Source organism: Kitasatospora sp. NPDC087315, assembly GCF_044744345.1.
Lineage (GTDB): Bacteria > Actinomycetota > Actinomycetes > Streptomycetales > Streptomycetaceae > Kitasatospora.
Map to the genome: position 1 here is coordinate 57,672 of NZ_JBIUYD010000008.1, position 112,854 is coordinate 170,525.

The window sequence follows — 112,854 nt, forward strand, 5'->3', positions numbered from 1 at the left end:
GCCGCCTGAAGGCATGCGTAGGCCGACGTAGGTCGTGGGGAACGACTCGTCGGGCGGGAGGAGGGGCAGGTCGTCGAAGGCGCTGAAGGAGACGCTGACGAGGTTACCGAACGACCGGCGCTGGCCTCGGCTGTCCTCGATGACGCGGCCCACCTCTGTGGGGTCTGCTTCTGGGTCGGCGACCGCTCTGGCCAGGCGGTTGAGCGAGACGGACTTGCCGGCCCCGTTGCGGCCGGTAAGCACGTGGATGTTGCTGGAGGGCTGGCTGTGTGGTGTGACCTGGAAGGACAGCTCAAGGCCGCCTGTGCCTGCGGTGGCGGGCGCGGGGCCCTCGTAGAAAACGTGAAAGGGCGTGATGCGGTCGCCGTCGCGTGCAATGCGCCGGAACTGCTCTTCGATCATGAACGGCTTCACGAACCGCCACAGCGAGGTCCGTGTCACCTCTTGGTCGCGGGCGGTTTCGAAGATGCTGTTGTCGAAGGCCATGTCACGCAGGCCGATCAGGACGCCCCGACGTATGTCGTCACCGAGCTGGCGCAGCCGCTCGTAGTACGTGTCGTCCTGTCCTACGGAGAAGAGCGTGTCGTCGAGCGAGTCGAAGTTCCGTGGCACGTCCGGGTCGCCGTTCTCGTGACCGTCCATGCCGAGCCGGCCGATTTTGACCTGGCCGATCTGGTGCACGGTGCCGTCGGAGTCGGCGATCGACAGCCCGAACAGGGTGCGGTATCCGAAGTCGTCCCATGCTTCCTTACGCAGGAGCACCCAGGGGCGTGGACCTCTCGCGGGGACGTGCCCCGGCCCGTCCAAGACCATGAAATGCACAGCGTGCTCCTGCTCTCTTGCCTGCCTCGTGCTGGCGCACCGATCCTACGGCGACCCGGTTGGTGAGCCGCCAGCTGGCACCAGGAAGTGCCGAAGCGGATGGCAAGCAGGCAAGCCCCCCGGGGAGCGAGACTGGCGGGCTCACCGCACAGTCCGAGATCGTTCAGGCCGGTCCCCTCGGGGAGTGGGGTCTGCTGGCCCTTGGGTGCATGGTGGCATGCGTAGACCCACCCCATCGAAAGCTAGGTTGGGCGGTCGTGATCGTGCGACGATGCCAACATGAACCGACTCGCGAACGCGACGTCGCCGTACCTGCTCCAGCACGCCTCCAATCCGGTGGATTGGTGGCCATGGGGAGAGGAGGCGATCAACGAAGCTAAGCGGCGGGACGTGCCCATCCTCTTGAGTGTGGGCTATGCGTCCTGCCACTTATGCTTCTAAGAATTCACTGGTGTCATGTGATGGCGCACGAGTCGTTCGAGGACGAGGCGCTCGCCGCCTACGCCAATGAGCGGTTCGTCGCGGTGAAGGTCGACCGTGAGGAGCGGCCGGACGTCGACGCCGTCTACATGGAGGCGGTGCAGGCGGCCACCGGGCACGGCGGGTGGCCGATGACGGTCTTCCTGACGCCCGACAAGGACCCGTTCTACTTCGGGACGTACTTCCCGCCCGAGCCCCGGCACGGGATGCCGTCGTTCCGGCAGGTGCTGGAGGGGGTGGACGCGGCCTGGCGCGACCGCCGGGAGGAGGTCGGTGAGGTCGCCGCCCGGATCCGGGCCGACCTGGCCGAGCGGGCCTCGGTGTACACGGTGGGCGGCGGCGCCCTCCACCCGCCCGGGGCGGCCGATCTGCACCAGGCGCTGGTCGTGCTCAGCCGGGAGTTCGACGCCCGGCGCGGCGGCTTCGGGGGCGCGCCCAAGTTCCCGCCGGCCATGGTGGTCGAGTTCCTGCTGCGCCACCACGCCAGGACCGGCTCGGAGGCGGCGCTGGAGATGGCCGTCCGCACCGGCGAGGCGATGGCCCGCGGCGGGATCCACGACCAGCTCGGCGGCGGCTTCGCCCGGTACTCGGTGGACGCCGGGTGGGTGGTGCCGCACTTCGAGAAGATGCTCTATGACAACGCGCTGCTGCTGCGCGCCTACCTGCACCTGTGGCGGGCCACCGGCGACGGCCTGGCGCGCCGGACCGCGCTCTCCACGGCCGACTTCCTGCTGCGTGAACTGCGCACCCCCGAGGGGGCGTTCGCGTCGGCGCTGGACGCGGACAGCCTCGACCCGGTGAGCGGCGAGTCGGCGGAGGGGGCGTACTACGCCTGGACGCCGGGCCAGTTGGCCGAGGTGCTGGGGGAGGCGGACGGCGCCCTCGCCGCCGGGCTGTTCGAGGTGACGGAGGCGGGGACGTTCGAGCACGGGGCCTCGGTGCTCCAGCTGCTGTCCGACCCGCAGGACGCCGAGGCGTACGAGCGCGTCCGGGCGCGGCTGTTCGAGGCGCGGGCCGGGCGGCCGGCGCCCGCGCGGGACGACAAGGTGGTCGCCGCCTGGAACGGGCTGGCCATCGCGGCGCTCGCCGAGACCGGCGCCCTGCTGGACCGGCCCGACCTGGTCGAGGCCGCCGAGCGCGCCGCCGACCTGCTGCTCGCCGTCCACCTCACGCCCGACGGCCGGCTGCTGCGCACCTCCAGGGACGGCCGGCCCGGTGCCAACGCGGGGGTGCTGGAGGACTACGCGGACACCGCCGAGGGCTTCCTCGCGCTGTACGCCGTCACCGGCGGGGCCGAGTGGCTGGATCTGGCCGGCGGGCTGCTGGACACCGTGCTGAAGCACTTCGCCGACGAGGCGTCCGGTGCGCTGTACGACACCGCCGACGACGCGGAGGAGCTGATCCGGCGCCCGCAGGACCCGACCGACAACGCCACCCCGTCCGGCTGGACGGCCGCCGCGGGCGCGCTGCTCGGCTATGCCGCGTACACCGGTTCGGCGCGCCACCGCACCGCCGCCGAGCGGGCGCTCGGCATCGTCGGGGCGCTCGCCTCGCGGGCCCCGCGCTTCGTCGGCTGGGGCCTGGCCGTCGCCGAGGCGCTGGCGGACGGTCCGCGCGAAGTCGCCGTGGTCGGCCCGGCCGGTGACCCGGCGACCGCCGCGCTGCACCGGGCCGCCCTGCGGGGTACCGCGCCCGGCGTGGTGGTCGCGGTCGGCGAGCCCGGGTCGGGCGGGGTGCCGCTGCTGGCGGACCGGCCGCTGGTGGGCGGCGCGCCCGCCGCGTACGTCTGCCGGCACTTCAGCTGCGAGGCGCCGACCACCGACCCGGCGGTGCTGGCGGAGCGGCTGGGGGGAACGCCCGGGGCGTGACGCGGTGCGGCCGCCGGGTCGGTAAAACGGTTGGTGTCCGACGTGACCGGGGTGGGAGACTCTGCCATGACCTGGACCTTGACCACCTCGCTGGACGACTTCCGCGCCGGGGCCGGCGGCTTCCTCGATGCCCGTCCGGTGGAGAACACCGTGCTGCTCACGGTCGTGCACCGGCTGGCCGAGCACGGGCTGGACGTCTTCGGGGAGCGTCCGCCGGTCTTCGGGTGGTGGAGCCGTGAGCCGGGCGGCCCGGTCGAGGGCGCCTTTCTGCGGACGCCCCCGTTCAGCCCGCGCCTCGGGGTGATGCCAGACGAGGCGGCGGCCGGGCTCGCGGCCGAACTGGCCGCGGCCGGGGCCGGCTTCACCGAGGTCGACGGGGTGGCCGGCGGCGAGTCGGCGGTGCGGGCGTTCGCCGCCGCCTGGCAGGCCGCCACCGGGGCCGCCGAATCCGTCCGGTCCAGCGAACGCCTCTACCGGCTCGGCGAGTTGACCGAACCGCCGCGCCCGCCCGCAGGCCGCCACCGGGTGGCGGCGCCGGCCGACCGGGAGCTGCTGATCGCCTGGTACGAGGCGTTCCTGCTCGAGGTCGGGGTGCAGCTGCCCGGCGTTCCGCGCAGCGTGGACGAGCGGGTGGCCGCGGGCCTCCTGCACCTCTGGGAGGACGGCGGCCACCCGGTCGCGATGGCCGGCAACAGCCCGGTGATCGTCGGGATGTCCCGGATCGGCCCGGTCTACACCCCGCCCGAGCGCCGCGGCCACGGCTACGCCAGCGGCATCACGGCGGTGGCGTCGGCGTACGCGCGGGCGCGGGGCGCGTCGGAGGTGCTGCTCTACACCGACCTGGCCAACCCGACCAGCAACTCGATCTACCAGAAGATCGGTTACCGGCCGGTGGAGGACTGCCTGGCGCTGGACTTCCGGCGCTGACGGCCGCGCGCCGATGCGGCGCGAAGTGCCGGACAAGCCCTACTCCCAGTCCCAGCCGATCCCCAGCAGGCACGGCCGGACCGCGGAGGCCACCAGATGGACGCAGCGGTGGCCGTCCAGGGTCAACTCCTCGTTCTCGTAGGGCTTTTCGCCGGGGGAGTGGAGGGCGAAGCGGTGGCAGCGGACCGGCAGGGCGGCGGGGTGGAAGGTGACCTGGAGGACGTACTGGCCGGCGCCGGAGTTGAAGCCGCGGACGTATTCGCGGCTGGGGGCCGGTGACGGCGCGTCGTCGAAGCCGTAGCCGAGCAGCCGGGTGTCGCCGGCGCGCAGCCGGTGGTCGAGGAGGAGCTCGGCGACCAGCAGGTCGTGGGCCTGGTCGCGGCGGACCCGGCCGGGGCGGCAGTTCTCCTCGGCCCGGACGTCGACCCGGGTGATGTCGCCGCCCGGATCGCCCTGGTAGATGGCGAGATAGCGGTCGATGCCGTCGCGGTGGGCGCGCAGCGCGTGCTGGGAGTCGCGGCGGAGCATCCGGCGGTCGGCGCCGATCCGGACGCGTTCGATGTGGGTGATGGTGTGCAGGCCGGTGTCGCGCGGGCTCGCGATGGTGGCGAGCAGGTCGTCGACGGCGGTGGCCGGGGTGATGAGGTCCCGGTAGGGGAGGACGGGCGGGCCCGTGGGGCCGGCGGGGGTGGCCCGGCGGGGGCCGAGCAGCCGGGTGAGCGAGTGCTCGGGGAGTTCCAGGACCTCCTCCAGCGCGGCCACGGCCCGCAGCGACTCGGCACGTTCGGGGCGGCGGCGGCCCTGCTGCCAGTAGCTGAGGCTGGTGACCCCGACGTGCACGCCGCGCAGTGCGAGGTGCCGGCGGACCCGGTGCAGGGTGAGGCCGCGGGCGGTGATGGCGGTGCGCAGGGCGAGGTGGAACGGGCCGGTGCGCAGGGCGGTGGTGAGGTCGGACTGGTCGCCGCGCTGCATGACTGCCTCCTCGTGGGCGGGTGCGGGCCGGCCCGGTTGGTCGTGAATATTCACATGTGAAGGGCGGTTTGTCACCGGTCGGGGCCTGCCGCACGGGGGTTTTCGGGGCGGTGTTCACATCCGCGCGGGGCCGTTCACACCCGGGCCCGGCCGGCGGGACGGCCGTTGACCTGGCTCTGTCAACGGCGCGATGCTCGGGGCGCGATCCGGACCGCACACCCACCCCCTCGACTCCTCTGCCTGTGCAAGGAGGCATCCCCCCATGCCAGTTCCACGGATACGGCTGCGCCGCGCGGTCTCGGTGCTCGCGCTCGGAATGATCGGCCCGGCGCTCGGCGTCGCGGTGACCACCCCCGCCCAGGCGGCGCCCGCCGCGCCCGCCCAGGTCCGTCCGGCCGCGGCGCCGGGCAGCACGCTCGACGCGGCCGGCACGTACAAGAAGCTCAACATCACCATGCAGCAGCAACAGCAGACCAACTGGTGCTGGGCGGCGAGCGGCAACACCATCGCCACCTGGTTCGGCCACACCTACAGCCAGAACCAGTTCTGCAACGCCGCGTTCGGCCGCTCGGCCAACTCCAGCTGTCCCAACAGCCAGGCCACGCTGGGCGATGTGCAGAACGGCCTGAGCTGGGCCGGCATCAACCCCGGTTCGTACGTCACCGGTTATCTGCGCTACAGCACGGTGCAGACCGAGGTGAACGCCGACCGTCCGGTGGAGACCCGGATCCAGTGGAGCTCCGGCGGCGGCCACATGCACGTGCTGTACGGCTACGACGCCGGCAACAACTGGGTCTACTGGGGCGACCCTTGGCCGTCCAACAACCGCTACAACTGGGCGGACTACAACTACTACGTGTCCAACGGCACGTTCTCCTGGACCCACTCCCTGTACCGGATCGGCGCGTGAGGGGCGATCATGACTGACCTCAGCAAGGCCCGCCGGGCCGCCGTCACCGTCCTGCTCGCCGCCGGCCTCGGCCTGGCCGTCACCCCGGCCGCGCACGCGGACGGTCCGGCGGGCGCCCCCGTCCCGGTCACCGCCGCCGAGCTGGCGCAGGCCCGTGGCGCGGCCCAGAGCCCGGCCGTCCTCGACCAGTTGGGCCACTTCTTCGCCCGCAAGGGCGTGCCGCCGACCCAGCAGCTGACCATCGGCGCGGCCGAGGAGGCACGGGCGGCGAGCGCGGCCGCCCCACGGCTGTCGGGTGAGACCGTGCCGGTGTACACGCTGGACGCGGCCTTCGTGTCCGGTACCCCGGGCGCACCGGTGGCGAAGGCCGAGTTCACCGCCAGCCGGGCCGTCTCGGCGGACGGCCAGGTCGCCTCGGTCTGGACGGTCAAGCAGGGCGACGGCTGGCGGGTGGTCAACATCGCCTCCGGCGGCGACGAGGGCGACTACGCGGCGAAGGCGGCGGCCGGCGGTGGCGGTACGGCCTTCCGGGAGCCGCAGCTGAACGCCTGGTACGTGCTGCGCGACGGCCGGGTACTGCCGCTGGACGACGAGGCGCGGCGCTCGGTGGGCACGGCGGGGGTGGGCCTGGCGGCCTACCAGAAGCTGGTCCAGCAGCGGTACGGGGACAAGCTGCCCGGCTCGGCGTACGACCGGGCCGGGAAGGGCGGTGGCTACCAGCCCGGTGCCACCGCCACGGAGGTGGAGGGTGGCGGCACCGCGCTGCCCGCCGTCACGGCGGCCGCGGCCCTGGGCGTCACCGCGCTCGCGGGCGCGGGTGTCGTCCTGCGGCGGCGGGCGGGCGCCCGGCGAGGGTAGGGCGGCCGCGCGGAGGACGGCGGGGCCCGGGATGCGGCCGGGTCCCGCCGCCGCGGGTGCGGGTCCGTTCCCCGCTACAGGCCGGCGAAGCCCCGTTCCAGTACGGCGAAGGTGTGGTCGACCAGGTCGACGATGTCCTGCTCGCCGCGGCCCTCGGCCCAGTGCAGCACCGCCTCGGTGGTGGCGGCGCCGAGGGCGGCGGCGGTGATCCGCATGTCCAGGGTCGGCTGGTCGACGCCGGCCCGCCGGGTCAGCACGTCGAGGTAGAGCCGCTGCGGGTCGTTGGCGGTGTCGATCATCCGGGCGCGCAGCGCGGGGACTTCGCCGACCAGCCGCATCCGGGTGAGCAGCTCCTCGCGTTCGTGCTGGAGCAGTTCGCGGAGCAGGCCGATGACGGCCTCCCGGCAGGAGCGGAGGAACGGTTCGTCGGCGGGCCGGGCCAGCAGCGCGGTGATCATCGCAGGGTCGTACTCGTCGGAGAGGACGAGGTCCTCCTTGGTGGCGAAGTACCGGAAGAAGGTGGACGGCGAGACCTCGGCCGCGGCCGCGATCTGGTCGACGGTCGTGTTCTCGTACCCCTGCTCGGCGATCAGCCGGTAGGCCTCCCGGCGGATCGCCTGGCGGGTCTTCAGCTTCTTGCGTTCGCGCAGCGACAGCGGCGCTTCCAGCATCGCCTGGACCGGGTTGGCCGGGCCTGCCGGATGCGCCGTTGTCGACCGGGGTGCGCTCATACCTTCGATTATCCGTGATCGCCGGCAGGCACCGTCGTCGGCTCCTGCTCCGGTCCCGGCCCGGTGGCTCCGCGCGGTTCGGCGGTGGGCATCCGCAGCCCGACGAGCACCGCCGACAGCACCGCGACCGCCCCGGCGACCAGCAGCACCAGCGCCATGCCGTGGACGTAGGCGGCGTGCGCGGAGGCGGCCAGCGCGGGGTTCCCGGTGGCTCCGGCGATGCCGTCGGCGGCGATCACCGACTGCCCGGCCCGGTCCGCCGCCTCGGCGGGGAGGCCGGCGGTGTCCAGCGCGCCCCGGTAGGAGTCGGCCAGCAGGCTGCCGAAGACCGCCACCCCGATCGCGCCGCCCACCTGGCGGAGCGTCTGCAGCAGCCCGGAGCCGACGCCGGCCCGGCCGGGAGGCAGCGTGAGCAGGGCGGAGGCCTGCGCGGTGATGAGTGACAGCCCCATGCCGAGGCCGAGCAGGGTGAGCCAGACCGCCGCCAGGCCGTAGCCGTCGGAGACCCGGGTGCGGCTGCCGAGCAGCAGGGCGGCCGCCAGCGCGGCCAGTCCGAAGGTGATGACCGCGCGGGGGCCGATCCGGGTGACCAGCCGGTCGCCGGCCTTGGCGGCCACCATCAGGCCGAGCATCATCGGCATCAGCCGCAGGCCGGTGCCGAAGGCGTCGGCGCCGAGCACGCTCTGGAAGTAGAGCGGCAGGACGAAGAAGGCGCCGAACAGGACGACCGAGACCAGCGTGGCGCCCACCGCCGACCAGCGGAAGGTCGGGTCGGCGAGCAGCGAGAGGTCGAGCATCGGGTCGCGCTGGTGGCGGCTGCGCAGCACCAGCAGGGTGAGGGCGGCCACGGCGCCGCCGATCACGCCGAGCACCAGTGGGTCGGCCCAGCCGCGGTCGGGGCCCTCGATGATGCCGTAGGTGAGTGCGGAGAGGCCGCCCGCGCCGAGCAGGGTGGCGAGCAGGTCGATCCTGGGCGCGGTGGGGTTGCGGGTCTCCGGGAGCAGGAGCAGGCAGGCGACGATGCCGATCACGGTCAGCGGGATGTTGATCACGAAGATCGCACCCCACCAGAAGTGCTGGAGCAGGAAGCCGCCGAGCAGTGGGCCGAGCGGGGTACCCAGGGCGAGCGCGGCGGCCAGGATCGCGGTGGCGCGGCGCTGCTCGCCCGCCGGGAACAGTCCGGGGATCACGGCCATGGACATCGGCATGACCAGGGCGCCGGCCAGGCCCATCGCGGCGCGGGCGGCGACCAGGGTGCCGGGGCTGTCGGCGAGCATGCCGACGGCGGAGGCGAGGCCGAAGAGGGCGAGGCCGACGGTGAGGGTACGGCGGCGGCCGAACCGGTCGCCGACCAGCCCGGCCGGGAGCATCACGGCGGCGAAGACCACGGTGTAGGAGTCGACGATCCACTGCTGCTGCCCGGTGGTGGCCTGTAGCTGGGAGGCCAGGGTGGGCAGGGCGACGTTGAGGATCGTCATGTCGAAGCTGATCACCAGGACGCTCAGCGCGACGGCGACCAGCGCGAGCCAGCGCCGGGGGTCGGGTGCCGTCGCGGCCCCGGGGGGCTCGGGGGGCTCGGGTACGGGGGAGTCGGGTGCGGCGGGCACGGCAACCTCCGGGAGGCTGTGGGGAAGTCCCTGTCAAATGACAGTAACTCCTAAAAGATGCCGACAGTCAATATGTCCGGCAGGTGGCCGCCCGGACACGCTCTGTCATGTGTCCTGGAAGTGCGGGTTCCGCACACGGAATTGACGCAACGTTGATCTGTCGTTCGCCGCTTCGGGGCGGTGGCGGGTGACTGTCGGTAGATAGGATGTGGCAATCGGTCAGTGCGGACCGACGCGTGCCGAGAGCGGAGAAGGGGTGGGGCGGCAGGAGCCGACCACGAGCCCGGCGCAGGAAGGGGAAGGCGAATGGCCGGCAAGGAGTCGAGCGTCCAGGTCCTGGGCGCGGCGGTGGTCGTGATGTCAGCGCTGGCCGTGGTCGCGGCCTATCTGATCAACGGCGCCGCGCTGGTACTGATGGTCGCGGGGGTCGAGGTGCTGCTGCTGATGGTGTACGTCGCCCGGCGCTGGCAGGCGTTGCGCCGGCCGGCCGTGCCGCGCGGACACCGCCCGGCCGGGGGCACCCCGGACGCCGCGCACTGCGAGCGCTGCCGCCGGGCCCGCGAGGCGCTGGACGCCCGGCAGGCGCGCTCCCGTGAGCGCTCCGCCCCCCAGCGCTCCGTGCCCGGGCGCCCTGTGCCCGAGCGCCCGTTCCGCGACCGCCCGGCCCCGGAGCGCTTCGGTCGGGAGCGCCCCGCCCCGGACTGGACGGCGGAACGGGCGGCCGCCCGGTCGCTGGACCGGTCGACCGCCCGTGACGGGGTGCCGGGTTCAGCCGGCCGCGCTGTACGCCACCAGTGAGACGCCGACGTACTGCACGATGAAGGCCCCGAGGGTGAAGGCGTGGAACACCTCGTGGAAGCCGAACCAGCGCGGTGACGGGTTGGGTCGCTTGAGCCCGTACACCACACCGCCGATGCTGTAGAGCACCCCGCCGACGATCATCAGCACCATGACGGCGACGCCGCCGGTGCGCAGGAAGTCCGGCAGGAAGAACGCGGCGGCCCAGCCCAGCGCGATGTACACCGGTGTGTACAGCCAGCGCGGTGCGCCGACCCAGAACACCCGGAACGCGATGCCCGCCAGCGCGCCGCCCCAGGCCACCCAGAGCAGCACCTGCTGCGCGGCGCCGTGCAGCAGCAGGATGGTGAACGGGGTGTAGGTGCCCGCGATGATCAGGAAGATGTTCGCGTGGTCGAGCCGGCGCAGGACGGCGTCACCGCGCGGACCCCAGGTGAACCGGTGGTAGACGGCGCTCACCCCGAACAGCAGCCAGGCGCTGACCGAGTAGATCGCGCAGGCGATCTTGGCGGGGGTGGAGTCGGCCAGGCAGATCAGCACGATCCCGGCGGCGACCGTGGCGGGGAACATCCCGGCGTGCAGCCAGCCGCGCCACTTCGGCTTGCTCTCGTGGAGCTCAGCAGTCATGGGCAGCATGCTACCCGTTACCTACGGATCCGTAGGTTACTCGCGCGTAGGTAGTGGCGATCGTCACTCTTGGACGTTTTGGAGTGTTCGGAGCGACGGGTCGCGCGCCGGGGCTGGGACGGAAGCGCGTGGTTACCCATAAGTAATCATACTTAATGGAGTAAAAGGTGAGTCAATTTCACCGCTGCGCCGCAGTCGGGGCTTGGGGCCGGAGCTACGCTGCAAGCACCCTCAAACCCCCGCTACGCCGTCTCTCTGCCGAGATGGCGTGAAACGGAGCGATCGTGTCGTACGAGAACTCTGCTCTCAGCGCATCCGCGCCCACCAGCCACACGCGTCTGCTGGCCTGGGTGAGCGAGATCGCGGAGCTCACCCAGCCTGACCGCATCGAGTGGTGCGACGGTTCCGAAGAGGAGAACCAGCGCCTCGCGGACCTGCTGGTGGCTCAGGGCACCTTCCGGAAGCTCAACGAGGAGAAGCGCCCCAACTCCTACTACGCCGCCTCGGACCCCACGGACGTGGCGCGCGTCGAGGACCGCACCTACATCTGCTCCGAGCAGGAGAAGGACGCCGGTCCGACCAACAACTGGAAGGCCCCCGCCGAGATGCGGGAGGTCTTCCAGGGCACCGACGGGCTGTTCCGCGGCGCGATGAAGGGCCGCACGATGTACGTCGTGCCCTTCTCGATGGGCCCGGTCGGCTCCCCGCTGGCCGCGTACGGCGTCGAGATCACCGACTCCGCCTACGTCGCCGTGTCGATGCGGGTGATGACCCGCATGGGCCAGGCGGTGCTCGACCAGCTGGGCGAGGACGGCGACTTCGTCCGGGCCGTGCACACCGTCGGCGCCCCGCTGGCCGAGGGCCAGGCGGACGTGCCGTGGCCGTGCAACAGCACCAAGTACATCTCGCACTTCCCGGAGACCAAGGAGATCTGGTCCTTCGGCTCCGGCTACGGCGGCAACGCCCTGCTCGGCAAGAAGTGCTACGCGCTGCGCATCGCCTCGACGATGGCCCGCGACGAGGGCTGGCTGGCCGAGCACATGCTCGTCCTCAAGCTCACCCCGCCGGCCGGCCCCGCGGGCACCGCCGAGCCCAAGTACGTCGCGGCCGCCTTCCCGTCCGCCTGCGGCAAGACCAACCTCGCCATGCTCCAGCCGACCATCCCGGGCTGGAAGGTCGAGACGATCGGCGACGACATCGCCTGGATGCGCTTCGGCGCCGACGGGCGGCTGTACGCCATCAACCCCGAGGCCGGCTTCTTCGGCGTCGCCCCCGGCACCGGCGTGGACACCAACGCCAACGCCATCGAGACGCTCTGGGGCAACACCGTCTACACCAACGTCGCCCTCACCGACGACGGCGACGTGTGGTGGGAGGGCCTCACCGAGGAGCCCCCGGCGCACCTCACCGACTGGCGCGGCAACGACTGGACGCCGGAGTCCGGCACCCCGGCCGCCCACCCGAACGCGCGCTTCGCCGTCCCGGCCGCGCAGTGCCCGACCATCGCCCCCGAGTGGGAGGACCCGGCGGGTGTGCCGATCTCGGCCATCCTGTTCGGTGGCCGCCGCGCCACCGCCGTCCCGCTGGTGACGGAGTCCTTCGACTGGCAGCACGGCGTCTTCCTGGGCGCCAACATCGCCTCCGAGAAGACCGCCGCCGCCGAGGGCACCGTCGGCGAGCTGCGCCGCGACCCGTTCGCGATGCTGCCGTTCTGCGGCTACAACATGGGCGACTACTTCGCCCACTGGCTGAAGGTCGGCGCCCGGGCGGACGCCGCCAAGCTGCCGAAGATCTACTACGTGAACTGGTTCCGCAAGAACTCCGCGGGCAAGTTCGTCTGGCCGGGTTACGGCGAGAACAGCCGCGTGCTGAAGTGGATCGTCGAGCGCCTGGAGGGCACCGGCGAGGGCGTCGAGACCCCGATCGGCGTGCTGCCGACCGTGGACGGCTTCGACCTGTCCGGCCTGGACCTCTCCGAGGCCGACCGCGAGCTGCTCTTCACCGTGGACGCCGACATCTGGCGCCAGGAGGCCGCGCTCGTCCCGGCCCACCTGGAGCTCTTCGGCGACCACACGCCCACCGAGCTGTGGGACGAGTACCGCGCCCTGGTGAAGCGCCTCGGCTGAGCCGGGCGCCGAACCGATCGGACAGTACGGCCGGAGCCCCGGCCGGACGGCCCTCCCGCACGAGCGGAGGCCGTCCGGCCGGGGCTCCGGCGCGAGTGCGGGGCGGAGACACCGGGTCACCGGGCGGCGGAGCGCCCGGAGCCCGCGGCCGTCCGGGGTACGTGTCGATCAAGGGCCGGTCACGGCTGGGTGTAGCCGCTGAGGAAGTCGCCGATCCGGGTGACGGCGTCGGTGATCTCCTCGGCGCGGGGGAGGGTGACCAGCCGGAAGTGGTCGGGCTCGGGCCAGTTGAAGCCGGTGCCCTGGACCAGCAGGATCCGCTGGGCGCGCAGCAGGTCCAGCACCATCTGGGCGTCGTCCTTGATCTTGTAGACCTTCGGGTCGAGCCGGGGGAAGGCGTACAGCGCGCCCTTCGGCTTGACGCAGCTGACGCCCGGGATGTCGTTCAGCAGCCGGTAGGCGGCGTCCCGGGACTCCAGCAGCCGCCCGCCGGGCAGGACGAGGTCCTTGACCGACTGCCGGCCGCCGAGCGCCGCGGCCACCGCGTGCTGGGCGGGCATGTTGGCGCAGAGCCGCATCGAGGCGAGCACCGTCAGGCCCTCGATATAGCTGTGGGCACGCTGGCGTTCGCCGGAGAGCACCATCCAACCGGAGCGGAAACCCGCCACCCGGTACGCCTTGGACAGGCCGTTGAAGGTGACGCAGAAGAGGTCCGGCGCCAGGGTGGCCAGCGGGATGTGCTCGGCGTCGTCGTAGAGGATCTTGTCGTAGATCTCGTCCGCGTAGACCACCAGCTGGTGCCGGCGGGCGATCTCGACGATGCCCTCCAGCACCTCGCGCGGGTAGACCGCGCCGGTCGGGTTGTTCGGGTTGATCACCACGATCGCCCTGGTCCGGTCGGTGACCCTGGCCTCGATGTCGGCGAGGTCCGGGTACCACTCGGACTGCTCGTCGCAGCGGTAGTGCACGGCGGTGCCGCCGGCCAGCGAGACGGAGGCCGTCCAGAGCGGGTAGTCCGGGGCCGGGACGAGCACCTCGTCGCCGTCGTCCAGCAGCGCGGTCATGGCCAGCTGGATCAGCTCGGAGACGCCGTTGCCGAGGAAGACGTCCTCGACGCCGAGCCCGTGCAGGCCGCGCTCCTCGTAGTGCATCACCACGGCGCGGCGGGCGGACAGCAGACCCTTGGAGTCGCCGTACCCGTGCGCGGACGCCAGGTTGCGCAGGATGTCCTGGAGGATCTCGGGGGGCGCCTCGAAGCCGAACACGGCGGGGTTGCCGGTGTTGAGCTTCAGGATGCGGTGGCCCTGCTCCTCCAACCGCATCGCCTCGTCGAGCACCGGGCCGCGGATGTCGTAGCAGACGTTGGCGAGCTTGCTGGACTGGATGACCTGCATGCCTGCTTACTTTAGGGGCAGAACGGCGCTGGTCGGGCCGTGTCCCGGGACGCGATCGAAGGACCCCGGGAGCCCTCCTTCGATCGGCAGGCCGGGGTGGCCGACGGGCCTTCCAAACCGGGGCCGGGCCGCCCGGGAGAGTGCCGTAGGCGAGGAAGCCGGGCGGAAAGCCGTGCGGGACGAGACGGAGGGCACACCGCTTCGGGCGCCCCCGGCCGCGCGGGCGGGGCGGACTTTCCCGGCCGGGCCCCGGCGCCGCGGTGGCCTCCCCGTGGATGATGTGGTCGGTGCGGCGCCCTGAGTCGGCGTTCGCCGCGCCGACCGGACGTGGACGGACGCCGGTCGGACACCCCGGGCCCGGGGTGTCCGACCGGCGGTGAGCGAGAGGGGGCGCGCCGTGATCCCAGCCGTGGTCGGGGCGGTGCTGGCCGGCCTGCTGGTGGCACCGGCGCTGCGGGGCCTGGTGGTGCGGTACGCCGTGCCCGAGGGCGAACCGTGGTGCACCGCCTGCCCGTTGTGCGGGCGGACGCTGCGCGGGCTGCCGCCGACCGGGCGGTGTCCGGGCTGCCGGGAGCGGCTCGGGCCCGGTGCCTGGCGGGTGGAACTGGTCGCGGTGGCGGTCGCCGCCGCGGTGGCGGTCGCCACGGACGGGCCGCAGGGAGTGGCGCTGGTCTGGGCGGCCGGGCTCGGCGTGGTGCTCGCCTTCGTCGACGCCCGGGTGCGCCGGCTGCCGTACCCGCTGACGCTGGCGCTGGCCGCCGGGGTCGCCGGGCTGCTGGTGGCGGCCGCGCTGACGGACGGCCGTCCGGGGGTGCTGCTCCGCTGTCTGCTGGTGGCGCTGGCCGCCGCCGCGCTGTTCGAACTCCCGGTCTGGTTCGGCCTGATGGGCGGCGGCGACTCCCCGCTGGCGTTCGCGCTCGGTGCCCTGCTCGGCTGGTACGGCTGGGGCGCGGCCTTCACCGCGCTGTTCGCGGCCGTGCTGTCGGCCGGGCTCTGGGGCCTCGGCCGGGCCGCCGCCGCGCTGGCGCGCCGTCGGCCGGTCCGCGGGATCGAACTGCCGATGGGCCCGTTCCTGCTGCTCGGTACGGTGGTCGCGGTCTCCCTGCGGTAACGGCCCGCGGCAACGGCGAACGGGGCCCGCCGTACCGGTCAGGTACGACGGGCCCCGCCGTCGGCGCGCAGGCCCCACCCTCAAGGAGCGGCGCGCCGGGGGGAGTTACGGCATCTTGTGGACGAACGGGCCGACCGTGTTGGAGAAGGCGTTCCCGTTGTTGGCGTCCCAGTTGGTGGACCAGGTCATCGCGCCCCGGATGGTCGGCCACTTGGCCGGCGGGACGAAGCTGCCGCAGTTGTTGCCGGTGGCCAGGCAGTCCAGCGCGTTGTTCACCACGGTCGGCGAGACGTAGCCGCCGCCGGCCGCCTTGGTGGAGGCGGGGACGCCGATGCCGACCTGGTCGGGCCGCAGGCCGCCCTGGATCTGGGTGCAGACCTGCGAGGTGATGAAGTCGATGGTGCCCTGGTTGTAGACCTTGCCGTCGCAGCCGTTCATGCCGCCCGAGTTGTAGTACTGGGTGTTGACGACGGTCAGGATGTCCTTGGTGTTCAGCGCCAGCTGGAAGTAGGCGCCGGCGGTGCTGTACATCCCGATGGTCTCGGGGGCCATCGTCAGGACGAAGTTCGGGCCGACCTTGGCCTGCAGGCTGTGCAGCGCGTTGCCGAGCTGGGTCGGGTTGATGGCGTTCTCGAGGTCGACGTCGATGCCGTCGAAGCCGTAGTCCTTGATGACGGCGTACGCGCTGTCGACGAACGCGGCGGCGGCGGTCGGGTCGTTGACGACGATCGTGCCGTCCTGGCCGCCGATCGAGAGGATGACCTTCTTGCCGGCCGCCTGCTTGGCCTTGAGGTCGGCCCGGAACTGGGCGTCGGTGTAGCCGCCGAGGGCCTTGGACAGGCCCGGGTCCAGGCTGAAGCTGATCGCGCCGGCCCTGGTCGGCACGGCGTTGGCGAAGGAGACCGCGATGATGTCGTACGCGCTCTGGACGTCGGCGAGCTTCTGGACGGTCGAGTTGTTGTCGAAGTTCTGCCAGTAGCCGGTGACGGCGTGCTTGGGCAGGCCGGTGACCGGCGGGTTGGTGCTGGTCGCGGTCGCCGTGGGGGTCGGCGTCGCGGTCTGGGTCGGGGTGGCGGTGGCCGTCGGCGTCGCGGTCTGGGTCGGCGAGGCGGTGGCGGTCGGCGTCTGGGTGGGGGTGGCCGTCGCGGTCGGGCTCGGCGAGGAGGTGCCGCCCGGGCCGCTCAGGGTGATGTCGTCCGCGAAGTAGGCGCTCTGGCCGTACCAGCCGTGCACGTAGAGCGTGATGCTGCTGGCGCTCGCGCCGGTGGTGAAGGTGGTGGAGAGCTGGTTCCAGCTGTTCTGGTTGGACCAGACGCTCGGGTCGGTGCCGCCGGTGCCGCGCGCGCCGAGGTAGACGTACGGGCCCTGGACCCAGCCGCTCAGGGTGTAGCTGGTGTTGGGCAGCACGCTGATGGTCTGCGTGCACTCGGCCGTGTCGCCGGCGCCGGGGGTGGCCTGCAGCGCTCCGGTGCCGGAGTGGACCGGGGTGGTGACGACGCCCGCGTTGCCGGTACAGCTCCAGCCGGCCAGGCTGCCGGATTCGAAGCCGCCGTTGGTGACCAGGTTGCCGACGGCCGCGTTGGCGCCGCCGGCGAAGAGGGCGAGGCCGCTGCCGGCGAGGGCGAGGGCGGTGGCTCCGGCCGCGAGGGCCGGGAGCGTGCTGCGGCGCTTGTGCGCAGGCTGGTTCAGCGTACGGGCCATGGGGGTGACGCTCCTGGGAGAGGAGGGGCGGCCGCCGCGGTGGGGGGCGCGGCGGCCGCGTGTGGGGGAGGGGAGGTCCGCAGTACTGCTTCTGGTAGGGCGGGGTTCAGCAGTTCGTTCCGCCCTGGGTCAAAAGCTGGACTAGACCATTGGGGGTCGTCAAGCATTGAACCGTCGGCTTACGGATTCCTTAAGGAACCGGAGACCGTTCCGTATCCGGAGCAGCGCGGAGGCCCCGGAGTGTCCGGGCGCGCCTTCCGGCCACAGCCGCCACACCTGTCGCGACAGACTTCGTACAGGACCGTGACCCGACCGCTACCTGCGGCTTTCCCGCCCGACTCCGGGCGGGAGTAGGCTGCGCCAGGGGTTGTGACGGACCCCCGGGAATGAGTACGGAGGGGCCGAAAATCATGGGTCTGCGCGATGTCGTCGAACGTACGCCGGGGCTGCGCACCCTGTTGGACGGTATGTACGGCCTCTACGGCCGCCGGGTCGAGGTCCACCTCGCCCGCACCCCCCACCACATCGGGGTGATCCTCGACGGCAACCGCCGCTGGGCGAAGGCCACCGGTGGCTCCACCGCCTACGGCCACCAGCGCGGCGCCGACAAGATCAGCGAGTTCCTCGGCTGGTGCGACGAGACCCACGTCAAGGTCGTCACGCTGTGGATGCTCTCCACCGACAACCTCTCCCGGCCCGCCGACGAGCTCGTCCCGCTGCTCGGGATCATCGAGGACGCCGTCACCGGCCTGGCCGGCGCCCGCCGCTGGCGGGTCAACCCGGTCGGTGCGCTGGACCTGCTCCCGCAGCACACCGCGGACGTGCTCAAGCGCGCCGCCGAGGAGACCGCCGGGATCGAGGGCATCACCGTCAACGTCGCCGTCGGGTACGGCGGCCGGCACGAGATCGCCGACGCCGTCCGCTCGCTGCTCCAGGAGCACGCCGGGCGCGGCACCTCGATCGAGGAACTGGCCGAAATCCTCGACGTCGAGCACATCGCCGAGCACCTGTACACCAAGGGCCAGCCCGATCCGGACCTGGTCATCCGCACCTCGGGCGAGCAGCGGCTGTCCGGCTTCCTGCTCTGGCAGAGCGCGCACAGCGAGTTCTACTTCTGCGAGGCGTACTGGCCGGCCTTCCGCAAGGTGGACTTCCTGCGGGCGCTGCGCGCCTTCGAACAGCGCAACCGGCGAATGGGGCTCTGACCTCGGGCCCGTAGGCCTGGCCTACCCGGAGTCCGCGCGAGGCCAAACGTTCACCGGCAATGATCCGTCAGTTCGCCGGGGGCGCGAATGCACCGTCCCTCGCCTGGGAATACTCCAGTCAGACCGGCCCCGAGGCCACCGGGGCAGCGGGGGCCGGCTTGCCGCGGATGACGCAGGGTCATCCGCTCTGGAGGCCTAGTGGTCAGTTCCAAGAGCCGCCGGACGCCAGACCGGCGCACGTACGTTCTCGACACCAGCGTGCTCCTCGCGGACCCTCTCGCGATGACCCGCTTCGAGGAGCACGAGGTCGTCCTGCCGGTGGTCGTGGTCACCGAGCTGGAGGCCAAGCGGCACCATCCGGAGCTGGGCTACTTCGCCCGTCAGGCGCTGCGGCTGCTCGACGACTACCGGATCCGCTTCGGCCGGCTGGACGAGCCGATCCCGGTCGGCGAGCTGGGCGGCACCATCCGGGTCGAGCTCAACCACTCCGACCTGTCGATACTGCCGGTCGGCTACCGCGCCGGCGGCGGCGAGGCGGACACCCGGATCCTGGCGGTGGCCCGCAACCTCCAGGCCGAGGGGTACGACGTCACGGTCGTCTCCAAGGACCTGCCGCTGCGGATCAAGGCCAGCTCGGTGGGCCTGCTCGCCGAGGAGTACCGGGCCGAGCTGGCGATCACCTCCGGCTGGACGGGCATGTCCGAACTGCATGTCGCGGCGGACGAGGTGGACGCGCTGTTCGCGGCCGGCCACGACGCCGCGGTGGACATCGAGGGCGCCGCCGAACTGCCCGTCCACACCGGACTGGTGCTCAGCTCCGAGCGCGGCCGGGCGCTGGGCCGGGTGACCGGTGACGGCCGGGTCCGGCTGGTGCGCGGAGAGCGTGAGGCCTTCGGACTGCGCGGGCGCAGCGCCGAGCAGCGGGTCGCGCTGGACCTGCTGCTCGACCCGGAGGTCGGCATCGTCTCGATGGGCGGCCGGGCCGGCACCGGGAAGTCCGCGCTGGCGCTGTGCGCAGGTCTGGAGGCGGTGCTGGAGCGGCGGCAGCACCGCAAGGTGATGGTCTTCCGGCCGCTGTACGCGGTCGGCGGCCAGGAGCTCGGCTATCTGCCGGGCTCCGAGACGGAGAAGATGAGCCCCTGGGCGCAGGCGGTCTTCGACACCCTCTCCGCCGTCACCACCCCGGACGTGATCGAGGAGGTCATCTCCCGGGGGATGCTGGAGGTCCTGCCGCTGACGCACATCCGGGGGCGCTCGCTGCACGACGCCTTCGTGATCGTGGACGAGGCGCAGTCGCTGGAGCGCAACGTCCTGCTGACGGTGCTGTCCCGGATCGGCCAGGGCTCGCGGGTGGTGCTCACCCACGACGTGGCGCAGCGGGACAACCTCAGGGTGGGCCGGTACGACGGGGTGGTGGCGGTGGTGGAGAAGCTGAAGGGGCATCCGCTGTTCGCGCACATCACGCTGACGCGCTCGGAGCGTTCGCCGATCGCGGCGCTGGTCACGGAGATGCTGGAGGACATCAACCCGTGAGCCGGGGGGCTGTTCCGGCCTGACCGCCCCATTCGGTCATAGTCGGACAATATGGTCAATTCTGGGCGTGGGGCCCGCTCCTGACGGGGCGGGCCCCCGCCCTTTTCATCACATCGAGTGCTTTCTGTCCGAAGAACTCCGGTGTGGTGAATGTGAGATGCGCCACGCAACAGGGAATTGCGTCGACGCGGCCCGGTGCGGCATGGTGAGGGTTCTGTCAGGCCCCGCGTACGGCGTGACAGGGCTTCCGGAGTCTCGGGAGTCCGACCCGGACAGTCCGCCAACTCTGTTGAGTGGACGCACAATTGAACACCGACTAGCCGTACGCCGCCCGATCGCAACGCCCGGTCGCCTCACCTCGGCCGGACGCCGGGTCAGTACCTCCCGTGACCAGCACCGTACGGAGGGCAGCGCCAAGGGGCAGGTTGCGCCCGCACGGTCACGCGTGGGCGATGCTGGAAGGAAACCATGTGACTCGGATCTCGGTCCGGGGAGTTGCTGTGGCCTCCGCCACCGCCGTCACCGCTGTCGGTGCCGTCGTGGGTGTGGCCTCGGGCAGCGAGGGCAAGACGACGCAGACGGTCGATGTCGCCGGCGCGACCCTGCTTGCCGAAGTCCCCTCTGGCGCCCAGGCGCAGACCATCAGTGACAACATCGGCCAGCAGGCGACCGCCCAGCAGGCCTCGGCCGACGCCGCCGCCAAGGAGGCCGCCGAGAAGAAGGCGGCCGAGGAGGCCGCGCGTCAGCAGGCCGCCGCCGATGCCCAGGCGAAGGCCGACGCGCAGGCCAAGGCCGACGCGGAGAAGGCCGAAGCGGAGAAGGCCGCCAAGGCGGCCGAGGAGAAGCGCAAGGCCGACGAGGCCGCCGCCAACCGCTCCAAGGCCCGCTCGTCGATGTCCGCCACCGACACCTCGGCTCCGCCGGTCTCGGCCAGCCCCGGCTCGGTGCAGGCGCTCGCCCAGCAGATCGTCGGCAACGACGCGCAGTTCCAGTGCTTCAGCCAGATCGTGAAGCGCGAGAGCGGCTGGAACTACACCGCCACCAACAAGAGCTCCGGCGCCTACGGCCTGGTCCAGGCGCTGCCCGGCTCCAAGATGGCCTCGGCGGGCGCCGACTGGCGCACCAACCCGGCGACGCAGATCCAGTGGGGCCTGAGCTACATGAACAGCCGCTACGGCAGCCCCTGTGGCGCCTGGTCGTTCTGGCAGTCGCACCACTGGTACTAGGAACCACCGGCACCGGCCACCACCGGAGCCGCCGAACGGCCCCCGACCGCTCTCCGGTCGGGGGCCGTTCCGCTTGGGACGAGCGGGCCGCGCCGCCCGGGCCGCGCTGACCAGTGCGCTCGCGGGCGGTGCGGCCCTGGGTGCGGACGCGGGGCGCGGGAAGGGGTCCTGGTTGCTCCCCGCACCGGCCGGTCCGCCGACAGATGGCTCCGGGCCCCGTTCGGGCTCCTCCCCGCTGCCCCCTGCCTGAAACCACCTGTTTCCGATGGTTCGCCCTGATTCGGGCGCCGGCTCGGGGGCGGTCCGGGACCGGACCGGGCCGGCCGATCGCCGCCGGGGGCGGGGAACCGCCCGGCCCGCCGGACTCACGGCCCGCCGGGCGGGTAGCGTCATCCCCGACGGCCGTGGCAGGACCCACGGCGTACCGCCGGGTACGGCGGCCCGGCGGGGAGTGGTGGTAGCAGGGATGGCGCGGGGCGGGAAGGCCTTCAAGGTCGTGGCCAAGGGCGTGGCCGTGGTGGCCAGTGCGGCCGCCGTGATCGAGCGGCGCCGACGGGCCGCGATGGCGGCCGAATTCGCCGGGGCACCGGTCACCGGGACCGAGATCGAGTCCGGGGCCGGGGTCGAGGCCGCGGCGATCGCCGCGGTGGCGGGACCGCTTCCGGCGCCGCGGGCGGAGACCGCCCCCGTGCCGCCGGCCCTGCCCGGGACGGCCGGGGAGCCCGGGCCCGCACCGGTTCCGGGGCCGGCCCCGCACGCGGCGTTCGGACGGGAGCCGCACCTCGGGCGGCCCGCCACCCCCGCCGAGGCCGTGCCGTGGGGTCTGCGGGTGGCCGCCGAGTCGACCTGGCGGCTGCTGCTGCTCGGCGCCGCGCTCTACGTCGTCTTCATGGTCGTCGACATGCTGCGGCTGGTCGCCTTCGCGGTGCTGGCCTCGCTGCTGATCTCCGCGCTGCTGGAGCCCACCGTCTCCTGGCTGCGCCGGCACGGCGTACCGCGCTCGCTGGCCGCCGGCGGGGTGTTCATGAGCGGTCTGGCCGGGATAGGGCTGGTCGGCTGGTTCGTGGTCTGGCAGGTGACCACCAACCTGTCGACGGTCACCACCAAGGTCCAGGCCGGTGTCGACCAGCTGCGGGACTGGCTGATCACCGGCCCGCTGCACCTGACCCAGCAGCAGATCACCGACTTCGCCAACCAGATCACCAAGGCGATCAGCACCAACACCGAGCAGATCACCTCGGCCAGCCTGACCGGCGCGCAGATCGCCGTCGAGGTGCTGACCGCCGTGCTGCTGGCGTTCTTCACCACCTTCTTCTTCCTCTACGACGGCGAGCGGATCTGGAACTGGGCGCTGCGCGGGCTGCCCCGGCACTCCCGCTACGCGATGGCCGGGGCCGGGCCGAAGGCCTGGGCGACGCTCACCGCGTATGTGCGCGGCACCGTCTGCGTGGCCTTCATCGACGCCGTCTGCATCGGGATCGGCATCGAGCTGCTGGGGGTGCCGATGGCGCTGCCGCTGGCCGTGATCATCTTCCTGGGTGCCTTCGTCCCGCTGGTCGGCGCGCTGGTCACCGGCACCGTCGCGGTCCTGATCGCGCTGGTCACCGAGGGGCCGTTCACCGCCCTGATGGTGCTGGTGGTGCTGGTCGCCGTCCAGCAGATCGAGGGGCATGTGCTCCAGCCGCTGATCCTCGGCCGGGCCGTCCGGGTCCACCCGCTGGGCGTGGTGCTGGGCGTCGCCGCGGGCAGCATCATCGGCGGTATCGGCGGTGCGATCGTCGCGGTGCCGCTGATCGCGGTCACCAACACCGTGGTCACCCATCTGCGCCGCCGCAACGAGGCCGGTCAGGCCGTCTTCACCGCGCTGGAGGCCGCCCGCGAGGCCGCCGGGCGCACCGCCGCGACGGCGCCGCAGACCCCGGCGCCCTGAGGGGGCCGCGGATTCCCGGCCGGGGCCGGAGCGGGTGTCAGAGCGGCATCAGGGCCCAGCCGAAGGCCGAGGCCATGCCGCCGAGCAGGGCGGCGCCGCCGGTCAGGGCCGTCCTCATCGCTCCGGCCCACTGCCGGGCCGGGGCGGTGAGCGCCATCGCCGTCCACGCCAGGGCGGCGCCGATGGCCGGGCCGAGCAGCGGGGGCAGGAACACGGTGGCGGCCCGCCGGAGCCCGTCGGTGTCGTCGGCCCAGGCCGTCGCCATCACCCCGCCGATCGCCGCCCAGCCCGCGACGGCGATCGCCACCAGTCCCCAGCTGATGAACGCGAGGGTCGGCCACAGCGACTCCGCCTCCGGCCGGCCGGCGTCGGTCATGGCGCTCTCCCCCAGGGTTGATCTTCTCTGTCCCGGACGCCCGCGCCGCCGTAGCGGTTCCGGTGCGAACGCGCGCGGGCCCCGCCGGACGGAAGGTCCGGCGGGGCCCGCGTGGTGCGGCGCCAGGTGTCAGGCGTCGACGTCGGCCAGCGCGGCCTCGGAGTCGAGGACTCCCGCGACGGCCTGGAGCACGGCGGCGATCTTCATCGAGGCCTGGACGACCTCGCGCTCGACGCCCGCCTTGCGGAGCACGGCCTCGTGCGAGTCGAGGCACTGGCCGCAGCCGTTGATGGCGGAGACCGCGAAGCACCAGAGCTCGAAGTCGACCTTCTCGACGCCCGGAGTGCCGATGATGTTCATCCGCAGACCGGCCCGCATGCTGCTGTACTCCTTGTCGGAGAGCAGGTGCAGCGTCCGGTAGTAGACGTTGTTCATCCCCATGATCGCGGCCGCGCCCTTGGCGGCGTTGTACGCCTCCGGGGAGAGGTTGGCCTTGGCCTCGGGCTCCAGCGCACGCAGCACCGCGGGGCTGCGGGTGGCCATCGCGCAGGAGAGCACGGTGCCCCAGAGCTGCTGGGCGGGGAGGTCGGAGTTGCCGATGACCGCGCTCAGGTTGAGCTTGAGGTCCTTGGCGTAGTCCGGGAGGGCGGACTTCAGGTCGTCGAGGGCCATGGGTCAGCCCGCCAGCAGGGCCTGGGCGTCGAGGGTGTCCTCGCCCTTGGTCCAGTTGCACGGGCACAGCTCGTCGGTCTGCAGGGCGTCCAGCACCCGCAGGACCTCCTTGGGGTTACGGCCGACGGAGCCGGCGGTCACCATGACGAACTGGATCTCGTTGTTCGGGTCGACGATGAACACCGCGCGCTGGGCGGTGCCGTCGGCGGCCTCGACGCCACAGGCGCGCATCACGTCGTGCTTGACGTCGGCCAGCATCGGGAACGGCAGGTCGCGCAGGTCCTTGTGGTCCTTGCGCCAGGCGTGGTGGACGAACTCGGAGTCGCCGGAGATGCCGAGGATCTGGGCGTCGCGGTCGGCGAACTCCTCGTTCAGCTTGCCGAACGCGGCGATCTCGGTCGGGCAGACGAAGGTGAAGTCCATCGGCCAGAAGAAGACGATCTTCCACTTGCCCTCGTAGGACTTGTGGTTGATCTCGGCGAAGGCGTTCGCGGCGTCCAGGTCGACACAGGCGTTGAGTTCGAACTCGGGGAACTTGTCACCGATCGTGAGCACGTTCGCTTCTCCTGAAGGTGAGACTGAGGGGAGTTTTGTCCGGATTGCGGAACGCCCTCCACGATTCCACATCGTGGACTGATCAGGGAAATAGCTAGACTCGTTGTGTCTGATCGGAGAGAGCTATCAATACCCCGCCGCCCCCCGCTGGGGCCAGGCCCCGCAAGGGCGCCTCGCGCAAACCCGACGCGACTGTGTCGAGCGCCACAGTCCGCAGCCCCCGCACACCCACGGTCGCCCAGCTCAGGGCGTTCGTCGCGGTGGCCGAGCACCGGCACTTCCGGGAGGCGGCGGCCGCCACCGGGACCAGCCAGCCGGCTCTGTCGGGGGCGGTCGCGGCGCTGGAGGAGTCGCTCGGCGCGCAGTTGGTCGAGCGTACGACGCGCAAGGTCATTGTCACCCCGCTGGGGGAGCGTGTGGTCGAACACGCGCGCCGGGTGCTGGCCTCCGTGCAGGCCCTCACCGAGGAGGTCGAGGCCGCCCGCCGCCCGTTCACCGGACCGCTGCACCTCGGGGTGATCCCGACCGTCGCCCCCTATCTGCTGCCGACCGTGCTGCGGCTGGTCCGCGACCGCTACCCGGAGCTGGAGCTGCACGTCCACGAGGAGCGCACGCCCTCGCTGCTGGAGGGGCTGGCCGCCGGGCGGCTGGACGTGCTGCTGCTCGCGCTCCCGGCCGGCGGGGCCTCGCCCACCCGGGACGTCCCGCTGTTCGACGAGGACTTCGTGCTGGTCACCCCGCCCGGGCATCCGCTCGCCGGGCGGATCGACGTTCCGCGCGACGTGCTGCTCGACCTGGAGGTGCTGCTGCTGGAGGAGGGGCACTGCCTGCGCGACCAGGCGCTCGACATCTGCCGTGAGGTCGGCGCCGATCCCGGCGGCTCCACCACCCGGGCGGCCGGGCTCTCCACCCTGGTCCAGCTGGTCGCCGGGGGTCTCGGGGTCACCCTGCTGCCGGCCACCGCCCTGGACGTCGAGGCGGGCCGCACCGACCGGCTGGCCGCCGTCCGCTTCGCCGCCCCCGCGCCGGGCCGTCGGATCGGGCTCGCCACCCGGCCGGGCTCCGCCCGCAGCGGCGAGTACGACCGCTTCGCCGCCTCGCTGCGCGAGGTGCTGGTGGAACTGCCGGTCCGGATCGTCCAGTAGCCGCGGCGGCCGGTGGCAGACCGGCCGGCGGTGGTCAGGCGGGCGGTGGTCAGGCGGGCGGTGCGGCGCAGAGGTCGACCGTGGTGGCGACCAGCAGGTCCAGCGCCCGGACCGCCTCCGCTTCGGCCGCCGGGCCGGCGTCCCTGAGGACCAGATAGCGCCCGCAGAGGCCGTCGAAGCCGGCCAGGAAGTGGACGGCGATGTCGTGCGCGGGCCGCGCCAGCGGCTGGCCGTGCGCCTCGGCGAGCGCGGTGATGATGCCCGCCGCCGTCCGCTCCATCTCGTCCTGGAGTCCGCGCATGATGTCCTGCAGACCGGGGTCGCGCATCGCCAGCGTCTCCAGCTCGGCGAGCAGGATGCACCGCCCCGGTTCCCCGGTGGTGCTGGCCCAGAGCGCGTGCACCAGCGCCCGCACCTGCTCCCCGAACGGCCCCTCGCCCGGGGCCGCGGCGCGCACCTGGCCGATGAAGTCGGCCATCAGCTGCTCCACCACGGCCCGGTACAGGTCCTTCTTGGTGCCGAAGGTGTAGTGCACCGTCGCCTGCGCCACGCCCAGCTCGGCCGCGATCGCCCGGGTGCTGCCGGCGGGGACGCCCTCGCGGGCCATGAGGTCGATGGCCGCCTGGACGAGCTGCGGACGCCTTTCGGCGGCGGGGACGTGAGCCATTGGGACAGGGTAGCGCTCTGGTCGATTGACGTGGTCGAACGACGTGACCCATCGACTCGGTCGAGCGGCCCTGTCGAACGACTTTGTCAGATGACAAACTTGCCCCTACGGTAGTGGGCGACCTGTTCGGGCACTCGGCTGCCCGACCGACCTGACCGAGGGCTCACTCATGGCCACGTATCTGTACCGCCTTGGCCGCTACTGCTTCCGCCGACGGCGGGCCGTGCTCGCCGTCTGGCTCGCCGTGCTGATCGCGGTCGGCGGCGCCGCCGGGGCGTTCGCGGGCAAGACCAGCGACGAGTTCAAAGTGCCCGGCACCGAGGCCCAGAGCACGCTGGACCGGATCAAGGACACCTTCCCGGCCCAGGGCCACGGCTCCGCGCAGGTGGTCTTCGCCGCCGCCGGGCCGGGCGGCATCGCCGCTCCCGAGGCGGGCCGGGCCGTCACCGAGGCGGTCGGCCGGATAGCCGGCGTGCCCGGCGTCGCGGCCGCGCCCGACCCGTATGCCACCGGGGCGGTCTCACCGGACGGCAGGGCCGCGATCGCCCTGGTCTCCTTCGACCGCAAGCTCGCGGACATCACCGACGAGCAGCGCGACGCGGTGAAGGCGGCCGCCGAGCCGGCCCGGGCCGCCGGGCTGACGGTCGCCTTCGGCGGCGACGCGTACAACCGGATGGCACAGGTCGAGGGCGGCGAGGCGGTCGGCCTCGCGGTCGCCGGGGTGGTCCTGGTGCTCACGCTGGGCTCCCTGGTCGCCGCCGGGCTGCCGCTGCTGACGGCCTTCGTCGGGGTCGGCGTGGCGATGGCCGCGCTGCTGGCCCTCTCCGGTTCGTTCGAGATCATCACCACCGCGCCGGTGCTGGCCCTGATGGTCGGCCTGGCGGTCGGCATCGACTACGCCCTGTTCATCGTCTCCCGGCACCGCCGGCACCTCGCCGAGGGCCTGGAGCCGGACGAGGCCGCCGCGCGGGCCAACGCGACGGCGGGCAGCGCGGTGGTCTTCGCCGGGCTGACGGTCGTCGTCGCGCTCGCCGGGCTCGCCGTCGCGGACGTGCCGTTCCTCACCGTGATGGGCCTGGCCGCGTCCGGCGCGGTGGTGGTGGCGGTGCTGGTGGCGATCACCCTGCTGCCCGCGCTGCTCGGCTTCGCCGGGCGGGCCGTCGACCGGCTGCCGGTCCGCCGGCGGGCGCCGCGGGCCGAACCGGGCCGGCCGCCGATGGGTGAGCGCTGGGCCCGGTTCGTGGTGCGCCGGCCGCTGCCCGTCCTGCTCGCCGGGCTGGCCGCGCTGGTCACCCTCGCGGTGCCGGCGGCGAGCCTCACCCTCGGCCTGCCGGGCGGCGGCTCGCAGGCCGCCGGAACGGACGCCCGCAAGGCGTACGACCTGATCGGCGAGAGCTTCGGGCCCGGCTTCAACGCTCCGCTGGTGGTGGTCGTGGACGCCCAGGGCGCGCCGCGGCCGGAGCAGGCGGTGCAGGACGTCGCGGAGAAGCTGGGCACGCTCAAGGGGGTGCGGACGCTGCTGCCCCCGACCGTCGACCCGGTGAGCCGGACGGCGCTGCTGACCGTCATCCCGGAGACCGGCCCGGACCACGCGGACACCAAGGCGCTGGTCTCCGGGATCCGCGACCAGCGCGACGGACTGCGGGCCGCGACCGGCGCGCGGATCGACGTCACCGGCACCACGGCAGCCAACATCGACGTCTCCACCAAGCTCGGGCAGGCGCTGCCGCCGTTCGTCGCGGTGATCGTCGGCATCGCGATGGTCCTGCTGGCGCTGGCGTTCCGGTCGATCCTGGTGCCGCTCAAGGCGGTGGCCGGGTTCCTGCTCAGCATCACGGCGTCGCTCGGCGCGGTGGTCGCCGTCTACCAGTGGGGCTGGCTGGACGGTGTGATCGACGTGCCGAAGGTCGGGCCGGTGGTGAGCTTCGTGCCGATCCTGCTGATCGGGGTGCTGTTCGGGCTGGCGATGGACTACGAGCTGTTCCTGGTCTCCGGGATGAAGGAGCACCATGTGCACGGCATGGCGCCCAGGGACGCGGTGGTCGCCGGGGTGCGGGGCGGCGCGCGGGTGGTCACCGCGGCGGCGCTGATCATGGTGGCGGTCTTCGGCAGCTTCGTCTTCGGCCACGACCCGATCGTCCAGCCGATCGGCTTCGCGCTCGCGACCGGCGTACTGGTGGACGCCTTCGTGGTGCGGATGGCCCTGGTGCCGGCCGCGATGGCGCTGTTCGGCCGGGCGGCGTGGTGGTTCCCGAAGAGCCTGGAGAAGGTGGTGCCGAGGGTCGACATGGAGGGCGAGCAGCTGATGGCCCACCTGGAGGAGCGGCCCGGGCCGGTGAAGGTGGCCGAGCCGGTCTGACCCGTTCCGGGCCGGCCCGGGGACGCCCGGTGGTCCGCGGGGACCACCGGGCGTCCGCCGGTCACGGCAGCCGCTGCTCGAACCAGACCACCTTGCCGGTGCCGAGCCGGGTGGCGCCCCAGCGCTCGGCGCACCGGGCCACTATCTGCAGCCCGCGCCCGCGTTCGTCCTCCGGGCCGATGCGGCGCGGCCGGGGCAGCAGCGGGCTGTCGTCGCCGACCTCGCAGCGCAGCCGGGTGGTGCGGACCAGGCTCAGGGTGACCGGGCGGGTGGCGTGCTGCACCGCGTTGGTCACCAGCTCGCTGACCATCAGCTCGGTCGCCTCGCAGAGCTCGTCGAGGCCCCAGCGGCGCAGCGTGTGGGCGGCCAGCCGACGGGCCCGCCCCGGGGTCTCGTTGCGCGGTTGCAGGTACCAGTGCGCGACGTCCCCGGCCGGGATGCCCTCGAAGCAGGCGGCGAGCAGCGCGATGTCGTCGCCCCGGTCGCCCGGCGGCAGGATGCGCAGCGCCTCCTGGCAGAGCTGCTCGGGGGTGTGCCGCTGCGCGCTGGCGAGGCGGGCGCGCAGCAGTTCCAGCCCGTCGCTGATCGGGCGGCTGCGGGTCTCCACCAGGCCGTCGGTGAAGAGCAGCAGGGAGGAGCCGGGCGGTGCGGGCAGTTCGACGGAGGCGAAGTCGACGCCGCCGACCCCGATCGGCGCCCCGGCGTCCAGCTCCAGCAACTCGGCCGTCCCGTCCGGCTGGACGAGCACCGGCGGTACGTGCCCGGCGTTGGCGAGCACCACCCGGTTGGCGATCGGGTCGTAGACCGCGTACACGCAGGTGGCCAGGTGCTGTTCCCGGCCGAGCCGCTGGGCCTGCTCGTCGAGGTGGTACAGCACCTCGTGCGGCGGCAGGTCGAGCGCGGCCAAGGTCTGGGCGCTGGTGCGGAGTTGGCCCATGATGGCGGCCGAGGTGAGCGAGTGGCCCATCACGTCGCCGACGATCAGCGCCACCCGGTTGCCGGGCAGCGGGACGGCGTCGTACCAGTCGCCGCCGACCTGGGCGCCGCGCTCGCCGGGCAGGTAGCGCTGGGCGAGGCGGACGCCGTGCGGCTGGGGGAGGCGCAACGGCAGCATGCTGCGCTGGAGTTCGTTGGCTATCTCCCACTCGCGGGCGTACCGCAGGGCGGTGTCGATCGCCAGGCCCGCCTGGGTGGCGAGGTGGGCGGCGGTGGCGGTGTCGGTGGCGTCGAAGGTGGGGCGGCCGGTCTTCTCGGACGGCCGGCGGATCAGCACCAGCATCCCCAGGACGGCCTTGCGGCCGCGCAGCGGCAGGGCGAGGACAGAGGTGCCCGGGCCGAGCCGGGCCAGTCCGCGGGCGCCGTACAGCTCGCGCAGCAGCCCGGCGGTCCGTTCGGCGCCGGGGGTGCCGAGTACGGCGGGCTCGGCCGGGCGGCGGCTCAGCAGGGCGTGCGCGAGTGCTCCGCCCCGGGTGACCGGGGTGGCGGGCCCGGTGTCGGCGGTGGAGCGCGAGCCGTACCGGGTGGCGTAGCGGGAGTTGCGGTGGTCGGCCCCGCCGCTGGGGCGGCCGCGGCGGCCGAGCCGGGTGCCGTGGCTGTGGTGGATCCGCAGCTCGTCCGGGAAACCGGGCTCGCGCTCGACGTTGGGCAGCGGGTCGCGCAGGTGCACCACGGCGGCGTCGGCCAGGGCCGGGACCAGGACCCGGCAGATGTTGCGCAGGGTGGCGGCGAGGTCGAGCGCGCTGTTGATCCGCCGGGTGGCGGAGTCGAGGTAGGAGAGCCGTTCGGCGACCTGTCCGGGGTCGTCGCCCGTCCGGCCGTCCGCGGTGTCCGGCGGGCGGCGCCGGTTCGGGACGGCAGGAGGCTGTCCGGCCTCGGGTTTGAGCTGGTCGCGCACGGCTGCCTGTCCTGGGGATCGGTGGGGAGTACTGGCTCTTCTGGTCTGGCGGGTGGTCAGCCGACGCGTCGACAGCACAGGAACAGTTGCTCCTCCGGCGGCAGCGAGGTACTGGCCGGTGCGTAGGAATGCCCCGACCGCTCCTCGACGGCGAACCCGGACTCCACCAGTACCCGTTCCAGATCCTCCCTCAGATACCCGCTGATCCGCAGCTCCCGGCCGAGGAACGGGAGGGGAACGTGATCCAGATCCGCCTCGACCATGCCGAGCGCCAGCAGCCCGCCGGGCCGCAGCAGTTCGCGGAGCCGGGCGAGCACGGTGGGGATCTCGTCCTGGGGGAGGAGGATCAGGGAGAAGAACGCGGTGACGGCGGCGAAGGTGCCCCGGCCGCGCGGCCCGAGTTCGGGGACGTTCCAGGCGCGGTCGGCCCGTTCGGTGGCCAGGTCGTACAGGTCGATGCGGTGGAAGGCGGGCGGGTGCGGGCCGCCGTGGCCGGCCTGCCGGGCCAGCGTGAGCATAACGTCCGAAAGGTCTATACCGGTGACGTGCGCACCGCCCGCGACCAGCTGCCGGACGGTCGGATCACCGGCGCCGCAGCCGACGTCGAGGACGGCGGCACCCGGTTCGAGCGCGGCCAGCAGCCGGTGGCCGCAGGCGAGCTGTCCGTCCTTGGCGGGGAACGCCTCGGCGTAGCCGGTGCCGATGGTGTCGAAGGCGACCGCCTGCAGGGCGCGAGCGGCCCGGCGGCGCAGCACGTCGGGCTCGTCGTCACCCGCGTCCTCGTCGACGGGGAACGGGTCGGATATCTGTCCGGTCGTCACGATTGAGAGGCACCCTTCCACCCTGGCCTCCGGTCGGCTGTACGAGGCCGGGCCGCCGTCCTCCCGGCGCCCGCGCTGCCCCGCCGGCCAGCTGCCGGTGGCGGTACGTCACGCTCCCCGCGTCACTCTGACTGCACTCTGACACTTTGCACAGAGACACTCTGCACCGTGGGAGCGCCTGCGCGCTGCCGTTTCCGGATGCTCCGCCGGACAGGTGCACTCGTGTGTGTACTGGCATCTGAGAATATGCGTGATCACTCCACCATAGGGTCCCTTTCCAGCCAACTCGTCGCGGTTGGGGTGGTGTGGCCCGGGTTGCGGAAGCACGACGGTGCGGGCCGAGGTGGTGCGGGCCGGGACCGCACGCCGCATGGCGCGTTCGAGCCGCGCCGCTGACCTGCGCCGCCGACCTGCGAGCGGGCGGTCCGGCGGGCCGACGACCCGGCGTTTATCGAACGTCAATCGGTCCGGTGCAGAGTGGAACCAGCGCCGGGGAAGCGTTGAGGGTGCTCCCGCAGCCGGGGGGCTGCGGGGGCACCGAACGCATCGGGGGAGACCTCCACGGGGGGATGTCGGGGGACGTCGGAGGTCTACGGCGCGGGGGGACAGAGGGGCTCGGTGTGCTGCTGGGAGATGAGGTCCGCCACGGGGGAGGCCTCTGGCACACCGAGCCGTATGAAGATCGCGTGGGCCTCCTGGAGGCACGCGAGTCCACGCGCCGGTTGGGCGAGGCCGAGCAGCGCCTCGCCCAGCGCGGCGTTGGCCAGGCCCTGGCAGTAGGCGCCGTCGATCTCCTGGGCGATCGCCAGCGACTCGCCCGCCGCCTCGGCCGCCTCGGCGGTCTGCCGGCTCGCCAGCAGGCTCACCGCGAGCCGGGCGAGCGCGTAGCCCTCGCGGAGCCGGTTCTGCTGGGTCTGGTAGAGCTGGTGGGCCTCGCGCAGGTGCGCGACCGCCTCGGCCGGCGAACCGGTCGAGGACAGCACCACGCCGAGCTGGTAGAGGGTGTCCGCGAGGCAGGGCCCGTTCGCGGAACGCCGGGCGGTGACGGCCGCCTCCTCCACCGAACGGACCGCGGACTCGCTCTGCCCCGCGTTGAGCTGGGCGCGGGCGATGTTCCCGAGCAGCCGGGCCTCGCCGATGGGGAACCCGATGACCCGGCTGATCGCCAGGGCCTGTTCGAAGAACGGCAGGGCCTCGGCGGCGCGGTCGGAGACGCTCAGCACGATCCCGAGAATGTTGGCGACCATCGAGCGCAGCACGGTGATGTCGTCCGTGCCCTGAAGGTCCAGGCTGGCCCGCAGCGAGCGCTCGGCGCCCTGGAAGTTGTTGGCGAAGTACTCCAGCGTCCCGAGGGCGAAATGGACCCGGGCGAGGGCCTGGGTGTCCCCGTGCGCCTGCGCGTTGGACTCGGCGGTCTCCAGCAGCCGGCGCGTGCGGGGACCGTGCGTCGGGTCCTCGACGATGCTGTTGAGCGCGATCAGCAGATCGAGAGCGGGCCGCAGCAGGGCGGACGGCCCGTTGACCGCGGCCTCCACCGTGCTCAGCAGCATGCCGACCTCGGTCCGCAGCCACTGCTGTGCCGCCGCCCCGGTCGCCAGGGCGAGCCCGGGCGTCTTCAGCCCGTCGAGCGGTTCGGGCAGCTGGTCGTCGGGCTCGATGGCCTGCGCGGCGTTGCGCATGGTCGGCAGCACGTGCTCCAGCAGCCGGAGAACGGCGCGCTCCTGCTCGGCGGAGTCCGCCAGCTTCTCGTTCTTGCGCTGGGCGTACAGCCGCAGCAGGTCGTGGTAGCGGTAGCGGCCGGGTGTGAAGCACTCCAGCATGTTCGCCTCGACCAGCGACTCCGCCAGCGTCTCGGCGTACGCCTGTTCCTCCCCGAGCAGCGCCGCCACCGCGTCGAGCGGAAGGTCGGGCGAGTCCACCAGGGAGAGCAGACGGAACGCGCGGGCCTCGTCGGGCCGGAGCTGGCCGTAGCCGAGGCCGATGGTGGTCTCCACCGCGAGGTTGCCCAGCTGCAGCTCGTCGAGCCGCCGCCGTTGGTCCGCTAACCGCCGGGCCAGATCGGAGACGCTCCAGCGAGGCCGGCTGGCCAGCCGCGCCGCGGCGATCCGCACCGCGAGCGGCAGGAAACCGCAGGAGGAGACCACGGCCAGCGCCGCGTCGGGTTCGGCGGCGACCCGCTGCTCACCCACGATGGTGGAGAAGAGCGCCAGGGCCTCCTCGGGAGTCATCTCCTCGACGTCGACCAGGTGGGCGCCGGGAATTCCGGCCAGCCGGGACCGGCTGGTGGCGAGCACCGCGCACCCGGACACGCCGGGGATCAGTGGCATCAGCTGGTCGGCGTCCTGGGCGTTGTCCAGCAGGATCAGCATGCGGCGCTTGGCCAGGAGGGAGCGGTAGAGGGCCGCCCGCTGCTCCAGCGAGTCGGGCAGTTCGGTGGCGCCCAGCGAGTGCAGGAAGTCGCCGAGTACGACGGCGGGGTCGGCGGGGGACGCGCCCGCGCCGCGCAGATCGACGTAGAGCTGGCCGTCCGGGTACTCGGAGCGCACGCTGTGCGCGACATGCACGGCCAGGGTGGTCTTCCCGACGCCGCCGATGCCGGCCAGCGAGGTCACCACGACCGCCTGGCCGGTGCCGTTGCGCAGGGTCGCCCGCAGTTCCGCGACCAGTGCGGTCCGGCCGCTGAAGTCGGAGACGTCGGCGGGCAGTTGGGCCGGCGCCGGGGAGACCGCGGAGCCGTCGTCCCGGCTCCGGCTGTGCGGTCGCGCGGGCGGGTCCGGGGTCAGGGCCTGATCTCCCGCGAGGATGCGCGCGTGCATGGTGGACAGGCCGGCTCCGGGCTCGACCCCGAGCTCGTCGATCAGGAGCTTCCGGGTGTCCGTGTAGACGCCGAGCGCCTCGGCCTGCCGGCCGCAGCGGTAGAGCGCGAGCATCAGGAGTTCGCGCAGCCGTTCCCGGAGCGGGTGTTCGGCGGTGAGCGAGCTCAGCTCGGAGACGACCTCGGTGTGCTGACCGATCTCCAGCGCGGCGGCGCAGCACTCCTCCCACACCGAGACATGGCGCTCGGCGAGGCGGCTCCGCTGTGTCTCGGCGTGCGGCCCCGGCACTCCGGCCAGGGCCCGGCCGCTCCACAGCCCGAGTGCCGACACCAGCAGCCGGTGGGCCTCGAACAGGTCGCCGTCGGCCCTGGCCGCGGTGGCCTGCGCGACGGTGGTCTCGAAGACCGTGAGATCGAGTGCTTCCGAGGAAGTCCGCAGGGCGTATCCGTCGCTCACCGAAATGAGGATCTCGGCCGGTGCGCGAACCTCGCGATGCGGTTCGATCACCGCCCGGAGGCGGGAGACGTAGGTGCGCAGTGCGGCGATGGCCTGCGGCGGGGGGCGATCACCCCAGAGGCCGTCGACGAGATCCTGGGTGGCGACCGGGCGGCCCTGCTGGAGCAGGAGCGAGGTGAGCACCGCCTGCTGCTGCGGAGAGCCCAGCGCGAGCGACTCCGGGCCGCGCCACGCCTGCACCGGACCGAGCACCTGGAAGCGCAGCGTCGAACTGTGCGGCGTTTCCTGAGGCTCCATGAATTCCCCCGATGACCTGTGGCGGTGCCCTGCACGTACAGGGCGTTCGGCGGTCCCGCTGCGGTCGCATCAGCTTAGGCGGACAGCTGCAAACGCTGGAGATCAGCATCAGCGTTGCGATGTTTATAGGACATTTAACGGTTCCTACGATACTGTCCGGGCGCCTGGGTCGAACCGGTCGGGCGCACGCAGATCCCGATGACCTGAAAGGCAGCCAGCCATGGCCGAGATTGAGCCCACCAGCGCCACGACCCCGTCGGCCGATGCGGACACCCCCGAGGCCGCGGCGAAGACGGCTGCCGAGGGCATCGCCGAGGCTGCGGCCGATGTGGCCGGGTACACGGCCCCCGCCGACGAGAAGCACGAGGAGCCGCAGGAGCTCTTCGGCGGCGAGGCCGTCGAGCCCGAGCACGTCGAGGCCAAGCCGGGCGAGACCGTCCCGCTCGGTGCGATCAACGCTCACCCGTAGCCGCCCGCAAGGCCATCCGCCCCGTACCTCGGCGCTCCTGAGGTGCGGGGCGTTCGTCGTTCCCGGCCCGCCGGGTCAGGCCACCCGGCCCTCGTTGAGGCGGGAGTCCCGGTTGCGGGCCGCCAGGCGGGCGCTGAGCCTGGCCCGGCTCTCGGCGGCGGGATCGGGGTCCGCCCCGGTCTGGGCCGTCTGCGGTTCCTGGGCCGTCCGTGGTTCCGGGACCGCCTCCGGTGCCGGGCCGACGCGGTCGGGGCGGGTGGTCCACTCGCGGCCGCCGCCCAGGGGCCGCAGGTAGTGCTCCCCGCCGATGGTGTCCATGTAGATGCCGGTGCGTCCGGTCCTGCCGTCCAGGACGAGTTCACCCGCACGCGGCCGGTAGGCCGCGGCGTCGCGCTTTCGGGTGCTCACCGCGCTGCTCCTTGCTCTGGTGCGGGCGCGGCGATGGGTTCGCCGGCCCTGGTCGCTGTCGGTGCGTGTTCTGCTCGGCGACTACCCAGCATCTCTAGAGAAGCTAATATCTCTAGAGATGTCAACGGTCTTATCGGTTTACCGACGGCCGCGGGCGCGCCTAGGGTTTTCGCGAAGGAGAGGAACAGGGCGATGGCCGGCAGCAGTGGCGAGAAGCAGCCCAAGTACCAACGGATCGCCGACGCGCTCAGGGCCGCCGTCGACTCGGGGGAGTACCGCGCCGGCGACCGGCTGCCCGGCGAGAACGACCTCATGGAGACCTACGGCGTCGCCCGGATGACCGCCCGTCAGGCGCTCGGGGTCCTGCAGAGCGAGGGCATCGCCGAGGCGCGCAAGGGCGCGGGGGTCTTCGTCCGGGACTTCCGGCCGCTGCGGCGGCGCGGGATCCAGCGGCTCGCCCAGGGGCAGTGGGGATCCGGGCGGTCGATATGGTCCGCGGACATCGACAGGCGGACGCTGGTCGTCGACCAGGTGTCCGTCACCGAGCAGGGCGCGCCGGACCACGTGGCCAGGGTCCTGGGCGTCGACCCCGGGGTGCCGATGTGCGTGCGGCACCGCCGGTTCGTCCTGGACGGCAAGCCGGTGCTGCTCTCCACCTCCTACCTCCCGGCCGGGCTGGTCGCCGGCACGGCGATCACCCGCGAGGACACCGGCCCGGGCGGGACCTACGCCCGACTCGCCGAGATCGGCGCGAAGCCCGTCCACTTCCGCGAGGAGGTGCGGTCCCGGATGCCCAGCGCGGAGGAGAGCAGCCGGCTCGACCTGTCCGCCGGTACCCCGGTCATCCTGATCTGCCGGACGGCCTTCGCCGACGAGGGCCAGGTCGTCGAGCTGAACGAGATGACGCTCGACGCGGCGTCCTACGTCCTGGAGTACGACTTCGACGCGTGAGGACGCCGCGCCCGCCGGGCCCGGAGGCGGCCGACGGCACCGCCCCAGCCGACGGCACCGCCCCGGACGCCGTGCGGGCGGCCGGGGCGGTGCCGTGCGGAGCCGGGCGCGTCACTCCTTGGAGCGCACCCGCAGGCTGGTGATCAGCGGACCCTCGGTGGTCTCCCGGAAGAAGTCGTTGCCCTTGTCGTCGACCACGACGAACGCCGGGAAGTCCTCGACCTCGATCCGCCAGACGGCCTCCATCCCCAGCTCGGCGTACTCCAGGACCTCGACCTTCTTGATGCAGTCCTGGGCCAGGCGGGCCGCCGGGCCGCCGATGGAGCCGAGGTAGAAGCCGCCGTGCCTGGCGCAGGCGTCGGTGACCTGCTTGGAGCGGTTGCCCTTGGCGAGCATGACCATCGAGCCGCCGGCCGCCTGGAACTGGTCGACGTAGGAGTCCATCCGGCCGGCCGTGGTCGGGCCGAAGGAGCCGGAGGCGAAGCCCTCGGGGGTCTTGGCCGGGCCGGCGTAGTAGACCGGGTGGTCCTGGAGGTACTTGGGCATGCCCTCGCCGGCGTCCAGCCGCTCCTTGATCTTGGCGTGCGCGATGTCGCGGGCGACCACCAGCGTGCCGGTGAGCGAAAGCCGGGTCTTGACCGGGTACTTGGACAGCTCGGCGCGGATCGCGGACATCGGCTGGTTGAGGTCGACGCGGACCACGTCGTCGTCCAGGTGCTCGTCCGTGGTGTCCGGCAGGTACCTGGCCGGGTCGGTCTCCAGCTGCTCCAGGAAGACGCCCTCGGCGGTGATCTTGCCGAGCGCCTGGCGGTCGGCGGAGCAGGAGACGGCCATCGCGACCGGCAGCGAGGCGCCGTGCCGCGGCAGCCGGATGACGCGGACGTCGTGGCAGAAGTACTTGCCGCCGAACTGGGCGCCGATGCCGATCTGCTGGGTCAGCTCGGTGACCTTGGCCTCCAGCTCCAGGTCGCGGAAGCCGTGGCCGGTCCGGGCGTCGCCCTCGGTCGGCAGGTGGTCCAGGTAGTGCGCCGAGGCGTACTTGGCGGTCTTCAGCGCGAACTCCGCGCTGGTGCCGCCGACCACGATGGCCAGGTGGTACGGCGGGCAGGCGGCCGTGCCGAGCGAGCGGATCTTCTGCTCCAGGAACGAGAGCATGCTCGCCTCGTTCAGGATCGCCTTGGTCTCCTGGTACAGGTACGACTTGTTGGCCGAGCCGCCGCCCTTGGCCATGAACAGGAACTTGTAGGCGTCGCCGTCGGTCGCGTACAGCTCGATCTGGGCGGGCAGGTTGTTGCCCGTGTTCTTCTCGTCCCACATGGTCACCGGCGCCATCTGGGAGTAGCGCAGGTTGAGCCTGGTGTACGCGTCGTACACGCCGCGCGCGATCGCCGCGTCGTCGCCGCCGGAGGTCAGCACGTTCTGGCCGCGCTTGCCCATGACGATCGCGGTGCCGGTGTCCTGGCACATCGGCAGGATGCCGCCGGCCGAGATGTTGACGTTCTTCAGCAGGTCCAGCGCGACGAAGCGGTCGTTGGGGCTGGCCTCCGGGTCGTCCAGGATGCGCCGCAGCTGGGCGAGGTGGGCGGGGCGCAGGTAGTGCGAGATGTCGTGCATCGCCTCGGCGGTGAGCAGCCGCAGGGCCTCGGGCTCGACCTGGAGGAAGGTGCGACCGCCGGCCTCGAAGGTGGAGACACCCTCGGAGGTCAGCTTGCGGTACGGGGTCGGGTCAGCGCCCAGGGGGAGCAGGTCGCTGTACTCGAAGTCTGGCGTGGGAGCCATGGGGGCGGTCCTTAGTGTTCCAGTGGTCCGGCTGCGTCGGCGAAGCACCCTCAAGGGTAGGACCCGGCGGAACGTCGCACGCGGAGAGGTCGGCCTGCGTGACCGGGGTCACTCGGACACGCGTACGGGACTTGCCCGGTTGACTAGGCTTGGCGCGTGGACAACTCGCCGTCGCAGGACGACCAGGGGCAGCCGCCCGTACCGATGACCAAACCGGAGGCCAAGCCCGCCGTCCGGACCGAGCACACTCCGGTGGCCGAGGCCGAACTGCGGGCCTCGGACGCCGACCGCGAGCGGGTCGCGGAGCTGCTGCGCGACGCCTACGCCGAGGGCCGGCTGGACGTCGAGGAGCACGCCGAGCGGATCGAGGCCGCCTACGGGGCCAAGACCCTGGGGGACCTCGTGCCGCTCACCCGGGACCTTCCCGCACACCGGGCGGTCTCCTTCGAGAAGCCCCCGCTGGACGCCCCGGACCAGCGCCCGGCCGGCCCGGTGCGGCTGCCGGCCCGGCAGGAGTCGCCGTCCATGGTGGCGATCTTCGGCGGGGCGTCCCGGAAGGGCCGCTGGCGGGTCGGCTCGCACCTGCGGGCGGTCGCGGTCTTCGGCGGGGTGGAGATCGACCTGACCGACGCGGTCTTCGAGTCGCCCGAGGTGGTGATCGAGGTGACGGCCCTGTTCGGCGGGGTCGACATCAAGGTGCCGGAGAACGTCAGCCTGCACGGCGGCGGCGTCGGCATCTTCGGGGGCTTCGACGTGAAGGAGCAGACCGCCGCCGACCCGTACGCGCCGGTGGTGCGGGTCAAGGGGGCGGCGGTGTTCGGCGGTTGCGAGGCCAAGCCGCGCAAGGGCAAGAAGCTCAAGGAGTGGGTGCGCAAGCAGCTCGGCGCCGACTAGGAGTTGTCTGACCGGACTGCCCGGCCGGGAGCAACTCCCGGCCGGGCACTTGTCGTTGCGGTCGGTGCACTCCGTAGTCGATTGCGTGCAGTGTGCATGAATCGCGGCGCGGCGGGGTAGTTCCTCTCGCACATCGCTTCTTGTACGGCTGCGCACCGGAGCCGGCCTGAGGCCGGCCCGGGGGGTGAAGAGCGGGGGCTCGCAGCCGGGCAGGGGAGCGAGCTTCCCCCGTGTCCGAGAGCCTCGTCAGGAGTACGGCCGTGCTGCATCCGATCGAGTCCCGCACCACCTCGCCCGTTGCCGCCGCCCAGCTGCTGGAACGCCGGCCAGGCGCCCAGCCACAGGGGGAGGACGACCCCTGGCACACCGGCGCGGCCTGCCGCCGGGACGAGGTGGGGCTGTTCTTCGCGCCGTCCAAGGAGCCGACGGCGGCCCGGCTTTCGCGGGAGGAGCAGGCGAAGCAGGTCTGTGCGCGCTGCCCGGTGCTGCTCGAGTGCCGGGAGCACGCGCTGGCGCAGCCGGAGCCCTACGGGGTGTGGGGCGGGCTGACGGCGGCCGAGCGCCGGGTGGTGCTGGCCCGGCGGCGGCGCCGGGAGACGGAACTGCGCGAGCCGGCCCGGGTGCAGGCCGCCCAGCGCCGGATAGCGGGCTGAGCGGGCGTCAGCGCCCGTCGCCGGCCGAGCGTGGCCGGCGGGACGCCGATGGAACGCCCGGCCGGCCGGACGGCCGGTGGGCCGGACGCCCGGGGCCTCGGCGGAGGGGGATTCCGCCGAGGCCCCGGGTTCTGCCGTCGTGGTGGGCCCGCGGGGCGCGGTGCGCCTCCGGGGGTCAGTTGGCGCGGTCGAAGTCGATCGCGCTGTAGGCCCGCAGCTTGGACAGCTTGTGGGTGGAGTGGATCTCCCGGATGGTGCCGCTCTTGGAACGCATCACCAGCGAGCTGGTGGTGGCGGTCTCCTGGCGGTAGTGCACGCCGCGCAGCAGCTCGCCGTCGGTGATGCCGGTGGCGACGAAGAACACGTTCTCGCCGCTGACCAGGTCGTCGGTGGTGAGCACGCGGTCCAGGTCGTGGCCGGCGTCGAGGGCCTTCTGGCGCTCCGCGTCGTCCTTCGGCCAGAGCCGGCCCTGGATCACGCCGCCCATGCACTTCATGGCGCAGGCCGCGATGATGCCCTCGGGGGTGCCGCCGACGCCCATCAGCAGGTCGACGCCGGTGCCCTCGCGGGCGGCCATGATCGCGCCGGCCACGTCGCCGTCGGAGATGAACTTGATCCGGGCACCGGCCTCGCGGATCTCCTGGACCAGGCTCTCGTGGCGGGGGCGGTCGAGGATGACGACGGTGACGTCCTCGACGGCGCTGCCCTTGGCCTTGGCGACCCGGCGGATGTTGACGGCCGGCGGGGCGGTGATGTCGACGAACTCGGCGGCCTCCGGGCCGGCGACCAGCTTGTCCATGTAGAACACGGCGCTGGGGTCGAACATGGTGCCGCGGTCGGCGACGGCCAGTACGGCGACCGCGTTGTTCATGCCCTTGGCGGTGAGCGTGGTGCCGTCGACCGGGTCCACGGCGACGTCGCACTCGGCGCCGGTGCCGTCGCCGACCCGCTCGCCGTTGTAGAGCATCGGGGCTTCGTCCTTCTCGCCCTCGCCGATGACGACGACGCCGTTCATCGACACGGTCGAGACCAGGGTGCGCATCGCCTTCACGGCGGCACCGTCCGCGCCGTTCTTGTCGCCCCGGCCGACCCAGCGGCCGGCGGCCATCGCGGCCGCCTCGGTCACCCGGACGAGTTCGAGCGCGAGGTTCCGGTCGGGAGCCTCGGGCGCGACCTCAAGGGATCGCGGAAGATTGTGCGGGTACTGCGTGGTCATCGTCGTTACCTCTCTGTACGCGACGGCCAGTAAGCGCCCGACTACTGCCAGGTCGAACGCCGTGGTGAGGGTCCTGCGATCGTATCTGCCCATGAGATGACTGTCTGTGGCGCGGGTCGCCACCCCCCGTCGGAACCGGCCGGTTCGTCCCGCTTCACCCGTGCGCGCACACCCCCGGGTGTCGGGACCGCGGACCCGATGAGTCACCATGTGGGGGTGGCAGGAAACAGCAAGGGCATGAGGGGTCGGCAGACCGTACGGGACATGGTCCTGTCGATGGTCGCGGTCGGTTTCGTGGTCTGGATCGGGTACCTGTTCCTTCCGCACGACGCGGACGGCGACGGCGTGCACAAGGTCGAGTACAAGGTTGCGGCGGCCTCGGCGAAGCGCGGCGCGCCGTACCCGTTGCTCTCTCCGGACGGCCTGAGCGACCAGTGGCGGGCCACCTCGGTCACGTACCAGCCGGCCGCGCTCGGCGGCGGCAAGGGCAACGCCTGGCACCTGGGCTTCGTCACCCCGTCCGGCCAGTACGCGGCGGTCGAGCAGAGTGATCTCGCCCGCGACACCGTGCTCGGCTCGACGGTCGCCGGCGGCAAGCCGGACGGCACCTCGGAGGTGGCCGGGCAGACCTGGGAGCGCCTCCAGGGCCCCAAGTCCCGCGCCCTGACGATCCAGAGCGGCAGCGCCACCACCGTGCTCACCGGCACCGCCTCCTACGAGGAGCTGGCCGAGCTGGCGCAGGCGCTCAAGTAACCCTGGCGAAAGCCGCCCCGGGCCGTGCCCCGGGACACACGAAAGGGCCCCGCACCGGTGCGGGGCCCTTTCGTGTGCCGGTCGGACGCGACCGTCAGGCTCAGACGGAGGTGACGACCTCGTCGTAGGCCAGACGCGGCGAACGCGGGAACCAGGCGTCCTCGCCCGGCTTGCCGATGTTGACCACGGCCAGCACCGAGTGCTCGCCGTCGCCGAAGAACTCCTTGTTGAGGCCCGCGGCGTCGAAGCCGGTCATCGGGCCGGCGGCCAGGCCGGCGGCGCGCACGCCGATGATGAAGTAGCCGGCCTGGAGGGCGCCGTTCAGCACCGCCGACTGCTCGCGCACCGAGCGCTCGGTGAAGAAGAGGTCCTTGGCCTGCGGGAAGTGCGGGAGCTGGGTCGGCAGCTCCTCGTGGAACTCGTTGTCCACGGCCAGGATGGCGACCAGCGGCGCGGCGGCGGTCTTGGCCTTGTTGCCGTCGGCCAGGTGCTGGACCAGGCGCTCACGGCCCTCGGCGGTACGGACCAGGACGACGCGCAGCGGCTGCTGGTTGAAGGCGGTCGGGCCGAACTTGACCAGCTCGTAGATGGCCTGGATCTGCTCCTCGGAGACCGGCTCGTCGGTGAAGGTGTTCGCGGTGCGGGCCTCGCGGAACAGCAGGTCCTGAGCGGCGTCGTCCAGAACCAGGGCGTCGGTGGCGGCGGTGGTCATGTTTCTCTACACCTCATGAGGAACGGGGTTCGTCTGTGCGGTCGGCCGGTGCCGATCACCTGGTCCCAACATGAGTGAAGTTTCAACTGTTCCCGGCGGCCGGCGTGACCTGCGTCACTCGCCCGCGGGCTCGTCCTCCCCGGCGGCCAGCGCGGCGTCCAGCCGGGCCCTGGCGCCGTCCAGCCAGCGCTGGCATACCTTCGCCAGCTGCTCGCCCCGCTCCCACAGCGCCAGCGACTCCTCCAGCGACGTGCCGCCGTTCTCCAGCTGCCGGACGACCTCCAGCAGCGCGTCCCGGGCGTGCTCGTAGCCCAGCGCGTCGTCCGGGGTCCGCGGCGCGGCCTGCTCCTGCTGATCTGCCATGGGAGCCAGCGTAGAGGGTGCCCCCGACAGCGCGGCCCCTCCGGCTCGTACCGCTCGCCCGGCCGTCCGCTCGCCCGGCCGTCCGTTCGTCCGTTCGTTTGTTCGTCCGGACGGACGGACGGGGAAAACAAGTAGGCCCCGGCGCCCCCGGGCGCTAACCTCCGCCGCATGATCGACGTTCGACCGGCCGTTCCGGCCGACGCACCTGAGCTCGTCCGCCTGCGCGACCTGATGTTCGAGGCCATGCCCGGCATGGCCGGCCTGCACGGCCCCGGACCCTGGCAGGCCACCGCCGAGGCGGTACTGCGCGAACGCCTCGCCGTCCCGGCCGAACTGCTCACCATGCCGTCCTTCGTGGTCGACGACCCGCGCCGCCCCGGCGCGCTCGCCGCCTGTGCCGTCGGCACCCTGGAGCAGCGGCTGCCCTCGCCGGGCAACCCGGACGGCCGGTTCGGCTTCGTCTTCAACATCTGCACCGACCCCGGCCACCGGCTCCGCGGCTACGCCAGGGCCTGCACCGAGGCGCTGCTCGACTGGTTCGACGCCCGCCGGGTCGGCCGGATCGACCTGCATGCCAGCAGTGGCGGCGAGGCGCTCTACCGCAGCCTGGGCTTCGGCGAGCACTCCGTCGCGCTCTCCCGGCAGCGCTCCTACGGCTGATCCCGGCCGGCGGGGGCCTCGGCTCCGACGGCCGCCGGCTCCCCGACGGTCACCCCGAACGAGCCGTGTGCCACCCGGGCGTGCAGCCCCTCGCCCGGCGCCGTCTGCGCCGGGTCCGTCACCACCGTGCCGTCGGCCCGCTGGAGCACCGCGTAGCCGCGCTCCAGGGTGGCCGCCGGGGAGAGCGCGACCACCCGGGCCAGGGTGTGCCCCAGATCGCCCTGCGCGCGGTCCAGCCGGTGCCCGAGGGTGCGCCGGGCCCGCTCCAGCAGCGACTCCAGCTCATGGGCGCGCCCGTCCAGCATCCGGTGCGGCGCGGCCAGCGCCGGGCGGCTGCGCACGCCGTCCAGCCCGTGCTGCTCCCGCTCCACCCGGCCGAGGACGTGCCGGCGGGCCCGGTCGCGCAGGTGGCGGATCTTCGTCAGCTCCTCACCGACGTCCGGCACCACCCGTTTGGCGGCATCCGTCGGGGTCGAGGCGCGCAGATCGGCGACGAAGTCCAGCAGCGGCTGGTCCGGCTCGTGCCCGATCGCGCTGACCACCGGCGTCCGGGCGGCCGCGACCAGCCGCACCAGCCCCTCGTCCGAGAACGGCAGCAGGTCCTCCACACTGCCGCCGCCCCGGGCCACGACGATCACGTCCACCTCCGGGTGCTCGTCCAGCTCCCGGACGGCCGCGCTCACCCGCTCCACCGCGCTGACCCCCTGCACCGGCACGTTGCGCACCTCGAAGCGGACGGCCGGCCAGCGCCGCCGGGCGTTCTCCAGCACGTCCCGCTCGGCGGCCGAGCCGCGCCCGGTGACCAGCCCGACGCACTGCGGCAGGAACGGCAGCGGCCGCTTCCGCTCGGCCGCGAACAGGCCCTCCCCGGCGAGCCGCCGCTTCAGCTGCTCCAGCCGGGCCAGCAGCTCACCCAGCCCGACCAGCCGGATCTCCGCCGCCCGCAGCGAGAGCTGGCCGCGGGCCGCGTACCACTCCGGCTTGGCGTGCACGACGACCCGCGAGCCCTCCTGCACCGCGTCCGCGACCCGGTCGAAGACCGAACGGAAGCAGGTCACCGTCAGCGAGACGTCCGCCTGCGGGTCGCGCAGCGTCAGGAACACGACACCCGCGCCCGGCCGCCGGCTGAGCTGGGTGATCTGCCCCTCCACCCACACGGCGCCGAGCCGGTCGATCCAGCCGCCGATCAGTGCGGAGACCTTGCCGACCGGGAGCGGGGCTTCGGGAGAACTGGTGGTGGCCATGCGTACCAACCTAGTGGCGCACGCCGACACCGGGGGAGCCCTGGACGGCCAGCACCACCAGCCCGACCAGCAGCCACACCGCCCCCACGGTCTGCGCCGTGGACGAGGCCTCGTAGACCACCGCGCCGATCACCGCGATCCCCAGCACCGGTACCACCACGTGCCGCAGCAGGTCCCGCGAGCGCTGCTTCACCGCGTACCAGCCGATGACCGAGGCGTGCAGCAGGGCGAACGCGGTCAGCGCGCCCACGTTCACCACCGAGGTCAGCTGGTCCAGCCCGTCGTCCCGGCGGGCCGCCCAGACCGCCGCGGCGAGCGTGATCACCGCCGCCGTCAGCAGCGCCCGGCGCGGCACCGCCGAGGCCGGGTCGACCGCGCCCAGGAAGCGCGGCAGCCGGCCCGCCCGGCCCATCGCGAAGACCAGCCGCCCGGCCGCGGCCTGCCCGGCCAGCGCCGCGAAGGCCGCGCCGATCGCCTTGCTCGCCGCCACCAGCACGTGCAGCCAGTGCCCGATGCCGTTCTCCACCGTGTCGTAGAACGCCGAGCCCTGTGCCGCCGGGTCGGCCGCCAGCTGCTGCGGGGTCATCGGCTCCAGCAGCGCCGCCAGGTAGGTCTGCGCCACGAACAGCACCCCGGCCAGCACCAGGCACCAGAGCACCGCCCTGGCCACCGCCGCCGAGGCGCCCACGGCCTCCTCCACGAAGGTCGCGATGGCGTCGAAGCCCAGGTAGGAGAGGACCGCCACCGAGACCGCGGAGATCACGGCGGTCATCGAGAAGGCGCCGACCGCGGTGAACGGCGTGGCCAGGCCGCGCTGCGCGCCGTCCCGGACCAGCACCACCACGGCGGCGGCCACGAAGACCGCCAGCACCGCGATCTCCATCGCCAGCACCGCGAAGCCGACCGCCGCCGCCGTCCGCACCCCGACCAGGTTGAGCGCGGTGGTCACCAGCACCGCCAGCGCCGTCCAGACCCAGCGCGAGACGTCCGGCACCAGGGAGTTCAGCGCGATGCCGGAGAACAGGTACGCCACCGCCGGGATCAGCAGATAGTCGAGCATCGCCATCCACCCGGCGATGAACCCCGGCCCCTCGCCCAGTCCGGCCCGCGCGTAGGCGAACACCGAGCCGGTCTGCGGCACCGCGCGCACCATCTGGGCGTACGAGAAGGCGGTGAATCCCATGGCGACCGTGGCCGCCAGGTACACCGAGGCCACCGCGCCGTGGCTCTTGGCGTCCAGCACACCGAACACGCCGACCGGCGCCATCGGGGCGATGAACAGCAGCCCGTAGACCATCAGATCGCGGACACCCAGGCTGCGTCGCAGCCCGCCGGGTTCGACTCGCTCGCTCATAAACTCCACATTTGAGCATTCGGGACCGATTCCGCCCCGAAGGCGCCGGCCGTCGGCGCGGCTCGCCGCCGCCCGTACGATGGAGCCATGTCCAACACCGCGCAGCGCCGTGTCCTGCTCGCCGCCCCCCGGGGTTACTGCGCGGGCGTCGACCGCGCCGTGATCGCCGTGGAGAAGGCCCTGGAGCAGTACGGGGCGCCCATCTACGTCCGCAAGCAGATCGTCCACAACAAGTACGTGGTGCAGACCCTGGAGAAGCAGGGCGCGATCTTCGTCGACGAGACGGAGGAGGTGCCGGAGGGCTCGATCGTGGTGTTCTCCGCGCACGGCGTCGCGCCGGCCGTCCACGACGAGGCCGAGGCCGGCCGACTCGCCACCATCGACGCCACCTGCCCGCTGGTCACCAAGGTGCACAAGGAGGCCGTCCGCTTCGCCGACGAGGGCTACGACATCCTGCTGGTGGGCCACGAGGGCCACGAGGAGGTCGTCGGCACCATGGGCGAGGCCCCGGACCGCATCCACCTGGTGGACGGTGCCGAGGACGTGGCCGGCGTCCGGGTCCGGGACGAGTCGAAGGTCGTCTGGCTCTCCCAGACCACCCTCTCGGTGGACGAGACCATGGCCACCGTCGGCGAGCTGAAGAAGCGCTTCCCGCTGCTGGTCAGCCCGCCCAGCGACGACATCTGCTACGCCACCCAGAACCGCCAGGTCGCCGTCAAGCAGCTGGCGCCCGAGGCGGACCTGCTGATCGTGGTGGGCTCCAAGAACTCCTCCAACTCCGTCCGTCTGGTCGAGGTCGGTCTGGAGTACGGGGCCAAGGCCGCCCACCTGGTGGACTTCGCCGACGAGATCCAGGAGTCCTGGCTGGAGGGCGTCACCACGGTCGGCCTGACCAGCGGCGCCTCGGTGCCGGAGATCCTGGTCGACGGCGTGCTCTCCTGGCTCGCCGAGCGCGGCTACGCCGACGTGGAGACGGTCAAGACCGCCGAGGAGCACCTGATCTTCTCGCTGCCCAAGGAGCTCCGCCGCGACCTGCGCGCCGAGGCCGCGGGCAAGCTGTAGCCGGACGCGGATGCCCGGTGCCCCTGCGGGGTACCGGGCTCTCTGCTGTGCGGGGCCGTCCGGCCTCTCGTAGCTTTGTGCACAGGCCTGTGGACAAGGGTTTCGGCGGAGGGTGATCGTCATGACGGCGGTATTCGGCGTGGACATCGGCGGTTCGGGCATCAAGGGCGCCCCCGTCGACCTGGGCCGGGGGGAGCTCACCCAGGAGCGGTACAAGGTCCTCACCCCGCAGCCCTCCGCCCCCGGGGCCGTGGTCGCCGCCGTGTGCGAGGTGGTGCGCCAGTTCGACCATCAGGGCCCGGTCGGGCTGACCTTCCCCGGTGTGGTGGTGAACGGGCACACCAGGACGGCGGCCAACGTCGACAAGGGCTGGATCGGCCTGGACGCCGAGGGCCTGTTCCGGGAGGCGCTGGGCCTGCCGGCCACCGTGCTGAACGACGCGGACGCGGCCGGGTACGCCGAGACCGTCCACGGCGCCGGCCGCGACCAGGGGGGCGTGGTCCTGGTCCTCACCTTCGGCACCGGCATCGGCAGCGCCCTGTTCGTGGACGGCACACTGGTGCCCAACACCGAGCTGGGCCACCTCGAACTGCGCGGCAAGGACGCCGAGCGGCGGGCCTCCTCGGCGGCCAAGGAACGGCACGGGCTGACCTGGGAGGAGTGGGCGGTCCGGGTCGACGAGTACCTCGACGCGGTGGAGATGCTGTTCTCGCCGCAGCTGGTCGTGATCGGCGGCGGGGTGAGCCGCAAGCACGAGAAGTTCCTGCCGCTGCTGCGCGCGCGGGCGGCGCGGATCGTCCCGGCGGAGCTGCGCAACGACGCCGGGATCGTCGGAGCGGCCATGGCGGCGGCCCGGGCGTCCGGCTGACGGACGGTCCGGCCGGCGGTGGGTCCGGCGCCGGGCGGGCCCGCGGTACCGGCCGGTGGACCGTGGCGATCCACGGCCGCAGGAGTGGAAGGCCGGACCGGCCGACTTCCCACTCCTCAGCGCGCGCGGTGGATCCGCCGCTGGGCCACGAACCGGGCGAGGACGATCGCCGCCGCCAGGCCGGTGCCGGAGAAGAGCCAGCCGGCCCGCAGCGCCAGACCCGTCGCCAGCGCCACCACCTGGGCCGTCGTGCCCGTGGACGTGACCGGGCCGAACAGCAGCAGGGCGACGGCGAAGCCGATCGGCCCGCTGATCGGGGCGGCCGGCAGGTCGGCGAAGCGCACCCGGACGGCCAGCTGGAAGCAGATCACCAGGTAGCCGATGCCGAACAGCGGGCCGAGACCGCCGAACACCAGCCTGTCCAGGCCCGCCACGGCGACGGTCGCGACCAGGGCGGCCACCCCGGTGCCGATCGCCGTCAGCCGGGTCGGCCGGCCGTTGCGCTGCCGGCCGTAGACGCGGCCCTCGGCCGGCCGCTCGCCACGGGCGGCGAGCGGCAGACGCAGCCGGAGCCGGGGCCCGCCGGAGCGGCTCGGGGCGGGGACGCCGGCCACGGGGCGTAGCCGGGAGGGGGAGGGGGCGGGCGCTCCGGCGGTCTCGGGGGCCCGTTTGGGCCCGGGGACGGCGGCCCTGGCCGCGTTGCTCGGCGGTCGGCGTCTGGGCCCTGGCGGCTGGGTTCGGATGCTCTGCTCCACCCACCCAACGTACGGTCCGATCATCGCCACACTGTGTAATGGTTGTTCGAGGCTTCGTCCGTGTCTTCGGACGGAGTACTCGTGTGATCGTCGATCAACTCGGCCAGGGGGATTCATGACCAGCGATTTCACCAGCGATCTCACCGGCGGTTTCGGCTTCGAGCGGCTGCACCACGTCCAGCTCGACATCCCGGCCGGCGCGGAGGACGAATGCCGCGCGTTCTGGCGGGACGTGCTCGGCATGACGGAGGTGACCAAGCCGCCGGTGCTGGCCGCGCGCGGCGGCTGCTGGTTCCGGGGCGGCGGGGTGGAGGTGCACCTGGGCGTGGCGGCGGAGTTCCGGCCCGCCCGCAAGGGGCACCCGGGCCTCCAGGTGCGCGGGCTGGACGCGCTCGCCGAGCGGCTGGCGGCCCACGGCCATGACGTCGTCTGGGACGGTGACCTGCCCGGCTACCGGCGGTTCCACTCCAGCGACCGGCTGGGCAACCGCCTGGAGTTCCTGGAGCCGCTGCCGGCGGCGCCGGCGGCCTGACCGGCTGCCCGTAGACTGGGGGATCGGCCCGCACGGTGCCGACCCAACTCCTCCAAGCCCACGGGACTGCGCTTCATGTCGCTCACGATCGGAATCGTCGGCCTGCCGAACGTCGGCAAGTCGACCCTGTTCAACGCCCTGACCAAGAACGACGTGCTGGCGGCCAACTACCCGTTCGCCACCATCGAGCCGAACGTGGGCGTCGTCGGTGTCCCGGACGCCCGGCTGGGCAAGCTCGCCGAGATCTTCGGCTCGCAGCGGATCCTGCCGGCGACGGTCGACTTCGTCGACATCGCGGGCATCGTGCGCGGCGCCAGCGAGGGCGAGGGGCTGGGCAACAAGTTCCTCGCCAACATCCGTGAGTCGGACGCGATCTGCCAGGTCGTGCGCGCCTTCACCGACCCGGACGTGGTGCACGTGGACGGCAAGGTGTCGCCCAAGGACGACATCGAGACCATCCACACCGAGCTGATCCTGGCCGACCTCCAGACCGTCGAGAAGGTGCTGCCCCGGCTCCAGAAGGAGGCGCGCCTGAAGAAGGACACCGCCCCCGTGCTGGCCGCCGCCGAGGCCGCGCAGGCGATCCTGGAGACCGGCAAGACCCTCTTCGAGGCCGGCTTCGACACCGCCCCGATCCGCGAGCTGCACCTGCTGACCGCCAAGCCCTTCCTCTACGTCTTCAACGTCGACGAGGACGAGCTGGCCGACGAGGACTTCAAGAACGCCCAGCGCGCGCTGGTCGCCCCGGCCGAGGCGATCTTCCTCAACGCCAAGATCGAGTCCGAGCTGATCGAGCTGGACGACGCCGAGGCGCTGGAGCTCCTCCAGTCCATGGGCCAGGACGAGCCCGGCCTGGCCACCCTCGCCCGGGTCGGCTTCGACACCCTGGGCCTGCAGACCTACCTCACGGCCGGCCCCAAGGAGGCCCGCGCCTGGACCATCAAGAAGGGCGCCACCGCCCCCGAGGCCGCCGGTGTGATCCACACCGACTTCCAGAAGGGCTTCATCAAGGCCGAGGTCATCTCCTTCGCCGACCTGGTCGAGACCGGCTCCATCGCCGAGGCCCGCGCCAAGGGCAAGGCCCGCATCGAGGGCAAGGAATACATCATGCAGGACGGCGACGTGGTGGAGTTCCGCTTCAACGTGTGACGATGTGCATACTTTGCGCTAGATGACCTGTCAACTGTGCAGGTCAGATGGGGCCCGCTCTCTCGGGGGGTGGGCCCCTTGCTTGTTCCCGTGCTGACTTGGTGCTGGCTTCTCCGGGTCGGCATCGCGCTGAATGCCTCACCGGTCATCGCCGCGAGTGGTACGTTATTCGGTACCACTCTCGAAGGGTTTCCTGCCATGTCCATCACTGCGAGCGAGGCCCGCAAGGATCTCTTCCCGCTCATCAAGAAAGTCAATGACGATCACGAGGCCATCGAGATCGTCTCCAAGCACGGGAATGCCGTCCTCGTATCCGCCGAGGACTACGCCGCCCTGCGCGAGGGCTCCTATCTGCTGCGCTCGCCCGCCAATGCCCGCCGCCTGCTCAAGGCGTACGAAAACGCTCTCGGTCGCATCAACCTCGCCGAGCGCGAACTGGTCGACCCCGATGCGGCGGATGCGGGGCAGGGCGCCGCGTGAGGCTCGTCTTCGAGGATCAGGGCTGGGAGGACTACACGTCCTGGCTCAAGAGCGACCGCAAGATGCTCGCCCGGATCAACAAGCTCATTGAGGACGCCTGCCGTGATCCCTTCGCCGGGATCGGCAAGCCCGAGCCGCTGAAGTACCACCTGGCCGGCGCCTGGTCACGGCGGATCGACGACGAGCATCGCCTCGTCTACCTGGTCACGGATGAGGAGATCATCATCCTCGCTGCTCGCTATCACTACTGATCGTCCTCTGGCGAAGGTCGTCCCACCGTGCTGATTTCGTGCTGACTTAGGTCGCCGGAATCGACGTTTCCACAGGTCAGAACTCTGTACTCAACGTTCCGCTTCAACGTGTGACCGGATTAATGCCCTAAGTTAACCTGATCTGTCAAATGCACAGGTCGGGCGAGGCTTGCCTCTCTTGAGGCAAGCCTCGATTTCTTTTCCGTGCCGACCTGGTGCTGAGATTCGGGGCGGATCACTGCGGTGCGCCGTCCTGGAACGGCAGGCGGGCGGCTTCCCGAGTATCGGGCCGGGGGTCGTCCTGTGGCGTCTCGGCCGCCGCCCCTCAGTTCTCGTAGCGGTAGCGGCACTGGGCGATCAGGATCGAGTCGCCGGTGACCTTGTAGATCAAGCGGTGCTCGTCATTGATCCGACGCGACCAGTAGCCCTGGAATCCGTGCTTGAGTGGTTCCGGTTTGCCGATTCCCTCGTTGCCGTTGCACGCGATGTCGGCAACGAGTGTGTTGATTCGTCCGAGGGTCTTGCGGTCCTGGATCTGCCACCACAGGTAGTCCTCCCAGGCCCGGGAGGCGAAGGTGATCTTCACTCCGGGTTCGCCAGCTCCCGTACGGTTCCTCCGCCGTTCTCCAGCTCCTCGATGGAGGCCAGGAGGCGGCGGGTGTTCGCGGGGCTGCGCAGGAGATAGGCGGTCTCCTTGAGGGACTGGTAGTCCTCCAGCGAGACGATGACCACCGGTTCGTGCCCGGCGCGAGTGATCACTATCTCCTCGCGGTCATCCGTGACCGCATTGAGCACCTCGGCGTAGCGCGCACGGGACTCCGAGTAGGTCATCGTCTTCATGACTCGACTCCTCCGCTAGGTACAGGAAATTGTACGCCTGTGCTCGGACGGCGACAAGGGCGCGAGCGCCCCTCCGGCGGACCGGCGCCTGGTGCGCTCCTCGGGCCGGCTCTACCGAACAAGAGGTGCGCAGGGGCTTCGGCGGTGCCGGATCGGTCGCTTCGACGTCCGGGCGGTATCCGTGCGCCACCGCCCGTTCGCCCGGGTGCGTGTGGCGACCGGGCGGGTCGGGGCTCAGGCGGTGTGGACGGTGATCGTGAGGGTGCCGTCGGGGGACGGGGTGACGGTGACCTGTTCCAGGGTGAGGGCGTGGGCGGTGGGGTGGTGGGCGGCGGCGCGGGGGCCGATGCCGACGACCGGCATGCCCGCGGCGAGGGCGGCGGTGATGCCGGCCTCGGAGTCCTCGAAGGCGAGGCAGTCGACGGGGGCGAAGCCGAGGGCGGCGGCGCCCTTCAGGAAGGCCTCGGGGTCGGGCTTGCTGGCGCCGACCGATTCGGCGGTGATCAGGGTCTCCGGCAGCGGCAGGCCGGCGGTGGCCATCCGCAGCCGGGCGAGCCGGTCGTCGGCCGAGGTGACCAGGGCGTGCGGCAGGCCGGCCAGCGAGGCGAGGAAGGCGGGGGCGCCGGGGACCGGGACGATGCCGTCGGTGTCGGCGTGCTCCTCGGCGAGCATCCGCCGGTTGTCGGCCAGGTTGAGGTCCATCGGGCGCTCGGGCAGCAGCCTGGCCATCGCCGCGTGGCCCTGGCGGCCGTGTGCGACGGCCAGCACCTCGGCGGGGTCGAGGCCCTGCTCGTCCGCCCAGCGGTGCCAGCAGCGTTCGACGACGGCGTCGGAGTTGACCAGGGTGCCGTCCATGTCCAGCAGCAGGGCCTGGGTGGTCAGCGCGGTGGGGGTGGCAGGCATGGAGTCTCCTCGCGGGCGCGGAACGAAATGCGAGCTGTTTGTTCAGTGATGATACAAAAAATCATCCCAACAGGTGGGCATTGACCGCGCGGGCCTCCCCGGCCAGCTCCGGCAGCTCCAGCACCTCGACCCCGGCCGCCTCCAGCAGTGCCGTCCCCTGACAGTCGGTGACGAACAGGTCCGGCTCGCGCCAGGCCACCACCACCCGGGGCACGCCCGCCGCGATGAGCAGCCGGGCGCACGGCAGTGGCCGCGAGGCCCGCTGCCCGCACGGCTCCAGCGAGCTGTAGACGGTCGCGCCGCGCAGCCGTTCGTCCCCCGCGGGGAGCTTGCCGAGCGCCGCCTCCTCGGCGTGGTCGTGGGCGTCGGCCTCGCGGCTGTAGCCCTCGGCCAGCACCGTGCCGTCCGCGCCGACGATCACCGCGCCGACCGAGAACGCGGTCGCGGACGGCGGGCAGCGGCGGGAGAGTTCGACGGCCCGCCGCAGGTGCGCGAGGTCGGCCGGGTCGGTGGTCACGGGGCGGGCTCCTTGGGGGCGTATCTGAGCAGGACGACGTCGCCCACCGTACGTGCCTCCAGCAGCCGCATCCGGCGGGCCGGGCCGCCGGGGAAGACCGCGGGGTGGACGAAGCGCGGCGCCCGCGCCTGGCCGACCAGCAGCGGGGCGACGGCCAGTTGGAGCTCGTCCGCCAGGCCCTGCGCCAGGAACTGGGTGTGCACGCTGCCGCCGCCCTCGACCATCAGCCGGCGGATCCCGCGCGCCCCGAGGTCGTCCAGCACCGCGCCCAGCTCCACCGAGCCGCCGAGCGCCACCACCTCGGCCAGCCCGTCCAGCGCCGGGCGCAGCGTGACGGCCCCGGCGTCGGTGGTGTAGGCGAGCCGGTCGCCGCCGGTGTGCCAGAAGTTGAGCGCCCGGTCGAGCCCGCCGCCGGCGGTGAGCGTCACCTTCAGCGGGTACTCGGGCCGGCCGGCCGCCAGTCGGGCGGCGCGCCGGGCGGGGTCGTTGACCAGCAGCCGGGGGTTGTCCGTGCGCAGGGTGTTGCCGCCCACCAGGATCGCGTCGCTGGCGGCGCGTTCCTCGTCCACCCGGTCGAAGTCGGCCGGGCTGGAGAGCAGCAGCCGCTCGGGGGAGGCGTCGTCGAGGTGTCCGTCGAGCGACATCGCGGCGCTCAGCAGGACGAAGGGGCGGGGGCCGGGCATGGTGGGACCGTTCTGTCGGGTGCCCTCCACCGTACGGCGCGGGCGGGGGGCGTCGGTCCGGTGAGGGGCGCTGTTCGCCGACCGGACCACCGGCCTGGGGGTGGCGTTCGCCCAGCGGCCTCATTCTGGTTGCGACCTCGCACCGCCCCCACTTCGAAGGGCTGTCACCGTGTCCCGTCTCTCCCGCGGCCTCCTGCCGCTGGCCGTCGCCGTCCTGCCGGTGCTGGCCCTGCCGGCCGCGCCCGCCACCGCCGCGTCGTACGGAACCCCCACCATCACGCTCTCGGCCGGTTACCTCTCCGGTGCGGTCGGCGCCACCGGCGACCCGACGGTCACCGTCACCGTCGCGCAGAGCGGCGCCGCCGCGTCCGCGCTGACCGTGGCGGCCTCGGCGAGCAGCCGCGGTTCGGTGGCCAGGCCCGGCGACGTCAGTGTCGCCGGCACCACCGGCACCCGCACCCTCGTGGTCGCCTCGCAGGGCGTCGGCTACACCGACCTCACCATCAAGGTGACCGGCCTCGGCGGCAAGAGCGCGACGAAGACGCTGCACTACGCGGCCTCGCCCGCCGTCCAGCACGCGGCCGCGAGCCGCTATCTGACCGGCTCCAGCGACGCCTCGGCGGCCGTCGACGCGGGAGGCGGCTACATCCTGGTGGCCGACGACGAGTCCAACGTGCTGCGCCTGTACGACCGCAACGCCTCCGGCGGGCCGGTCCGCACCTGGGACTTCAGCGGCGCGCTCGGGGTCTCCAAGGAGATCGACATCGAGGCCGCCACCCGGGTCGGCGACACCGTCTACTGGACGGGCTCCCTCGGCAACAACAAGGACGGCGCGGTGAAGCGCGACCGGCAGACCGTCTTCACCACCACCGTCACCGGCTCGGGCGCCGACACCCAGTTGTCGCCGGCCGGTTCGTACCGCGGGCTGCGTGACGACCTGATCGCCTGGGACCACGCCAACGGTGACCGTTACGGCTTCGCGGCGGGTGCGGCGGACGGCCAGGCGCCCAAGCAGATCGACGGATTCAACGTCGAGGGGCTGGAGTTCGCGCCGGGCAGCACCACCACCGCGTACGTGGGCTTCCGGGCGCCGCTCACCCCGGCCGTCACCGGCGGCCGGGCGCTGCTCGTGCCCGTCACCAACTTCTCGTCGCTGCCCGGTGGTTCCGCGCACGCCGCGTTCGGTGCCCCGGTCGAGCTGGACCTCGGCGGGCTCTCCGTCCGGGACCTGCGGCGCAACGCGCTCGGCCAGTACCTGATCGTGGCCGGTTCCTGGGCGGCCGACGACAACTCCGACCCGTACGCGCTCTACCGCTGGGACGGGCAGCCCGGGTCCAGGCCGGTCAAGGTGCTGGACCTGCCGACCAGTGACGCGGGCGGCTGGGAGGCCGTCGCGGACCTCCCCGACCTCACCGCCCCGGGTGCCCGGGTGCAGCTGATCACCGACGACGGCTCCGCCGACCTGTACGGCGACGGCACGGCGGCCAAGGACCTCACCCACGCGGAGTGGAAGAAGTCGCGGACCACCTGGTTCGCCCTCAACTAGCCTCTACCGAACGGAAGAAGCCCCCGGTCGGGATCCCGGATCCCAGCGGCCGGGGGCTTTCGCGCGCCGGACGCAAACCATTATGTGAGACGAATATTCTCGTAATGCGGGACGAGGAGTAGCGTCGAAGGCGTCGAGGAGACCGACCGAACCCCAGGGGGACGCCATGACCGGACCGCAGTCCGACGCCGTCTACACGCACGGCCACCAGGAGCCCGTGCTGCGCTCGCACCGCTCCCGTACCGCCGCCGACTCGGCCGCCTACCTGCTGCCCCGGCTGCGGCCCGGGCAGACCCTGCTGGACGTCGGCTGCGGCCCCGGCACCATCACCGCCGACCTGGCCGAGCTGGTCGGCCCCGGCGGGCGGGTGGTGGCCGTGGACACCTCGGCCGAGGTGCTGGAGCAGGCGGCCCGGTACGTCGCCGGGCGAGGCCTGTCCAACGTGGTCTTCGAGGTCGCGGACGTGCACGGACTGCCCTACGCGGACGGGGAGTTCGACGTGGTGCACGCCCACCAGGTGCTGCAGCACGTCACCGGCCCGGTGGCCGCGCTGCGCGAGATGCGCCGGGTCGTGGCGGAGGACGGCGTCGTCGCCGCCCGGGACGTCGACTACGCGACCATGACCTGGTACCCCGAGGCGCCCGGGCTGGACCGCTGGCTGGCGCTGTACCGGCGGATCGCCCGGGCCAACGGCGGCGAGCCGGACGCCGGCCGGCGGTTGCTGTCCTGGGCACGGCAGGCGGGCTTCACCGAGGTCACCGTCTCCTCCAGCAGCTGGACGTACGCGACCCCCGAGCAGCGGGAGTGGTGGGGCGGGCTGTGGGCCGACCGGATCGTGAGCTCCGGCATCGCCGCGACCGCGGTGGCCGAGGGCTACGCGGACCCGGCGGAACTGGAACGGATCGCGGCCGGCTGGCGGGACTGGGCGGCCGCCGGGGACGGCTGGTTCGCGATGCTGCACGGTGAGGTCCTGGCCCGGCCGTAGGGCGCCCGGGCGGTCCGGGCCGGGTGAAAAATGAGCGGGGGGTGTTGGGCGGGATCGGGTAAAGTCGCGCGTCCGTTCCCATTGATCCGTCCGCGGAACGTTCGAGTCGCAACCGCTGAACTGATGCCCGTACCGGCGGGCGGGGGAGTCCACGTGTCCAAGCCCGAGCCCGACGCGCCCGTGCCCGCGGTGGACACCCCGCCGCCCGCGTCGGACATCCCCGCAGCGGACGTTCCCGCGCCCGTCGACCGGGTGGAACTGACCAAGCCGGCCGCCCCGGCCGCCCCGCCTGCGCCGGCCGGGCCCGCCACATCTGAACCTGTCGCACCCGTGCCCGCCGCACCTCCGGCCGCACCCGCCGGGCCCCCGGCGCCCCCCGCCGCCCCCGCAATGCCCCCTGCCGCCCCCGCCGACCCGTGGGCCGTACCCGGCCCCGGCGCGCCCGGCGCTCCGGTGCCACCCGGCGCTCCGGTCCCGCCGGGGGCACCGTCCGGCGGCTGGGCGGCGGTCCCGCCCGGGGCGCTCTCCGGCTTCCAGCCCGGATACGCCTATCCGCCCGCCCCCGGGGCCACCAACGGCTTCGCCGTCGCCGCGCTGATCACCGGTCTGCTCTGCATGTGGCCGCTCTCGCTCGCCTTCGGGATCACCGCGCTGGTCCAGATCCCCAAGCGCAACGAGCGCGGCCGCGGCATGGCGGTGGCCGGTGTACTGCTGGGCGTCGTCGGGGCAGTGATCATCCTGGTGGCCATGATCGGGGTGATCGCGGGCGACGTCGGCACCACCACCACCGGCCGCCCCGCCCGTGCCCCGAAGGCCCCGCCCGGTTCGGTCCTGTGGTCCACGCTCAAGTCCGGCGACTGCTACAACCCGCCGGAGGGCTCCGCCCTGCCCGATCCCGAGGGCGGGGACCAGGCCGTCTTCTGGGTGCGCAAGGTGCCGTGCCTGCTGCCGCACTACGGCGAGGTGGCCGGCACCGCCCGGATCCCCGAGAGTGCCGGGCCCTACCTGGGCGAGAACCTCATGCGTGAGCGCGCCGCCACCCTCTGCGGCCCGGTGCTCGCCGACTACGCCCTCGACAGCTGGGTCGTGCCGGACGGCATGGGCGAGGTCTACCTCTACCCCGACCGGGCCAGCTGGAAGTCCGGCGAACGCTACGTCACCTGCGGTTTCGAGGACCCGGGCGCCCAGCACCGCGGCACCGTGCGCACCGACCGGGGCAGCCTGACCTCGGCCCAGCTCGCCTACCTGGAGGCCGTCCGGACCTTCAACACCGCCTACGGGAAGGAACCGGAGGACGACATCACCGAGGCGCACTCCGAGTACCGGGCGTGGGCACGGCAGATGGCCGCAGCCTCCCGCGGCGAGGCGGAGACGCTCACCAAGAGCTCGACGGTCTGGCCGGAGAGCGTCCGGCCGAAGATCGCCGAGCTGGCGGCCGTCCAACTGGAGGCCGCCGCCGCGTGGGACGCCGCGGCCGGGACGACCGACAACGCCACACTCGAACGCGAGGTCCGGCGGGCCGAGGTGCTGGTCGCCAAGTCGACCAGGCCGAGCGTGGAGATCCGCCGCGAGCTGGGCCTGTCCACCGGTGAGCAGGTCGGCGAGATCCAGGTCTGACCTGACCCGGCCGGGTGTCCTGCCCGGTGCTGGCCGCGCCGGTACCCGTCGGCCCCGCGCCGGGAGCCCCGGCCCGTATGGGGGCGAGGCTTCGCCCCGGCCCCCATACGGGCCGGGGCTACGCTCACGCCATGGACACCTTCCGGGTGATGCGGCAGGACGACAACGGCAACCGCTTCGAGGTCGCCAAGGGCCTCGGCCGGGCCGAGGCCGAGGAGGTGGCCGCGCGCTTCGAGGCGCGCGGCCACAAGCAGCTGTACTGGGTGGAGGCCGAGGGCGCATAGGGTCTGGCCCATGGAGAAGGCCATGGAGAACCCGGTCGAGGGCCCCGGCGCGGGCCGGGCCGGGAACCGGATCGTCGTCGGCGGCGCGCTCGTCCACCGGGGCCGGGTGCTGGCCGCCCGCCGCAGCGCACCGGCCGAGGTGGCCGGCCGCTGGGAGTTCCCCGGCGGCAAGGCCGAGCCCGGCGAGACCGAGACGCAGGCGCTGGAGCGCGAGCTGCTGGAGGAACTGGGCGTCCGGGCGAAGGCGCTGGAGCGGCTGCCCGGTGCGTGGCTCGTCCGGCCCGGCCTGGAGCTGCGTTTCTGGGCCGCCGAGCTGCTCTCCGGTGACCCGAGGCCGCTGGAGGACCACGACGAACTCCGCTGGCTGGGCCCGGCCGAGCTCGCCGACGTCGACTGGATCGACCACGACCGTGAGGTCCTCCCGCACATCGCCCGCCTGCTGACGGCCTGACCGGCCGGACCTGCCCGACCACCGCCACCATCCCCGCCACCACCCCCGTCCCCGCCTCCGCTGCCCCGTCGACGCGCCGGATGCCGCGTAGGTCAATCGGAAAAGACGACCTGGTCGCCGGGATAGCCTGGGCTCTGCTGGGTATGTCGCTTTTTGGCACTATTCGTCACCATCGGTGAGCCGCCCCCAGCCGGCGACGCCGATCCCGACCAGAGCCGGAGGCCCCGTCGGTGTCGAATACCGGTAACGGCGGCGGGGGAGCACGGCGTACGGGCGCCGGCGGGAGCGCAGCCGCTCGCGCCCGGCTGCGCCGTGGCGTGCGCCCGGCGGCGCCTCCGCCGCCCGCCGGCCGCCGCCGGAGCGACGGCGCCGTCCCCGAGACCCCTCAGCAGTCGACGCCGGCGCCGTCCCCGGTGGTGTCCGGCACCCCGTCGCGGGCGGGTGCCCGCAGCCGGCCCGGCCGGCCGTTCCCGGGCGGTCCCGGCGACCAGGGCGGCCCCGGCGGGCACTCCGGCGGCAACCTCTTCGACGTCGTCAAGGTCGCCATCGCGATCCTGGACACCGCGGGCCGGGTGGTGCTCTGGTCCCCGGCCGCCGAGGAACTGCTCGGCTGGCCGAACGAGCTGCTGGTCGGCCGTCGGATCGACGACCTGATCCCGGACGAGGACCAGGTCGCCCGGATCCGTGCCGCGATCCAGGACACCCTGCGGCACGGCCGCTGGGCCGGTCTCGCCGAGCTGCGCGACCGGGACGGCGCCGCCGTCACCGTCGACGCCCGGATCTCCCTGCTGGTGGACGGCGACGGCACCCCGTTCCTCCAGGTCAACATGGCCGAGGCGGGGGCCGTCCGGGCCGTCGAGCGCGACCTCGCCGTCCGTGACGCGCTGTTCGAGCAGTCCCCGCTGGGGATCGCCATCATGGACACCGACCTGCGCTACACCGCCGTCAACCAGACCCTCGCCGAGATGAACGGCGTCGCTCTCGAGGACCATGTCGGCCGCACCACCGGCGAGACGCTGCCCGAGCGGGCCGCCGACGAGATCACCGCCATCCAGCGCCAGGTGCTCGCCACCGGCGAGCCGGTCATCGACGTCACGCTGGCCGCGCCCGTCACCGCCCGGGCCGGCTACCGCTCGATCTCCTACAACCGGATGACCGACCGGGCCGGCCGCGTGCTCGGCATCTCCGGCACCGTGATGGACGTGACCGAGCGGTACCGGGCGGTCGCCAAGGTCGAGCACGCCCGCCGCCGGCTCTCGCTGCTCAACGAGTTCGGCTCCCGGGTCGGCGACCTCCTGGACGCCTCCCGGATCGCCCAGGAGCTGGCCAGCGCCGTCGTCCCGAGGCTCACCGACCACTCCGCGGTGATCCTGCTCCAGGCCGTCGCCCACGGGGACGACCTGCCCCGGCACGGCCACGACCGCCGCACCTCGCTGCTCCAGCTGGGCACCGCCTCCGTCCAGGACGGCCCCGAGGTGGAGGTGATGCTCAGACGCGGGGCCCGGATCACCTTCGCCGAGGACTCCGCCTGCGGCCGGGTGCTGCGCACCGGCGTTCCCGAGCTGCTCTCCGGCGCCGACCAGCTGAGTGACGTGACCTACCCGGGCGACCCGAAGATGCAGGCCGCCCACGACCTGGGCGTGCACTCGATGCTGGTGGTGCCGCTGCGCGCCCGGGGGATCGTGATCGGCCTGCTGCTGGTCAGCCGGGCCGGCTACCGGGAGGGCTTCGACCGCGACGACCTGGCCTTCACGGTCGAGCTGGCCGACCGGGCCGGCAGCTCCCTGGACAACGCCCGGCTGTACGCCCGCGAGCGCACCGCCGCGCTGACCCTGCAGCGCACCCTGCTCCCGCAGCAGGTCCCGCAGCCGACCGGCGTCGAGGTCGCCTACCGGTACGTGCCCGGCAGCAGCGGCACCGAGGTCGGCGGCGACTGGTTCGACGTCATCCCGCTGCCCGGCGACCGCACCGCGCTGGTGGTCGGCGACGTGATGGGCCACGGTCTGCGGGCCGCCGCCACCATGGGCCGGCTGCGCACCGCCGTCCGGGTGCTGGCCGCTCTCGACCTGCCGCCGGACGTCCTGCTGCGGCACGTCCACGAGCTGGCCGACGACCTCGCCCAGGGGCCGGACGAGGCGCTGCTGGCCACCTGCATCTACGCCGTGTTCGACCCGGCGACGGCCCGGCTGACGGTGGCCAAGGCGGGCCACATCCCGCCGGTGCTGATCGTGCCGGCCGACGAGTCCGACGAGCCGACCCGGACCGGCGGCCCGCTGCCCGGCGGCACCGGCCGGATCCTCGACCTGCCCTCCGGCGCCCCGCTCGGCGTCGGCGGCGTCCCGTTCGAGTCCGTCGAGCTGAAGATCCCCGAGGGCAGCCTGCTCGCCCTCTGCACCGACGGCCTGGTGGAGTCCCGGGACAAGGACCTGGACGTCGGCCTCGGCCGGCTGCTCGTCGTCCTCGAACAGTCGTACGCCTCCATCCAGGCGGCCTGCGAGGCGGTGCTGGACACCATGGAGCAGGGCCGCGAACCGGACGACGTGGCGCTGCTGCTCGCCCGGCTCGGCCACGGTCAGGCCGGCACCCCGACCGCCGGCTGGACCCTGCCCGCGGAGCCCACCGCCGTCTCCCGGGCCCGCCGGCTGGTCCGGGCCACGCTCGTCGAATGGGGCGTCGAGGAGCTCACCGACATCACGGAACTGCTGGTCAGCGAGCTGGTCACGAACTCCGTCCGGTATGCGAGCGCACCCATCGGAGTACGGTTGACGCTCGGCGAGACGCTGCTGGTCGAGATCTCCGACCCGCTGCCCGACCCGCCCCGCGAGCGTCACGCGGAGGAGGCGGACGAGGGCGGGCGGGGGCTGGAGCTCGTGCGCCGGCTCGCGCTCCGCTGGGGCGCCCGGGCGGAGGGTATGGGCAAGGTTGTCTGGTTTGAGCAGGCCCTGCCGGGTAATGAGCCCGACGAGCCGGGAGCCGAGTAGGACGCGAGTAGAACGGGGCCGCATATGCCAGCAGGGGGCCGGGGGGAGCGCGCACTCCGGCAGGGGGCGCGGGCGTGGCATTGTGGTTGCGCGGGCGGTAGGACAAAAACCTTCGCCCGATCTGATGTTGTGATGTTGAGGGCGTGTGAACGTACCCCTCGATGATGAATACTCGGTCTTCTCGACATCCGGACGGTCGCGGGTTGGAGGGGTCGGTCCGTTGAACAGCACCCCGGCGCGGAATGCGCCGAGCAGCAGCGGTCATGCCGCTGTGCCCGGGCAGGCCGGGTCCTCCCACCTGCCCGGTCCCGTGGCGGCGCCCGCCGCGGGGTCCATCGGCCGTGCCCCGGCGGCCCGGCCGATGGCCGACGCCCACCACTGGGGCGCCGGCGACCCGGGCTCGATCTACGACTACATCCGCGTCGCCACCTTCACGATCGGCCCCGACGGCCGGATCAGCCAGTGGAGCGGGCGCGCCGCCGACTTCTTCGGCCTGCCCGCCGCCGAGGCGGTCGGCGCCGACCCGATCACCACCTTCGTCCCGCGCGAGCTCTGGCAGCGCGGCCGCGCCCGGCTGGAGCGCACGCTGGCCGGTGAGGAGTGGGTCGGCACCACCCCCTACCGGGACGCGGCCGGCCGCGAGGGCCTCGCCGAGCTCTACCTCATGCCCGACAGCGCGCTGCCCACCGCCGGCGCCACCTGTCTCGCCGTCGACCTCGGCCGGCTGCGCCGGATCGAGACCGACCTCGCCGCCTCCGAGGCGGTCTTCGGCCAGACCCCGACCGGCTTCATCCTCTTCGACGACCGGGTCCGCCTCCAGCGCGTCAACGAGGCCTTCGCCTCCGGCCTGGGCCTGACCCCCACCGACCTCGAAGGCCTCACCCCGCACGACCTCTTCCCGCCGTCCGAGGCCGACCGCCTCACCGCGGCCCTGCGCAAGGTCCTCGCCACCGGCGAGCCCGTCTTCGACCTGCGCTTCCACTCCACCGTCCCCACCCGCGAGGGCAACCGGCTCTGGGCCGTCTCGCTCTACCGGCTGAACGGCTCGGCCGGCCAGCCGATGGGCGTCGCCGGCCAGGTCTCCGACGTCACCAGCCGGCACGTCGCCGAGCGCGAGGCCGACGGCGTCCGCCGCAACCTCGCCCTGCTCAACGAGGCCAGCGCCCACATCGGCTCCACCCTCGACCTGGAGACCACCGCGAAGGAACTGCTGGACGTCGTCGTCCCGCCGTTCTGCGACCTCGCCACCGTGGACCTCTACACCGCGCTGCTCTCCGGCGAGACCGTTCCCAGCGCCGGCCGGCTCGGCGACACCGTGCTCACCGACGGCAGCGGCGAACTGCGCCGGGTCGCCGTCTCCAGCGTGGTCGGCGGCGCCTCCTCGGTCCTCGGCTCGGTCACCGGCCTGCCGATCGCCGAGCCCGGCGGCACCCTTTGCTACCCGCGCCGCTCCCCGCACGCCCGGGCGCTGCGCACCGGCCGCAGCGTCGTCCCCGACCCCGGGCCGGACCCGCTGCTGCGCTCCACCCTGATCGTCCCGCTGGTCGCCCGCGACCAGGTGCTCGGCCTGGTCCAGCTGTCCCGCGCGATCGGCAGCGAGCCCTTCGACGCCAGGGACGTCGCGATCGCCGAGGAGCTCGTCGCCCGGGCCGCCGTCTGCATCGACAACGCCCGGCTCTACCGCCGCGAGCACGAGCGCGCCCTGATCCTCCAGCGCAGCCTGCTGCCCCCGGGCAACCCGGCCGCCAGCGGCCTGGAGATCGCCTGCCGCTACCTGCCCAGCAACAACAACACCGAGGTCGGCGGCGACTGGTTCGACGTCATCCAGCTGCCCGGCAACCGCACCGCCCTGGTCATCGGCGACGTCATGGGCCGCGGCCTGCGCGCCGCCGTCGCCATGGGCCAGCTGCGCACCGCCGTCCGCACCCTCGCCATGCTCGACCTCGAACCGGCCGAGGTGCTCACCGCCCTCGACGAGATCGCCCGCGGCCTCGGCGACGACTCCGCGCCGCCCGTCGGCCCGCCCACCCCGTACGGCCGGCTCACCTCGACGGCCGACGAGGAGGCCCGCGAGGTCTACCTGGCCACCTGCGTCTACGCGGTCTACGACGCCGTCACCCGGCGCTGTGTGTTCGCCAACGCCGGCCACCTGCCGCCCGTCCTGCTCAGCCCCGGCGAGAGCGCCCGGATGCTGGACGTGCCGCCCGGTCTGCCCCTGGGCGTCGGCGGCGAGCCGTTCGAGGAGGTCGAGCTGACCCTCCCGGACGGCGCCGTGCTCGGCCTCTACACCGACGGCCTGGTGGAGAGCCGCAAGCACCAGCTGGACGAGGGCCTGCGCGCCTTCCGCACCGCGCTGTCGGCCGAGGGCAAGGGCCTGGAAGACCTCTGCGACCATGTGCTCGGCGAGCTCAACCCGCACCACGGCGAGGACGACATCGCCCTGCTGATGGCCAGGGTGCACGCCTTCCCCGAGGACGCGGTCGGCAACTGGTTCCTCCCGCCCGAGCCGACCTCCGTCGCCAAGGCCCGCGAGCTGGCCTGCAGCTGGCTGCTGGCGCGCGGCCTGGAGGAGCTGGTCGACACCACCGAGCTGCTGGTCAGCGAGCTGGTGACGAACGCGCTGCGGCACGGCCGGGGCGAGATCCGGCTGCGGCTGCTGCGCGACCGGAACATGGTCTGCGAGGTCTGGGACGACGGCTACGCCCAGCCGCGCCAGCGGCGCGCCCAGGAGACCGACGAGGGCGGCCGCGGCCTCCAGCTGGTCAGCCTGCTGGCCGAGCGCTGGGGCAGCCGGCGCACCCCCAAGGGCAAGATCGTCTGGTTCGAGCTGTCGCTCTGACCCCCGGGCCACCGCACCCGGGCGCTTCGGCTGTCCGGGTGCAGTAGCCCGCCGGCCCGCCGTGTCGGCGGGCCGGGCCGCCCCCGGACGGCGTTCCATGGCCGCCATGCGCGCCCGCCAGCTCACCGCCGCAGCCGCCGCGCTGCTGCTCGCCACCAGCACCCTGGCCGCCTGCACCGGCGACCGGGCACCCGCCCCCGCGCCGGCCCCGGTGCCGGCCCCGCCCACCATCACCACCGGTGACGTCCGCCCGTACGACCGGGACACCGTCCGGGACGGCGGCACGCTGCGCTGGGCGGTGGACGCCGTCCCGGCCACGCTCAACGTCTACCAGCCGGCCGCGACCGCCGACTCGGCGCTGCTCGCCCACGCCCTGTACCCCTCGCTGTTCCGGCCCGACGAGCACGGCCGGCCGGTCGCCGACCCGGACTACCTGGTGGCCGCGGAGTCCACCCCGCCGGGGCGGCGGCCGCAGGTGATCACCTACCGGCTCAACCCGAAGGCCGTCTGGAGCGACGGCACCCCGTTCTCGGCGGCCGACTTCACCGCCCAGCGGGCCGCGCTCTCCGGTCCCGACACCGCGTACACCAGCACCCGCCCGGCCGGATACGGCTTGATCGACTCGATCGAGCAGGGAGCCGACCCGGCCGAGGTCAAGGTCGTCCTCCGGCAGCCGTACGCCGACTGGCGGGCGCTGTTCAGTCCCCTCTACCCCGCGGCCCGGACGGCCACCGCGACCGCCTTCAACCAGCCGCTGACGGGCACGGGGCAGGTGACGGCGGGGCCGTACGCGGTGGCCGGCTACGACCCCGAGGGCGGGCGGGTCACCCTGGGGCGCAACCCGCTCTGGTGGGGCGACCCGGCGAAGGCGGACCGGATCGACTTCCTGGCCGCGCCGCCCGAGCAGCGGCTGGACGGGCTCGACCAGGACCGGCTGGACATCGCGCCGCTCACCGCCGCGGTCGACCGGGCCGGCGTCCTGTCGGGCGCTTCCCCCGATGCTTCGCCCAGCGCTTCCCCCACCGTTTCCGGCACGGCCACCCCCACCCCCGCCGCCGCGCCGCCCGCCGCCGTACCGGAGGCCGCCGTCCGGGAGCTGCGGCGGGCGGAGGCGCTGCCCGGCGTCACCGTGCACCGGGCCGCCGCGCCCTCGCTCACCCAGCTCACCCTCAACGCCGCCCACGAGCCGCTCACCGACCCGGCCGTCCGCGCCGCCCTCGGTCTGGCCGTCGACCGGCGGCGGATCGCCGATGCCGCGCTCACCCCGCTCGGCCTGGCCGCCGCACCGCTCGGCAGCCACCTCCTCACCGCCGACCAGGACGGCTACCGCGACAACGGGCCCGCTGCTGACCCGGCGGACGTGAGCCGGCTTCTGGATGAGGCGGGCTGGCGGCGCCCCACGGACGACGGTACCCGGACCAAGGACGGTAAGGACCTCGCCCTCACCCTGCTGATCCCGGCGGGCTCCGCCACCGCCCTGCGCACCGCCGACGCGCTGACCGCCGACCTGGCCGAGTCCGGCATCGCCGTCCGGCCGGTGACGGCGCCCGCCGAGACCTTCGTCCAGGATCACCTGGCCACCGGCGACTACGAGCTCGCCGTTCTCTCCTGGCCGGCCGGTTCGAACCCGGCCACCGAGCAGCGCCCGGTCTACGCCAAGCCCCGGCCCGACCCGGACGGCGTCCTGGACGCCGGCACCAACTTCGCCCGCGCCGGTACCGAGGAGATCGACCGGCTCTTCGACCGCGCCGCCGCCGAGCTCGACCTCGACGCCCGTCTCGCCCTGCTCCAGGAGGCCGACACCCGGATCTGGCAGCTCGGTCACTCCGTTCCCCTCTACCAGCGGCCCGACCTGGTGGGTGTCCGGTCCGGCGTCGTGGGCGCCGGGGCGTGGGGCTTCGGGTGGCCGCGCTTCCAGGACATCGGCTGGGCCGGCGGGGAGCAGAGCCCCGAGGCCACTCCGTCCGCGTGGTGAAGCGCGGTGAGGACGGGGTGATCCACTTGTGATCTTGATCCCGCCCGACCTGCCCGTTTCGGCCCACCTGGGTGGTTCCCCGTACGATAGGAGGAAGCCGTGGCATGTCCTGCCCGGCGGGTGGACCGGTAGTAGCAGGCGGAACGGGCGGCGGCGATCAACAGGGATCGCCGGTCGGCGTCTCGCGGCCGGGCGCCGAAACCCACGATTCCGGGAGAATCAGCCAGGCATGCCCACGCGCAACGACATCCGTAACGTCGCCATCGTCGCCCACGTCGACCACGGCAAGACCACTCTGGTCGACGCCATGCTGAAGCAGGCCGGCGCCTTCGCCGCCCACCAGCAGCTCGACGACCGCATGATGGACTCCAACGACCTGGAGCGCGAGAAGGGCATCACCATTCTCGCGAAGAACACCGCCGTCAAGTACCACCCCAAGGACGGCGGGGCTCCCATCACCATCAACATCATCGACACCCCGGGCCACGCCGACTTCGGTGGCGAGGTCGAGCGCGGTCTGTCCATGGTCGACGCCGTCGTCCTGCTGGTCGACGCCTCCGAGGGCCCGCTGCCGCAGACCCGCTTCGTGCTCCGCAAGGCGCTCACCGCGCGCCTGCCCGTCATCCTCTGCATCAACAAGACGGACCGCCCGGACTCCCGGATCGACGAGGTCATCAACGAGACCTACGACCTGTTCCTGGACCTGGACGCCGACGAGGACCAGATCGAGTTCCCGATCGTCTACGCCTGTGCGCGTGACGGCGTGGCCTCGCTGACCAAGCCGGAGGACGGCACCGTCCCGGCCGACAGCGACAGCCTGGAGCCGTTCTTCTCCACCCTGCTGGAGCACGTCCCGGCCCCGACCTACGACGCCGAGGCCCCGCTCCAGGCGCACGTCACCAACCTGGACGCCGACAACTTCCTCGGCCGTATCGCGCTGCTCCGCGTCGAGCAGGGCGAGCTGCGCAAGGGCCAGACCGTGGCCTGGATCAAGCGGGACGGCTCGATCTCCAACGTCCGCATCTCCGAGCTGCTGATGACCGAGGCGCTCACCCGCAAGCCGGCCGAGGTGGCGGGCCCGGGTGACATCTGCGCCGTCGCCGGCATCCCGGAGATCATGATCGGTGAGACCCTCGCCGACACCGAGAACCCGATCGCGCTGCCGCTGATCACGGTGGACGAGCCGGCCATCTCGATGACCATCGGCACCAACACCTCGCCGCTGGTCGGCCGTGGTGGCAGCGGCAAGGGCGCGGACGCCAAGTCCGCGGTCAAGGACCGCAAGGTCACCGCGCGCCAGGTGAAGGACCGCCTGGACCGCGAGCTGATCGGTAACGTCTCGCTGCGCGTGCTGGACACCGAGCGCCCGGACGCCTGGGAGGTGCAGGGCCGTGGTGAGCTGGCGCTGGCCATCCTGATCGAGACCATGCGCCGCGAGGGCTTCGAGCTGACCGTCGGCAAGCCGCAGGTGGTCACCAAGGAGGTCAACGGCAAGACCCACGAGCCGGTCGAGCGCCTGACGGTGGACGTGCCGGAGGAGCACATGGGCGCGGTCACGCAGCTCATGGGCGTCCGCAAGGGCCGGATGGACAACATGTCCAACCACGGCTCCGGCTGGGTCCGGATGGAGTTCGTCGTGCCGTCCCGCGGCCTGATCGGCTTCCGTACCGAGTTCCTGACCAGCACCCGCGGTACCGGCATCGCGCACTCGATCCACGAGGGCCACGAGCCGTGGTTCGGCACGCTGACGACCCGCAACAACGGCTCGCTGGTGGCCGACCGGGCCGGCGTGGTCACCGCCTTCGCGATGACCAACCTGCAGGAGCGCGGTGTGCTCTTCTGCGACCCGGGCACCGAGGTGTACGAGGGCATGATCGTCGGCGAGAACTCGCGCGCCGACGACATGGACGTCAACATCACCAAGGAGAAGAAGCTCACCAACATGCGTTCCTCGAACGCCGATGTGGCTGAGTCGATCGTCCCGCCGCGCAAGCTCTCGCTGGAGCAGTCGCTGGAGTTCTGCCGCGAGGACGAGTGCATCGAGGTGACCCCGGAGACCGTCCGTATCCGCAAGCTCGTCCTGGACCAGAAGGACCGCGGCCGCACCGCCTCGCGCGCCAAGAAGTCGTGATCTGTTCGGTCTGATCGGGCCTTTGGCCGGAAACGATCGCCCCCCTCTCCACCGGAGAGGGGGGCGATCGTTTTTCACTACTCCACGCTGTCGACGCGCGTATAAACGGAATAGCGCTTAACACCGCAAGGTGTCCGCTGAGCGAACGTGACAGTCCGTCATTCATGACGACTGTCCGTTTAATGCCTGTCTGGCTATGTCTCTTATGTCCGGTTTTCGAAACTTACTGACCGTTCATGTGACCTAATTGAGATCGGCATTGGTCACTTTCGTGTCCGTGCGTGACGGATAGTGGGTGCAGTCAGGCTCGGGTCAAGGGTTAACGCGCAGGGGTGCGCGCCGAAACCACGAGCGCGGACGGCATGGCGGACCGGTGACAACCGCCCGCCTGCTCTCCTCGTTGGAAAGTCGAATTCAGGAGGCATCCCCCATGCGCGGTGCAACCCAGACCAAGTGGATCGTCGCGGCGACCGCTATCGCCCTCGCGGCAACCGCTTGCAGCACCAGCTCGAAGAGCAGTGACAGCAAGGCGGGCGCGTCCGCCGGCGGCACGATCGCCGTCGAGCTCGGCGAGCCGCAGCACGGTCTGGTGCCGCAGAACACCGCGGAGTCCGAGGGCTCCGAGGTGCTCAACGCGGTCTTCGCCGGCCTGGTCGACTACGACCGCAAGACCAACGCCCCGAAGCTGCGCGTGGCCGAGTCGATCGAGTCCACCGACAGCAAGGTCTGGACGATCAAGCTGAAGGACGGCTACACCTTCCACAACGGTGAGAAGGTGACCGCCAAGTCCTTCGTGGACGCCTGGAACTACGGCGCCAACCAGGACAACGCGCAGGAGAGCCTGCCCTTCTTCAGCAAGATCGAGGGCTCCGAGGAGCTGGCCCCGGGCAAGGACAAGAAGCCCTCCGCCAAGGAGCTCAAGGGCCTGAAGGTCGTCGACGACAAGACCTTCACCGTCACCCTGTCGGCGCCGTTCTCGCAGTTCAAGACGATGCTCGGGTACAACGCGTTCTACCCGCTGCCCACGGCGTTCTTCAACGACCCGAAGGCGTTCGGCGAGAAGCCGATCGGCAACGGCCCGTTCGAGATGGACGGCGCCTGGGAGCACAACAAGCAGATCAAGGTCAAGCGCTTCGAGAACTTCCCGAGCTCTGACACCAAGGCGAAGCTCGCCGGCGTGACCTTCAAGATCTACGACAACCTGGACACCGCGTACAACGACCTGCGCGCCGACAACATCCAGGCCACCGACAAGCTGCCGATCTCGGCCATGTCGACCGTCAAGAACGAGTTCGGCGACCGCTACATCTACAAGCCCGAGTCGGGCGTCGGCTACATCGGCTTCCCGATCGCCACCAACCCGGAGACCTACGGCAAGCCGGAGATCCGCAAGGCGATCTCGATGGCGATCGACCGGGAGGCGATCACCAAGACGATCTTCTCGGGCACCCGCGTCCCGGCCGACGACTTCGTCAACCCGCTGGTCAACGGCTACCGCAAGGGCGCCATGGGCGACGCGGCCAAGTACGACCCGGTCAAGGCCAAGGAGCTCTTCACCCAGGCCAACGGTGTTCCGAACAACACCATCGAGCTGGGCTACAACGCGGACGGCGGCCACAAGGAGTGGATCGAGGCCGTCGGCAACCAGCTGAAGAAGAACCTGGGCGTCGAGGTCACCTTCAAGCCGTTCGAGAAGTTCGGCAAGATCCTGGACGCGCTGGGCGACAAGCAGTACTCCGGCGCCTTCCGCATGGCCTGGTCGATGGACTACCCGTCGATCGAGAACTACCTGCGCCCGATCTTCTCCAAGGTCGCCATCGACAACGGCTCGAACTACGGCGGTTACGTCAACGAGCAGTTCGAGACCCTGCTGAGCCAGGCCGACCAGGCGAAGACGGAGGAGGAGGGCCTCAAGCTGTACCAGCAGGCCGATGACGTCCTGATCCAGGACCTCCCGTACATCCCGGTGTACACCTACATGTCCTCCGCCGCGTACACCAAGAAGATCAAGAACTTCGACACCGACGCCCAGGGTCACATGAACCTGGCCGAGGTCGAGCTGGCCTGATCTGTAATCAGACGATCGGGGGCGGGCGGACCGGACTACAGTCCGGGTCCTCCCGCCTCCCTTCCTTGTCCGAAAGTATGGAGGTCTGATGGGCCGCTATGTCATCCGCCGACTGATACAGGCGATCCCTGTGCTGATCGGTGCGACGTTCCTGATCTACTGGCTGGTTTTCAGCCTGCCCGGCGACCCGGTGCAGGCGCTGGCCGGCGAGAAGCGCGCCGACCCGATCGTCGCGGAGATGATCCGCAACAAGTACCACCTGAACGACCCTTTCCTGCTCCAGTACTGGGAGTACATGAAGGGCGTCTTCCAGGGGGACCTGGGCGAGAGCCTGACCGGTCGCTCGGTGAGCGAGATGATCGGTGACGCCTTCCCGTACACCGTGAACCTCGCCCTGGTCGCCTTCGTCTTCGAGGCGGTCATCGGTGTGCTGGCCGGTGTGATGGCGGCCCTGCGCAAGGGCAAGTTCCTGGACCAGCTGGTGCTCATCAGCACCCTGCTGGTCATCTCGATCCCGGTCTTCGTCACCGGCTTCATGCTCCAGCTGGTGCTGGGCGTCAAGCTGAAGACCGACTACGGCATCGACTTCTTCTCGGTCTCGTTCAACGAGGACGACGGTCTGCGCGCCTACCTGCTGCCGGCCTTCGTGCTCGCCTCGATGTCGCTGGCGTACGTGGCCCGACTGACCCGCACCAGCCTGATGGAGACCATGCGCGCGGACTACGTCCGCACCGCGGTCGCCAAGGGCCTGAAGCGGCGCCGGGTGATCGGCCGCCACGCGCTGCGCAACGCGCTGATCCCGATCATCACCTTCCTCGGCGCCGACCTCGGTGGCCTGATGGGCGGTGCGGTGATCACCGAGAGGATCTTCAACATCCACGGCATCGGCGGCCTCCTGGCCCAGGCCGTGTACCAGAAGCAGGGCACGATCATCGTCGGCGTCGTCACGCTGCTGGTGCTGGTCTACCTGGTCACGACCCTGTTCGTGGACATGCTGTACGCCGTTCTGGACCCGAGGATCCGCTATGCCTGACACCATCACCAAGGGCACCGAGGCCCCGTCCGACGACAACAGGCCGAAGGCCGCGCCGGCGAAGAAGGAGAAGCCGGAGCGCGTTGCCAGCCTCTGGTCGGACGCGCTGAGCGACCTGCGCCGCAACCCGGTCTTCATCATCGGCGCGGTGCTGGTGCTCTGCCTGCTGGTGATCGCCGCCGTCCCGCAGTGGTTCACCGACGGCAGCCCGTTCGCGGGCGGTGCCTGCAACCTGGACGACTCGCTCAAGCGCCCGAGCGCCGAGCACTGGTTCGGCTTCGATGTCCAGGGCTGCGACATCTACACCCGGACGCTCTGGGGTGCCCGCAACTCGATCATCGTCGGCGTCCTGACCACCCTGCTCGTCACCCTTGTCGGCTCCCTGCTCGGCCTGGTGGCCGGCTGGAAGGGCGGCATCGTCGACAGCATCCTGTCCCGCTTCACCGAGATCTTCTTCTCGATCCCGCTGCTGCTCGGCGGCATGCTGATCATGTCGGTGCTCAAGACCGGTAACGCCTACACCGTCTCGCTGGTGATGGCCGTGCTGGGCTGGCCGCAGATCTTCCGCATCATGCGCGCCTCGGTGATCTCCAACAAGCACAACGACTACGTGATGGCGGCCCGCGCGCTCGGGGCCGGCAGCGGCCGGATCACCTTCCGGCACATCCTGCCGAACGCCATCGCGCCGGTGATCGTCATCGCGGCGATCAGCCTGGGTGTCTACATCGGTGCCGAGGCCGCGCTGTCCTACCTGGGCATCGGTGTCCAGTCCCCGGAGATCTCCTGGGGTCTGATGATCAGCGACGCCCAGCCCCGCTTCCTGAACGCGCCGCACGTGCTGCTCTTCCCGGCCGCCGTGCTGAGCATCACCGTGCTGGCCTTCATCATGCTCGGCGACGCGGTGCGCGACGCCCTCGACCCGAAGCTCCGCTGAGAGAAGAGGTGACGACCCGATGACCACCGTGATCGAGAAGAACCAGAACAACGACCGACTCGCCGTGGGCACCCCGCTGCTGGAGGTCCGTGACCTCCATGTGGAGTTCCACACCCGGGACGGCGTCGCCAAGGCCGTGAACGGCGTCAACTACTCCGTGGCCGCCGGTGAGACCCTGGCGGTGCTCGGCGAGTCCGGCTCCGGCAAGTCGGTGACCGCCCAGACCATCATGGGCATCCTCGACATGCCGCCCGGCAAGATCAGCCAGGGCCAGATCCTCTACCGCGGCGAGGACATGCTCGCCATGAAGGAGGAGCAGCGCCGGCTGATCCGCGGCCAGAAGATCGCGATGATCTTCCAGGACGCGCTCTCCTCGCTGAACCCGGTGATGACCGTCGGTGCCCAGCTCGGCGAGATGTTCCGGGTGCACCAGGGCGCCTCCCGCAAGGAGGCCAAGGACAAGGCCATCGAGCTGATGGAGCGGGTGCGCATCCCCGCCGCCAAGCAGCGCGTGGGCGACTATCCGCACCAGTTCTCCGGCGGTATGCGCCAGCGCATCATGATCGCGATGGCGCTCTCCATGGAGCCCGACCTGATCATCGCCGACGAGCCCACCACCGCCCTGGACGTCACCGTCCAGGCCCAGGTGATGGACCTGCTCGCCGAGCTCCAGGCCGAGTACAACATGGGGCTGATCCTGATCACCCACGACCTCGGCGTGGTCGCCGACGTCGCGGACAAGATCGCCGTCATGTACGCCGGCCGGATCGTCGAGACGGCTCCGGTGCACGAGCTGTACGCCAACCCGGCGCACCCGTACACCAAGGGCCTGCTCCGTTCCATCCCGCGCCTGGACCAGAAGGGCCAGGATCTGTACGCGATCAAGGGTCTGCCCCCGAACCTGCTGAAGGTTCCGGCCGGCTGCGCGTTCAACCCCCGCTGTGACGTCGCCACCGACCTGTGCCGCACGGAGACCCCGAAGCTGCACCAGGTGACCGACAAGGACGGCAAGGAGCTCACCGGCCGCCGCAGCGCGTGCCACCTCTGGAAGGAGACCCTCCATGGCTGAGCCCATCCTGGAGGTCAAGGACCTGGTCAAGCACTACCCGCTGACCCAGGGCATCCTCTTCAAGAAGCAGGTCGGCGCGGTCAAGGCGGTCGACGGCGTCTCGTTCGACCTGGCGAAGGGCGAGACGCTCGGCATCGTCGGCGAGTCCGGCTGTGGCAAGTCCACGCTGGCCAAGGTGCTGATGAACCTGGAGCGGGCCACCTCCGGCCAGGTGCTGTTCAAGGGCGAGGACATCTCCCGGCTCTCGGGCGCGGGGCTGAAGGCCGTCCGCCGGAACATCCAGATGGTGTTCCAGGACCCGTACACCTCGCTGAACCCCCGGATGACGGTCGGCGACATCATCGGCGAGCCCTTCGAGATCCACCCCGAGGTGGCGCCGAAGGGCGACCGCCGCAAGGCCGTTCAGGACCTGCTGGACGTCGTCGGCCTGAACCCGGAGTACATCAACCGGTATCCGCACCAGTTCTCCGGCGGTCAGCGCCAACGCATCGGCATCGCCCGGGGGTTGGCGCTCAAGCCGGAGGTGATCATCTGTGACGAGCCGGTCTCCGCGCTGGACGTGTCGGTGCAGGCGCAGGTGATCAACCTGCTGGAGCAGCTCCAGGACGAGTTCGAGCTCTCGTACATGTTCATCGCGCACGACCTCTCGATCGTCCGGCACATCTCCGACCGCGTCGGCGTGATGTACCTCGGCAAGATGGTCGAGATCGGCACCGACGAGCAGATCTACGAGAACGCCACGCACCCGTACACCCAGGCGCTGCTCTCCGCGGTGCCGGTGCCGGACCCGACGGCGCGGGAGTCCCGCGACCGGATCATCCTGAGCGGCGACATCCCCTCGCCGGCCAACCCGCCGTCCGGTTGCCGGTTCCGCACCCGCTGCTGGAAGGCGCAGGAGCGCTGCTCCACCGAGATCCCGCTGCTGGCGGTGCCGTCCGTGCTGAGCGGTCCGGCCGCGCACGAGTCGGCCTGCCACTTCGCCGAGGTTCGGGAGACGGCCGCCGCCGTCTGATCCCCGAGGCGCCATCAGGAAGGGCCCGCGGCCATCGAGCCGCGGGCCCTTCCGGCGTTCCGTCAACTTGCCGCCGCGGAGGTGTACCCGTCCGGGGGTACCCGGCGCGCGCCGCCGCAAGGGCACGCTTCTCATGGGGTGTGATGCGACACACACCTTGAGGAGGGACCTCCATGCCCGCAGCCACTCGTGTTCGTTGGGTCCTCGCCGGAGCGGCATCCGTGGCCCTGGCGGCCGGCGGGTGCAGCAGCAGCGGCGGAGGCGGAAGTTCGTCGGACAGCGGCAAGACCTTCAGCTACCAGAGCAGCGAGCCGCAGAACCCGCTCCAGCCGGCGAACGCGAACGAGGTCGGTGGCGGTCGCATCCTGCAGAACCTCTTCAGGGGGCTGGTGGACTACGACCCCGGCGATGCCAAGATCCGGATGCAGGTCGCGGACAAGATCGAGACCAGTGACTCGCAGACCTTCGCCATCACGCTGAAGGACGGCTGGAAGTTCCACGACGGCACCCCGGTGAAGGCGAAGAACTTCGTCGACGCCTGGAACTGGGGCGCGACCACCACCAACAACCAGATCAACAGCTCGTGGTTCTCCGACATCGAGGGCTACAAGGACGTCCACCCGGACAGCGGCCAGCCGGCCGCGACCACGATGTCCGGGCTGACCGTCGTCGACGACACGCACTTCACCGTCAAGCTGAGCGGCAAGGTCTCGTACTTCGAGTACAAGCTCGGCTACATCGCCTTCTCCCCGCTGCCGGACGCCTTCTTCAACGACCCGTCGGGGTACGGGCAGAAGCCGGTGGGCAACGGGCCGTACCAGTTCGTCAGCTGGTCGCACAACCAGCAGGTGGTGACCAAGGCCTTCCCGGACTACCAGGGCGTGGACAAGCCGAAGAACGGCGGCGTCGTCTTCAGGATGTACAACACGTCCGAGGCGGCCTACGCCGACCTGCTGTCCAGCAACCTCGACGTGATGGACCAGGTGCCGCCGTCCGCGCTGGCGACGTACCGGAGCGACCTCGGGGACCGGGCGATCGACGAGCCGCAGGGTGCCATCCAGAACATCGGCTTCACGCTGTACCAGGCGGACTGGTCCGGCCCGGCCAAGGCCAAGGTCCGGCAGGGTCTGTCGATGGCGATCGACCGCGACACCATCACCAAGACGGTGCTCCAGGGCTCGCGCAAGTCCGCCTCCGCCTGGGTGGCCGAGGGCGTCGAGGGCTACAAGGCCGGCGTCTGCGGCGACAACTGCACGTTCGACCCGGCCAAGGCCAAGCAGCTGATCACCGAGGGCGGCGGGGTGCCCGGGAACAAGCTGACGATCACCTACAACGCGGACGGCGGCCACAAGGAGTGGGTGGACGCGGTCTGCAACTCGATCCGGCAGAGCACCGGGGTGGACTGCACCGGTGATCCGAAGCCCGACTTCAAGACCGCCCGCGCGGCGATCACCGGGCACCAGATCAACGGCGCGTTCCGCACCGGCTGGGTACAGGACTACCCGCTGAACGCCAACTTCCTCGCCGACGTCTACCGCACCGGCGCCGCCTCCAACGACTTCGGCTACAGCAGCCCGAAGTTCGACCAGCTGGCCGCCAAGGCGGACCAGGCCGCCAGCGTCGCCGACACGGTGACCGGCTACCAGCAGGCCGAGGCCGTGCTGCCCGGGGACATGCCCGCCATCCCGCTCTGGTACTACCGCACCAACTCGGGCTACTCCACCAAGGTCCAGAACGTGAAGTTCGACTCCTTCGGGAACCCGGCCTGGACCCAGGTCGAGGTCAAGGGCTGACCCTCTCCCGCCCCCGCGCCCGTCACCGGACCGGGGGGCCGGCCGCGAGGGCCGGGGAGAGAGGGCCGTCCCACGCCGGGCCCCGCCCTCCCCGCACGGAGGGCGGGGCCCGGGCACTCGGCCAATCGGTCACCTAGGAAGGAGGCTCGGATGGGCAGTTATGTGCTGCGGCGGGTGCTGCAGATGATCCCGGTGTTCTTCGGCACCACGCTGCTGATCTTCCTGATGGTCTACACGCTGCCGGGCGACCCGGTCGCGGCGCTGTTCGGGGACAAGGCCGCCGATCCCGCCGTCGTGGCCAACCTCAAGCACAAGTACTACCTCGACCAGCCGATCTGGAAGCAGTACCTGCACTACATGGGGAACCTCTTCCAGGGGGACTTCGGGACCAGCTTCACCGGCCGCCCGGTCACCGACATCATGGCGAACGCCTTTCCGGTGACCATCCGGCTGGCGCTGATGGCCTTCGCGTTCGAGCTGGTCCTGGGGCTCTGCCTCGGCGTGGTCTCCGGACTCAAGCGAGGCAGCGTCCAGGACACCCTGGTGCTGATCCTCACGCTGCTGGTGATCTCGATCCCGGTCTTCGTGCTGGCGTACATCGCCCAGACGGTGTTCGCCACCAATCTGGGCTGGGTCACCCCGACCGTGCAGGACTCCCGGGACCTCTCCCAGCTGCTCCTGCCCGCGATCGTGCTCGGCTCGCTCTCGCTCGCGTACGTCGCCCGGCTCGCCCGGACGTCCATCGGCGAGAACCTGCGCGCGGACTACATGCGGACGGCGGTGGCCAAGGGGCTGCCCCGGCGGACCATCATCTCCCGCCATCTGCTGCGCAACTCACTGATCCCGGTGGTCACCTTTCTCGGCACCGACCTCGGCGCACTGATGAGCGGCGCGATCGTGACCGAGGGGATCTTCAACGTGCAGGGCATCGGCAACGTCCTGTACCGGGCGATCAACCAGAAGGAGGGACCCACCGTGGTCGGCATCGTGACCGTCCTGGTGATCGTCTACCTGGTCGCCAGCCTGCTCGTCGACCTGCTCTACGCGGTCCTGGACCCGAGGATCCGCTATGCCTGACATCCACGACGAGAACTCGTACGAGCCGCATCCGAAACCGGGGGTCTCACGCTTGGACTACGCCGGCGAGCAGGGCATGGCGGTCGAGCAGGAGACCCTGGTCGAGGCCGACGTCATCAAACGGGAGGAGGCCCGCAGCCTCTGGGGCGACGCCTGGCGGGACCTGCGGCGCCGGCCGATCTTCCTGATCTCGGCGGTGCTGATCCTGCTGCTGGTCGTGATGGCGGTCTTCCCCTGGGCGTTCACCGACGCCGACCCGCGCAGGGCCGACCTGGTCCACGACTACCTCAAACGCCCGGACTGGGCCGACTTCTTCGGGGCCGGCTGGTTCGGCTACGACGGGCAGGGCCGGTCCATCTACGCCCGGGTGGTGTACGGGGCCCGCGCCTCGATCACCGTCGGCATCTGTGTCACGGCGGCCGTCACCCTGCTCGGCGGTCTGGCGGGCATGGTCGCCGGCTACTTCGGCGGCGGCGTGGACGCGGTGATCTCCCGGATCGTCGACATCTTCTTCGGCATCCCGCTGCTGCTCGGCGCGCTGGTGCTGCTGAACGCCTTCGCCACCCGCACGGTGTGGAGCGTGGTCATCGCGCTCGCCTTCCTCGGCTGGACCCAGATCGCACGGGTGATGCGCGGCGCGGTGCTGACCGTCAAACAGTCGGACTACGTGGTGGCCGGCCGGGCGCTCGGCGCGGGGACGGGGCGGCTGATGTTCCGGCACATCCTGCCCAACGCGGTCGCACCGGTGATCGTGGTCGCCACCATCGCGCTCGGCGGCTACATCGCCACCGAGGCCACGCTGAGCTTCCTCGGCATCGGTCTGCAGGACCCGACCATCTCCTGGGGCATCGACATCTCCTCCGCCCAGAAGGTGATCCGGACGGCCCCGTTCGCGCTGTTCTTCCCGGCCGCGGCGCTCTCCGTCACCGTGCTGGCCTTCATCATGCTGGGCGACGCGGTGCGCGACGCCCTCGACCCGAAGCTTCGCTGAGCGAGGGGGACGCATCGTGACAACAGCTGTCGACACCGCCAGGTCCGCGCGGGAAACGCCCTACGAGGGGCCGCTGCTCGACGTTCGCGACCTGCACGTGGAGTTCGCCACCCGGGACGGTGTGGCGAAGGCCGTCAACGGGGTGAGCTACTCGGTGTCGGCCGGTGAGACCCTGGCGGTGCTGGGGGAGTCGGGTTCGGGCAAGTCGGTGACCGCCCAGGCGATCATGGGCATTCTGGACATGCCGCCGGCCCGCATCCCCCGGGGCGAGATCCGCTTCCGGGGCCAGGACATGCTGAAGATGGGCAAGGAGGAACGGCGAAAGGTCCGCGGCCGGCGGATCGCGATGATCTTCCAGGACGCGCTCTCCTCGCTGAACCCGGTGCTCAGTGTGGGCTTCCAGCTCGGTGAGATGTTCCGGGCCCACCAGGGGGCTTCACGCAAGGAGGCCAGGGACAAGGCCATCGAGCTGATGGAGCGGGTGCGCATTCCCGCGGCCAGGCAGCGGGTGAACGACTATCCGCACCAGTTCTCCGGCGGTATGCGTCAGCGCATCATGATCGCGATGGCGCTGGCGCTGGAGCCGGACCTGATCATCGCGGACGAGCCCACCACCGCGCTGGATGTGACCGTCCAGGCGCAGGTGATGGACCTGCTGGCGGAGCTGCAGTCCGAGTTCAACATGGGGCTGATCCTGATCACCCACGACCTCGGTGTGGTCGCCGACGTCGCGGACAAGATCGCCGTGATGTACGCGGGGCGGATCGTGGAGACCGCTCCGGTGCACGAGCTGTACGCGCGCCCGGCGCACCCGTACACCCGGGGCCTGCTCAACTCGATCCCGCGGCTGGACCAGAAGGGGCAGGAGCTGTACGCGATCAAGGGCCTGCCGCCGAGCCTGCTGCGGATTCCGCCGGGTTGCGCGTTCAACCCGCGCTGCCCGCGGGCTCAGGACATCTGCCGGGCCGAGGTGCCGGAGCTGTTCCCGGTCACCGAGGAGGACGGCACCACGGCGGCCGGGCGGGGCAGCGCCTGCTTCTTCTGGAAGGAGACCCTCCATGACCGCTAACGGGTCCACCGCACTGAGGGCGGCGGTACCGGAGGAGGCCGCGTTCGCGCAGGAGGTGCCGCCCGGCGAGCCGATCCTCGAAGTCCGGGATCTGGTCAAGCACTTCCCGCTGACCCGGGGCATCCTCTTCAGGAAGCAGGTCGGAGCGGTGAAGGCGGTCGACGGGGTCAGCTTCGACCTCATGCAGGGGGAGACGCTGGGCATCGTCGGCGAGTCCGGCTGTGGCAAGTCCACGCTGGCCAAGGTGCTGATGAACCTGGAGCCGGCCACCTCCGGGCAGGTGCGGTACAAGGGCGAGGAGATCTCCCGGCTCTCGGGCGCGGGGCTGAAGGCCGTCCGCCGGAACATCCAGATGGTGTTCCAGGACCCGTACACCTCGCTGAACCCCCGGATGACGGTCGGCGACATCATCGGCGAGCCGTACGAGATCCACCCCGAGGTGGCGCCGAAGGGCGACCGCCGCAAGGCCGTTCAGGACCTGCTGGACGTGGTCGGGCTCAACCCGGAGTACATCAACCGGTATCCGCACCAGTTCTCCGGCGGTCAGCGCCAACGGATCGGCATCGCCCGGGGGTTGGCGCTCAAGCCGGAGGTGATCATCTGTGACGAGCCGGTCTCCGCGCTGGACGTGTCGGTGCAGGCGCAGGTGATCAACCTGCTGGAGCAGCTCCAGGGTGAGTTCAACCTCTCGTACATGTTCATCGCGCACGACCTCTCGATCGTCCGGCACATCTCGGACCGGGTGGGGGTGATGTACCTCGGCAAGATGGTCGAGATCGGCTCCGACCTGGAGATCTACGATCATGCGACGCACCCGTACACCCAGGCGCTGCTCTCCGCGGTGCCGGTGCCGGACCCGACGGCGCGGGAGTCCCGCGACCGGATCATCCTGAGCGGCGACATCCCCTCGCCGGCCAACCCGCCGTCCGGCTGCCGGTTCCGCACCCGCTGCTGGAAGGCGCAGGAGCGCTGCTCCACCGAGATCCCGCTGCTGGCGGCCCCGGCCTGGCTGGACGGGCTCGCCCGGCACGAGTCGGCGTGTCACTTCGCGGCGGAGCGCGACATCGAGCAGAGCGCGGCGGAGCGCGAGGTCGAGCCCGGCGCGGCGGAGCGCGAGGTCGGTCGGAGCGCTGCGGAGGGCGGGGGAGGCCCCGGGGGCACGGAAACGTAGTTGACACGGCTGTACCGGTCCGCCTTGCAGGGCGCGTCCTCCTTTCGGAGGGCGCGCCCTTGCGTTGTGCTGCGGAAACGCTCGAATTCCGGGCGCCCGAACGGCTCCCTTTTAGTCATTACGCTACGTAAAGCATCGAATACCGGAGATTATTGTCCGCTATTCGGAAGGCGGAGCAGGGGGCTCCGGGAGCGATATGCAGGAATTTGGCGAGCAATGTCACAAATTGGTCTGAGCATGTAATTGAAAAGAGATGTGACGTGGATTCCGCCAGGGGGGTCGGGTGATCGATAGTTGCTCTGCGCGTATCAGTGGTCACCTCGCCAACTGTGCGGATCGGCCCTGAGATGTCGACCCTCGCCATGCCCGGCACACCGACTGGCGGGGCGCCGTTCGTTCGTAAGCCCCTAAATCGAGAGGCAGTTGAATGAGGCTCACCAAGACGATGCGTTGGACCGCGCTCGCGGCGTGCACCGCGCTCGCGATCTCCGCCTGCAGCACCGGCGGCGACAAGAAGTCCTCGGACCCGGCGAGCGGCGGATCGGGCAAGAAGGGCGGCTCGATCAATGTCGAGCTGGGTGAGCCGCAGCACGGTCTGGTGCCGCAGAACACCGCCGAGTCCGAGGGCGCCGAGGTGCTCCACGCGATCTTCGCCGGCCTGGTCGACTACGACATCAAGGACAACTCGCCGAAGCTCCGGGTCGCAGAGTCGATCGAGAGCACCGACGCCACCACCTGGACGATCAAGCTCAAGGACGGCTACGCCTTCCACAACGGCGAGAAGGTCACCGCGCAGTCCTTCGTGGACGCCTGGAACTACGGGGCGAACCAGGACAACGCGCAGGAGGCGCTGCCGTTCTTCGACAAGATCCTCGGCTCCGAGGAGCTGGCACCGGGCAAGGGCAAGAAGCCCTCCGCCAAGGAGCTCAAGGGCCTGAAGGTCGTCGACGACAAGACCTTCACCGTCACGCTCAAGGCGCCGTTCTCCCAGTTCAAGACCATGCTGGGCTACAACGCCTTCTTCCCGCTGCCGAAGGCGTTCTTCACCGACCCGAAGGCGTTCGGCGAGAAGCCGATCGGCAACGGCCCGTTCGAGATGGACGGCGCCTGGGAGCACAACAAGCAGATCAAGGTGAAGCGGTTCGAGAACTTCCCGGCAGCGGACGGAAAGGCCAAGCTGGATTCCGTCACGTTCAGGATTTACGAGAAGCTGGAAACCGCCTACAACGATCTCCGCGCGGACACCATCCAGATCACCGACAAGCTGCCGATCTCGGCGATGGCGACGGTCGCGCAGGAGTTCGGTGACCGCTACATCTACAAGCCGGATTCCGGCGTCGGTTACATCGGATTCCCGATCGCGACGAACCCGGCCGCTTTCGGCAAGCCGGACATCCGCAAGGCGATCTCGATGGCGATCGACCGGGAGTCGATCACCAAGACCATCTTCTCGGGCACCCGTAAGCCCGCCGACGACTTCGTCAACCCGATCATTCCCGGGTACCGCCAGGGCGCGCTCGGCGACCTCGCCAAGTACAACCCGGCGAAGGCGAAGGAGCTGTTCACCCGGGCCGGCGGCCTGCCGGGGAATACGCTGGAGATCGGCTACAACGCGGACGGCGGCCACAAGGAGTGGATCGAGGCCGTCGGCAACCAGCTGAAGGCCAACCTCGGCATCGAGGTCACCTTCAAGCCGTTCGAGAAGTTCGGCGCCATCCTCACCGCGCTGGGCGACAAGCAGTACTCCGGGGCCTTCCGCATGGCCTGGTCGATGGACTACCCGTCGATCGAGAACTACCTGCGCCCGATCTTCTCCAAGGTCGCCATCGACAACGGCTCCAACTACGGCGGCTACGTCAACGAGGAGTTCGAGAGCCTGCTGACCCAGGCCGACGCGGCCAAGAGCGACGCCGAGGGCATCAAGCTCTACCAGCAGGCCGACGACGTGCTGATCAAGGACCTGCCGTACATCCCGGTGTACACCTACATGTCCTCCTCGGCCTACACCAAGTCCGTGAAGAACGTGAACGTCAACGCCCAGGGACAGATGGACCTGGCCAACGTCGAACTGGCCTGACCGACCACCATCTGACCGGCCCGCCCGGACGGGCGGCGCGGGCAACCCCCGCGCCGTCCGGCGCAGGCGTGCCCCGAACCACGAGGAGGCCGCATGGGCCGCTATGTGGTCCGCCGGATCATCCAGGCCATACCTGTGATCCTCGGCGCGACGTTCCTTATCTACGCACTGGTCTTCCTGCTGCCTGGTGACCCCATTACGGCACTGGCCGGTGAGAAGCGGCAGGACCCGGCGGTGGTGGCCGTCCTGCGGGACCGCTACCACCTGGACGACCCGTTCTTCGTCCAGTACTGGGACTACCTGGTCGGCCTGTTCAAGGGCGACTTCGGCGAGGACTACCGCGGCAATCAGGTCGTGGACGTCATGAAGACCGCGTTCCCGTACACCATCAACCTGGCGGTGACCGCGCTGGTCATCGAGATGGTGGTGGGTGTCACCGCCGGTGTGGTCGCCGCCCTGCGGCGCGGCCGGTTCATCGACAACGTGGTGCTGATCTCGACCCTGATGGTGATCTCGATCCCGGTCTTCGTGATCGGCTTCGTGCTCCAGCTGATCCTCGGGGTGAAGCTCAACACCGACTACGGCATCGACTTCTTCCCGGTCTCCTTCAACGAGGAGGCGGGCTTCCGGTCCTATCTGCTGCCGGCCTATGTGCTGGCCTCCACCTCGCTGGCGTACGTCGCCCGGCTCACCCGGACCAGCCTGATCGAGGTCATGCGGGCGGACTACGTCCGGACGGCGGTCGCCAAGGGGCTCAGCCCGTTCCGGGTGGTGGTCCGGCACGGTCTGCGCAACGCGCTGATCCCGATCGTCACCTTCCTGGGCATGGACCTGGGCGGGCTGATGGGCGGTGCGGTGATCACCGAGGGCATCTTCAACATCCCCGGGGTCGGACACCAGCTCTTCCAGTCCGTCTACCTGCGGGAACGCACCATCGTGGTGGGGATCGTGAGCGCCCTGGTGCTGGTCTACCTGTTCGCCAACCTGGTGGTCGACCTGCTGTACGCCGTTCTGGACCCGAGGATCCGCTATGAGTGAGCCGACGAAGAGCGAGAACGTGACGGTGGCGGCCCCCGGGCAGCCGGCCGCCGGATCCGCCGCCGGGGCCGCGCCCGCGGTCACGCCGGACGGCAATGAGCGGGTGGCCAGCCTCTGGACCGACGCCTGGTACGACCTGCGGCGCAACCCGCTGTTCCTGATCGGCGGGGTGCTGGTGCTGTTCATGGTGGCGCTGGCCGTCGCCCCACAGCTGTTCACCGACAAGGACCCGAGTTCGCCGGGCTTCTGCAACCTGGTCGACTCGCTGAAGCGGCCGAGCGCCGAGCACTGGTTCGGCTTCGACGTCCAGGGCTGTGACATCTACACCCGGACGGTGTGGGGTGCCCGCAACTCGATCATCGTCGGCATCCTGACCACCACGCTGGTGGTCCTGGTCGGTGGCACGCTGGGCCTCTGGGCGGGCTGGATCAGCGGTCTCTGGGACAGCGTGCTCTCCCGGGTCACCGAGATCTTCTTCGCCATCCCGCTGCTGCTCGGCGGCATGCTGATCATGTCGACCTGGAAGACGGGCAACGCCTGGACGGTCTCGGCGGTGATGGCGGTGCTCGGCTGGCCGCAGATCTACCGGCTGATGCGTTCGGCGGTGCTCTCCAACAAGCACAACGACTATGTGGTCGCGGCCAGGGCGCTCGGGGCCGGTACCGGACGGATCGTCTCCCGGCACATCCTGCCGAACGCCGTGGCGCCGGTGATCGTGGTCTCCACCATCAACCTGGGCGTCTACATCGGCGCCGAGGCCGCCCTGTCCTACCTGGGCATCGGCATCCAGTCCCCGGCGATCTCCTGGGGTCTGATGATCAGCGACGCGCAGTCCCGCTTCCTGAACGCCCCCCATGTGCTGCTCTTCCCGGCCGTCGTGCTGAGCATCACCGTGCTGGCGTTCATCATGCTCGGCGACGCGGTGCGCGACGCCCTCGACCCCAAGCTTCGCTGAGGAGGGCCGCGGACGATGAGTGACGCGACAAGGCCGTCGAAGGACGGCGCACCGCGCCAGGACGCGGTGGAGGTGATCAAGGGCGGCCGGGAGAACCTGACGCCCGGTACCCCGTTGCTGGAGGTCGACGACCTGCACATCGAGTTCCACACCCGGGACGGTGTCGCCAAGGCGGTCAACGGGGTGAGCTACTCGGTGTCGGCCGGTGAGACCCTGGCGGTGCTGGGGGAGTCGGGCTCGGGCAAGTCGGTGACCGCCCAGGCGATCATGGGCATTCTGGACATGCCGCCGGGGAAGATCACCGCCGGTTCGATCCGGTTCCGGGGCCAGGACCTGCTCACCATGAGCCCCAAGGCCCGGCGGGCGGTGCGTGGCCGGAAGATCGCGATGATCTTCCAGGACGCGCTCTCCTCGCTGAACCCGGTGCTCAGTGTGGGCTATCAGCTCGGTGAGATGTTCCGGGTGCACCAGGGCGCCTCCCGCAAGGAGGCCAAGGACAAGGCCATCGAGCTGATGGAGCGGGTGCGCATTCCCGCGGCCAGGCAGCGGGTGAACGACTATCCGCACCAGTTCTCCGGCGGTATGCGTCAGCGCATCATGATCGCGATGGCGCTGGCGCTGGAGCCGGACCTGATCATCGCGGACGAGCCCACCACCGCGCTGGATGTGACCGTCCAGGCGCAGGTGATGGATCTGCTGGCGGAGCTGCAGTCCGAGTTCAACATGGGGCTGATCCTGATCACCCACGACCTCGGTGTGGTCGCCGACGTCGCGGACAAGATCGCCGTGATGTACGCGGGGCGGATCGTGGAGACCGCGCCGGTGCACGAGCTGTACGCGCGCCCGGCGCACCCGTACACCCGGGGCCTGCTCAACTCGATCCCGCGGCTGGACCAGAAGGGGCAGAACCTCTACGCCATCCAGGGCCTGCCGCCGAGCCTGCTGCGGATCCCGCAGGGCTGTGCGTTCAACCCGCGCTGCGACCGGGTGGCGGACCGCTGCCGCACCGAACTCCCGCAGCTCGTCCCGGTGCTGGACGGCGAAGGGGCCGACCTGCCGGGCCGCCGCAGCGCCTGCCACTTCTGGAAGGAGACCCTCCATGGCTGAGCCCATCCTGGAGGTGAAGGACCTGGTCAAGTACTACCCGCTGACCCAGGGCATCGTCTTCAAGAAGCAGGTCGGCGCGGTGAAGGCGGTCGACGGCGTCTCGTTCGAGCTGCGGCGGGGCGAGACGCTGGGCATCGTCGGCGAGTCCGGCTGTGGCAAGTCCACGCTGGCCAAGGTGCTGATGAACCTGGAGCGGGCCACCTCCGGCCAGGTGTTCTTCAAAGGCGAGGACATCACCCGGCTCTCGGGCGCCGGCCTCAAGGCCGTGCGGCGCAACATCCAGATGGTGTTCCAGGACCCGTACACCTCGCTGAACCCGCGGATGACGGTCGGCGACATCATCGGGGAGCCCTTCGAGATCCACCCCGAGGTGGCGCCGAAGGGCGACCGCCGCAAGGCCGTTCAGGATCTGCTGGACGTGGTCGGGCTCAACCCGGAGTACATCAACCGGTATCCGCACCAGTTCTCCGGCGGTCAGCGCCAGCGCATCGGCATCGCCCGGGGGCTGGCGCTCAAGCCGGAGCTGATCATCTGTGACGAGCCGGTCTCCGCGCTGGACGTGTCGGTCCAGGCACAGGTGATCAACCTGCTGGAGCAGCTCCAGGGTGAGTTCGAGCTCTCGTACATGTTCATCGCGCACGACCTCTCCATCGTCCGGCACATCTCCGACCGGGTGGGGGTGATGTACCTCGGCAAGATGGTCGAGATCGGGACGGAGGACCAGATCTACTCCTACCCGACCCATCCGTACACCCAGGCGCTGCTCTCCGCGGTGCCGGTGCCGGACCCGGCGGCGCGGGAGTCCCGCGACCGGATCATCCTGAGCGGCGACCTGCCCTCGCCGGCCAACCCGCCGTCCGGCTGCCGGTTCCGCACCCGCTGCTGGAAGGCGCAGGAGCGCTGCTCCACCGAACTGCCGCTGCTGGCGGTGCCGTCCGTGCTGAGCGGCCCGGCCGCGCACGAGTCGGCCTGCCACTTCGCCGAAGTGCGGGACGTGATCGGCGCGGGCTGACCGGACGACCGCCGGGCCCCGGAGGGTGTGACCGCCTCCGGGGCCCGGCGCGTCACTTCTCGAAGCCGACGTTCTCCCAGACGATGTCGGAGAGGCCCTGCGCGCCGATGTTGGCGAGGTTGGCGCGGGCGCCGTACAGCTGCGGGCGCTGGTAGAGCGGCAGCACGCCGGCCACCTTCCACAGCTCGCCGTCGGCCTGGTTGATGGCCTCGAAGGCGGTGGCCGCGTCGGTCGCGGCGGCGGCCCGGTCGAGGGCGGTGTCGACGGCGGGGCTGCCGGCCTGGGAGTGGTTGGTCCCGCCGTTCTGGACGAAGTTGGCCCGGTTGCCGCTGGCCGGGAAGGGCGTGCCGAGCAGCGAGTACGCGGCGATGTCGAAGTCGCGCCGGTTCACGTACCGGTCGAAGAACTCGTTGGCTTCGGCGGTCACGGTGGTGACCTTGACCCCGACGTCCTTCAGCATCCGGGTGGCGACCGAGGCCTCGTTCTGGGCCTGGGTGACCCCGGCCGGGATGACCATCCGCAGGTTCAGCTCCCGGCCGTCCTTCTTGCGGACGTCGCCGTCGAGCTTCCAGCCGGCCGCCTCCAGCTTCCGGACGGCGTCGTCCGGGTCGTAGCGGCTGAGGCCGAGGGAGTTGTCCCGGTAGGCGTTCTGGTTGGCGACCAGCAGATGGTTGTTGAGGGTGACGGTGGGCCAGTCCAGGCCGTTGAGGTCGGACCGGGTGATGGCGTCCCGGTTGATCGCCTGGAACAGGGCCTGGCGGACGGCCGGGTCGGTGAGCGCGGGACTCCGGCTGTTCAGCGTGAACTGGCGGAAGTCGGGGCCGCCGGCGCGGCGGACGGCGGCCCCCTTGGTGCTCTTGATGATCTGGTAACCGGCCACGTCGGGACCGTTGTTGAAGAGGTCGACCTCGCCCTTGGCGAAGGCGGCGGCCATGGTGTTGGGGACCATGGCACGGAACACGATCCGGTCCAGCAGCGGTTGGTCGCCCCACCAGGCCGGGTCCGCGACCAGGGTGACGGTCTGGGTGGCCCGGTCGAGCCTCTCGACCTTGAACGGGCCCGCGGTGACCGGGATCGCGTTCAGGTAGGAGGTGTTGAACAGCTCCGGGGTGGCGATCCGGCTCGCCGGGAGCAGCGGGGCGTTGGCGGCGCCGTTGAACATCGACTGCCACTCGGAGAACGGCCGCTCGAAGGTCATCACGGCCTGGAAGTCGTCCTTGCCCCGCTCGACCGCGGAGACCAGCTCGAAGCCGGTGCTGCTGGAGGCCCGGTAGGCCGGGTCCTTCCCGTTCAGGGCACGCCAGTTGGCCTCGATGTCCCGCCAGGTGATCGGCGTGCCGTCGGACCAGACGGCCTTCGGGTTGAGCGTCCAGGTGACGGTCTGCCGGCCGTCCTTCAGCTCGGACCTGGCGTCCTGGAGATAGGCCGGGTTGACGGTCTGGGTGCCGGCCGCGTCCGAGCGGAAGAAGGTGGGCAGCAGGGGCTTGGTGACGCTGATGGTGGAGGACTCGCCACCGTCGGTCTGGATCGGCGACCACTGGCTGGAGAACTGGGCGATCGCGACGTTCAGCGTGCCGCCCCGGCGCAGCCGCGAGCGGTCGTGAGGGTTGGTGTCGACGGTGGTGAGCTTGGGCGCCTCGGCCGCGGTCGGGAGCGCCCGGGCGCCGGTACCGGTGCCGCAGGAGCAGAGCGTCAGCGAGAGCGGGACGACGGTGAGGCCGGCGAGCAGGGCCGTTCGGTGTGGCGTGAGGCGGCGGCCCATGGTGTGCTTCTCCCTGGTGCGGGTGTGACGGACGGTACGGCGTCACATCTTGCTGACCTGGGAGGGGAGTTGTCGAGGGGCGGGCCCGAATCCGGGCCCGCCCCCGGGGTCTGCCGCCGGGTGGTGGGTCGGGAAGCGGGTCAGACGGTGGCGAACTTGAAGGTGCGGTCCTTGTCGCCGCTCTTGTCCAGCACCGAGGTGATGCCGTCGGCGACGTCCTGCGCGGTGATCACGGCCGTCTGGCCGTTCTTCTTCACCTTCACCTTGTCGAAGTAGCCGTTGATCTGGCCGTTCAGCGCGTCCAGGTCCCACTTGGGCACGATCTTGCCGGAGGCGTCCGGCACCAGGGTCAGCGCCTTGGCCGCGGTGAGCTTGCCGAAGTCCCACTTCTTGGTGCCGGCCAGGACATGGACGTTGCCGCTCACCACGGACTTGCCCAGGCTGTCGGCGGCGGCCTGGAGGGCCTGCGGCGAGACCTTGGGCTGGGCGGCCGTCACGGAGAGCGCGACGGGCTGCTCGGCCTTGCCCGCGGCGCGGTCGCGGTAGGCCTGCTCGATCTGGTCGACCGCGGCGGCGGAGTCCACCGCCTGGCCGGCCCGGCCGGGCACCACGACGGGCTCACCGGAATCGCTGAACTTGACGTAGCCCTCCTGGAGGGTCTGCCCCGAGCCGGCGCCCAGGGCGTCCAGGGCGGCCTTGAGTTTGGCCCGGTCCACCTTGACCTCCGGCGGTACGGCCTTCTCGCCGCCCTTCAGCGAGGTGATCACGTCGACCGGGCTGTAGCTGTGCCGGGTGAGGTTGTCCACGGTGGCCGTGGTGTCGAAGCTCAGCCCGGCGACGGCCGGGTCGAGGTCCACGGACTGTTCGCCGATCTTCAGCTTGACGGGCTGCCGGCCGGCCTTGCCGATCGTCTCGTCGAGCTGGTGGATCGCCTGGTCTCGGTTGTTGCCGCCGATGTCCGTGCCCAGCACGACGGTGCCCTTGGGGATGTCGGACTGGTTCAGCATCAGACCGGTGCCGTACGCGGCGGCGCCGAGGAACAGCAGGCCGCCGACGGCGTAGACGCCGAGCTTGACGAGCTTCTTGCCGGCGCCGGCCTTGGGCTTGCCCGCCGCCTTGCCCGTCGCGGGCTTGGGGGCCGCCGGCTTGGGTGCCTCGGGCTTCTTCGGGTCGGGCGCGGGCGCCGCCACCGGTCCGGCGGGGCCGCCGGGCGTCCGGGCACCAGGCTCGGGCTGCGGGCGGCCGGGCGCGGTGGCGCCGGGGCCCTCCGGCCGGTGGCCGGGGGACGGGGCGGGGGTCTCGCCCTGGCGGCCGGGGGCGCCGGGGAAGAGGCCGCCCTGGACCGCGGTGCCGAACGGGTCGGTGCCGGCCGGGGGCCGCTGTGCGGCGAACGGGTCGGTGCCGGCCGGGGCGGAGGCGAACAGGCCGGGCTGCGGCCGGCCGTTCTGCTGCGGGGCGCCGTGCTGCGGCAGGCCGTCCTGGGGCAGGCCGTGCTGGGCCGCCGCGCCCGCGGGCGGACCGGATATGGCGCCCGGCGCGGGGGCGCCCTCGCGGATCGGCGCGAAGCCGTCCACCGAGGTGTCCTCCGGGCTCACCGCGCCGGACGGGCCGCCAGCCGGGTGGCCCTGGGGGTGGCCGGCGGCGGGGCCGCCCGCCGGGGCGAAGGGGTCGGCGACCGGGGCGAACGGATCCGCCGGGGCGAACGGGTCGGTGGGGAAGTCCTCGTACACGCCGGCCTCGTCCGCAGGGACGTCCGGTCCGACGCCGGTGCCGAACGGCGAGGCGGGCGCGCCGGTCGGGCGCGGTGCGGGTGCGGGTGCCTGGCCGGGCACCGGGCGGCCGTTCGGGTGGTCCGTACCCTGGCCGGAGGCCTGGGTCTGCCGGGCGCCACCCGGCTGGGAGCCGTTCTTCCGGGCGCCGTTCGGGCGGGCCCCGGCACCGCCGGCGGGTTCGGCCGGGGTGCCGGCCGGAGCCGGAGCGGGCTCGGTGGAGGACGCCTTCTTCTGGCGCGGCCGGAACCACGCGCCGGTCGACTCGGCCTCCGAGGTGGCCGGCGGGATCTGCCACTCGGGCGGCAGGTTCGGCGGTGTGGCCGTCCGGGCGCCGCCGTCCATCACCCCGAGCACGGGGGAGGAGGGCGCGGCGGAGCGGTGCCGGGGGCCGGGCGGCTCGGTGGCGGCGGGCGGGGTGTCATCGCCCGGGCCGTCCTCGTTCTTGACGGCGCTGCGGACCACGACGGGCGGGATCGGACGCGAGCCGGGGATGTTGATCCGCACCCTGGTGGTCAGGGTGGTCTCGGTCTTCGGGGCCTCGTCCTCGCCGCCCGACGCCGGTCCCTGGGCGGCACTGGTGCCCGCACGGTCGCCGCCGGGGAGGCCCGGTGTGCCGTAGGGCGGGGTGCCCGACGGGTAGGCGTCCGGGCCCGTGCGCCGAGGCGTCGGGTGGGCGTTGTCAGATTCGCGGCTGCTCAATGCTGCTCTGCTCCGGGTTCGCGGGCGGGCCGTCGGGCGCGACCGCGGGTTCGTGGGCGCCGGGCCTGGCGGGCGGCGGTCGGGTACGGCGTTCTGCGGCACCACCATACTGGGAAGAACTGAGCGGTGAACCGGTTCGGATAGAACCTGATACGTCCGGTTCCTCCGGTATGAGAGTACGGCCGTTCGGTCCTGACTGCTCGTCGTACGCGGTACCGTACGCCGCGCACCGCCGAGGTCAGCGGGGAGGGCCCGGTACTCCGGGGAACCAGCTGGTCCGGGTGGGCAGGGTGGCGCAGATCACGCCCAGAATCGACCCGGCGAACAGCCAGCCGAGTGAGGTCGCGTTGGTCCAGAGCACGTTGTCGCCCTCGGGCCGGGGGACCATCACCAGCAGCAGCGCCAGGAACCAGCCGGCCGCCGGGAGCCCCGCGCCGAGCCGGGTACCGGTGACCCGCAGACCGGCGTAGAAGGTGGCACCGGTGGCGGCCAGCGCCAGCAGAACCCCCACCGGCGGCCACAGGGCCTGCACAAAGGCTCCGCAGATCGACACCGCGGCACCCAGCAGGAAGAACAGGACGTAGGCGACGATCCGCCAGGCCCGCGGGGGCTGAGGCTCGGCCAGCCGCTCGGCGCGGGTGCCGAGGACGGCCGCCGGGATCGAGCGGCGCGGCGGCCGGGCGTCGGCGGGCTCGGTCATCGGACACCTTCCTGTTCCTGCGCGGGGGCGGCGGTCGCGTCGGCGGCGGCCGGGCCCGTGGTGTTCGGGCCTGTGGTGTCCAGGCCCGCGAAGAGGTCGTCCTCGGGCAGCCGCGGCCCGGCCTGGCCGCGCACCAGCTGGTAGTACTCGGTGGCGACCAGCGGCTGGCCGAGGTTGTTGGAGAGCGCGAAGAAGGCGCCGTCCACGGTGATCTGGGTGGCGTGCGCGGCCATCGCGGCCGCCTTGCGGCCGGCGTACGCGGCGCCGTCCAGCACGGTGGTGACCGCGGCGTCGTCCACCACGCCGGGCACGTCGGACGGCGCGGCGACACCGGGGAACGGTGCCCTGGCGGCGGTCTCGGCGAGCCCCCGCTCGATCACCGAACGGGGCATCCGGTTCCAGTACACCTTGGCGATCCGCCAGGCCGGGCCCAGCTCGGGCCGGTACGCGGGATCGGCGGCCAGCTCGTACGCGCGCATCGCGACCCGGTGCGCCTGGATGTGGTCCGGGTGCCCGTAGCCGCCGTCCTCGTCGTAGGTGACCAGGACCTGCGGCCGCACCTCCCGGACCACCGCGACCAGGTGACCGGCCGCCTCGTCCGGGTCGGCCCGCCAGAAGCAGCCGGGCACGTCGTTGTCGGGGACGCCCATCATCCCGGAGTCGCGGTAGCGCCCCGGGCCGCCGAGGAAGCGGACGTCGGCGACGCCGACCGCGCGCATGGCGGCGGTCAGCTCGCCGATCCGGTACGGGCCGAGCGCGTCGTCCCGATCCGCCGTCAGACGGGCCAGCTCCGGCGGGATGACCTCGCCGCCCTCACCGAGGGTGCAGGTCACCAGGGTGACGTGGGCGCCCTCGTCGGTGTACCTGGCCATCGTGGCGCCGTTGCCGATCGACTCGTCGTCGGGGTGCGCGTGCACCAGGAGCAGGCGGCGGCCGGTAGTCACGGTCATGGGAGCAGCCTAACGACCGGTCCACAGGGTGCGGGCGGGGGCGGGGTCAGAGCTTGAGGCCGTTGATCATCCCGGCGAGGTTGCTGGTCACCTGGCTGATCGAGGGGGCGATGGAGCTGGACGCCAGGTAGAAGCCGAGCAGCGCGCAGATGATCGCGTGCGCGAGCTTCAGACCGGAGCGGCGGATCAGCACCACCACGATGACCAGCATCAGCATGGCTGCGGAGATGGACAGGGCCATGTCGGCTTACACCCCTTTTCTCGGGTGCGCCACCCCTCGGCAGGGCGGCGGTCGGACCGTGCGGGACTTGCGGTCGGGCGACCGGGGCCCGGGACGGGGCCCGACGATCACGCGCCGGACCCAGTCATACCCGATGAGTGATGGATGTATGACGTACGGTGACGCCGCACGCCCGGGGTACGGCGGCACCGGTGGGGCGCACAGGCCGGTCGGAGGGGGTTCGGAGGGGGGCGGACGGCTTCGGGGCGTCCTTCGCCGGGATGCTCCGAACGAGTGATCGTGATCGGCCGGGCGGTGGCACCCGAAGGTCGTATGGTCTGGTGCCATGACCACCCACACCCCTGCGGACACCTTCCCGAGGCAGTACGCGCGCACCCTGCGCTACACCGTCGGCGCGCCCCGGTCGTTCTCCGTCGCACCCGACGGCTCCCGGGTCGTCTTCCTGCGCTCCCGTTCGGGCGGCGACCGGGCCAACCTGCTCTGGACCCTCGACACCGCCACCGGCGAGGAGCGGATCGCCGCCGACCCGGCCGTCCTGCTCGGCGGCGGCGAGGAAGACCTCTCCCCGGCCGAGAAGGCCCGCCGCGAGCGCAGCCGCGAGGGCTCGGCCGGCATCGTCGGCTACGCCCTGGACGGCGCCGGCCGGCTGGCCGCCTTCGCCCTCTCCGGACGCCTGTTCACCGCCGACCTGGTGGCGGGCACCACGGCCGAACTGCCCGCCGAGGGCCCGCTCCTCGACCCGCGCCCCTCGCCGGACGGCGTCCACGTCGCCTACGCCAACACCGCCGGCGAGCTGCGGCTCACCCGGACGGACGGTACCGGCGACCGGGCCCTCGTCCAGCCCGAAGGCCCCGGCGTGACCTGGGGGCAGGCCGAGTTCATCGCCCAGGAGGAGATGGACCGCGACCGCGGCTTCTGGTGGTCGCCCGACGGTGACCGGCTGCTGGTCGAGCGGGCCGACGACAGCCCGGTGCGCCGCTGGTGGATCGCCGACCCGGCCAACCCGGGCACCGAGCCCGCCGAGATCGCCTACCCCGCCGCCGGCACCGCCGACGCCGAGGTCGGCCTCTGGGTGGTCGGCCTGGACGGCGCCCGGACGGAGGTGCTGTGGGACCGCACCGCCTTCCCGTACCTGGCCCGGGTGCACTGGTCCAAGGGCGGCGTACCGCTGCTGCTCGTCCAGGCCCGCGACCAGCGCAGCCAGCTGATCCTCGGGGTGGACGTGGCGAGCGGCGCCACCGAGGTGCTGTTCGAGGAGCGCGACGACGCCTGGCTGGAGCTGTTCCAGGGCGTCCCGGCCTGGACGCCGGACGGCCGGCTGGTCCGGATCTCCGACGCGGACGGGACGCGCGCGCTGGTGATCGGCGACCAGGCCGTCACCGGGGCCGACCTGCACCTGCGCTCGGTGGTCGCGATCACCGAGGACGAGGTCTTCTTCAGCGCCTCCGGCGGCGCCGAGGAGACCGACCCCGAGCCCGGCTGGATCGCCGTCGGCCGGATCAGCCACGACGGCAAGCGGCTCTCCTGGGAGGCGGCCAACGGCCGGCCGTTCACCTCGGTGACCACCGCGGTGCACGCGGCCGGCGTCACCGTCCGGGCCACCGCCGAGCACGACCGGCCCGGCACGCTCGTCCAGGTCGCCCGCGACCTGCCGGAGGGCGTGGTGGTGGACGACATCGCCACCATCGAGTCCTACGCCGAGACGCCGGTGATCACCGCCCGCCCGGTCTTCCGCTTCGCCGGTGAGCGGCGCATCCCCGCCGCGGTCTTCCTGCCCACCGGCTACGACCGCGAGCGCGACGGCCTGCTGCCCGTCCTGATGGACCCGTACGGCGGCCCGCACGGCCAGCGCGTCGTCCAGGCGCACAACCCGCACCTCAACTCGCAGTGGTTCGCCGACCAGGGCTTCGCGGTGGTCGTCGCCGACGGGCGCGGCACCCCCGGGCGCGGCCCGGCCTGGGAGAAGTCGATCGCCTTCGACTTCGCCGGCGCCACCCTGGACGACCAGGTGGAGGCGGTGCAGGCGCTCGCCGAGGAGTTCCCGCTGGACCTCGGCCGGGTCGCCATCCGCGGCTGGTCGTACGGCGGCTACCTCTCCGCGCTCGCGGTGCTGCGCCGCCCGGACGTCTTCCACGCGGCCGTCGCCGGCGCCCCGGTGACCGACTGGGAGCTGTACGACACCCACTACACCGAGCGCTACCTGGGCCACCCGGCCGAGCGTCCGGAGGTCTACGCGGCCAACTCGCTGAGCGGCTACGCGGCCGGTCTGGAGCGGCCGCTGATGATCATCCACGGTCTGGCGGACGACAACGTGGTGGCCGCGCACACCCTGCGGCTCTCCTCCGCCCTGCTCGCGGCCGGCCGCCCGCACACCGTGCTGCCGCTCTCGGGCGTCACCCACATGACGCCGCAGGAGGAGGTCGCGGAGAACCTGCTGCTGCTCCAGGTCGACTTCGTGAAGCGCTCGCTGGGCATCTGATCCCCCGCAACCGCCCCTGACCCGCGGCTTCCGCGGCCGGTGCCCGTGCCGCGGGTGCCGGCCGCAGCCATGACATCCGTCATGCGGAAGGCACGACGGCGGGCACTGCCGCCGGCCCCGGTCCGCGCGGGACCCTGAGGTGGCGCGAACGACACCGGCAGGGGAGAGGACCGGGGCGATGGACACCGAAGCGGCCGCCTTCCGGCAGGTCGGCAAGAGCCGCGGCCGGGTCCGGGCGGTGGACGGTCCGGCCGGCTTCCCGGTGGTCTTCGTCGCGGCCGCGGCAGCGCTGTACCGCCGGGACACCCGGCGGGCATGATGGCCCCCATGCCAGACACGTTCTCCGCGTACCGTCCCGACGAGCTCGGGAAGGCGGGCGGGGAACGGGTGGTCTTCACCAACATCCCGGGCGCCCCGGTGGAGAACCGCCGCCAGCTGCTGGTCAAGGTCTGCTGGATGCTGCTCTGGATGGTCTACCTGTTCTACCCGGTGGGCGATCTGCTCAAGGGCGGGCACGCGGTGGCCGCCACGGTGGCCGGCTGGCTGGCCCTGGCCGCCTTCCTGGCCAGCTACATCGGCCTGGTGATCTTCCGCTCGATGGTCGGGAGGCTGCCCAGGGCGGGCGACGCGATGGCCGCCGTGATGATCGTGATCTCGGTGGTCACCACCTTCGGCCTCGGCACCGCCTGGCTGACGCTGTTCACCTACTCCGCGGTGGCCGTCGGCGTCGTCCTGCCACCGCGCTTCGCCCTCGGCGGGGTCGCCGTGATGACGCTGGTCACCGGCGCCGTCGGACTGCTCAGCCACGTCGACCGCGGCGCGATCCCGACCATCATGCTCAGCGCCTTCCTGGCCGGCGCCGCGATGACCGGCCTGCAACGGCTGGTCGCGACCATGCGGGAGCTGCGCGAGGCACGGGCCGCCGTCGCCCACCTGGCCGCCGCCGAGGAGCGGCTGCGGCTCTCCCGGGACCTGCACGACCTGCTCGGGCACTCGCTGTCGCTGATCACCCTGAAGAGCGAGCTGGCCGGGCGGTTCATGGACGCGGGCAAGGACGAGGCGGCACGGGCGCAGGTCGCCGACATCGAGCAGGTGGCCCGGCAGTCGCTGATCGACGTCCGGGAGGCGGTGACCGGCTTCCGCAGGCCCACCCTGCCGGTCGAACTGGCCGCCGCCCGTACGGCGCTGGCGGCCGCGCAGGTGACCCTGGAGGTGTCGCCGACGCTGCCGGACGCCTGGACCGGGCTCGCCACCGAGGAGTCGGGCGCCCTGGCCTGGGCGCTGCGCGAGGCGGTCACCAACATCGTCCGGCACGGCGAGGGCGCCACGGCCTGCACGGTGACGGCCGACGAGACCTGGGAGGGCGACGGCGAGCGATACGCCGCCCTGGAGATCACCGACAACGGCGCCGGGCCCGGCAAGTCCGCCCCGGGCAACGGGCTTTCCGGCCTGGAGGAGCGGCTGACGCTGGTCGGCGGACGGCTGGAGACCGGGCCGGGGGAGCGCGGCAGGGGCTTCCGGCTGCGGGCGCTGGTGCCGCTCCGGACGGCCTCCGCACCCGCGCCCGGCGGGCGTTAGGGCTTGCCGGATAAGCCCTGGGCCACGCCGGGCCCCCGGCCGGCGGTGGTCTCCCCCTTCCTCGGCCGGTCGCCGCGCGCGCCGAACCGGAGGCCGGGCGATGTGGTGACCCCGTACCGGTGTCACCACATCGGGTCTTCTTCTCGCCGGTGAATCCCCTTGCGCCGCTTGCCCGGGCCCCGCGCCCGGCCCCTGAGGGATGTTTGAGCAGGGTGAAGCCGGGACAGGGGCACGTTCTGCTGCTAGGCGAGGAAGGACTGCACCATGGCATCGAGGCCGAGAAGGGCGACCGAGGAGATCCGGCGGGGGCCGGCGGAGGTGGCCGCCGAGCCGGTCGACGCTCCCCGGAAGGGGACGCGGGCGTGACGGCCCCGGACTCCTCCTGGTCTCCGTGCATCGGGGAGACGGTGGCCATCGTCCCGCCGGACTGGGAGATCTCGACGCCCTGGGCCCCCCGGATCCCCGCCGAGGTCGTCGATGTGACCGACAACCTCATCACGCTCACCGTCGACGGCCAGCTCCGACTGCGCCGGCTGCACCAGATCGCGCCCTGGACGGACCTGCGCTGAGCACCGACGAGGCGGAGCCGCGATGAGCGCTCCCGGGCCGTGCACCGCGGCGCCCGGCGTAGCCGTCCACGACCGCCGTGCCGCCCGACTTCCTGCGGGTCGCCCTCTGCCGGTCCGGGCACGCCGGGCAGGCCGGCCCCGGGCGCCCTCAGTCCCCGCGGCCGTAGCCGGAGTCGACGATTCGCTGCGCCCCCTCGGTGTAGTAGCCGGGGTCCTCGGGCAGTTCGGTGGCCAGAGCGTCGACGTAGCGGTTGTACATGCAGAACGCGGCGGCGATCAGGACGGTGTCGTGGATCTCGGTGTCACCGGCGCCGGCCGCCCGGGCGGCCGCGACCGCCTCCTGCGAGACCGGCCCGACCTGCCCCCGGACCTCGGCCGCGATCCGCAGCAGGGCCCGCATCCGCTCCGTGAGCGGCGCGGACGCGGGATCGGCCAGGGCTGCCTTCACCAGCGCCTCGCCACCCTCCAGCTGCGCTGCGGCGAAGGCGCTGTGGGCGTTCGTGCAGTAGCGGGTGCCGTTGAGCCCGGAGACGTACGCGGCGACCAGCTCGCGCTCGCCCCGGCTCATCGGGGCCGGGTTGCGCAGCAGCGCGTCGGCGAGCATCGACAGCGGGGCGGCGGTGTCCGGGCGGAGCGTCAGCAGCCCGTTGATTCCCGGTAGTTCGTTGTCGATGGCGATGTGCGGCACGGTGCACTTCCTCGTCTCGGAGGGGTGGGCGGACGGCGGTCCATCGTCACGGGTGCCGCTCCGGGCGGGCAACTTCCATATTGCCCAACCGTCTTGGGCCGAGGCCGGCCCCGGCCGGCGTGCCCCGGGTGCAGACCGGGAATAGGGCGGGTCGGCGAAGTGCCCAGGGGGCGCGCCCCGGCGGACGTGGCTGATTCCAGGCGCGCTTGGAGGGCGTTCGGCCCGGTTCGTACGGGCGGTTCTGAGCCCCGTCCGCCGACCGGCCCCGCCCTGCCGGGCCGGTGCCCTAGCCTGGCCCACGGCCGCCGCGGAGGGCGGTCTCCCGATAGCGGAGGGTGTCATGAATTCGCTTGCGAAGAAGGCGCGTTGGGCAGGTTCATTGATGGTGGCCGGGGTGCTGCTGGTCACCGGCGCGGGTGCCGCCGCAGCCGATCAGGCGCCCGAGGTGCCGGGTGCCACCGCGGTCGGCTGGCGGTCGCTCGGGCTGGCGGTCAGCCCGGACGGGACCAGGGCGTACGTGGTGGCGTGGGACCGGGTGGGCAGCGACCTCTCCGTGGTGCTGCGGACGGTCGACACCCGGACGGGCACGGTGGTCGCGCGGCTGACGCTGGCCGACACGGGGACGGCGGGCCGGCCCGTGGTCAGCCCGGACGGCTCCCGGCTCTATGTGGTGGTCTCGGAGCAGCTGGTGGCCGTCTCCACCGCCACCAACACCGTGCTGTCCCGGACCCCGGCGCCGGACCAGCCGCGCCCGGCCGGCTGGAGCCAGGGGAGGCTGACCGGCCTGGCGGTCAGCCGGGACGGCGCGCGGGTCTACGTGGACCAGTACGGGCCGTACGGCCTCAACCAGGGCGTCGGCACGGGCCGGGTGCTGGTGTTCTCCACCGGACAGGACGCGTTCACCTCCACCGTGCCGGTGGGCGGCTACCAGGTCGACTCGATCGCCGTCGCCCCGAACGGCGGCGCCGCGTACGTCAGCACCGACCAGGGGCTGTTCCACCTGGACACCGGCGGGGCCGTCCCGGCGGTGGCCCGCGTCGTCGACCGGCTCGGCGCCAGTACCGAACTGGCACCCTCCCCGGACGGCACCCGCCTGTACGCGCTGGGCTGGCAGACCGGCAGCGGCACCGGCTACGAGGTCGACACCGCCAGGGACACCGCCCGGCCCGCGGTCACCTTCGGCTCGGGCTGGGTCGACGTGCACTTCGTGTCCGTGAGCCCGGACGGCCGCCGCCTGTACGTGCTCAAGGACGGGTGGGCCCCGGAGGCGTCGGTGCTGTCCTTCGACACCGCGACCAACACCGGCGTCCCGGCGGAGACGTTCACCGGGTTCGCCCTGGACGGGGTGTCGGACGCGGCGGTGGGCCCGGACGGCCACACGCTGTACGTGGTCGGCCTCCACGGCGGCGACGGCTCGTACCTGAAGACCGTCGGCTTCTGACCCGCGATCCGCGGCGACGCACCCGCGGCGGGCGGCCGGGGACACCGGCCCGCCCGCCGCACCGGTGCGGGGGCTCAGGTGCCGGGCCCGTCGGGAGCGGACGTCCGCGGTGCCTCGACGAACCACCCGGGGCCCCTAAGGTCGTCGGCATGAGTGAGATTCAGAACGGCGGGGCCTCCGTCCGCGTCCTGCTCGCCGAGGACCAGGGGATGGTCCGGGAGGCGCTGGCCGCGCTGCTCGGGCTGGAGGGGGACATCGACGTCGTCGCGCAGGTCGGGCGCGGCGACGAGGTGGTGGCGGCCGCCATCGCGCACGAGGTGCAGGTCGCGGTGCTGGACATCGAGATGCCGGGGATGACCGGGATCGAGGCGGCCGCCGAGCTGCGCCGGCAGCGGCCCCAGACCAGGATCGTGATCGCGACGACCTTCGGGCGGCCCGGGTATCTGCGCCGGGCGATGGAGTCGGGCGCGGACGCGTTCCTGGTGAAGGACGCCCCGGCGGCCGAGCTGGCCGAGGCGATCCGGCGGGTGCTGCGCGGCGAGCGGGTGATCGACCCGGCCCTGGCCGCCGCCGCGCTCGCCGAAGGGGCGAACCCGCTGACGGCCCGTGAGCGTGATGTGCTGGCGGCCGCCGCCGACGGGGCGGTGAACGCCGACATCGCCAAGCGGCTGCACCTCTCCGAGGGGACGGTGCGCAACTACCTCTCGATGGCGATCCAGAAGACCGAGGCCCGCAACCGCACCGAGGCCGTCCGGATCGCCCGGGAGAAGGGCTGGCTGTGAAGCCGGTCAGTTGAGCCGGTGCCGGGCCGCGCGGGCCTCCTGTCGGACCTTCGCCGCCGCGTCCGGGTCGAAGGCGTCCAGGATCTCCGCGTACGCGTCCATCTCGGCCGAGCCGCCGAGGAAGTCGCCGGTCCGGACGAGCAGCTCGGCCCGCTCCAGCCGGAGCTGGGCGGGGTGGCGGGGGAGCAGCAGGGCCAGTTCGGTGGCCCAGAGCTGGGTGCGGGCGTGCTCGGGACGGTCGGCGGCCCAGCCGCGGATGTTGCCGAGTACCCGCAGCACGATGTCCAGCGGCTGCGCGGGGGTGAGCAGTTCGGGCGTGAACGGGTGGCCGGTGGCGTGGACCAGGTCGGTCACGTCCGTGAGGTCGAGCAGCCGGCCGCCGTGGAACGGGTCCGCCAGGACGTAGTCGTCGCCGCCGTCCGGGCCGCCGACGGCGACGATGAAGTGGCCCGGCAGGGCGACGCCGTGGACGGCCAGCCCGGCCCGGGCGGCGACCGCCGTCCACACCAGCGACAGCATGATCGGCAGCCCGCGCCGGCGCCGCAGCACGTCCGGCAGCAGCGAGGACTCCAGCCGCCGGTAGTCGGACTGCCGCCCGTGGAACCGCTCCCGCCCGCCGAGGACGGCCGCGAGCAGGGCGGCCGTCTCCTCGGGCCCGGCCGGCGCGCGCTCCGCGACGGCGAGCCGGACGGCGGCGGCGTGCCGGTCCAGCGCGGCCTCGCAGGCGGCGAGCAGCGCGTCCAGGGTGGGCGGCTCCCGGAGGTCGTCGGGATCCGGTGCGGGGCTGTGCTCGGCGGCCGCGAGCAGGCAGAGCAGCACCGGATCGGGGTGCTCGGCCCGGGCCTCGGTCCGGAAGCGTGCTCTGCTCTGCTCGGTCACGGTGGCTGCGACGGCTTTCGTGCGGCGGACGGCTGGGACGGCTGGGACGGCTGGGACGGCGGACGAGGGACGGCCGGTGGTGGACGGCTCCCGGAGCGCGCTACCGCTGGGGGAGGCGGGCGTAGTGGTAAGTGTGACTGGTCGTGAAGCCAAGTCCGTCATAGAGCGCGATCGCACCATCGTTCTCCGCCTCGACCTGGAGGCAGGCACCGGTGGCGCCCTCCTCGGCGGCCCGGGCGGCGAGCACCGCCATCAGCGCCGTGGCCAGGCCCGCGCGCCGGGCGTACGGGGCGACCTCGATCGCCCCGAAACAGGCCCACGGTCCGTCGATGACACAGCGTCCGATCGCCGGCGGCGGCTGACCGGCCGCCCCCGGCACGGTGGCGAACCAGACCGAAGGACCGCCGTGCAGCACCGCCCGGGCGGCCTCCTCCACCGCCGGGTCGTCCGTCACCCGCCGGTACAGCGCCATCCACTCCGGACCGGCCGTCCGGGACAGCCGGACCCGGTCGTGCCCCGAGCCGATCCGGGCCAGCGGCGCCAGCGCGGCGGTCCGTACCAGGGTGGGCGAGTACGCGGCGCCCAGCCGGTCGAGCTCGGCGCGCAGTTCCTCCGGCGAGCCGGGCACGCAGACCTCGACCCAGGCGGGCAGGGCGCGCGCACGGTACCAGTCCTGGACGGCCGCCAGCGCCCGCGGCAGCGGCAGCCCGGGGTCGCCGAGGGCCTGGACGGAGTTGGCCCGGCGGGTGAAGCCGGCCGAGGCGCGCAGCGTCCAGTCGCCGAGCGGCTCCTGCTCGACGGCGGGCCAGCCGCGCGCCGCGATCCGCTGGAGCTCGACCGCCGTCGCGACGGGCGGGGCGACACGCCGGGCCGGGAAGAGCGGCACCACCTTGCCCGCGACCAGCAGCTTCTCGTCGAACGAGACCGGATCGCCACTCCTCGGGACGACCGTCAGTCCAAGATCGTCCCACGATGTGAGCACGCCGATCACATCGCGGAACACCGGCCTGTCGTCCACGAACTCCGAGACACGCCGTACTGAAACGCGTCGTCCCACGTCAGAGCGGTCTATCCGGACCTCCGGACGCGACTCCACGGGCCCGCTGGACGCCATCTGGGCACCTCCTGTGCATTTGCGGTCTCCGACCCGCGATACTAGGGGCGGGCATCGACGACGCCGCGCTCACCCGCGCACGCGAGCAAAACAGAATGGGCCGCCGAGCCCTTCCGAGGAGGAACGACAGCGTGACCTACGTCATCGCGCAGCCTTGTGTCGACGTCAAGGACAAGGCGTGCATCGAAGAGTGCCCGGTTGACTGCATCTACGAGGGCGAGCGATCGCTCTACATCCACCCGGATGAGTGTGTCGACTGTGGCGCTTGTGAGCCGGTCTGCCCGGTCGAGGCGATCTTCTACGAGGACGACACTCCGGAGGAGTGGAAGGACTACTACAAGGCGAACGTCGAGTTCTTCGACGACCTCGGTTCGCCCGGTGGTGCCTCGAAGCTCGGCCTGATCGAGCGCGACCACCCGTTCATCGCCGCTCTGCCGCCGCAGAACGCCGACCACTGACCGATCGGTGGCAACTGAGCTGTGAGTACCAACGACAGCACGCACGCGCCGTTCCCGGGCCACCCGGGGGCGGCGCGCCGCGTTTCCGACCTCCTGCCGGTCTTCCCCTGGGACAAGCTGGAGCCGTACAAGCGGACCGCCCTCGCCCACCCGGGCGGGCTCTGCGACTTCTCGGTGGGCACCCCCGTGGACCCGGTCCCCGAGGTGATCCAGAAGGCGCTGGCCGCCGCCACGGACACGCCCGGCTATCCGACCGTCTGGGGCCCGGTGGAGCTGCGCGAGGCGATCGCCGGCTGGCTGCGCCGCCGGGTCGGCGCCGAGATCGGCCCGGAGGCCGTCCTGCCGACCGTCGGCTCCAAGGAGCTGGTGGCCTGGCTGCCGACCCAGCTCGGCCTCGGCCCCGGTGACCAGGTCGCCTACCCGCGGCTGGCCTACCCGACGTACGAGGTGGGCGCGCGGCTCTGCGGCGCCGAGCCGGTCGAGTACGACTCGGTGGACGAGCTGGACGGCTCGCGGGTGCGCCTGATCTGGGTGAACTCGCCGTCCAACCCGACCGGCCGGGTCCTGGGCGCGGACGAGCTGCGCCGCGCGGTCGAGTGGGCCCGGGAGCACCGGGCGCTGCTGGTCAGCGACGAGTGCTACCTGGAGCTGGGCTGGGAGGCCGACCCGGTCTCCGTCCTGCACCCGGACGTCTGCGGGGGCTCCGGCCGGGAGAAGCGGCACGAGGGCCTGCTGGCCGTCCACTCGCTCTCCAAGCGTTCCAACCTGGCGGGCTACCGCGCCTCCTTCGTGGCGGGCGACCCGGTGGTGGTCAGGGAGCTGCTGGAGGTGCGCAAGCACGGCGGCATGATCGTGCCGGCGCCGGTCCAGGCGGCGACCGTCGCGGCGCTCGCGGACGACGCGCACGTGGCCGAGCAGCGTGGACGGTACGCGGCCCGGCGCTCGGCGCTGCGGGCGGCGCTGGAGGCGTACGGCTTCCGGGTGGAGCACTCGGAGGCGAGCCTCTACCTGTGGGCGACCCAGGACCGGCCGTGCTGGGAGACGGTGGCCGAACTGGCCGGTCTGGGCATCCTGGTGGCGCCCGGCGACTTCTACGGGCCGGCCGGCGGGCAGTTCGTCCGGGTCGCGTTCACCGCGACCGACGAGCGGGTCGCGGCGGCCGTGGAGCGGCTGCGCGGCTGAGCCCGCGGACGTGCTGCGGAGGGGGCCGGTGCCCCGACGGACACCGGCCCCCTCCGCGTGCCGTTCCCCGGTCAGCCGATCGGCAGCCCGCTGAGGCTGCCGCCGTTCAGGCCGCCCAGCAGCCCGGAGAGCGGGCCGGTGAGGCCGGCCAGCGGGTTGTTCGCGCCGAGGTCGGTGCCGCCCAGGCGGTTGGCCGAGCCGTGCTCGGCCAGGCCGAGCACGTCGGCACCGGGCAGACCGGCGGGCAGGGCGCGGGTCACCGCGCCGATCGGCAGCGCGTCGGTGACGGCGTTGGCGCCGGGGACGGCACCGGTGAGCGTCTCGGCGCCGGGCAGGGCCTGGGTGACCGCGCCGGTCTGGGTGAGCCCGCCGACCGGGTTGGTGGTGGCGGCGCTGCGGCCGGCCGCAGCGTGGCCGGTGACGGCCTCGCCGAGCTTGCCGGCCAGGGCGGAGGCCACCTTCGGGGTGACGGCGGAGAGCTGGCCGGTGGTGGCGGCGGTCTTGTCGACCGGCGCGGTCAGCGAACCGGCCTTCTCGTTCGCCTCGGGAAGCTGCTGGGCGACGATGTTGCCGGTGGCGTCCGCGGTGGCGGGTACGCCCGCGGCGACGGTGGCGGCGCCGGTGTTCCCGGCGGCCTGGCCCAGCTCGTGGGTGGTGTGCTGCAGGGTGGAACTCGCGTCGGTGTTGGTCAGCTGGCCCAGCGGCGCGGCCAGGTCCGACTTGGGCAGCAGGGCGTCGGCTGCGGACGCGGAGCCGGCCGCGACCAGCGGGGTCGCTCCGGCCGCCACGAGCAGCGCGGCCTGGGCGATCCGGCGCGTGAGGGAGTGAGACATGGGGCTCCTCGAAGGGTCTGGGTCCGTCCCGTCCGCCGGGCGGACGACGTTCATACCGCTTGAGAAGCCAGAAGGTTTCGGTCGGTGCAACGAAAACGCATAACCGACGATCGGATCGTATGTCTGACGCTGCGCCGGGTCGGCCGGCCCGTCCGGTGGCGCGGGCGGGCCGTGGCCAAGGGGAGTGACGGTTCTGCACTCCGGCGGGGACAACCAGCCACCCGTCCACCGGGGTTGACCGGAATCACCGGTTCGGCGGTAACCCGGACACCAGTGCGTCAGCTCTTCCCGACGGGGGCCAGCGAGACCTGCACGAGCTTGGTCGAGGTGCCGGTCGGCTGCGGCTTCCAGCCGTCCTCGGACTTCGCCTTCCGCCAGATCCTTCCGTCGTACGCCACCGTCTCGATGCCCAGCTCCTGGGCCTGCGTCACCGCCCAGTGCGCCACCGCCCAGCCGTTCTGCCGCTCGGCGTCCGGGCCCGCGTCGGTGCTCGCGGCCGGGTCCGGCGTCAGCGAGACGGCGTTCCCGACGCCCTTGATGGTGGAGGCGTACCCGGTGGCTGGCGTCACCGTCCGGCCGAACTCACGGCGCACCCGGTCGGCCAGCGCCTGCGACCGGTCCGGCCGTCCGGCCGGCGAGGCGGAGGCCGACGCGGACCCGGTCGGGGTGGCGGCGTCGTCGGCCGGATCCGGCGCGTCGAAGTCGTGCACCACACAGGTCAGCGAGGCCGGTTCGCGGCCGGTGAGCGCCGAGGCCAGCAGCGTCGCTTTGGTCTCGTGCTTGGCGTAGGCCTGCGGGTAGCCGCTCTTCTGCACCTGCTGCGCCGCGTCGGTCAGCGGCAGCCGGGTGTAGCCGGGCACCTTGACCAGGCCGTCCAGGAACTTGTTGGTCGCGTAGACCGGGTCCATGATCTGCTCCACGGTGCCCCAGCCCTGCGAGGGACGCTGCTGGAACAGACCGACCGAGTCCCGGTCGCCGCCCGACAGATTACGGATCTTGGACTCCTGCATCGCGGTCGCCAGCGAGATGGTCACCGCCCGGTCCGGCAGGCCGCGCGCGTGCGCCACGGCGGCGATCGTCGCCGCGTTGGCCGCCTGCGGGAGCTCCAGCGTCCCCTCGCCGGCCGGCGTCTTCACCTCGCAGCCCTCGGCCGTGAACTTCTGGTCGCGGAGCCAGTACAGCCCGACCGCGACCAGTACGAGCGCCAGCAGCCCGATCAGCACCGCCCGCAGCGGCCTGCGGCGCCGCCGGGGCGCCGTGTCGCCGCCCTGCCCGCCGCTCCTCTTCCTGGCCACCGCCGCCCCTCTCCACCGTCCCTTGATCCGACACCGTACCCACTCGGACGGACGTACGGCGCAGGCGGTTCTGTGTTATCGCCCTTCGCCGCCGGGCGCTCGTACCCGGTGCCGACGCTCCTCGCTTCGTCGCGCCCTCCTTCGTCGGTTGCTCCCGCGCTCTTTCGCTTTCGGCACCGGCGCGCCCTTTGGCTCAGGGCGGGTTCGCCCTTCGCCGCCGGGCGCTCGTACCCGGTGCCGACGCTCCTCGCTTCGTCGCGCCCTCCTTCGTCGGTTGCTCCCGCGCTCCTTCGCTTTCGGCACCGGCGCGCCCTTTGGCTCAGGGCGGGTTCGCCCTTCGCCGCCCGGTGGCGCGGCGATAGGCTGGACGACCATGAGCAGCCCGAACACGCCCCTGGACCTCACCCTCGACGGCGGCACGCTGACCGCCCGGCTCGTCGACTTCCCGTCGGTCAGCGGCAACGAGCAGGCGCTCGCCGACGCCGTGGAGGCCGCCCTGCGCGCCTACCCGCACCTCACCGTCGACCGGCACGGCAACAACGTGGTCGCCCGCACCGACCTGGGCCGCGCCGAGCGCGTCCTGCTCGCCGGCCACCTGGACACCGTGCCGATCGCCGACAACCTGCCCTCCCGCGTCGAGGGCGACCTGCTCTACGGCTGCGGCACCTCCGACATGAAGTCCGGTGTGGCCGTCCAGCTGCGGCTGGCCGCCACCCTTCCGGAGCCCAACCGCGACCTCACCTTCGTCTTCTACGACTGCGAGGAGGTGGAGGCCCACCGCAACGGCCTCGGCCACCTCGCCGCCGAGCACCCCGACTGGCTGGCCGCCGACTTCGCGGTGCTGCTGGAGCCCAGCGGCGCCACCGTCGAGGGAGGCTGCCAGGGCACCATGCGGGCGCAGATCCGGCTCACCGGTGTGCGCGCCCACTCGGCCCGCAGCTGGCTCGGTGACAACGCCATCCACCACGCTGCCGAGGTGCTCGGCCGGCTCGCCCGGTACCAGCCGCGCCGGGTGGAGATCGACGGCCTGGAGTACCGCGAGGGCCTCAACGCCGTCCGCATCGACGGCGGCGTGGCCGGCAACGTCATCCCCGACGAGTGCGTGGTGACGGTCAACTTCCGCTTCGCGCCCGACCGCAGCGAGGCCGACGCCGAGAAGCACGTGCGCGAGGTCTTCGAGGGCTACGAGGTGACGGTCACCGACTCCGCCCCGGGCGCGCTGCCGGGCCTCGCCCAGCCCGCCGCGCAGGCCTTCCTGGCCGCCACCGGTGGCGTCGCCCGCGCCAAGTTCGGCTGGACCGACGTCGCCCGGTTCAGCGCGTTCGGCGTCCCCGCGGTCAACTACGGCCCCGGCGAACCGAACCTCGCGCACAAGCGGGACGAGCACTGCTCGCTCAGCGCCGTCACCGAGACCGAGCAGCGGCTGCGCGCCTGGCTGACCAGCTGAGCAGCCGCCGAACACGCCATCTTCCGGACGCCCAACCGACCTTCCCCCGTTGCCTGAAAACGGGGATCAACGGGCGTAGGGTTTCGTCATGACAGGCACAGGAGACGACAAGCACTACGGACACGGCCCCGAGCAGGTGGGCGAGCCGCCGCAGAAGAAGGCCTGGCCCGAGAAGCAGAAGGGCCCGGTGCTGGTGCGCCGGGACCAGGTCGGCACGAGCACCACGGACCAGCGCCTGCTGGACACCACCGGGCCGACCGACTGGCTGCACACCGATCCGTGGCGGGTGCTGCGGATCACCTCCGAGTTCGTCGAGGGCTTCGGCGCGCTGGCCGAACTCCCTCCCGCGATCAGCGTCTTCGGCTCCGCCCGGACCCCGGTCGACTCGCCCGAGTACGCGGCGGGCGTGGAGATCGGCCGGGCGCTGGTCGAGGCCGGCTACGCGGTGATCACCGGCGGCGGCCCGGGCGCGATGGAGGCCGCCAACCGCGGTGCCTCCGACGCGGGCGGGCTGAGCGTCGGCCTCGGCATCGAGCTGCCCTTCGAGCAGGGGCTCAACGAGTTCGTCGACCTCGGACTGAACTTCCGTTACTTCTTCGTCCGCAAGACGATGTTCGTCAAGTACGCGCAGGGCTTCGTGGTGCTGCCCGGCGGACTCGGCACGCTGGACGAGCTGTTCGAGGCGCTCACCCTGGTGCAGACGAAGAAGGTCACCCGCTTCCCGGTGATCCTCTTCGGCAGCGAGTACTGGGGCGGCCTCTTCGACTGGCTGAAGAACACCCTGGTCGCGCAGGGCAAGGCGGCCCCGCACGACCTCGAACTGTTCCACATCACCGACGACGTCGACGAGGTCATGAAGATCCTCGCCGACGCCCGTCGGCCGGTGAACGGGATCTGACCGGCCTACGCCAGCCCCCGGCGGGCCACCGCCGGGGGGCGGGTGCCCCGGATCGAGGCGACCATGTCCAGCACCTGCCGGGTCTCCGCCACCTGGTGCACCCGGTACACCTGGGCGCCCAGCCAGGCCGAGACGGCCGTGGTCGCCAGGGTGCCGAGCAGCCGCTCGTCCACGGGCCGGTCCAGCGTCTCGCCGACGAAGTCCTTGTTGGAGAGCGAGACCAGCACCGGGAAGCCGGTCGCGGTCATCTCCGGCAGCCGCCGGGTGGCCTCCAGCGAGTGCCGGGTGTTCTTGCCGAAGTCGTGCCCCGGGTCGATGATCAGCGCGTCCCGCCGCACCCCGAGCCCGGCGGCCCGCTCGGCCAGCCCGACGGTCACCCGCAGGATGTCCGCCATCACGTCCTCGTAGCCGACCCGGTGCGGCCTGGTCCGCGGTTCGGCGCCGCCCGCGTGGGTGCAGACCAGCCCGACGTCGTGGCGCGCGGCCACCTCGGCGAGTCGCGGGTCCACCCCGCCCCAGGCGTCGTTCAGCAGGTCAGCGCCCACCTCGCAGACCGCCTCGCCGACCTCGTGCCGCCAGGTGTCCACGCTGATCACGGCCCCCGGGTGGCGCCGGCGCAGCTCGGCCACGAACGGCACCGTGCGCCGCAGTTCCTCCTCGACCGTGACCTCGTCGCCCGGCCCGGCCTTCACCCCGCCGATGTCCAGGATGGCCGCGCCCTCGGCCATCGCCCGGTCCGCCGCGGCGAACGCGGCCTCGTCGGCGAAGGTGGCGCCCTTGTCGAAGAACGAATCCGGGGTGCGATTGACGATCGCCATGATCACCAGCTCGTCGTCACCGAATTCCCGTGGTCCCAGACGCAGTGCCACCGATGTCTCCTCCACAGCTGCTCCGGGTGCGATGATGGCCCCCGGCCTATCGGGGACCATGATCCCACTGTTGTCAGGGCCGGCCGGGAAGTCGGGAGGACAGCTCGTGTTCTGGGTGATCGTGGTGGCCATGGCCGTGGTGGTCGGCGGCGCCGCGCTGGTGGCGCTCGGCGGGGGCGGCTCGCTGCCGGAGGCGGTGCAGGACCGGATCGCCGCGCGGCTGCCGCAGGACCGTCCGCTGAGCCGGGACGACGTGGACGGGATCAGGCTGCCGATGGCCGTCCGCGGCTATCGGATGGACGAGGTGGACGACGTCCTCGACCGCCTCGGCGCGGAACTCGCGTACCGCGACTCGCGGATCGCCGAGCTGGAGGCGGGCGCCGCGCTGCGCGGCGCGGTCGAGGCCGGCCCGGACACCGGCGCCGAACCGCTGCCGGGCCTGGAGGAGTTCGCCAAGGTGGTCGAGCCCGCCGTGGTGCTGACCAAGGACTCCGAGGACGCGAAGCCGGGGCGGGACCAGTGACCGAGCCGCTGACCGAGCCGCTGACCGAGCCCCGCGCCGGGACCGGCGCCGTGGTCGGCCCGGACGGGCTGCGGCGCTGCGCCTGGGGCGACTCGGCGGACGACTACCGGGTCTACCACGACACCGAGTGGGGCCGCCCGGTGCACGGCGACGACGCCCTGTTCGAGCGGGTCTGCCTGGAGGCCTTCCAGTCCGGGCTGTCCTGGATCACCATCCTCCGCCGCCGCGAGGGCTTCCGGGCCGGGTTCGCCGGATTCGAGATCGCCAGGGTCGCGGAGTTCGGACCGGCCGACGTGGAGCGGCTGCTCGCCGACACCGGCATCATCCGCAACCGCGCCAAGATCGAGGCGGCCATCGCCAACGCCCGGGCCGCCCGCGAACTCGACGGCGGACTCGACGCGTTGATCTGGCGGTTCGCCGGTGACCCGGACCGGCCGGCCCCCCGCACCATGGGCGAGGTGCCGGCCATCACACCCGAGTCGACGGCGCTGGCGAAGGCGCTGAAGAAGGAGGGCTTCCGCTTCGTCGGCCCGACCACCGCCTACGCCCTGATGCAGGCCTGCGGCCTGGTCGACGACCACCTGGCCGACTGCCACGTCCGGGCGGCCCTGACGCGCTGAGGCGGCCCGGACGGCCCCTCGGGCCCGGGCGTCAGCGCCCCAGGTACTCCGGCTTCTCCTTGGCGACGAAGGCGCGGACCGCGATCCGGTGGTCCTCGCTGTCGCCCGCCAGGGTCTGCAGCTCGTCCTCCTTGTCCAGCAGTTCGTCCAGCGTGTGCGAAGCGCCGTACGCCAGCGACTCCTTGATGGCGCCGTACGCCACCGTGGGGCCCGCGGCCAGCTCCTTGGCGAAGGCCCGCGCGGTGGCGGCCAGCTCGGCGGCCGGGACCACCTTGGTGGCCAGACCCAGCTCCATCGCCTCGGCGGCCTTCACGGTCCGCGGCAGCATCAGCAGTTCGGTCGCCTTCGCGTGCCCGACCAGCCGCGGCAGCGTCCAGGACGCGCCCGAGTCGGCGGTCAGCGCGATCCCGGCGAAGGCGGTGTTGAAGCCGGCCGTGTCCGCGACGATCCGGAAGTCGCAGGCGAAGGCCAGCGAGGCGCCCGCGCCCGCCGCCACCCCGCCGACCGCCGCCACGGTCGGCTTGCGCATCCCGGCCAGCGCCCGCAGCAGCGGGTTGTAGTGCTCGGCGACGGTCTTCAGCGCGCCCTCGCCGGTCTCCCCGGCCCGCTTGAGCAGCTCCAGGTGCTCCTTGAGGTCCTGCCCGACGCAGAACGCGCGCTCACCGGCGCCGGTGAGCAGCACCGCCCGCACCGCCCGGTCCTCGGCGGCGGCCGCCACGGTGTCCCGCAGCGCCACCTTGGTCGCGGTGTCCAGCGCGTTCATCGCCTCCGGGCGGTTGACGGTGATGACGGCCAGGCCGCCGTCGAGCTCGTACAGGACGGAATCGGACATGGGCGAGGGCTCCCTTGTGATCGTCGCGGGGTCGGTCGTCTGTCAGGATGCCGGAGTGCGCGGCCGGGTGGGGAGTGTGAGGTATCGCACCTTTCGGTGCCGCGCCGACCGCCGCCGCGCCGGGGCTTATGCCGGGAAATGTGCCGCTTGGGCCCAATCCGGCCGTGGTTGCACCGAGAGTGATGTTGGTCATCAGCCCGTGGCATGCGGGATAATGGTTTCCGATCAATGCGTTCGATACCGGCGGTGGACGGACTGCCGGTGCGTAGCTGAGCGTTGCAGGAAGGGGAACGAGCATGGCGGCCATGAAGCCGCGGACGGGTGACGGCCCGCTCGAAGTCACCAAAGAGGGGCGGGGCATCATCATGCGCGTTCCGCTCGAAGGCGGCGGACGCCTTGTGGTGGAGCTCACGCCTGACGAGGCCGACGCCCTCGGCGAGGCCCTGAAGAAGGCCTGCGGCTGACCGCAGCGGGAACTCCCCATCTCCTGGAGATGTGCCGCCGGGCCCGGGTTCGACACGATGTGTCGGCCCGGGCTCTGTGGTTTCCGCCCCGGGCCCGGGTCCTGCCGGGCCCCGCTGCCCGGCCGGGCCCGCTACCGCTTGACGGCGCAGAGCAGGCCGTCCGAGACCGGCAGCAGCGCCGGCA

The 112,854-nt window shown here is 72.2% G+C and carries 99 protein-coding genes and 2 pseudogenes (2 of these 101 running past the window's edge); 62 read left to right on the forward strand and 39 right to left on the reverse strand.

What is annotated here, in order from left to right:
• Positions 1-762 carry the 5' portion of an AAA family ATPase gene (locus ACIO5D_RS13365; RefSeq protein ID WP_400795142.1) on the reverse strand. Its footprint begins 732 nt before the window's first position, so only the first 762 of its 1,494 coding nucleotides appear in the window; the start codon lies at positions 760-762; its stop codon lies beyond the left edge, outside the window.
• Positions 763-1,101: 339 nt separating this feature from the next.
• Between ACIO5D_RS13365 and ACIO5D_RS13370 the strand changes: the two are divergent.
• A pseudogene (locus ACIO5D_RS13370) lies at positions 1,102-3,170 on the forward strand (thioredoxin domain-containing protein).
• Between the two features lie 66 nt (positions 3,171-3,236).
• Entirely contained in the window at positions 3,237-4,097 is an 861-nt protein-coding gene (locus ACIO5D_RS13375; RefSeq protein ID WP_400795143.1) for a GNAT family N-acetyltransferase, read from the forward strand.
• 39 nt (positions 4,098-4,136) lie between these two features.
• Here ACIO5D_RS13375 and ACIO5D_RS13380 read toward each other — a convergent pair whose 3' ends face one another.
• Positions 4,137-5,069 carry a hypothetical protein gene (locus tag ACIO5D_RS13380; protein ID WP_400659178.1) on the reverse strand — a complete coding sequence of 311 codons (933 nt, stop codon included), beginning with the start codon at positions 5,067-5,069 and terminating at the stop codon, positions 4,137-4,139.
• Positions 5,070-5,385: 316 nt separating this feature from the next.
• On the opposite strand from ACIO5D_RS13380, the gene ACIO5D_RS13385 reads away from it, so the two are divergent.
• Positions 5,386-5,979, forward strand: a complete 594-nt coding sequence (locus ACIO5D_RS13385; RefSeq protein ID WP_363607481.1) for a papain-like cysteine protease family protein — start codon at positions 5,386-5,388, stop codon at positions 5,977-5,979.
• Positions 5,980-5,988: 9 nt separating this feature from the next.
• Positions 5,989-6,837 (forward strand): hypothetical protein, encoded by an 849-nt coding sequence (locus ACIO5D_RS13390; protein WP_400795145.1) that lies wholly within the window; start codon positions 5,989-5,991, stop codon positions 6,835-6,837.
• Positions 6,838-6,911: 74 nt separating this feature from the next.
• Here ACIO5D_RS13390 and ACIO5D_RS13395 read toward each other — a convergent pair whose 3' ends face one another.
• Positions 6,912-7,568 (reverse strand): TetR family transcriptional regulator, encoded by a 657-nt coding sequence (locus ACIO5D_RS13395; protein ID WP_363607421.1) that lies wholly within the window; start codon positions 7,566-7,568, stop codon positions 6,912-6,914.
• 8 nt (positions 7,569-7,576) lie between these two features.
• Positions 7,577-9,175: an MFS transporter gene (locus tag ACIO5D_RS13400; RefSeq protein WP_363607422.1), complete on the reverse strand. Its 1,599-nt coding sequence runs from the start codon at positions 9,173-9,175 to the stop codon at positions 7,577-7,579.
• A 306-nt stretch (positions 9,176-9,481) separates the two neighbouring features.
• Here ACIO5D_RS13400 and ACIO5D_RS13405 point away from each other — a divergent pair, with 306 nt between their 5' ends.
• The gene (locus ACIO5D_RS13405) at positions 9,482-9,973 is read left to right on the forward strand and encodes a hypothetical protein (RefSeq protein ID WP_400795148.1); all 492 of its coding nucleotides are present in this window, start codon (positions 9,482-9,484) and stop codon (positions 9,971-9,973) included.
• On the opposite strand, the gene ACIO5D_RS13410 is transcribed toward ACIO5D_RS13405, so the two are convergent.
• On the reverse strand, positions 9,944-10,609 hold the full coding sequence (locus ACIO5D_RS13410; RefSeq protein ID WP_363607424.1) for a hemolysin III family protein: 666 nt from the start codon (positions 10,607-10,609) through the stop codon (positions 9,944-9,946). The two genes, ACIO5D_RS13405 and ACIO5D_RS13410, sit on opposite strands and share 30 nt — an antisense overlap.
• Positions 10,610-10,884: 275 nt before the next feature.
• Here ACIO5D_RS13410 and ACIO5D_RS13415 point away from each other — a divergent pair, with 275 nt between their 5' ends.
• On the forward strand, positions 10,885-12,726 hold the full coding sequence (locus ACIO5D_RS13415) for a phosphoenolpyruvate carboxykinase (GTP) (protein ID WP_400795150.1): 1,842 nt from the start codon (positions 10,885-10,887) through the stop codon (positions 12,724-12,726).
• A 179-nt stretch (positions 12,727-12,905) separates the two neighbouring features.
• Here ACIO5D_RS13415 and ACIO5D_RS13420 read toward each other — a convergent pair whose 3' ends face one another.
• On the reverse strand, positions 12,906-14,120 hold the full coding sequence (locus ACIO5D_RS13420) for a pyridoxal phosphate-dependent aminotransferase (RefSeq protein WP_363607426.1): 1,215 nt from the start codon (positions 14,118-14,120) through the stop codon (positions 12,906-12,908).
• A 397-nt stretch (positions 14,121-14,517) separates the two neighbouring features.
• Here ACIO5D_RS13420 and ACIO5D_RS13425 point away from each other — a divergent pair, with 397 nt between their 5' ends.
• A complete protein-coding gene (locus ACIO5D_RS13425; protein WP_363607427.1) occupies positions 14,518-15,231 on the forward strand; it encodes a prepilin peptidase in 714 nt (237 codons plus the stop codon).
• 105 nt (positions 15,232-15,336) lie between these two features.
• Here ACIO5D_RS13425 and ACIO5D_RS13430 read toward each other — a convergent pair whose 3' ends face one another.
• The gene (locus ACIO5D_RS13430; RefSeq protein ID WP_400795152.1) at positions 15,337-16,932 is read right to left on the reverse strand and encodes a chitinase; all 1,596 of its coding nucleotides are present in this window, start codon (positions 16,930-16,932) and stop codon (positions 15,337-15,339) included.
• Between the two features lie 410 nt (positions 16,933-17,342).
• Here ACIO5D_RS13430 and ACIO5D_RS13435 point away from each other — a divergent pair, with 410 nt between their 5' ends.
• The 4 genes from ACIO5D_RS13435 (at position 17,343) to ACIO5D_RS13450 (ending at position 22,826) form a co-directional block, all read left to right on the forward strand.
• Positions 17,343-18,137 carry an isoprenyl transferase gene (locus tag ACIO5D_RS13435; RefSeq protein WP_363607429.1) on the forward strand — a complete coding sequence of 265 codons (795 nt, stop codon included), beginning with the start codon at positions 17,343-17,345 and terminating at the stop codon, positions 18,135-18,137.
• Positions 18,138-18,335: 198 nt separating this feature from the next.
• Positions 18,336-19,670: a PhoH family protein gene (locus tag ACIO5D_RS13440; RefSeq protein WP_363607430.1), complete on the forward strand. Its 1,335-nt coding sequence runs from the start codon at positions 18,336-18,338 to the stop codon at positions 19,668-19,670.
• 452 nt (positions 19,671-20,122) lie between these two features.
• The gene (locus tag ACIO5D_RS13445) at positions 20,123-20,896 is read left to right on the forward strand and encodes a transglycosylase SLT domain-containing protein (RefSeq protein ID WP_400659162.1); all 774 of its coding nucleotides are present in this window, start codon (positions 20,123-20,125) and stop codon (positions 20,894-20,896) included.
• Positions 20,897-21,362: 466 nt separating this feature from the next.
• Complete coding sequence (locus ACIO5D_RS13450) at positions 21,363-22,826, forward strand: AI-2E family transporter (protein WP_400795154.1); 1,464 nt, start codon at positions 21,363-21,365, stop codon at positions 22,824-22,826.
• A 37-nt stretch (positions 22,827-22,863) separates the two neighbouring features.
• Here the strand turns inward: ACIO5D_RS13450 and ACIO5D_RS13455 are convergent, their stop codons facing one another.
• The 3 genes from ACIO5D_RS13455 to ACIO5D_RS13465 form a co-directional block, all read right to left on the reverse strand.
• A complete protein-coding gene (locus tag ACIO5D_RS13455; RefSeq protein WP_400795156.1) occupies positions 22,864-23,202 on the reverse strand; it encodes a hypothetical protein in 339 nt (112 codons plus the stop codon).
• Positions 23,203-23,331: 129 nt separating this feature from the next.
• Complete coding sequence (locus tag ACIO5D_RS13460; RefSeq protein ID WP_363607434.1) at positions 23,332-23,874, reverse strand: alkyl hydroperoxide reductase; 543 nt, start codon at positions 23,872-23,874, stop codon at positions 23,332-23,334.
• A 3-nt stretch (positions 23,875-23,877) separates the two neighbouring features.
• Positions 23,878-24,429: a peroxiredoxin gene (locus ACIO5D_RS13465; protein WP_363607435.1), complete on the reverse strand. Its 552-nt coding sequence runs from the start codon at positions 24,427-24,429 to the stop codon at positions 23,878-23,880.
• A 194-nt stretch (positions 24,430-24,623) separates the two neighbouring features.
• On the opposite strand from ACIO5D_RS13465, the gene ACIO5D_RS13470 reads away from it, so the two are divergent.
• Entirely contained in the window at positions 24,624-25,574 is a 951-nt protein-coding gene (locus ACIO5D_RS13470) for a LysR substrate-binding domain-containing protein (RefSeq protein WP_400795158.1), read from the forward strand.
• Between the two features lie 49 nt (positions 25,575-25,623).
• Here the strand turns inward: ACIO5D_RS13470 and ACIO5D_RS13475 are convergent, their stop codons facing one another.
• Positions 25,624-26,241, reverse strand: a complete 618-nt coding sequence (locus tag ACIO5D_RS13475) for a TetR/AcrR family transcriptional regulator (protein ID WP_400659158.1) — start codon at positions 26,239-26,241, stop codon at positions 25,624-25,626.
• Between the two features lie 169 nt (positions 26,242-26,410).
• On the opposite strand from ACIO5D_RS13475, the gene ACIO5D_RS13480 reads away from it, so the two are divergent.
• Positions 26,411-28,600 carry an MMPL family transporter gene (locus ACIO5D_RS13480; RefSeq protein WP_400795160.1) on the forward strand — a complete coding sequence of 730 codons (2,190 nt, stop codon included), beginning with the start codon at positions 26,411-26,413 and terminating at the stop codon, positions 28,598-28,600.
• A gap of 61 nt (positions 28,601-28,661) precedes the next feature.
• Here the strand turns inward: ACIO5D_RS13480 and ACIO5D_RS13485 are convergent, their stop codons facing one another.
• The 3 genes from ACIO5D_RS13485 to ACIO5D_RS13495 form a co-directional block, all read right to left on the reverse strand.
• Positions 28,662-30,494, reverse strand: a complete 1,833-nt coding sequence (locus ACIO5D_RS13485; protein ID WP_400659153.1) for a SpoIIE family protein phosphatase — start codon at positions 30,492-30,494, stop codon at positions 28,662-28,664.
• A 56-nt stretch (positions 30,495-30,550) separates the two neighbouring features.
• Positions 30,551-31,315, reverse strand: a complete 765-nt coding sequence (locus tag ACIO5D_RS13490; protein ID WP_400659151.1) for a class I SAM-dependent methyltransferase — start codon at positions 31,313-31,315, stop codon at positions 30,551-30,553.
• Positions 31,316-31,905: 590 nt separating this feature from the next.
• Positions 31,906-34,884 carry an AfsR/SARP family transcriptional regulator gene (locus tag ACIO5D_RS13495; RefSeq protein ID WP_400659149.1) on the reverse strand — a complete coding sequence of 993 codons (2,979 nt, stop codon included), beginning with the start codon at positions 34,882-34,884 and terminating at the stop codon, positions 31,906-31,908.
• 220 nt (positions 34,885-35,104) lie between these two features.
• On the opposite strand from ACIO5D_RS13495, the gene ACIO5D_RS13500 reads away from it, so the two are divergent.
• Positions 35,105-35,353 (forward strand): hypothetical protein, encoded by a 249-nt coding sequence (locus ACIO5D_RS13500; protein WP_400763500.1) that lies wholly within the window; start codon positions 35,105-35,107, stop codon positions 35,351-35,353.
• Between the two features lie 75 nt (positions 35,354-35,428).
• On the opposite strand, the gene ACIO5D_RS13505 is transcribed toward ACIO5D_RS13500, so the two are convergent.
• Positions 35,429-35,761, reverse strand: a complete 333-nt coding sequence (locus ACIO5D_RS13505) for a hypothetical protein (protein ID WP_363607443.1) — start codon at positions 35,759-35,761, stop codon at positions 35,429-35,431.
• A gap of 192 nt (positions 35,762-35,953) precedes the next feature.
• On the opposite strand from ACIO5D_RS13505, the gene ACIO5D_RS13510 reads away from it, so the two are divergent.
• Positions 35,954-36,712: a GntR family transcriptional regulator gene (locus tag ACIO5D_RS13510; RefSeq protein ID WP_363607444.1), complete on the forward strand. Its 759-nt coding sequence runs from the start codon at positions 35,954-35,956 to the stop codon at positions 36,710-36,712.
• Positions 36,713-36,823: 111 nt separating this feature from the next.
• On the opposite strand, the gene ACIO5D_RS13515 is transcribed toward ACIO5D_RS13510, so the two are convergent.
• The gene (locus tag ACIO5D_RS13515; RefSeq protein WP_363607445.1) at positions 36,824-38,491 is read right to left on the reverse strand and encodes a fumarate hydratase; all 1,668 of its coding nucleotides are present in this window, start codon (positions 38,489-38,491) and stop codon (positions 36,824-36,826) included.
• 204 nt (positions 38,492-38,695) lie between these two features.
• Here ACIO5D_RS13515 and ACIO5D_RS13520 point away from each other — a divergent pair, with 204 nt between their 5' ends.
• On the forward strand, positions 38,696-39,385 hold the full coding sequence (locus ACIO5D_RS13520; RefSeq protein ID WP_363607482.1) for a DUF1707 domain-containing protein: 690 nt from the start codon (positions 38,696-38,698) through the stop codon (positions 39,383-39,385).
• Positions 39,386-39,696: 311 nt separating this feature from the next.
• Positions 39,697-40,038, forward strand: a complete 342-nt coding sequence (locus ACIO5D_RS13525) for a WhiB family transcriptional regulator (RefSeq protein ID WP_400659208.1) — start codon at positions 39,697-39,699, stop codon at positions 40,036-40,038.
• Positions 40,039-40,213: 175 nt separating this feature from the next.
• Here ACIO5D_RS13525 and glpX read toward each other — a convergent pair whose 3' ends face one another.
• Entirely contained in the window at positions 40,214-41,254 is a 1,041-nt protein-coding gene (gene glpX, locus ACIO5D_RS13530; RefSeq protein WP_363607446.1) for a class II fructose-bisphosphatase, read from the reverse strand.
• A 216-nt stretch (positions 41,255-41,470) separates the two neighbouring features.
• Here glpX and ACIO5D_RS13535 point away from each other — a divergent pair, with 216 nt between their 5' ends.
• On the forward strand, positions 41,471-42,007 hold the full coding sequence (locus ACIO5D_RS13535; RefSeq protein ID WP_400795162.1) for a DUF4245 domain-containing protein: 537 nt from the start codon (positions 41,471-41,473) through the stop codon (positions 42,005-42,007).
• A gap of 100 nt (positions 42,008-42,107) precedes the next feature.
• Here the strand turns inward: ACIO5D_RS13535 and ACIO5D_RS13540 are convergent, their stop codons facing one another.
• Both ACIO5D_RS13540 and ACIO5D_RS13545 read right to left on the reverse strand, forming a co-directional pair.
• Entirely contained in the window at positions 42,108-42,719 is a 612-nt protein-coding gene (locus tag ACIO5D_RS13540; RefSeq protein WP_363607448.1) for a malonic semialdehyde reductase, read from the reverse strand.
• Positions 42,720-42,833: 114 nt separating this feature from the next.
• On the reverse strand, positions 42,834-43,082 hold the full coding sequence (locus ACIO5D_RS13545; RefSeq protein WP_363607449.1) for an exodeoxyribonuclease VII small subunit: 249 nt from the start codon (positions 43,080-43,082) through the stop codon (positions 42,834-42,836).
• Between the two features lie 168 nt (positions 43,083-43,250).
• Here ACIO5D_RS13545 and ACIO5D_RS13550 point away from each other — a divergent pair, with 168 nt between their 5' ends.
• A complete protein-coding gene (locus ACIO5D_RS13550; protein WP_363607450.1) occupies positions 43,251-43,742 on the forward strand; it encodes a GNAT family N-acetyltransferase in 492 nt (163 codons plus the stop codon).
• Here ACIO5D_RS13550 and xseA read toward each other — a convergent pair.
• Complete coding sequence (gene xseA / locus ACIO5D_RS13555) at positions 43,733-44,986, reverse strand: exodeoxyribonuclease VII large subunit (RefSeq protein ID WP_363607451.1); 1,254 nt, start codon at positions 44,984-44,986, stop codon at positions 43,733-43,735. The genes ACIO5D_RS13550 and xseA overlap by 10 nt on opposite strands.
• Before the next feature lie 10 nt (positions 44,987-44,996).
• Entirely contained in the window at positions 44,997-46,340 is a 1,344-nt protein-coding gene (locus ACIO5D_RS13560; protein WP_400659142.1) for an APC family permease, read from the reverse strand.
• Between the two features lie 87 nt (positions 46,341-46,427).
• Here ACIO5D_RS13560 and ACIO5D_RS13565 point away from each other — a divergent pair, with 87 nt between their 5' ends.
• Both ACIO5D_RS13565 and ppgK read left to right on the forward strand, forming a co-directional pair.
• A complete protein-coding gene (locus ACIO5D_RS13565; RefSeq protein ID WP_363607453.1) occupies positions 46,428-47,402 on the forward strand; it encodes a 4-hydroxy-3-methylbut-2-enyl diphosphate reductase in 975 nt (324 codons plus the stop codon).
• A gap of 121 nt (positions 47,403-47,523) precedes the next feature.
• Positions 47,524-48,270 (forward strand): polyphosphate--glucose phosphotransferase, encoded by a 747-nt coding sequence (gene ppgK, locus ACIO5D_RS13570; RefSeq protein ID WP_400757464.1) that lies wholly within the window; start codon positions 47,524-47,526, stop codon positions 48,268-48,270.
• A gap of 116 nt (positions 48,271-48,386) precedes the next feature.
• Here the strand turns inward: ppgK and ACIO5D_RS13575 are convergent, their stop codons facing one another.
• The gene (locus ACIO5D_RS13575) at positions 48,387-48,884 is read right to left on the reverse strand and encodes a DUF6542 domain-containing protein (protein ID WP_400795164.1); all 498 of its coding nucleotides are present in this window, start codon (positions 48,882-48,884) and stop codon (positions 48,387-48,389) included.
• 256 nt (positions 48,885-49,140) lie between these two features.
• On the opposite strand from ACIO5D_RS13575, the gene ACIO5D_RS13580 reads away from it, so the two are divergent.
• From ACIO5D_RS13580 to ACIO5D_RS13595, 4 genes are all read left to right on the forward strand, one after another.
• Positions 49,141-49,557, forward strand: coding sequence for a glyoxalase (locus ACIO5D_RS13580; RefSeq protein WP_363607456.1), 417 nt, complete (start codon positions 49,141-49,143; stop codon positions 49,555-49,557).
• A gap of 75 nt (positions 49,558-49,632) precedes the next feature.
• Positions 49,633-50,706 (forward strand): redox-regulated ATPase YchF, encoded by a 1,074-nt coding sequence (ychF, locus tag ACIO5D_RS13585; RefSeq protein WP_400795166.1) that lies wholly within the window; start codon positions 49,633-49,635, stop codon positions 50,704-50,706.
• A 198-nt stretch (positions 50,707-50,904) separates the two neighbouring features.
• Positions 50,905-51,186, forward strand: a complete 282-nt coding sequence (locus ACIO5D_RS13590; protein WP_363607458.1) for a type II toxin-antitoxin system prevent-host-death family antitoxin — start codon at positions 50,905-50,907, stop codon at positions 51,184-51,186.
• Positions 51,183-51,437 (forward strand): Txe/YoeB family addiction module toxin, encoded by a 255-nt coding sequence (locus tag ACIO5D_RS13595; protein WP_363607459.1) that lies wholly within the window; start codon positions 51,183-51,185, stop codon positions 51,435-51,437. The genes ACIO5D_RS13590 and ACIO5D_RS13595 overlap by 4 nt, the downstream gene beginning before the upstream one ends.
• Positions 51,438-51,762: 325 nt before the next feature.
• Here the strand turns inward: ACIO5D_RS13595 and ACIO5D_RS13600 are convergent, their stop codons facing one another.
• The 4 genes and pseudogenes from ACIO5D_RS13600 to ACIO5D_RS13615 all read right to left on the reverse strand — a co-directional run bounded on the left by ACIO5D_RS13600 (position 51,763) and on the right by ACIO5D_RS13615 (position 54,380).
• Complete coding sequence (locus tag ACIO5D_RS13600) at positions 51,763-52,023, reverse strand: Txe/YoeB family addiction module toxin (protein ID WP_363607460.1); 261 nt, start codon at positions 52,021-52,023, stop codon at positions 51,763-51,765.
• The gene (locus ACIO5D_RS13605; RefSeq protein ID WP_400795168.1) at positions 52,020-52,277 is read right to left on the reverse strand and encodes a type II toxin-antitoxin system Phd/YefM family antitoxin; all 258 of its coding nucleotides are present in this window, start codon (positions 52,275-52,277) and stop codon (positions 52,020-52,022) included. Before ACIO5D_RS13605 ends, ACIO5D_RS13600 begins: the two co-directional genes overlap by 4 nt.
• Positions 52,278-52,511: 234 nt before the next feature.
• Positions 52,512-53,180 (reverse strand): HAD-IA family hydrolase, encoded by a 669-nt coding sequence (locus tag ACIO5D_RS13610; RefSeq protein WP_400795170.1) that lies wholly within the window; start codon positions 53,178-53,180, stop codon positions 52,512-52,514.
• A 61-nt stretch (positions 53,181-53,241) separates the two neighbouring features.
• Positions 53,242-54,380, reverse strand: a pseudogene (locus ACIO5D_RS13615) (dihydrofolate reductase family protein).
• A 169-nt stretch (positions 54,381-54,549) separates the two neighbouring features.
• On the opposite strand from ACIO5D_RS13615, the gene ACIO5D_RS13620 reads away from it, so the two are divergent.
• The 24 genes from ACIO5D_RS13620 (at position 54,550) to ACIO5D_RS13735 (ending at position 87,595) form a co-directional block, all read left to right on the forward strand.
• Entirely contained in the window at positions 54,550-55,926 is a 1,377-nt protein-coding gene (locus ACIO5D_RS13620; RefSeq protein ID WP_400795172.1) for a hypothetical protein, read from the forward strand.
• A 166-nt stretch (positions 55,927-56,092) separates the two neighbouring features.
• Entirely contained in the window at positions 56,093-56,911 is an 819-nt protein-coding gene (locus ACIO5D_RS13625; protein ID WP_363607463.1) for a methyltransferase domain-containing protein, read from the forward strand.
• Positions 56,912-57,064: 153 nt separating this feature from the next.
• Complete coding sequence (locus ACIO5D_RS13630) at positions 57,065-58,528, forward strand: DUF4190 domain-containing protein (protein WP_400795174.1); 1,464 nt, start codon at positions 57,065-57,067, stop codon at positions 58,526-58,528.
• 131 nt (positions 58,529-58,659) lie between these two features.
• The gene (locus ACIO5D_RS13635) at positions 58,660-58,812 is read left to right on the forward strand and encodes an SPOR domain-containing protein (protein ID WP_363607465.1); all 153 of its coding nucleotides are present in this window, start codon (positions 58,660-58,662) and stop codon (positions 58,810-58,812) included.
• Positions 58,813-58,822: 10 nt separating this feature from the next.
• Complete coding sequence (locus ACIO5D_RS13640; RefSeq protein WP_400659983.1) at positions 58,823-59,263, forward strand: NUDIX domain-containing protein; 441 nt, start codon at positions 58,823-58,825, stop codon at positions 59,261-59,263.
• Between the two features lie 416 nt (positions 59,264-59,679).
• Positions 59,680-62,244, forward strand: coding sequence for a SpoIIE family protein phosphatase (locus ACIO5D_RS13645; protein WP_363607467.1), 2,565 nt, complete (start codon positions 59,680-59,682; stop codon positions 62,242-62,244).
• Positions 62,245-62,605: 361 nt separating this feature from the next.
• The gene (locus ACIO5D_RS13650; RefSeq protein ID WP_363607468.1) at positions 62,606-65,083 is read left to right on the forward strand and encodes a SpoIIE family protein phosphatase; all 2,478 of its coding nucleotides are present in this window, start codon (positions 62,606-62,608) and stop codon (positions 65,081-65,083) included.
• A 106-nt stretch (positions 65,084-65,189) separates the two neighbouring features.
• On the forward strand, positions 65,190-67,058 hold the full coding sequence (locus ACIO5D_RS13655; RefSeq protein ID WP_400795176.1) for an ABC transporter family substrate-binding protein: 1,869 nt from the start codon (positions 65,190-65,192) through the stop codon (positions 67,056-67,058).
• A 229-nt stretch (positions 67,059-67,287) separates the two neighbouring features.
• On the forward strand, positions 67,288-69,189 hold the full coding sequence (typA, locus tag ACIO5D_RS13660; protein ID WP_363607470.1) for a translational GTPase TypA: 1,902 nt from the start codon (positions 67,288-67,290) through the stop codon (positions 69,187-69,189).
• Positions 69,190-69,619: 430 nt separating this feature from the next.
• Positions 69,620-71,257 carry an ABC transporter substrate-binding protein gene (locus tag ACIO5D_RS13665; protein ID WP_400757454.1) on the forward strand — a complete coding sequence of 546 codons (1,638 nt, stop codon included), beginning with the start codon at positions 69,620-69,622 and terminating at the stop codon, positions 71,255-71,257.
• A gap of 88 nt (positions 71,258-71,345) precedes the next feature.
• Positions 71,346-72,290, forward strand: coding sequence for an ABC transporter permease (locus ACIO5D_RS13670; RefSeq protein ID WP_400757452.1), 945 nt, complete (start codon positions 71,346-71,348; stop codon positions 72,288-72,290).
• A complete protein-coding gene (locus ACIO5D_RS13675; RefSeq protein WP_400757451.1) occupies positions 72,283-73,224 on the forward strand; it encodes an ABC transporter permease in 942 nt (313 codons plus the stop codon). Before ACIO5D_RS13670 ends, ACIO5D_RS13675 begins: the two co-directional genes overlap by 8 nt.
• A 19-nt stretch (positions 73,225-73,243) precedes the next feature.
• The gene (locus tag ACIO5D_RS13680; protein WP_400795178.1) at positions 73,244-74,293 is read left to right on the forward strand and encodes an ABC transporter ATP-binding protein; all 1,050 of its coding nucleotides are present in this window, start codon (positions 73,244-73,246) and stop codon (positions 74,291-74,293) included.
• Positions 74,286-75,305 carry an ABC transporter ATP-binding protein gene (locus tag ACIO5D_RS13685; RefSeq protein WP_400795180.1) on the forward strand — a complete coding sequence of 340 codons (1,020 nt, stop codon included), beginning with the start codon at positions 74,286-74,288 and terminating at the stop codon, positions 75,303-75,305. Before ACIO5D_RS13680 ends, ACIO5D_RS13685 begins: the two co-directional genes overlap by 8 nt.
• A 173-nt stretch (positions 75,306-75,478) precedes the next feature.
• On the forward strand, positions 75,479-77,098 hold the full coding sequence (locus tag ACIO5D_RS13690; protein ID WP_363607476.1) for an ABC transporter substrate-binding protein: 1,620 nt from the start codon (positions 75,479-75,481) through the stop codon (positions 77,096-77,098).
• A gap of 150 nt (positions 77,099-77,248) precedes the next feature.
• Positions 77,249-78,175 (forward strand): ABC transporter permease, encoded by a 927-nt coding sequence (locus ACIO5D_RS13695; protein ID WP_363607477.1) that lies wholly within the window; start codon positions 77,249-77,251, stop codon positions 78,173-78,175.
• A gap of 76 nt (positions 78,176-78,251) precedes the next feature.
• Positions 78,252-79,166 carry an ABC transporter permease gene (locus ACIO5D_RS13700; protein WP_400659997.1) on the forward strand — a complete coding sequence of 305 codons (915 nt, stop codon included), beginning with the start codon at positions 78,252-78,254 and terminating at the stop codon, positions 79,164-79,166.
• A 16-nt stretch (positions 79,167-79,182) separates the two neighbouring features.
• Positions 79,183-80,235: an ABC transporter ATP-binding protein gene (locus ACIO5D_RS13705; protein ID WP_400795182.1), complete on the forward strand. Its 1,053-nt coding sequence runs from the start codon at positions 79,183-79,185 to the stop codon at positions 80,233-80,235.
• Complete coding sequence (locus ACIO5D_RS13710; protein WP_400795184.1) at positions 80,225-81,406, forward strand: ABC transporter ATP-binding protein; 1,182 nt, start codon at positions 80,225-80,227, stop codon at positions 81,404-81,406. Before ACIO5D_RS13705 ends, ACIO5D_RS13710 begins: the two co-directional genes overlap by 11 nt.
• A gap of 427 nt (positions 81,407-81,833) precedes the next feature.
• Entirely contained in the window at positions 81,834-83,483 is a 1,650-nt protein-coding gene (locus tag ACIO5D_RS13715) for an ABC transporter substrate-binding protein (RefSeq protein WP_400795186.1), read from the forward strand.
• A 93-nt stretch (positions 83,484-83,576) separates the two neighbouring features.
• Complete coding sequence (locus ACIO5D_RS13720; RefSeq protein ID WP_363615249.1) at positions 83,577-84,521, forward strand: ABC transporter permease; 945 nt, start codon at positions 83,577-83,579, stop codon at positions 84,519-84,521.
• Entirely contained in the window at positions 84,514-85,476 is a 963-nt protein-coding gene (locus ACIO5D_RS13725) for an ABC transporter permease (RefSeq protein ID WP_363615251.1), read from the forward strand. The genes ACIO5D_RS13720 and ACIO5D_RS13725 overlap by 8 nt, the downstream gene beginning before the upstream one ends.
• Before the next feature lie 15 nt (positions 85,477-85,491).
• Positions 85,492-86,583, forward strand: a complete 1,092-nt coding sequence (locus tag ACIO5D_RS13730; RefSeq protein WP_400795188.1) for an ABC transporter ATP-binding protein — start codon at positions 85,492-85,494, stop codon at positions 86,581-86,583.
• Entirely contained in the window at positions 86,576-87,595 is a 1,020-nt protein-coding gene (locus ACIO5D_RS13735) for an ABC transporter ATP-binding protein (RefSeq protein WP_400795190.1), read from the forward strand. The genes ACIO5D_RS13730 and ACIO5D_RS13735 overlap by 8 nt, the downstream gene beginning before the upstream one ends.
• Before the next feature lie 52 nt (positions 87,596-87,647).
• Here ACIO5D_RS13735 and ACIO5D_RS13740 read toward each other — a convergent pair whose 3' ends face one another.
• From ACIO5D_RS13740 to ACIO5D_RS13760, 5 genes are all read right to left on the reverse strand, one after another.
• Positions 87,648-89,357, reverse strand: a complete 1,710-nt coding sequence (locus tag ACIO5D_RS13740; protein WP_400795192.1) for an ABC transporter family substrate-binding protein — start codon at positions 89,355-89,357, stop codon at positions 87,648-87,650.
• A 140-nt stretch (positions 89,358-89,497) separates the two neighbouring features.
• Positions 89,498-91,828: a peptidoglycan binding domain-containing protein gene (locus ACIO5D_RS13745; protein WP_400795194.1), complete on the reverse strand. Its 2,331-nt coding sequence runs from the start codon at positions 91,826-91,828 to the stop codon at positions 89,498-89,500.
• A gap of 238 nt (positions 91,829-92,066) precedes the next feature.
• On the reverse strand, positions 92,067-92,528 hold the full coding sequence (locus ACIO5D_RS13750; RefSeq protein ID WP_363610818.1) for a DUF6113 family protein: 462 nt from the start codon (positions 92,526-92,528) through the stop codon (positions 92,067-92,069).
• Positions 92,525-93,478 carry an N-acetyl-1-D-myo-inositol-2-amino-2-deoxy-alpha-D-glucopyranoside deacetylase gene (mshB, locus tag ACIO5D_RS13755; protein WP_400655075.1) on the reverse strand — a complete coding sequence of 318 codons (954 nt, stop codon included), beginning with the start codon at positions 93,476-93,478 and terminating at the stop codon, positions 92,525-92,527. The genes ACIO5D_RS13750 and mshB overlap by 4 nt, the downstream gene beginning before the upstream one ends.
• Positions 93,479-93,524: 46 nt before the next feature.
• The gene (locus ACIO5D_RS13760) at positions 93,525-93,719 is read right to left on the reverse strand and encodes a DUF2304 family protein (protein WP_363610822.1); all 195 of its coding nucleotides are present in this window, start codon (positions 93,717-93,719) and stop codon (positions 93,525-93,527) included.
• A 325-nt stretch (positions 93,720-94,044) separates the two neighbouring features.
• On the opposite strand from ACIO5D_RS13760, the gene ACIO5D_RS13765 reads away from it, so the two are divergent.
• From ACIO5D_RS13765 to ACIO5D_RS13780, 4 genes are all read left to right on the forward strand, one after another.
• Complete coding sequence (locus tag ACIO5D_RS13765; RefSeq protein WP_363610824.1) at positions 94,045-96,198, forward strand: prolyl oligopeptidase family serine peptidase; 2,154 nt, start codon at positions 94,045-94,047, stop codon at positions 96,196-96,198.
• Positions 96,199-96,376: 178 nt separating this feature from the next.
• Positions 96,377-96,517 (forward strand): hypothetical protein, encoded by a 141-nt coding sequence (locus ACIO5D_RS13770; RefSeq protein WP_400655077.1) that lies wholly within the window; start codon positions 96,377-96,379, stop codon positions 96,515-96,517.
• Between the two features lie 8 nt (positions 96,518-96,525).
• Positions 96,526-97,776, forward strand: coding sequence for a sensor histidine kinase (locus ACIO5D_RS13775; protein ID WP_400795196.1), 1,251 nt, complete (start codon positions 96,526-96,528; stop codon positions 97,774-97,776).
• Positions 97,777-98,138: 362 nt separating this feature from the next.
• On the forward strand, positions 98,139-98,345 hold the full coding sequence (locus tag ACIO5D_RS13780; RefSeq protein WP_363610828.1) for a hypothetical protein: 207 nt from the start codon (positions 98,139-98,141) through the stop codon (positions 98,343-98,345).
• A gap of 148 nt (positions 98,346-98,493) precedes the next feature.
• On the opposite strand, the gene ACIO5D_RS13785 is transcribed toward ACIO5D_RS13780, so the two are convergent.
• Positions 98,494-99,033: a carboxymuconolactone decarboxylase family protein gene (locus tag ACIO5D_RS13785; RefSeq protein WP_400655081.1), complete on the reverse strand. Its 540-nt coding sequence runs from the start codon at positions 99,031-99,033 to the stop codon at positions 98,494-98,496.
• Between the two features lie 340 nt (positions 99,034-99,373).
• Here ACIO5D_RS13785 and ACIO5D_RS13790 point away from each other — a divergent pair, with 340 nt between their 5' ends.
• Positions 99,374-100,474 (forward strand): YncE family protein, encoded by a 1,101-nt coding sequence (locus ACIO5D_RS13790; protein ID WP_400795198.1) that lies wholly within the window; start codon positions 99,374-99,376, stop codon positions 100,472-100,474.
• Positions 100,475-100,623: 149 nt separating this feature from the next.
• Positions 100,624-101,256 carry a response regulator gene (locus ACIO5D_RS13795; protein WP_400655085.1) on the forward strand — a complete coding sequence of 211 codons (633 nt, stop codon included), beginning with the start codon at positions 100,624-100,626 and terminating at the stop codon, positions 101,254-101,256.
• Between the two features lie 6 nt (positions 101,257-101,262).
• Here ACIO5D_RS13795 and ACIO5D_RS13800 read toward each other — a convergent pair whose 3' ends face one another.
• Together ACIO5D_RS13800 and ACIO5D_RS13805 are read right to left on the reverse strand one after the other, a co-directional pair.
• A complete protein-coding gene (locus ACIO5D_RS13800; protein WP_363610836.1) occupies positions 101,263-102,135 on the reverse strand; it encodes a transglutaminase-like domain-containing protein in 873 nt (290 codons plus the stop codon).
• Positions 102,136-102,235: 100 nt separating this feature from the next.
• Positions 102,236-103,153: a GNAT family N-acetyltransferase gene (locus tag ACIO5D_RS13805; RefSeq protein WP_400655088.1), complete on the reverse strand. Its 918-nt coding sequence runs from the start codon at positions 103,151-103,153 to the stop codon at positions 102,236-102,238.
• A gap of 227 nt (positions 103,154-103,380) precedes the next feature.
• On the opposite strand from ACIO5D_RS13805, the gene fdxA reads away from it, so the two are divergent.
• Positions 103,381-103,707: a ferredoxin gene (gene fdxA / locus ACIO5D_RS13810; protein WP_030061559.1), complete on the forward strand. Its 327-nt coding sequence runs from the start codon at positions 103,381-103,383 to the stop codon at positions 103,705-103,707.
• A gap of 21 nt (positions 103,708-103,728) precedes the next feature.
• Positions 103,729-104,889 carry a succinyldiaminopimelate transaminase gene (gene dapC / locus ACIO5D_RS13815; RefSeq protein WP_363610840.1) on the forward strand — a complete coding sequence of 387 codons (1,161 nt, stop codon included), beginning with the start codon at positions 103,729-103,731 and terminating at the stop codon, positions 104,887-104,889.
• Positions 104,890-104,960: 71 nt separating this feature from the next.
• On the opposite strand, the gene ACIO5D_RS13820 is transcribed toward dapC, so the two are convergent.
• Entirely contained in the window at positions 104,961-105,722 is a 762-nt protein-coding gene (locus tag ACIO5D_RS13820) for a hypothetical protein (RefSeq protein ID WP_363610842.1), read from the reverse strand.
• Between the two features lie 278 nt (positions 105,723-106,000).
• The gene (locus tag ACIO5D_RS13825) at positions 106,001-107,017 is read right to left on the reverse strand and encodes a hypothetical protein (RefSeq protein ID WP_400655092.1); all 1,017 of its coding nucleotides are present in this window, start codon (positions 107,015-107,017) and stop codon (positions 106,001-106,003) included.
• 373 nt (positions 107,018-107,390) lie between these two features.
• Between ACIO5D_RS13825 and dapE the strand changes: the two genes are divergently transcribed.
• Entirely contained in the window at positions 107,391-108,464 is a 1,074-nt protein-coding gene (dapE, locus tag ACIO5D_RS13830; protein WP_400795201.1) for a succinyl-diaminopimelate desuccinylase, read from the forward strand.
• An 88-nt stretch (positions 108,465-108,552) separates the two neighbouring features.
• Complete coding sequence (locus ACIO5D_RS13835) at positions 108,553-109,362, forward strand: TIGR00730 family Rossman fold protein (RefSeq protein WP_363610848.1); 810 nt, start codon at positions 108,553-108,555, stop codon at positions 109,360-109,362.
• 5 nt (positions 109,363-109,367) lie between these two features.
• Here the strand turns inward: ACIO5D_RS13835 and folP are convergent, their stop codons facing one another.
• Complete coding sequence (gene folP / locus ACIO5D_RS13840) at positions 109,368-110,180, reverse strand: dihydropteroate synthase (RefSeq protein ID WP_363610931.1); 813 nt, start codon at positions 110,178-110,180, stop codon at positions 109,368-109,370.
• 157 nt (positions 110,181-110,337) lie between these two features.
• Between folP and ACIO5D_RS13845 the strand changes: the two genes are divergently transcribed.
• Both ACIO5D_RS13845 and ACIO5D_RS13850 read left to right on the forward strand, forming a co-directional pair.
• A complete protein-coding gene (locus tag ACIO5D_RS13845) occupies positions 110,338-110,754 on the forward strand; it encodes a DivIVA domain-containing protein (RefSeq protein WP_400655096.1) in 417 nt (138 codons plus the stop codon).
• Entirely contained in the window at positions 110,751-111,374 is a 624-nt protein-coding gene (locus ACIO5D_RS13850; RefSeq protein ID WP_400795203.1) for a DNA-3-methyladenine glycosylase I, read from the forward strand. Before ACIO5D_RS13845 ends, ACIO5D_RS13850 begins: the two co-directional genes overlap by 4 nt.
• A 31-nt stretch (positions 111,375-111,405) precedes the next feature.
• On the opposite strand, the gene ACIO5D_RS13855 is transcribed toward ACIO5D_RS13850, so the two are convergent.
• A complete protein-coding gene (locus ACIO5D_RS13855; protein ID WP_400795205.1) occupies positions 111,406-112,206 on the reverse strand; it encodes an enoyl-CoA hydratase-related protein in 801 nt (266 codons plus the stop codon).
• A 296-nt stretch (positions 112,207-112,502) separates the two neighbouring features.
• Here ACIO5D_RS13855 and ACIO5D_RS13860 point away from each other — a divergent pair, with 296 nt between their 5' ends.
• Positions 112,503-112,670 (forward strand): DUF3117 domain-containing protein, encoded by a 168-nt coding sequence (locus tag ACIO5D_RS13860; RefSeq protein WP_014137929.1) that lies wholly within the window; start codon positions 112,503-112,505, stop codon positions 112,668-112,670.
• Positions 112,671-112,801: 131 nt separating this feature from the next.
• Here ACIO5D_RS13860 and ACIO5D_RS13865 read toward each other — a convergent pair whose 3' ends face one another.
• Positions 112,802-112,854: the 3' end of an O-methyltransferase gene (locus ACIO5D_RS13865; protein ID WP_363610933.1), read on the reverse strand. The gene runs 580 nt beyond the window's last position; the window shows 53 of its 633 coding nt (coding positions 581-633); its start codon lies off the right edge, out of view — the gene reads right to left on this strand; it ends in the stop codon at positions 112,802-112,804.

Excerpts from the sequence above, each read along its gene's own strand:
- folP (WP_363610931.1), bottom strand. The coding sequence starts at position 110,180 with ATGGCGATCGTCAATCGCACCCCGGATTCGTTCTTCGACAAGGGCGCC.
- ACIO5D_RS13590 (WP_363607458.1), top strand. The coding sequence starts at position 50,905 with ATGTCCATCACTGCGAGCGAGGCCCGCAAGGATCTCTTCCCGCTCATC.
- ACIO5D_RS13625 (WP_363607463.1), top strand. The coding sequence starts at position 56,093 with ATGACCGGACCGCAGTCCGACGCCGTCTACACGCACGGCCACCAGGAG.
- ACIO5D_RS13860 (WP_014137929.1), top strand. The coding sequence starts at position 112,503 with ATGGCGGCCATGAAGCCGCGGACGGGTGACGGCCCGCTCGAAGTCACC.
- ACIO5D_RS13690 (WP_363607476.1), top strand. The coding sequence starts at position 75,479 with ATGCCCGCAGCCACTCGTGTTCGTTGGGTCCTCGCCGGAGCGGCATCC.
- ACIO5D_RS13655 (WP_400795176.1), top strand. The coding sequence starts at position 65,190 with ATGCGCGCCCGCCAGCTCACCGCCGCAGCCGCCGCGCTGCTGCTCGCC.
- ACIO5D_RS13410 (WP_363607424.1), bottom strand. The coding sequence starts at position 10,609 with ATGCTGCCCATGACTGCTGAGCTCCACGAGAGCAAGCCGAAGTGGCGC.
- ACIO5D_RS13790 (WP_400795198.1), top strand. The coding sequence starts at position 99,374 with ATGAATTCGCTTGCGAAGAAGGCGCGTTGGGCAGGTTCATTGATGGTG.
- typA (WP_363607470.1), top strand. The coding sequence starts at position 67,288 with ATGCCCACGCGCAACGACATCCGTAACGTCGCCATCGTCGCCCACGTC.
- ACIO5D_RS13420 (WP_363607426.1), bottom strand. The coding sequence starts at position 14,120 with ATGCAGGTCATCCAGTCCAGCAAGCTCGCCAACGTCTGCTACGACATC.
- ACIO5D_RS13775 (WP_400795196.1), top strand. The coding sequence starts at position 96,526 with ATGCCAGACACGTTCTCCGCGTACCGTCCCGACGAGCTCGGGAAGGCG.
- ACIO5D_RS13405 (WP_400795148.1), top strand. The coding sequence starts at position 9,482 with ATGGCCGGCAAGGAGTCGAGCGTCCAGGTCCTGGGCGCGGCGGTGGTC.
- ACIO5D_RS13680 (WP_400795178.1), top strand. The coding sequence starts at position 73,244 with ATGACCACCGTGATCGAGAAGAACCAGAACAACGACCGACTCGCCGTG.
- ACIO5D_RS13760 (WP_363610822.1), bottom strand. The coding sequence starts at position 93,719 with ATGGCCCTGTCCATCTCCGCAGCCATGCTGATGCTGGTCATCGTGGTG.
- ACIO5D_RS13610 (WP_400795170.1), bottom strand. The coding sequence starts at position 53,180 with ATGCCTGCCACCCCCACCGCGCTGACCACCCAGGCCCTGCTGCTGGAC.
- ACIO5D_RS13565 (WP_363607453.1), top strand. The coding sequence starts at position 46,428 with ATGTCCAACACCGCGCAGCGCCGTGTCCTGCTCGCCGCCCCCCGGGGT.
- ACIO5D_RS13580 (WP_363607456.1), top strand. The coding sequence starts at position 49,141 with ATGACCAGCGATTTCACCAGCGATCTCACCGGCGGTTTCGGCTTCGAG.
- ACIO5D_RS13740 (WP_400795192.1), bottom strand. The coding sequence starts at position 89,357 with ATGGGCCGCCGCCTCACGCCACACCGAACGGCCCTGCTCGCCGGCCTC.
- ACIO5D_RS13650 (WP_363607468.1), top strand. The coding sequence starts at position 62,606 with ATGGCCGACGCCCACCACTGGGGCGCCGGCGACCCGGGCTCGATCTAC.
- ACIO5D_RS13770 (WP_400655077.1), top strand. The coding sequence starts at position 96,377 with ATGGACACCGAAGCGGCCGCCTTCCGGCAGGTCGGCAAGAGCCGCGGC.
- ACIO5D_RS13435 (WP_363607429.1), top strand. The coding sequence starts at position 17,343 with ATGGGTCTGCGCGATGTCGTCGAACGTACGCCGGGGCTGCGCACCCTG.
- ACIO5D_RS13450 (WP_400795154.1), top strand. The coding sequence starts at position 21,363 with ATGGCGCGGGGCGGGAAGGCCTTCAAGGTCGTGGCCAAGGGCGTGGCC.
- ACIO5D_RS13640 (WP_400659983.1), top strand. The coding sequence starts at position 58,823 with ATGGAGAAGGCCATGGAGAACCCGGTCGAGGGCCCCGGCGCGGGCCGG.
- ACIO5D_RS13735 (WP_400795190.1), top strand. The coding sequence starts at position 86,576 with ATGGCTGAGCCCATCCTGGAGGTGAAGGACCTGGTCAAGTACTACCCG.
- ACIO5D_RS13375 (WP_400795143.1), top strand. The coding sequence starts at position 3,237 with ATGACCTGGACCTTGACCACCTCGCTGGACGACTTCCGCGCCGGGGCC.
- ACIO5D_RS13560 (WP_400659142.1), bottom strand. The coding sequence starts at position 46,340 with ATGAGCGAGCGAGTCGAACCCGGCGGGCTGCGACGCAGCCTGGGTGTC.
- ACIO5D_RS13385 (WP_363607481.1), top strand. The coding sequence starts at position 5,386 with ATGATCGGCCCGGCGCTCGGCGTCGCGGTGACCACCCCCGCCCAGGCG.
- mshB (WP_400655075.1), bottom strand. The coding sequence starts at position 93,478 with ATGACCGTGACTACCGGCCGCCGCCTGCTCCTGGTGCACGCGCACCCC.
- ACIO5D_RS13515 (WP_363607445.1), bottom strand. The coding sequence starts at position 38,491 with ATGGCTCCCACGCCAGACTTCGAGTACAGCGACCTGCTCCCCCTGGGC.
- ACIO5D_RS13635 (WP_363607465.1), top strand. The coding sequence starts at position 58,660 with ATGGACACCTTCCGGGTGATGCGGCAGGACGACAACGGCAACCGCTTC.
- ACIO5D_RS13670 (WP_400757452.1), top strand. The coding sequence starts at position 71,346 with ATGGGCCGCTATGTCATCCGCCGACTGATACAGGCGATCCCTGTGCTG.
- ACIO5D_RS13445 (WP_400659162.1), top strand. The coding sequence starts at position 20,123 with ATGCTGGAAGGAAACCATGTGACTCGGATCTCGGTCCGGGGAGTTGCT.
- ACIO5D_RS13715 (WP_400795186.1), top strand. The coding sequence starts at position 81,834 with ATGAGGCTCACCAAGACGATGCGTTGGACCGCGCTCGCGGCGTGCACC.
- ACIO5D_RS13540 (WP_363607448.1), bottom strand. The coding sequence starts at position 42,719 with ATGACCACCGCCGCCACCGACGCCCTGGTTCTGGACGACGCCGCTCAG.
- ACIO5D_RS13795 (WP_400655085.1), top strand. The coding sequence starts at position 100,624 with ATGAGTGAGATTCAGAACGGCGGGGCCTCCGTCCGCGTCCTGCTCGCC.
- ACIO5D_RS13820 (WP_363610842.1), bottom strand. The coding sequence starts at position 105,722 with ATGTCTCACTCCCTCACGCGCCGGATCGCCCAGGCCGCGCTGCTCGTG.
- ACIO5D_RS13720 (WP_363615249.1), top strand. The coding sequence starts at position 83,577 with ATGGGCCGCTATGTGGTCCGCCGGATCATCCAGGCCATACCTGTGATC.
- ACIO5D_RS13700 (WP_400659997.1), top strand. The coding sequence starts at position 78,252 with ATGGCGGTCGAGCAGGAGACCCTGGTCGAGGCCGACGTCATCAAACGG.
- ACIO5D_RS13725 (WP_363615251.1), top strand. The coding sequence starts at position 84,514 with ATGAGTGAGCCGACGAAGAGCGAGAACGTGACGGTGGCGGCCCCCGGG.
- ACIO5D_RS13455 (WP_400795156.1), bottom strand. The coding sequence starts at position 23,202 with ATGACCGACGCCGGCCGGCCGGAGGCGGAGTCGCTGTGGCCGACCCTC.
- xseA (WP_363607451.1), bottom strand. The coding sequence starts at position 44,986 with ATGGCCACCACCAGTTCTCCCGAAGCCCCGCTCCCGGTCGGCAAGGTC.
- ACIO5D_RS13500 (WP_400763500.1), top strand. The coding sequence starts at position 35,105 with ATGGCCGAGATTGAGCCCACCAGCGCCACGACCCCGTCGGCCGATGCG.
- ACIO5D_RS13380 (WP_400659178.1), bottom strand. The coding sequence starts at position 5,069 with ATGCAGCGCGGCGACCAGTCCGACCTCACCACCGCCCTGCGCACCGGC.
- ACIO5D_RS13475 (WP_400659158.1), bottom strand. The coding sequence starts at position 26,241 with ATGGCTCACGTCCCCGCCGCCGAAAGGCGTCCGCAGCTCGTCCAGGCG.
- ACIO5D_RS13605 (WP_400795168.1), bottom strand. The coding sequence starts at position 52,277 with ATGAAGACGATGACCTACTCGGAGTCCCGTGCGCGCTACGCCGAGGTG.
- ACIO5D_RS13685 (WP_400795180.1), top strand. The coding sequence starts at position 74,286 with ATGGCTGAGCCCATCCTGGAGGTCAAGGACCTGGTCAAGCACTACCCG.
- ACIO5D_RS13750 (WP_363610818.1), bottom strand. The coding sequence starts at position 92,528 with ATGACCGAGCCCGCCGACGCCCGGCCGCCGCGCCGCTCGATCCCGGCG.
- ACIO5D_RS13675 (WP_400757451.1), top strand. The coding sequence starts at position 72,283 with ATGCCTGACACCATCACCAAGGGCACCGAGGCCCCGTCCGACGACAAC.
- ACIO5D_RS13545 (WP_363607449.1), bottom strand. The coding sequence starts at position 43,082 with ATGGCAGATCAGCAGGAGCAGGCCGCGCCGCGGACCCCGGACGACGCG.
- ACIO5D_RS13710 (WP_400795184.1), top strand. The coding sequence starts at position 80,225 with ATGACCGCTAACGGGTCCACCGCACTGAGGGCGGCGGTACCGGAGGAG.
- ACIO5D_RS13430 (WP_400795152.1), bottom strand. The coding sequence starts at position 16,932 with ATGGCCCGTACGCTGAACCAGCCTGCGCACAAGCGCCGCAGCACGCTC.
- ACIO5D_RS13390 (WP_400795145.1), top strand. The coding sequence starts at position 5,989 with ATGACTGACCTCAGCAAGGCCCGCCGGGCCGCCGTCACCGTCCTGCTC.
- ychF (WP_400795166.1), top strand. The coding sequence starts at position 49,633 with ATGTCGCTCACGATCGGAATCGTCGGCCTGCCGAACGTCGGCAAGTCG.
- ACIO5D_RS13480 (WP_400795160.1), top strand. The coding sequence starts at position 26,411 with ATGGCCACGTATCTGTACCGCCTTGGCCGCTACTGCTTCCGCCGACGG.
- ACIO5D_RS13730 (WP_400795188.1), top strand. The coding sequence starts at position 85,492 with ATGAGTGACGCGACAAGGCCGTCGAAGGACGGCGCACCGCGCCAGGAC.
- ACIO5D_RS13695 (WP_363607477.1), top strand. The coding sequence starts at position 77,249 with ATGGGCAGTTATGTGCTGCGGCGGGTGCTGCAGATGATCCCGGTGTTC.
- ACIO5D_RS13495 (WP_400659149.1), bottom strand. The coding sequence starts at position 34,884 with ATGGAGCCTCAGGAAACGCCGCACAGTTCGACGCTGCGCTTCCAGGTG.
- ACIO5D_RS13550 (WP_363607450.1), top strand. The coding sequence starts at position 43,251 with ATGATCGACGTTCGACCGGCCGTTCCGGCCGACGCACCTGAGCTCGTC.
- ACIO5D_RS13855 (WP_400795205.1), bottom strand. The coding sequence starts at position 112,206 with ATGTCCGATTCCGTCCTGTACGAGCTCGACGGCGGCCTGGCCGTCATC.
- dapE (WP_400795201.1), top strand. The coding sequence starts at position 107,391 with ATGAGCAGCCCGAACACGCCCCTGGACCTCACCCTCGACGGCGGCACG.
- ACIO5D_RS13665 (WP_400757454.1), top strand. The coding sequence starts at position 69,620 with ATGCGCGGTGCAACCCAGACCAAGTGGATCGTCGCGGCGACCGCTATC.
- ACIO5D_RS13510 (WP_363607444.1), top strand. The coding sequence starts at position 35,954 with ATGGCCGGCAGCAGTGGCGAGAAGCAGCCCAAGTACCAACGGATCGCC.
- ACIO5D_RS13460 (WP_363607434.1), bottom strand. The coding sequence starts at position 23,874 with ATGGCCCTCGACGACCTGAAGTCCGCCCTCCCGGACTACGCCAAGGAC.
- ACIO5D_RS13395 (WP_363607421.1), bottom strand. The coding sequence starts at position 7,568 with ATGAGCGCACCCCGGTCGACAACGGCGCATCCGGCAGGCCCGGCCAAC.
- ACIO5D_RS13765 (WP_363610824.1), top strand. The coding sequence starts at position 94,045 with ATGACCACCCACACCCCTGCGGACACCTTCCCGAGGCAGTACGCGCGC.
- ACIO5D_RS13835 (WP_363610848.1), top strand. The coding sequence starts at position 108,553 with ATGACAGGCACAGGAGACGACAAGCACTACGGACACGGCCCCGAGCAG.
- ppgK (WP_400757464.1), top strand. The coding sequence starts at position 47,524 with ATGACGGCGGTATTCGGCGTGGACATCGGCGGTTCGGGCATCAAGGGC.
- glpX (WP_363607446.1), bottom strand. The coding sequence starts at position 41,254 with ATGACCACGCAGTACCCGCACAATCTTCCGCGATCCCTTGAGGTCGCG.
- ACIO5D_RS13520 (WP_363607482.1), top strand. The coding sequence starts at position 38,696 with ATGACCAAACCGGAGGCCAAGCCCGCCGTCCGGACCGAGCACACTCCG.